The sequence below is a fragment of the Trinickia symbiotica genome, assembly GCF_003028655.1.
In the GTDB taxonomy this organism is placed as follows: Bacteria; Pseudomonadota; Gammaproteobacteria; order Burkholderiales; family Burkholderiaceae; genus Trinickia; species Trinickia symbiotica_A.
The window spans coordinates 1-113384 of the sequence record NZ_PYUC01000017.1 but is presented as its reverse complement, the minus strand read 5'-3'; the positions used below and the strand labels follow the sequence as shown (position 1 = coordinate 113384).

General features: G+C 63.1%; 113 protein-coding genes, 4 tRNA genes and 1 pseudogene (1 of these 118 running past the window's edge). 72 read left to right on the top strand and 46 right to left on the bottom strand.

All coding sequences use genetic code 11. From position 1 onward, the window contains the following. From C9I57_RS27390 to C9I57_RS27380, 3 genes are all read left to right on the top strand, one after another. Positions 1–784, top strand: the 3' portion of a protein-coding gene (locus C9I57_RS27390) for a C40 family peptidase (protein WP_107153710.1). The gene continues 152 nt to the left of window position 1, outside the view; only the last 784 of its 936 coding nucleotides appear in the window; its start codon lies off the left edge, out of view; the stop codon is at positions 782–784. Between the two features lie 86 nt (positions 785–870). After that, positions 871–1152 (top strand): helix-turn-helix domain-containing protein, encoded by a 282-nt coding sequence (locus C9I57_RS27385; protein ID WP_107153709.1) that lies wholly within the window; start codon positions 871–873, stop codon positions 1150–1152. After that, positions 1149–2381, top strand: coding sequence for a type II toxin-antitoxin system HipA family toxin (locus C9I57_RS27380; protein ID WP_107153708.1), 1233 nt, complete (start codon positions 1149–1151; stop codon positions 2379–2381). Before C9I57_RS27385 ends, C9I57_RS27380 begins: the two co-directional genes overlap by 4 nt. Positions 2382–2412: 31 nt before the next feature. Here the strand turns inward: C9I57_RS27380 and C9I57_RS27375 are convergent, their stop codons facing one another. The 9 genes from C9I57_RS27375 to C9I57_RS27335 form a co-directional block, all read right to left on the bottom strand. Beyond that, positions 2413–3423, bottom strand: a complete 1011-nt coding sequence (locus C9I57_RS27375; RefSeq protein WP_107153707.1) for an inorganic phosphate transporter — start codon at positions 3421–3423, stop codon at positions 2413–2415. Between the two features lie 18 nt (positions 3424–3441). Continuing rightward, entirely contained in the window at positions 3442–4068 is a 627-nt protein-coding gene (locus tag C9I57_RS27370; RefSeq protein ID WP_018442753.1) for a DUF47 domain-containing protein, read from the bottom strand. A gap of 258 nt (positions 4069–4326) precedes the next feature. Continuing rightward, positions 4327–5730 (bottom strand): 8-oxoguanine deaminase, encoded by a 1404-nt coding sequence (locus tag C9I57_RS27365; protein WP_107153706.1) that lies wholly within the window; start codon positions 5728–5730, stop codon positions 4327–4329. Positions 5731–5744: 14 nt separating this feature from the next. Next, the gene (locus C9I57_RS27360) at positions 5745–7133 is read right to left on the bottom strand and encodes a replicative DNA helicase (protein WP_107153705.1); all 1389 of its coding nucleotides are present in this window, start codon (positions 7131–7133) and stop codon (positions 5745–5747) included. A gap of 101 nt (positions 7134–7234) precedes the next feature. Further along, the gene (gene rplI / locus C9I57_RS27355) at positions 7235–7687 is read right to left on the bottom strand and encodes a 50S ribosomal protein L9 (protein WP_107153704.1); all 453 of its coding nucleotides are present in this window, start codon (positions 7685–7687) and stop codon (positions 7235–7237) included. A gap of 27 nt (positions 7688–7714) precedes the next feature. After that, positions 7715–7990 carry a 30S ribosomal protein S18 gene (gene rpsR, locus C9I57_RS27350; RefSeq protein WP_018442035.1) on the bottom strand — a complete coding sequence of 92 codons (276 nt, stop codon included), beginning with the start codon at positions 7988–7990 and terminating at the stop codon, positions 7715–7717. A 2-nt stretch (positions 7991–7992) separates the two neighbouring features. Continuing rightward, positions 7993–8292 (bottom strand): primosomal replication protein N, encoded by a 300-nt coding sequence (priB, locus tag C9I57_RS27345; protein WP_107153703.1) that lies wholly within the window; start codon positions 8290–8292, stop codon positions 7993–7995. Between the two features lie 53 nt (positions 8293–8345). Continuing rightward, positions 8346–8720 (bottom strand): 30S ribosomal protein S6, encoded by a 375-nt coding sequence (gene rpsF / locus C9I57_RS27340; RefSeq protein ID WP_107153702.1) that lies wholly within the window; start codon positions 8718–8720, stop codon positions 8346–8348. Between the two features lie 90 nt (positions 8721–8810). Beyond that, positions 8811–9746 (bottom strand): substrate binding domain-containing protein, encoded by a 936-nt coding sequence (locus C9I57_RS27335; RefSeq protein ID WP_107153701.1) that lies wholly within the window; start codon positions 9744–9746, stop codon positions 8811–8813. 128 nt (positions 9747–9874) lie between these two features. On the opposite strand from C9I57_RS27335, the gene gcl reads away from it, so the two are divergent. From gcl to C9I57_RS27320, 3 genes are all read left to right on the top strand, one after another. Further along, a complete protein-coding gene (gcl, locus tag C9I57_RS27330) occupies positions 9875–11644 on the top strand; it encodes a glyoxylate carboligase (RefSeq protein WP_107153700.1) in 1770 nt (589 codons plus the stop codon). Between the two features lie 21 nt (positions 11645–11665). Next, positions 11666–12463 carry a hydroxypyruvate isomerase gene (gene hyi / locus C9I57_RS27325; protein ID WP_107153699.1) on the top strand — a complete coding sequence of 266 codons (798 nt, stop codon included), beginning with the start codon at positions 11666–11668 and terminating at the stop codon, positions 12461–12463. A 125-nt stretch (positions 12464–12588) separates the two neighbouring features. Beyond that, the gene (locus tag C9I57_RS27320; protein WP_107153698.1) at positions 12589–13470 is read left to right on the top strand and encodes a 2-hydroxy-3-oxopropionate reductase; all 882 of its coding nucleotides are present in this window, start codon (positions 12589–12591) and stop codon (positions 13468–13470) included. A 137-nt stretch (positions 13471–13607) separates the two neighbouring features. Here C9I57_RS27320 and C9I57_RS27315 read toward each other — a convergent pair whose 3' ends face one another. The 6 genes from C9I57_RS27315 to C9I57_RS27290 form a co-directional block, all read right to left on the bottom strand. After that, on the bottom strand, positions 13608–14645 hold the full coding sequence (locus C9I57_RS27315; protein WP_107153697.1) for an asparaginase: 1038 nt from the start codon (positions 14643–14645) through the stop codon (positions 13608–13610). Positions 14646–14709: 64 nt separating this feature from the next. After that, entirely contained in the window at positions 14710–15636 is a 927-nt protein-coding gene (locus C9I57_RS27310; RefSeq protein WP_107153696.1) for a CysB family HTH-type transcriptional regulator, read from the bottom strand. A 22-nt stretch (positions 15637–15658) separates the two neighbouring features. Further along, the gene (locus C9I57_RS27305) at positions 15659–16744 is read right to left on the bottom strand and encodes a sulfate/molybdate ABC transporter ATP-binding protein (protein ID WP_107153695.1); all 1086 of its coding nucleotides are present in this window, start codon (positions 16742–16744) and stop codon (positions 15659–15661) included. A 14-nt stretch (positions 16745–16758) separates the two neighbouring features. Beyond that, a complete protein-coding gene (cysW, locus tag C9I57_RS27300; protein WP_107153694.1) occupies positions 16759–17682 on the bottom strand; it encodes a sulfate ABC transporter permease subunit CysW in 924 nt (307 codons plus the stop codon). Continuing rightward, positions 17679–18584 carry a sulfate ABC transporter permease subunit CysT gene (gene cysT, locus C9I57_RS27295; protein WP_107153693.1) on the bottom strand — a complete coding sequence of 302 codons (906 nt, stop codon included), beginning with the start codon at positions 18582–18584 and terminating at the stop codon, positions 17679–17681. The genes cysW and cysT overlap by 4 nt, the downstream gene beginning before the upstream one ends. A gap of 26 nt (positions 18585–18610) precedes the next feature. Further along, on the bottom strand, positions 18611–19597 hold the full coding sequence (locus C9I57_RS27290) for a sulfate ABC transporter substrate-binding protein (RefSeq protein ID WP_181321970.1): 987 nt from the start codon (positions 19595–19597) through the stop codon (positions 18611–18613). 280 nt (positions 19598–19877) lie between these two features. On the opposite strand from C9I57_RS27290, the gene lexA reads away from it, so the two are divergent. From lexA to C9I57_RS27275, 3 genes are all read left to right on the top strand, one after another. Beyond that, positions 19878–20525: a transcriptional repressor LexA gene (gene lexA / locus C9I57_RS27285; protein WP_107153691.1), complete on the top strand. Its 648-nt coding sequence runs from the start codon at positions 19878–19880 to the stop codon at positions 20523–20525. 17 nt (positions 20526–20542) lie between these two features. Beyond that, positions 20543–20881, top strand: coding sequence for a hypothetical protein (locus tag C9I57_RS27280; protein ID WP_107153690.1), 339 nt, complete (start codon positions 20543–20545; stop codon positions 20879–20881). A gap of 147 nt (positions 20882–21028) precedes the next feature. Next, the gene (locus tag C9I57_RS27275) at positions 21029–21685 is read left to right on the top strand and encodes a DUF2939 domain-containing protein (protein WP_181321966.1); all 657 of its coding nucleotides are present in this window, start codon (positions 21029–21031) and stop codon (positions 21683–21685) included. A 77-nt stretch (positions 21686–21762) separates the two neighbouring features. Here the strand turns inward: C9I57_RS27275 and C9I57_RS27270 are convergent, their stop codons facing one another. Next, positions 21763–22272: a universal stress protein gene (locus C9I57_RS27270; protein WP_107153688.1), complete on the bottom strand. Its 510-nt coding sequence runs from the start codon at positions 22270–22272 to the stop codon at positions 21763–21765. Between the two features lie 95 nt (positions 22273–22367). Here C9I57_RS27270 and nodI point away from each other — a divergent pair, with 95 nt between their 5' ends. Next, positions 22368–23420 (top strand): nodulation factor ABC transporter ATP-binding protein NodI, encoded by a 1053-nt coding sequence (gene nodI, locus C9I57_RS27265; protein WP_258187848.1) that lies wholly within the window; start codon positions 22368–22370, stop codon positions 23418–23420. A 32-nt stretch (positions 23421–23452) separates the two neighbouring features. Next, positions 23453–24295 carry an ABC transporter permease gene (locus C9I57_RS27260; protein ID WP_258187847.1) on the top strand — a complete coding sequence of 281 codons (843 nt, stop codon included), beginning with the start codon at positions 23453–23455 and terminating at the stop codon, positions 24293–24295. A 56-nt stretch (positions 24296–24351) separates the two neighbouring features. Here the strand turns inward: C9I57_RS27260 and C9I57_RS27255 are convergent, their stop codons facing one another. Next, positions 24352–24774, bottom strand: a complete 423-nt coding sequence (locus tag C9I57_RS27255; RefSeq protein ID WP_107153687.1) for a hypothetical protein — start codon at positions 24772–24774, stop codon at positions 24352–24354. 497 nt (positions 24775–25271) lie between these two features. Here C9I57_RS27255 and C9I57_RS27245 point away from each other — a divergent pair, with 497 nt between their 5' ends. The 3 genes from C9I57_RS27245 to C9I57_RS27235 all read left to right on the top strand — a co-directional run bounded on the left by C9I57_RS27245 (position 25272) and on the right by C9I57_RS27235 (position 26670). Next, positions 25272–25589: a type II toxin-antitoxin system RelE/ParE family toxin gene (locus tag C9I57_RS27245; RefSeq protein ID WP_107153685.1), complete on the top strand. Its 318-nt coding sequence runs from the start codon at positions 25272–25274 to the stop codon at positions 25587–25589. 3 nt (positions 25590–25592) lie between these two features. Continuing rightward, a complete protein-coding gene (locus C9I57_RS27240) occupies positions 25593–25874 on the top strand; it encodes a helix-turn-helix domain-containing protein (protein ID WP_107153684.1) in 282 nt (93 codons plus the stop codon). Positions 25875–26175: 301 nt separating this feature from the next. After that, positions 26176–26670: a GNAT family N-acetyltransferase gene (locus C9I57_RS27235; protein WP_107153683.1), complete on the top strand. Its 495-nt coding sequence runs from the start codon at positions 26176–26178 to the stop codon at positions 26668–26670. Between the two features lie 311 nt (positions 26671–26981). Here C9I57_RS27235 and C9I57_RS27230 read toward each other — a convergent pair. Continuing rightward, a tRNA-His gene (locus C9I57_RS27230) sits at positions 26982–27057 on the bottom strand. Positions 27058–27147: 90 nt separating this feature from the next. Further along, positions 27148–28182, bottom strand: a complete 1035-nt coding sequence (dusA, locus tag C9I57_RS27225) for a tRNA dihydrouridine(20/20a) synthase DusA (RefSeq protein WP_440130253.1) — start codon at positions 28180–28182, stop codon at positions 27148–27150. Positions 28183–28336: 154 nt separating this feature from the next. On the opposite strand from dusA, the gene C9I57_RS27215 reads away from it, so the two are divergent. Both C9I57_RS27215 and C9I57_RS27210 read left to right on the top strand, forming a co-directional pair. Beyond that, entirely contained in the window at positions 28337–29326 is a 990-nt protein-coding gene (locus C9I57_RS27215) for a PRC-barrel domain-containing protein (RefSeq protein WP_181321965.1), read from the top strand. Continuing rightward, positions 29323–30555 (top strand): MFS transporter, encoded by a 1233-nt coding sequence (locus tag C9I57_RS27210; RefSeq protein ID WP_440130252.1) that lies wholly within the window; start codon positions 29323–29325, stop codon positions 30553–30555. Before C9I57_RS27215 ends, C9I57_RS27210 begins: the two co-directional genes overlap by 4 nt. Before the next feature lie 54 nt (positions 30556–30609). On the opposite strand, the gene C9I57_RS27205 is transcribed toward C9I57_RS27210, so the two are convergent. Further along, complete coding sequence (locus C9I57_RS27205; RefSeq protein ID WP_107153681.1) at positions 30610–30807, bottom strand: hypothetical protein; 198 nt, start codon at positions 30805–30807, stop codon at positions 30610–30612. 144 nt (positions 30808–30951) lie between these two features. Between C9I57_RS27205 and C9I57_RS27200 the strand changes: the two genes are divergently transcribed. After that, positions 30952–31380: a hypothetical protein gene (locus tag C9I57_RS27200; protein WP_107153680.1), complete on the top strand. Its 429-nt coding sequence runs from the start codon at positions 30952–30954 to the stop codon at positions 31378–31380. Here the strand turns inward: C9I57_RS27200 and C9I57_RS27195 are convergent, their stop codons facing one another. Continuing rightward, entirely contained in the window at positions 31381–32517 is a 1137-nt protein-coding gene (locus tag C9I57_RS27195; protein ID WP_107153740.1) for an enoyl-CoA hydratase/isomerase family protein, read from the bottom strand. It abuts the gene before it with no gap. Positions 32518–32715: 198 nt separating this feature from the next. Here C9I57_RS27195 and C9I57_RS27190 point away from each other — a divergent pair, with 198 nt between their 5' ends. Next, positions 32716–32913 carry a hypothetical protein gene (locus C9I57_RS27190; protein ID WP_107153679.1) on the top strand — a complete coding sequence of 66 codons (198 nt, stop codon included), beginning with the start codon at positions 32716–32718 and terminating at the stop codon, positions 32911–32913. Between the two features lie 37 nt (positions 32914–32950). On the opposite strand, the gene C9I57_RS27185 is transcribed toward C9I57_RS27190, so the two are convergent. Beyond that, a complete protein-coding gene (locus tag C9I57_RS27185; RefSeq protein ID WP_107153678.1) occupies positions 32951–33448 on the bottom strand; it encodes a heme-degrading domain-containing protein in 498 nt (165 codons plus the stop codon). Positions 33449–33551: 103 nt separating this feature from the next. On the opposite strand from C9I57_RS27185, the gene C9I57_RS27180 reads away from it, so the two are divergent. From C9I57_RS27180 to C9I57_RS27140, 9 genes are all read left to right on the top strand, one after another. After that, positions 33552–33628 (top strand) — tRNA-Met (locus C9I57_RS27180). A 311-nt stretch (positions 33629–33939) separates the two neighbouring features. Next, a complete protein-coding gene (locus C9I57_RS27175) occupies positions 33940–35337 on the top strand; it encodes an L-lactate MFS transporter (protein ID WP_107153739.1) in 1398 nt (465 codons plus the stop codon). A gap of 11 nt (positions 35338–35348) precedes the next feature. After that, positions 35349–35480 (top strand): MFS transporter small subunit, encoded by a 132-nt coding sequence (locus tag C9I57_RS27170; protein WP_107153677.1) that lies wholly within the window; start codon positions 35349–35351, stop codon positions 35478–35480. A 184-nt stretch (positions 35481–35664) separates the two neighbouring features. Continuing rightward, positions 35665–36210, top strand: coding sequence for an NUDIX hydrolase (locus C9I57_RS27165; RefSeq protein WP_107153676.1), 546 nt, complete (start codon positions 35665–35667; stop codon positions 36208–36210). 42 nt (positions 36211–36252) lie between these two features. Beyond that, positions 36253–37008: a leucyl/phenylalanyl-tRNA--protein transferase gene (gene aat, locus C9I57_RS27160; protein ID WP_107153675.1), complete on the top strand. Its 756-nt coding sequence runs from the start codon at positions 36253–36255 to the stop codon at positions 37006–37008. Between the two features lie 53 nt (positions 37009–37061). Then, positions 37062–37895, top strand: coding sequence for an arginyltransferase (locus tag C9I57_RS27155; protein WP_107153674.1), 834 nt, complete (start codon positions 37062–37064; stop codon positions 37893–37895). Between the two features lie 89 nt (positions 37896–37984). Beyond that, positions 37985–39034, top strand: coding sequence for a quinone-dependent dihydroorotate dehydrogenase (locus C9I57_RS27150; protein ID WP_107153673.1), 1050 nt, complete (start codon positions 37985–37987; stop codon positions 39032–39034). 88 nt (positions 39035–39122) lie between these two features. Beyond that, a complete protein-coding gene (locus C9I57_RS27145; RefSeq protein ID WP_107153672.1) occupies positions 39123–39938 on the top strand; it encodes a transporter substrate-binding domain-containing protein in 816 nt (271 codons plus the stop codon). 148 nt (positions 39939–40086) lie between these two features. Then, entirely contained in the window at positions 40087–40746 is a 660-nt protein-coding gene (locus tag C9I57_RS27140; RefSeq protein ID WP_018442071.1) for an amino acid ABC transporter permease, read from the top strand. 87 nt (positions 40747–40833) lie between these two features. On the opposite strand, the gene C9I57_RS27135 is transcribed toward C9I57_RS27140, so the two are convergent. Then, positions 40834–41550 (bottom strand): FadR/GntR family transcriptional regulator, encoded by a 717-nt coding sequence (locus C9I57_RS27135; RefSeq protein ID WP_107153671.1) that lies wholly within the window; start codon positions 41548–41550, stop codon positions 40834–40836. Between the two features lie 1143 nt (positions 41551–42693). On the opposite strand from C9I57_RS27135, the gene C9I57_RS27130 reads away from it, so the two are divergent. After that, positions 42694–43428 carry a Crp/Fnr family transcriptional regulator gene (locus tag C9I57_RS27130; RefSeq protein WP_026229930.1) on the top strand — a complete coding sequence of 245 codons (735 nt, stop codon included), beginning with the start codon at positions 42694–42696 and terminating at the stop codon, positions 43426–43428. A gap of 56 nt (positions 43429–43484) precedes the next feature. On the opposite strand, the gene rpiA is transcribed toward C9I57_RS27130, so the two are convergent. The 3 genes from rpiA to rnr are packed head-to-tail and all read right to left on the bottom strand — an operon-like array spanning position 43485 to position 47411. After that, positions 43485–44177, bottom strand: a complete 693-nt coding sequence (gene rpiA / locus C9I57_RS27125) for a ribose-5-phosphate isomerase RpiA (protein ID WP_107153670.1) — start codon at positions 44175–44177, stop codon at positions 43485–43487. A 16-nt stretch (positions 44178–44193) separates the two neighbouring features. Then, positions 44194–44943, bottom strand: a complete 750-nt coding sequence (rlmB, locus tag C9I57_RS27120; protein WP_107153669.1) for a 23S rRNA (guanosine(2251)-2'-O)-methyltransferase RlmB — start codon at positions 44941–44943, stop codon at positions 44194–44196. Between the two features lie 2 nt (positions 44944–44945). Next, a complete protein-coding gene (gene rnr, locus C9I57_RS27115; protein WP_107153668.1) occupies positions 44946–47411 on the bottom strand; it encodes a ribonuclease R in 2466 nt (821 codons plus the stop codon). Between the two features lie 269 nt (positions 47412–47680). Here rnr and C9I57_RS27110 point away from each other — a divergent pair. Next, positions 47681–47767 (top strand) — tRNA-Leu (locus tag C9I57_RS27110). Positions 47768–47931: 164 nt separating this feature from the next. Beyond that, positions 47932–49218: a tyrosine-type recombinase/integrase gene (locus tag C9I57_RS27105; protein ID WP_107153667.1), complete on the top strand. Its 1287-nt coding sequence runs from the start codon at positions 47932–47934 to the stop codon at positions 49216–49218. A 406-nt stretch (positions 49219–49624) separates the two neighbouring features. Here the strand turns inward: C9I57_RS27105 and C9I57_RS27100 are convergent, their stop codons facing one another. After that, entirely contained in the window at positions 49625–50440 is an 816-nt protein-coding gene (locus C9I57_RS27100; RefSeq protein ID WP_107153666.1) for a hypothetical protein, read from the bottom strand. A 699-nt stretch (positions 50441–51139) separates the two neighbouring features. On the opposite strand from C9I57_RS27100, the gene C9I57_RS27095 reads away from it, so the two are divergent. The 5 genes from C9I57_RS27095 to C9I57_RS27075 all read left to right on the top strand — a co-directional run bounded on the left by C9I57_RS27095 (position 51140) and on the right by C9I57_RS27075 (position 58229). Next, on the top strand, positions 51140–51622 hold the full coding sequence (locus C9I57_RS27095; protein WP_107153665.1) for a helix-turn-helix domain-containing protein: 483 nt from the start codon (positions 51140–51142) through the stop codon (positions 51620–51622). Positions 51623–51628: 6 nt separating this feature from the next. Further along, positions 51629–51735: transfer RNA gene (locus C9I57_RS27090), tRNA-OTHER, on the top strand. A 93-nt stretch (positions 51736–51828) separates the two neighbouring features. Further along, positions 51829–57120 carry a hypothetical protein gene (locus tag C9I57_RS27085; RefSeq protein WP_258187846.1) on the top strand — a complete coding sequence of 1764 codons (5292 nt, stop codon included), beginning with the start codon at positions 51829–51831 and terminating at the stop codon, positions 57118–57120. 194 nt (positions 57121–57314) lie between these two features. Beyond that, complete coding sequence (locus C9I57_RS27080; protein ID WP_107153663.1) at positions 57315–57788, top strand: hypothetical protein; 474 nt, start codon at positions 57315–57317, stop codon at positions 57786–57788. Positions 57789–58016: 228 nt separating this feature from the next. Beyond that, positions 58017–58229 (top strand): helix-turn-helix transcriptional regulator, encoded by a 213-nt coding sequence (locus tag C9I57_RS27075; protein ID WP_107153662.1) that lies wholly within the window; start codon positions 58017–58019, stop codon positions 58227–58229. 17 nt (positions 58230–58246) lie between these two features. On the opposite strand, the gene C9I57_RS27070 is transcribed toward C9I57_RS27075, so the two are convergent. The 4 genes from C9I57_RS27070 to mobH are packed head-to-tail and all read right to left on the bottom strand — an operon-like array spanning position 58247 to position 63639. Then, entirely contained in the window at positions 58247–58690 is a 444-nt protein-coding gene (locus tag C9I57_RS27070) for an SET domain-containing protein (protein ID WP_107153661.1), read from the bottom strand. Positions 58691–58742: 52 nt separating this feature from the next. Then, entirely contained in the window at positions 58743–59441 is a 699-nt protein-coding gene (locus C9I57_RS27065) for a DUF4400 domain-containing protein (RefSeq protein WP_107153660.1), read from the bottom strand. Positions 59442–59451: 10 nt separating this feature from the next. After that, entirely contained in the window at positions 59452–61593 is a 2142-nt protein-coding gene (gene traD, locus C9I57_RS27060) for a type IV conjugative transfer system coupling protein TraD (RefSeq protein ID WP_107153659.1), read from the bottom strand. A 24-nt stretch (positions 61594–61617) separates the two neighbouring features. After that, a complete protein-coding gene (mobH, locus tag C9I57_RS27055) occupies positions 61618–63639 on the bottom strand; it encodes a MobH family relaxase (protein WP_107153658.1) in 2022 nt (673 codons plus the stop codon). A gap of 797 nt (positions 63640–64436) precedes the next feature. Between mobH and C9I57_RS27050 the strand changes: the two genes are divergently transcribed. From C9I57_RS27050 to C9I57_RS27015, 8 genes are read left to right on the top strand one after another with little or no spacing between them, the layout of a single operon-like run. After that, the gene (locus C9I57_RS27050; protein ID WP_107153737.1) at positions 64437–64967 is read left to right on the top strand and encodes a lytic transglycosylase domain-containing protein; all 531 of its coding nucleotides are present in this window, start codon (positions 64437–64439) and stop codon (positions 64965–64967) included. Next, on the top strand, positions 64964–66013 hold the full coding sequence (locus C9I57_RS27045; RefSeq protein WP_107153738.1) for a CpaF family protein: 1050 nt from the start codon (positions 64964–64966) through the stop codon (positions 66011–66013). Before C9I57_RS27050 ends, C9I57_RS27045 begins: the two co-directional genes overlap by 4 nt. After that, entirely contained in the window at positions 66006–66428 is a 423-nt protein-coding gene (locus C9I57_RS27040; RefSeq protein WP_107153657.1) for a hypothetical protein, read from the top strand. The genes C9I57_RS27045 and C9I57_RS27040 overlap by 8 nt, the downstream gene beginning before the upstream one ends. 11 nt (positions 66429–66439) lie before the next feature. Beyond that, positions 66440–66814 carry a VirB3 family type IV secretion system protein gene (locus C9I57_RS27035; protein WP_258187845.1) on the top strand — a complete coding sequence of 125 codons (375 nt, stop codon included), beginning with the start codon at positions 66440–66442 and terminating at the stop codon, positions 66812–66814. Continuing rightward, positions 66808–69486 (top strand): VirB4 family type IV secretion system protein, encoded by a 2679-nt coding sequence (locus C9I57_RS27030; RefSeq protein WP_107153656.1) that lies wholly within the window; start codon positions 66808–66810, stop codon positions 69484–69486. The genes C9I57_RS27035 and C9I57_RS27030 overlap by 7 nt, the downstream gene beginning before the upstream one ends. Beyond that, positions 69479–70282, top strand: coding sequence for a conjugal transfer protein TrbJ (locus C9I57_RS27025; RefSeq protein WP_258187844.1), 804 nt, complete (start codon positions 69479–69481; stop codon positions 70280–70282). The genes C9I57_RS27030 and C9I57_RS27025 overlap by 8 nt, the downstream gene beginning before the upstream one ends. 10 nt (positions 70283–70292) lie before the next feature. Beyond that, positions 70293–70577: a hypothetical protein gene (locus C9I57_RS27020; RefSeq protein WP_107153655.1), complete on the top strand. Its 285-nt coding sequence runs from the start codon at positions 70293–70295 to the stop codon at positions 70575–70577. Positions 70578–70606: 29 nt separating this feature from the next. Continuing rightward, the gene (locus C9I57_RS27015; RefSeq protein ID WP_107153654.1) at positions 70607–71635 is read left to right on the top strand and encodes a type IV secretion system protein; all 1029 of its coding nucleotides are present in this window, start codon (positions 70607–70609) and stop codon (positions 71633–71635) included. A 2-nt stretch (positions 71636–71637) separates the two neighbouring features. On the opposite strand, the gene C9I57_RS27010 is transcribed toward C9I57_RS27015, so the two are convergent. Then, entirely contained in the window at positions 71638–71901 is a 264-nt protein-coding gene (locus tag C9I57_RS27010) for a hypothetical protein (protein WP_107153653.1), read from the bottom strand. A 117-nt stretch (positions 71902–72018) separates the two neighbouring features. On the opposite strand from C9I57_RS27010, the gene C9I57_RS27005 reads away from it, so the two are divergent. From C9I57_RS27005 to C9I57_RS26985, 5 genes are all read left to right on the top strand, one after another. After that, positions 72019–72723, top strand: a complete 705-nt coding sequence (locus C9I57_RS27005; RefSeq protein WP_258187851.1) for a VirB8/TrbF family protein — start codon at positions 72019–72021, stop codon at positions 72721–72723. Between the two features lie 194 nt (positions 72724–72917). After that, entirely contained in the window at positions 72918–73745 is an 828-nt protein-coding gene (locus C9I57_RS27000; RefSeq protein ID WP_258187843.1) for a TrbG/VirB9 family P-type conjugative transfer protein, read from the top strand. 2 nt (positions 73746–73747) lie between these two features. Then, positions 73748–75082, top strand: coding sequence for a TrbI/VirB10 family protein (locus C9I57_RS26995; protein WP_107153650.1), 1335 nt, complete (start codon positions 73748–73750; stop codon positions 75080–75082). Between the two features lie 207 nt (positions 75083–75289). After that, positions 75290–76294 (top strand): hypothetical protein, encoded by a 1005-nt coding sequence (locus C9I57_RS26990; protein ID WP_107153649.1) that lies wholly within the window; start codon positions 75290–75292, stop codon positions 76292–76294. 24 nt (positions 76295–76318) lie between these two features. Then, a complete protein-coding gene (locus C9I57_RS26985; protein ID WP_258187842.1) occupies positions 76319–76444 on the top strand; it encodes a DUF4113 domain-containing protein in 126 nt (41 codons plus the stop codon). 58 nt (positions 76445–76502) lie between these two features. Here C9I57_RS26985 and C9I57_RS26980 read toward each other — a convergent pair whose 3' ends face one another. Then, the gene (locus C9I57_RS26980; protein WP_107153648.1) at positions 76503–77870 is read right to left on the bottom strand and encodes an AAA family ATPase; all 1368 of its coding nucleotides are present in this window, start codon (positions 77868–77870) and stop codon (positions 76503–76505) included. Between the two features lie 265 nt (positions 77871–78135). Between C9I57_RS26980 and C9I57_RS26975 the strand changes: the two genes are divergently transcribed. From C9I57_RS26975 to C9I57_RS26955, 5 genes are all read left to right on the top strand, one after another. Next, positions 78136–79662 carry a hypothetical protein gene (locus C9I57_RS26975; RefSeq protein ID WP_107153647.1) on the top strand — a complete coding sequence of 509 codons (1527 nt, stop codon included), beginning with the start codon at positions 78136–78138 and terminating at the stop codon, positions 79660–79662. A 71-nt stretch (positions 79663–79733) separates the two neighbouring features. Continuing rightward, positions 79734–80408 (top strand): hypothetical protein, encoded by a 675-nt coding sequence (locus C9I57_RS26970; RefSeq protein ID WP_107153646.1) that lies wholly within the window; start codon positions 79734–79736, stop codon positions 80406–80408. A gap of 419 nt (positions 80409–80827) precedes the next feature. Beyond that, positions 80828–82624, top strand: coding sequence for a reverse transcriptase domain-containing protein (locus tag C9I57_RS26965; protein WP_258187841.1), 1797 nt, complete (start codon positions 80828–80830; stop codon positions 82622–82624). A gap of 212 nt (positions 82625–82836) precedes the next feature. Next, positions 82837–83862 carry a type IV toxin-antitoxin system AbiEi family antitoxin gene (locus C9I57_RS26960; protein ID WP_107153644.1) on the top strand — a complete coding sequence of 342 codons (1026 nt, stop codon included), beginning with the start codon at positions 82837–82839 and terminating at the stop codon, positions 83860–83862. Between the two features lie 31 nt (positions 83863–83893). Beyond that, the gene (locus tag C9I57_RS26955) at positions 83894–84742 is read left to right on the top strand and encodes a nucleotidyl transferase AbiEii/AbiGii toxin family protein (RefSeq protein WP_107153643.1); all 849 of its coding nucleotides are present in this window, start codon (positions 83894–83896) and stop codon (positions 84740–84742) included. 40 nt (positions 84743–84782) lie between these two features. Here the strand turns inward: C9I57_RS26955 and C9I57_RS26950 are convergent, their stop codons facing one another. Next, positions 84783–85202, bottom strand: coding sequence for an ACT domain-containing protein (locus C9I57_RS26950; RefSeq protein ID WP_107153642.1), 420 nt, complete (start codon positions 85200–85202; stop codon positions 84783–84785). A gap of 193 nt (positions 85203–85395) precedes the next feature. Here C9I57_RS26950 and C9I57_RS33860 point away from each other — a divergent pair, with 193 nt between their 5' ends. The 12 genes from C9I57_RS33860 to C9I57_RS26890 all read left to right on the top strand — a co-directional run bounded on the left by C9I57_RS33860 (position 85396) and on the right by C9I57_RS26890 (position 96605). Then, on the top strand, positions 85396–85620 hold the full coding sequence (locus C9I57_RS33860; RefSeq protein ID WP_015004504.1) for a helix-turn-helix domain-containing protein: 225 nt from the start codon (positions 85396–85398) through the stop codon (positions 85618–85620). Between the two features lie 408 nt (positions 85621–86028). Further along, complete coding sequence (locus C9I57_RS26940) at positions 86029–86706, top strand: DUF3577 domain-containing protein (protein WP_107153641.1); 678 nt, start codon at positions 86029–86031, stop codon at positions 86704–86706. Positions 86707–87210: 504 nt separating this feature from the next. After that, entirely contained in the window at positions 87211–87630 is a 420-nt protein-coding gene (locus C9I57_RS26935; RefSeq protein ID WP_107153640.1) for an antirestriction protein, read from the top strand. Positions 87631–87719: 89 nt separating this feature from the next. Next, positions 87720–88307, top strand: a complete 588-nt coding sequence (locus tag C9I57_RS26930; RefSeq protein ID WP_107153639.1) for a hypothetical protein — start codon at positions 87720–87722, stop codon at positions 88305–88307. 119 nt (positions 88308–88426) lie between these two features. Further along, positions 88427–88963 (top strand): hypothetical protein, encoded by a 537-nt coding sequence (locus C9I57_RS26925; protein WP_107153638.1) that lies wholly within the window; start codon positions 88427–88429, stop codon positions 88961–88963. A 230-nt stretch (positions 88964–89193) separates the two neighbouring features. Then, complete coding sequence (locus C9I57_RS26920; RefSeq protein WP_107153734.1) at positions 89194–89757, top strand: DUF3275 family protein; 564 nt, start codon at positions 89194–89196, stop codon at positions 89755–89757. A 65-nt stretch (positions 89758–89822) separates the two neighbouring features. Next, entirely contained in the window at positions 89823–90929 is a 1107-nt protein-coding gene (locus C9I57_RS26915; protein ID WP_107153637.1) for a DUF6094 domain-containing protein, read from the top strand. Positions 90930–91003: 74 nt separating this feature from the next. Then, positions 91004–91456 carry a hypothetical protein gene (locus tag C9I57_RS26910; protein ID WP_107153636.1) on the top strand — a complete coding sequence of 151 codons (453 nt, stop codon included), beginning with the start codon at positions 91004–91006 and terminating at the stop codon, positions 91454–91456. A 282-nt stretch (positions 91457–91738) separates the two neighbouring features. Continuing rightward, positions 91739–92350 carry a hypothetical protein gene (locus C9I57_RS26905; RefSeq protein ID WP_107153635.1) on the top strand — a complete coding sequence of 204 codons (612 nt, stop codon included), beginning with the start codon at positions 91739–91741 and terminating at the stop codon, positions 92348–92350. A gap of 117 nt (positions 92351–92467) precedes the next feature. Continuing rightward, the gene (locus C9I57_RS26900) at positions 92468–94765 is read left to right on the top strand and encodes an SNF2-related protein (RefSeq protein ID WP_107153634.1); all 2298 of its coding nucleotides are present in this window, start codon (positions 92468–92470) and stop codon (positions 94763–94765) included. 45 nt (positions 94766–94810) lie between these two features. Beyond that, on the top strand, positions 94811–95161 hold the full coding sequence (locus C9I57_RS26895; protein ID WP_107153633.1) for a DUF3085 domain-containing protein: 351 nt from the start codon (positions 94811–94813) through the stop codon (positions 95159–95161). A gap of 187 nt (positions 95162–95348) precedes the next feature. Beyond that, on the top strand, positions 95349–96605 hold the full coding sequence (locus tag C9I57_RS26890) for a conjugal transfer protein TraB (RefSeq protein WP_107153632.1): 1257 nt from the start codon (positions 95349–95351) through the stop codon (positions 96603–96605). Between the two features lie 46 nt (positions 96606–96651). On the opposite strand, the gene C9I57_RS33640 is transcribed toward C9I57_RS26890, so the two are convergent. Then, on the bottom strand, positions 96652–96843 hold the full coding sequence (locus C9I57_RS33640) for a hypothetical protein (RefSeq protein WP_181321963.1): 192 nt from the start codon (positions 96841–96843) through the stop codon (positions 96652–96654). A gap of 42 nt (positions 96844–96885) precedes the next feature. On the opposite strand from C9I57_RS33640, the gene C9I57_RS26885 reads away from it, so the two are divergent. Both C9I57_RS26885 and C9I57_RS26880 read left to right on the top strand, forming a co-directional pair. Beyond that, positions 96886–97758: a hypothetical protein gene (locus C9I57_RS26885; RefSeq protein ID WP_107153631.1), complete on the top strand. Its 873-nt coding sequence runs from the start codon at positions 96886–96888 to the stop codon at positions 97756–97758. A gap of 15 nt (positions 97759–97773) precedes the next feature. Then, the gene (locus tag C9I57_RS26880) at positions 97774–98988 is read left to right on the top strand and encodes a hypothetical protein (RefSeq protein WP_107153630.1); all 1215 of its coding nucleotides are present in this window, start codon (positions 97774–97776) and stop codon (positions 98986–98988) included. 51 nt (positions 98989–99039) lie between these two features. On the opposite strand, the gene C9I57_RS33410 is transcribed toward C9I57_RS26880, so the two are convergent. The 10 genes from C9I57_RS33410 to C9I57_RS26830 all read right to left on the bottom strand — a co-directional run bounded on the left by C9I57_RS33410 (position 99040) and on the right by C9I57_RS26830 (position 107730). Beyond that, positions 99040–99501 carry an HU family DNA-binding protein gene (locus C9I57_RS33410; protein WP_258187850.1) on the bottom strand — a complete coding sequence of 154 codons (462 nt, stop codon included), beginning with the start codon at positions 99499–99501 and terminating at the stop codon, positions 99040–99042. 89 nt (positions 99502–99590) lie between these two features. Then, entirely contained in the window at positions 99591–99857 is a 267-nt protein-coding gene (locus tag C9I57_RS26870) for a hypothetical protein (protein WP_258187836.1), read from the bottom strand. Between the two features lie 83 nt (positions 99858–99940). Further along, a complete protein-coding gene (locus tag C9I57_RS26865) occupies positions 99941–100510 on the bottom strand; it encodes a single-stranded DNA-binding protein (RefSeq protein WP_107153627.1) in 570 nt (189 codons plus the stop codon). A 132-nt stretch (positions 100511–100642) separates the two neighbouring features. Further along, positions 100643–101068 (bottom strand): hypothetical protein, encoded by a 426-nt coding sequence (locus tag C9I57_RS26860; protein ID WP_258187835.1) that lies wholly within the window; start codon positions 101066–101068, stop codon positions 100643–100645. Between the two features lie 83 nt (positions 101069–101151). Continuing rightward, positions 101152–102222 (bottom strand): PFL_4669 family integrating conjugative element protein, encoded by a 1071-nt coding sequence (locus C9I57_RS26855; protein WP_107153626.1) that lies wholly within the window; start codon positions 102220–102222, stop codon positions 101152–101154. A gap of 170 nt (positions 102223–102392) precedes the next feature. Then, positions 102393–103964, bottom strand: coding sequence for a hypothetical protein (locus C9I57_RS26850; protein WP_107153625.1), 1572 nt, complete (start codon positions 103962–103964; stop codon positions 102393–102395). Next, on the bottom strand, positions 103961–104443 hold the full coding sequence (locus tag C9I57_RS26845; protein ID WP_107153624.1) for a hypothetical protein: 483 nt from the start codon (positions 104441–104443) through the stop codon (positions 103961–103963). Before C9I57_RS26845 ends, C9I57_RS26850 begins: the two co-directional genes overlap by 4 nt. After that, on the bottom strand, positions 104424–105110 hold the full coding sequence (locus C9I57_RS26840; protein WP_107153623.1) for a hypothetical protein: 687 nt from the start codon (positions 105108–105110) through the stop codon (positions 104424–104426). Before C9I57_RS26840 ends, C9I57_RS26845 begins: the two co-directional genes overlap by 20 nt. Beyond that, positions 105110–106792: a ParB family protein gene (locus C9I57_RS26835; RefSeq protein WP_258187834.1), complete on the bottom strand. Its 1683-nt coding sequence runs from the start codon at positions 106790–106792 to the stop codon at positions 105110–105112. The genes C9I57_RS26840 and C9I57_RS26835 overlap by 1 nt, the downstream gene beginning before the upstream one ends. 59 nt (positions 106793–106851) lie before the next feature. Next, the gene (locus C9I57_RS26830) at positions 106852–107730 is read right to left on the bottom strand and encodes a ParA family protein (protein ID WP_107153621.1); all 879 of its coding nucleotides are present in this window, start codon (positions 107728–107730) and stop codon (positions 106852–106854) included. 449 nt (positions 107731–108179) lie between these two features. Between C9I57_RS26830 and C9I57_RS26820 the strand changes: the two genes are divergently transcribed. The 4 genes from C9I57_RS26820 to C9I57_RS26805 all read left to right on the top strand — a co-directional run bounded on the left by C9I57_RS26820 (position 108180) and on the right by C9I57_RS26805 (position 111712). Next, a complete protein-coding gene (locus C9I57_RS26820; protein ID WP_107153619.1) occupies positions 108180–108626 on the top strand; it encodes a helix-turn-helix domain-containing protein in 447 nt (148 codons plus the stop codon). Between the two features lie 130 nt (positions 108627–108756). Further along, a complete protein-coding gene (locus C9I57_RS26815; RefSeq protein ID WP_107153618.1) occupies positions 108757–108966 on the top strand; it encodes a hypothetical protein in 210 nt (69 codons plus the stop codon). 564 nt (positions 108967–109530) lie between these two features. After that, on the top strand, positions 109531–110487 hold the full coding sequence (locus tag C9I57_RS26810) for a fatty acid desaturase family protein (protein WP_107153617.1): 957 nt from the start codon (positions 109531–109533) through the stop codon (positions 110485–110487). After that, positions 110474–111712, top strand: coding sequence for a sodium:solute symporter (locus C9I57_RS26805; RefSeq protein ID WP_107153616.1), 1239 nt, complete (start codon positions 110474–110476; stop codon positions 111710–111712). The genes C9I57_RS26810 and C9I57_RS26805 overlap by 14 nt, the downstream gene beginning before the upstream one ends. Positions 111713–111838: 126 nt before the next feature. Here the strand turns inward: C9I57_RS26805 and C9I57_RS26800 are convergent, their stop codons facing one another. After that, positions 111839–112750: an HTH-type transcriptional regulator ArgP gene (locus C9I57_RS26800; RefSeq protein ID WP_107153732.1), complete on the bottom strand. Its 912-nt coding sequence runs from the start codon at positions 112748–112750 to the stop codon at positions 111839–111841. Positions 112751–113239: 489 nt separating this feature from the next. Here C9I57_RS26800 and C9I57_RS26795 point away from each other — a divergent pair. After that, positions 113240–113384: pseudogene (locus tag C9I57_RS26795) on the top strand (IS630 family transposase); the annotation flags it as partial.

Genomic DNA, 113384 nt, shown 5'->3' with positions numbered 1-113384 from the left:
CAGCATCGGACGCGAGGAAGTTTCGATCGAGGCGATGAGCCTGGTCGGTGTCCCCTATCGCTGGGCCGGCAATACGCCCACGAGCGGGTTCGACTGCAGCGGCCTTGTGCAGTATGTCCTCGCGCGTGCCGCGGACGTGAAGCTGCCTCGTACCACGGCAGACATCAGCCAGCGCGGGCAATCGATCGAGCCCGACGAAATCGCACCAGGCGACCTCGTTTTCTTCAATACGACCGGCAGACCGCATTCTCACGTGGGGATCTATGTCGGCAAGCTGCGTTTCGTGAACGCGCCCTCGACAGGCGGCACCGTGCGGCTCGACTATCTGACGAACCCGTATTGGGCGAGGCGATTCGACGGAATCCGGCGCGTGGCGCCGCCGCTCGAGCGGCCGTCTCCTTTCGATGCGCCGACCTATGTCGCTTCGCCGCGTGCGACTCCTGCCCAGCCGGCGGCGGACCCGGCGCAAGCGCAACCGGTTGTCGGACAAGACGTCACGGCAAGCGCCGGACCGGCCGCAGCTGGCGGTGGCATCGACGGCAGCTCGGCAACTCCAAGTGGCCCGCGCGACGCGATCGATGCCGCCGCGGATGCGTTCGAGCCTCCTCCGCCAGCCGCTTCGATGGCCGCGCGCCAGGCTCAACAGGCCGGCGCAAATCCGGTCGCGCCGCAGACGACGCCGAGCGTGCAGATCATGCGGGCGTCGGGCGTTCCAATCGTGCAGCCGGCACCGACATCGACGAGCGATGACCCGATCGCAAGGTTCGCCGCCGGCGCACAATAGCATCTCATGGCGCCACGCCGAAACGGTCGCAACGGAAGTTTGCGCATGAACTTGCGCAAATCGCCTTTGAGACTATAATTTTGCGCATGAAAGTGCGCAAAGTGTCCCATCACGACCCGATCACGAACGTCGAACGTCTCGCGAAGACGCTTCGATCGACACGGCGCGAGCGCAAAGTAAGTCAACAAGTGCTCGCTGACCGCGCCGGCGTTGCGAGACGCACGATCACGAACGCCGAAGGCGCCGAAAATATCGGCGTGCGGGAGCTATGCCGCATCGTCAACGCGCTGGGCTATGAACTGGTCATCCGCCCGATGGACACCGTCGTTTTCGAAGAACTTTCCACCGTGTTCAAGGACGACGAATGACCGCGCTGGAACCGTTCGACATCGAGAGACTGTTCAGGCAAGTCCGACAACTGGAGGTGCACACTCCGCAGGGCGAAAGCGGCTTGCTGACCAAGGAAAGCCGATTCGTCTTCAACTACAAGCACGTCTCGGACGCCACAGCCGTATCGCTCACGATGCCCGTTCGCCAGCAGAGCTATTCGAGCGGCGATCTGATGGGCGTCTTCGCCATGAATCGCCGCGAGGGTTACCTGCGGCTCATCATCGAAGAGCGTTTGGCACGCTACGGCGCGCCAAGCGACATGTTCCTGCTGTTTCTCGCCGGGCGAAACCAGATCGGCAGGCTCACCTACGCACTGTCAGGCGAGTCGTTGCCGCATACGGACGGGGAGCGTCTCGACGAATTGCTTTCCTCGCCGTCCGCGAGGCTCTTCGAGCACCTGGTGGATAAGTACGCACTCGGCTCAGGCATTTCCGGCATTCAGCCTAAAACGGTCGTGCCGATTGTCGATGTCAACGCCAGTCAGGCGCGGGAACGCGCGGCCCTGCCTCTGAAAACCGTCATCGTCAAAGCGGAAGGAGACGATTTCCCGGGCGTGGCGCGCAACGAATTCTTTTGCATGTCGGTCGCAAAAGAAGCGGGGCTCGACGTTCCTGAGTTTTGGCTATCGGACGATGGCCTGCTCTTCGTGATGGCCCGCTTCGATCGGCTAGCCGACGGCGCGCCACTTGGCTTCGAGGACATGAGCGTACTGACGGGCAAAGCGAAATACGAAGGCAGCTACGAGATGATCGCGAAGGCCGTCGACATCTACACGCGCGGAGCTATCGGGGAAAGGCGGAAGCTATTTCAGCGAGTTGCGCTCTCATGCCTGCTTCGAGACGGAGACGCGCATATGAAGAACATCGGTCTCGTCTATGAGGATCCGACCGGCCCACGGCGCCTGGCGCCCGTGTACGACGTCGTTTGCACCGATGTCTATGCGTGGCTGGACGGGCGAATGGCATTGAGCCTCAACAAGACAAAAACGTTCCCGATCGATGAAGACCTTTTCTCCTACGGCAAGCGGTTAGGACTCGATCGTGAGGACTGCCAAACAATCCTCGATCGCATCAGGACGGCCTACGAAACAGTCGTGGCCCGCCTCGAATACGATGCGCGATACGAGGCTGGCGAATTGCTTTCGGGTATCCGCGCTGCCATCGAGCGCGTGGGCGTACGGCCTGTCGCTCGGCCGAAGCTTCGCTGAGCTCGACTTCGGTCTGTCGAGCTCATCCGGCTCAAAACAGCCGATGCCCGCACCACCAGGCCGCCGCGGCAATCAGCGCGGAGGCTGGGAGCGTCAATATCCACGCCCAGACGATGTTGCCTGCCACGCCCCAGCGAACGGCCGAAAGCTTGGTCGTTGCGCCCACGCCGACGATCGCCCCTGTGATCGTATGCGTAGTCGACACGGGGACGCCGAGCGCCGAAGCCAGAAACAGCGTGAGCGCCCCACCCGCTTCCGCGCAAAAACCGCCGACAGGCTTCAGCTTCGTGATCTTCTGACCCATCGTCCGCACGATTCGCCATCCGCCGAACAGCGTGCCAAGCCCCATCGACAGATAGCAGATGCCGATGACCCAGATCGGCGGTGCGGACGATGTCGTCGATGCATAGCCCGTCGCGATCAGCAACATCCAGATGATGCCGATCGTCTTTTGCGCGTCGTTGCCGCCGTGGCCGAGGCTGTAAAGACCCGCGGACAAAAACTGGAGCCGCCTGAAGCGCCGGTCCACTTTGCTCGGCGGCGTCCGGAAGTAGATCCATGACACGCTCAACATGAAGAACGACCCGAGCACGAAACCGAGCAACGGCGAGACGACGATGAAAACCACCGTCTTCAGCAGCCCATCGAAATTGAGCGCCCACCAGCCCGACTTCGCGAGCGCCGCGCCGACGAGCCCGCCGATCAGCGCATGCGACGAGCTCGAAGGAATGCCGAAGCGCCAGGTAACGACGTTCCAGGCGATCGCGCCAACGAGCGCGCCGAAGACGACGTAGTGATCGACGATATCGGGATCGATGGTCCCTTTGCCGATGGTCTGCGCGACTTTCAGGTGAAAGAGGAAATAGGCGATGACGTTGCAGGCGGCCGCGAAGGCGACGGCCTGCTGAGGCTTCAGCACGCCAGTCGAGACGACGGTGGCGATCGAGTTCGCCGCGTCGTGAAAGCCGTTCATGAAGTCGAAGGCGAGTGCGACGGCGATGAGCGCCGCGAGCACCCAGACGGTGATCTCAATCGAATGCATCGTTCGAAGTCCGCTCTTTCAGGCGTTTTCCAGGACAATGCCTTCGATGATGTTCGCCACATCCTCGCATTTGTCGGTGACGGTTTCCAGCAGCTCGTAGACGGCTTTCAACTTGATCAGCGTCTTGACGTCGTCCTCTTCGCGAAAGAGCTTGGACAGCGCCGCGCGCAGGACGCGGTCCGCATCCGATTCGAGCCGATCGATCTCCTCGCAGGCCGCGAGGATCGCGCGCGCCTGGCTCAGGTCCGACAGCATGTTGACGGCCTTCTGCACCTGCTTCGCCGTGCCCGTGCAGATGTGGGCGAGCTGCTTCGCTTCCGACGTCACTGATTGGACGTCGTACAGCGAAATTGCGGTGGCGACGTCCTCCATCAAATCGAGGATGTCGTCCATGGTCGTGATGAGCTTGTGGATTTCGTCGCGATCGAGCGGCGTGATGAATGTCTTGTGCAGCAGGTCGATCGTTTCGTGCGTGAGCTTGTCCGCCGCTTTTTCATTGGCCTGCACGCGCTGCTTGTGCACTTCGGCGTCGCCGAGATTGTCGATGAGGAGCTCGAGCTCCTCGCTCGCGGCGACGATGCACTTCACATGCGCGTCGAAAATTTCGAAGAATTTGCCCTCGGTGGGCATGAAGCGACCAAACATGGAATCAATATGAATGCAATGAATTCAAGCGGTTAGCGGGCGTGCCACTCAGTCCCGGACTGCGCTTGCGGGCTCGTCGCGCATGTCGTGACCTGTCTGCCGCGCGGCGTCTCTTTGTGACATCTTTGTGACGGTCGACAGTTTACCGGAAAGCGCCCTGACGCCGCCCACGATCGCATGCTCGTGACGCAAGCCCGCGACGCTTCGCCGCGTTGCGGGCAGGTGCTCGGGGCATAGCGTCCGCGTTCCCCGACGCTTTTAATCGGCTTGTACCAGCGCTTGCGCGTAGCGATTGTGCTGCTCGAGCACCGGCTCGATCTCGAGCGTCGTCAGCCGTCCTTCGCGCACGACGACGCGCCCGTCGATGACGCTCAACGCAGCCTGCGCGGGCGCACAGAACACGAGCGCCGCGACCGGATCGTGGAGCGCGCCGGCAAACTGCGGCGTCCGCAGATCGAAGGCGACGAAGTCCGCCGCCATGCCGGGCGCGAGCGCACCGAGATCGTCGCGGCCAAGCACGCGCGCGCCGCCGAGCGTCGCAATCTCGAGCGCGTCGCGCGCCGTCAGCGCCGACGGCCCGTAGCCGACCCGCTGCAGCAAAAGCGCCTGACGCGCCTCGCCGAGCATCTGCGCGCCGTCGTTCGACGCCGAGCCGTCGACGCCGAGTCCGACGGGCACGCCGGCATCGCGCATGCGCCGCACCGGCGCGATGCCCGACGCGAGCCGCATGTTCGAACAGGGGCAATGCGCGACGCCGGTACCCGTGCGCGCGAAGAGCGCGATTCCCGCATCGTCGAGCTGCACACAGTGCGCATGCCAAACGTCGTGCCCAACCCAGCCGAGATCCTCGGCGTATTCAGCCGGCGTCATGCCGAACTTCTCGCGGCTGTAGGCGACGTCGTGGACGTTCTCGGCCAGGTGCGTGTGGAGCGAGACGCCATAACTGCGCGCGAGTGCGGCCGATTCGCGCATCAGGGGCCGGCTGACCGAAAACGGCGAGCACGGCGCGACCGCGACGCGCAGCATCGCATAGCGGCCGTCGTCATGATAGGTCTCGATGAGCCGGCGCGTGTCGGCAAGAATCGCATCTTCGCTTTCGACGATATGGTCCGGCGGCAATCCGCCGGCGCTACGGCCGACGCTCATGCTGCCGCGGCTCGCATGAAAACGCATGCCGATGCGCTGCGCGGCGGCAATGCTGTCGTCGAGACGACAGCCGTTCGGGTAGAGGTAGAGGTGGTCGCTCGAGGTGGTACAACCCGAGAGCATCAGCTCGGCCATGGCAACCAACGTCGAAGTTTCGATCATCGGCGGCGTGAGCCGCGCCCACACCGGATACAGCGACGATAGCCAGCCGAACAGCTCGGCGTCCTGCGCGGCGGGCAGCGCGCGCGTCAGGCTCTGAAACATGTGATGGTGCGTGTTGACGAGCCCCGGGATCACGATGTGGCCCGCCAGATCGAGCACCTCGTCAGCGGCGTCTGCGTGCGCGGCCAAGTCGGCCGACGTACCGACGGCGACGATGCGGCCATCCTCGACATAGAGCGCGCCACCGGCGAGCTCGCGGCGTGCGTCGTCCATCGTCACGAGCACGTCCGCATTGCGTACCAGCAGGCTGCGGGTTGGCCGGCGTGCGGCGCCGGGCATCGTCTGTCCTGTCATGCGTTCTCCTCGGCTCACTCTCCGCCGTAGAAGTTCTGCGCTCCCGCGAAGTTGTCGAACTTCGTGAATTGACCATGGAACGTCAGCCGAACGGGGCCGATCGGTCCGTTACGCTGCTTGCCGATAATCACTTCCGCCGTGCCCTTGTCGGGGCTGTCAGGGTTGTAAACCTCGTCGCGATAGATGAAGAGGATCACATCGGCGTCCTGCTCGATAGCACCCGATTCACGCAAGTCCGACATGACGGGACGTTTGTTGGGCCGCTGCTCGAGGCTTCGGTTGAGCTGCGAGAGCGCGATCACGGGCACGTCGAGCTCCTTCGCAAGGCCCTTCAGCGAGCGCGAGATTTCGGAAATCTCGGTCGCGCGGTTTTCGCCCGGCGAGGTCCCCGACATCAGCTGCAGATAGTCGACGATGATGAGCCCGAGCTTTCCGCACTGGCGTGCGAGCCGGCGCGCACGCGAACGCAGTTCCATCGGATTGAGGCCGCCCGTTTCGTCGATGAAGAGTTGCGCCTCGCTCATCTTTTGCACGGCGTGCGTGAGCTTCGGCCAATCCTCGTCGGTGAGACGTCCCGTGCGCATGCGATGCTGATCGAGACGCCCGACCGAGCCGAGCATCCGCATGACGAGCTGCGTCCCCGGCATTTCCATCGAGAAGACGGCGACGGGCAGACCGTATTCGATCGCGACGTATTCGCCGATGTTCATCGAAAAGGACGTCTTGCCCATGGCGGGCCGCCCTGCGACGATGATGAGCTCGCCGCCGTGCATCCCCGACGTCATCCGATCGAGATCGACGAAGCCGGTCGGCGTTCCCGTTACATCGCTCGGGTTCTCGGTGTGGTAAAGCGTATCGATCCGCTCGACGACCTGCGTCAGCAGCGGGCCGATCTCCAAAAAGCCCTGTGTGCCGCGCGCACCGTCCTCGGCGATCGAAAAGACTTTCGATTCCGCCTCGTCGAGCAACTGCCGCACTTCCTTGCCCTGCGGGTTGAACGCGTCAGCCGAGATTTCATCGGCCACCGAGACCAGCCTCCGCAAGACCGCACGGTCGCGTACGATCTCCGCATAGCGGCGAATATTGGCGGCACTCGGCGTGTTTTGCGCCAGCGCGTTCAGATAGGCGAGCCCGCCGACATCGTCCGCCTTTCCCGAGCTGACGAGCGATTCATAGACGGTGACCACGTCGGCCGGCCGCGTCGCGGCGATGAGGCGGCCGATATGCTCGTAGATGATGCGATGGTCGTAGCGGTAAAAATCGCTTTGCGAGAGAAAATCCGCGATTCGGTCCCATGCGGCGTTGTCGAGCAACAACCCGCCCAACACCGACTGCTCGGCTTCGATCGAATGCGGCGGGACCTTCAGCGACTCGAGTTGGGGGTCTTTGGACGGTGCGTTCATGGGATGGGATTATGGCGAAATGCCCCGGCCTGTGCCAGCGCGCCACAAACGAAAAAAGGGCAGCGCCACGGCTGCCCTTTTTGGATCGCGATGGACCGCGCTCAGGCGTGCTCGCCGAGCACCGACACCGTGACGTCGACGAGAACGTCCGTATGCAGCGAAACCTGCACGGGATGATCGCCCACGATCTTCATCGGGCCTTGCGGCAGGCGGACTTGCGCCTTTTCGACGGGGAAGCCCTGCTTCGTCAGCGTCTCGGCGATGTCAGCGTTCGTGACCGAGCCGAACAAGCGACCGTCGACGCCGGCCTTCTGCGCGATCTGGACCGTGAGGCCCGACATCTTCTCACCGAGCGCTTGCGCGGCGGCGAGCTTGTCGGCGGCGGCCTTCTCGAGCTCGGCGCGACGCACTTCGAACTCGGCGATCGCTTCCTTCGTGGCGCGGCGGGCGAGCTTTTGCGGAATCAGGAAATTACGCGCGAAGCCGTCCTTGACCTTGACGATATCGCCGAGGTTGCCCACGTTGACAACCTTTTCCAAAAGGATGATTTGCATTCGAATTCTCCTTGTAGCGCCGTCTGATCAGGCCTTGTGCAGATCGGTGTACGGCAGCAGCGCGAGGAAGCGGGCGCGCTTGATCGCCGTGTCGAGCTGGCGTTGATAGTGGGCCTTCGTACCCGTCAGACGAGCCGGCGTGATCTTGCCGTTTTCGCCGATGAAGTCCTTCAGCGTTTCGATGTCCTTGTAGTCGATGTACTCGACGCCGGCTGCCGTGAAGCGGCAGAACTTCTTGCGCTTGAAGAGCGGGTTTTGCTGCTGGCGGCGCTTGTCGAACTTTTTACCAGTGGGACGGGGCATGTTCAGTCCTTTCCAATGTCCTGCAATTCTGTGATGTGAAACACCAAGGTTCTCGCATTGCGACTCTTCTTCGCCAGAAAACCCGTGAATAGCGTCTCGACGCCCATTTCACAGTTTTCGAGCTTGCCGCTCGCGGCACCCGCGGCCAGCGCGGGCATCGTCAATTCGACCAGCCGGGCGATGCCGGCTTCGACGACTTCCGTGCGGTGTTGCAACGTGCAGCTTGCGATCGGCACGCCAGCCGGCGTATAGCGCAGCGGTTCGCGCTCGATCACGCTGGCCGTGAGTTGCAGCCTGTTCACGGAAGCGGCTTGGAATCCATGAGACCTTGGCGGCTCGTAACGTCAAACCGTTGTCAAGCCTGCGCTTCGGACGACTGCGAGGCAGCCGCCTTCTTGGCTTCTTCGCGCTGCACTTCCTTCATCATCGGCGACGGGCCGGTTTCGGCCTTCTTCATCTTGACGATGAGGTGACGCAGCACGGCGTCGTTGAACTTGAACGCGTGCTCGAGCTCTTCGAGCGTTGCCTGGTCGCATTCGATGTTCATGCAGACGTAGTGAGCCTTCGCGAGTTTCTCGATCATGTAGGCCAGCTGGCGACGGCCCCAGTCTTCGATGCGGTGGATCTGACCGCCGCGCGCGGTAATCGTGGACTTGTACCGCTCGATCATCGCGGGCACCTGCTCGCTCTGGTCGGGGTGCACGACGAAGACGATTTCGTAGTGACGCATACGCACTCCTTGTGGATAGAAGCCACCCGGGCGTCAAAGCCGGTGTGGCAAGTGAGAAGCCGGCGATTGTAGCGTAAATTCGGGCCGCGCTCAAGCCGCCGGGCAGGCCGTGGGCGAAGGCGCCCCGCCCCAATATCCCGGCTGGTTGTAGACGCCCTTGAGATAGTCGATGAAGTAACGCACCTTCGCGGGGACATATCGCTGCTGCGGATAGACGGCGAGAATGTCGTAATCGGGCAGTGCGAACTCGTCGAGCACCGTTTCCAGCTCGCCGCGCGCGAGCTGCTCGGCGACCTCCCAAGTCGAGCGCCAACCGAGCCCGAGCCCCTCCGCCGCCCAGCGGTGCAGCAGCTCGCCGTCGTTGCAGTCGAGCGTGCCCGTCACGCGCACGGTGACGAGCTTGCCGTTACGGCGGAAATACCAGCCGCGGTTCTGCCCGCCTTGCAAATTGAACGCGAGGCAGTTGTGCTCGAGCAGTTCGTCGAGCGTTCTCGGTCGGCCGTGCTTCGCGAAATACTCCGGTGTGCCGCAAACGACGCGGCGATTCGCTGCAAGCTTGACCGCCACGAAGCTCGGATCGACCGCTCCGCCAATGCGGATCGACAGGTCGTAGCCCTCGCGGACCAGGTCGACGACGCGGTCGGTCAGATTGAACGACATCCTGAGCTCGGGTTTGTCCGCCAGAAACGCCGGCGCGAGCGGCGCGACGTGCTTGCGGCCGAACGCGGCCGGCGCCGATACGATCAGATGCCCGCTCACCGAGCGCCGGCCGGCGGCGAGCTCGTTTTCGGCCTGGTCCCAGTCGGCGAGGAGTCCGCGGCAACGCTCGAGGAACGCCGCGCCTTCCTCGCTGACGACGAGACGCCGCGTCGAGCGGTACATGAGCTTGACGCCGAGGCGTTTTTCGAGCGCGTCGATGCGCCGGCCGAGGATGACGGGGGAAACGCCCTCCTCGAGCGCCGCGGCGGCGAGGCTGCCCGCCTCGGCCACACGCACGAAGGTCTCGATTTGCTTGAAGCGATCCATCGCCAGTCCCCTTGCGCCCTATTCGATACTTTTTGTATCGAAAAACCCGACTTTCCGCGATCTTATCAAACCTTCGGCACGCTCCTAAAGTAACGACTCGAACGCCCATAGACATGAAGGAGACATCCATGCCGAAAATGAGAGCTGTCGACGCAGCCGTGCTCGTTCTCGAGAAGGAAGGTATCGACACGGCATTCGGCGTGCCGGGCGCCGCGATCAATCCGCTCTACTCCGCGCTCAAGAAAGCGGGCAGCATCAGCCACGTGCTCGCGCGCCATGTGGAAGGCGCCTCGCACATGGCCGAGGGCTATACGCGCGCCGCGCCGGGCAACATCGGTGTGTGCATCGGTACGTCCGGCCCCGCCGGCACCGATATGATCACGGGCCTCTACTCCGCTTCGGCCGATTCGATTCCGATCCTCGCGATCACGGGCCAGGCGCCGCGTGCGCGCCTCTACAAGGAAGACTTCCAGGCCGTCGACATCGAATCGATCGCGAAGCCCGTGACGAAGTGGGCCGTGACCGTACGCGAGCCGGCGCTGGTGCCGCGCGTTTTCCAGCAAGCGTTCCATCTGATGCGCTCGGGCCGCCCCGGGCCCGTGCTGATCGATCTGCCGATCGACGTCCAACTCGCCGAGATCGAGTTCGACATCGCTACCTACGAGCCGCTTCCTGTCTACAAACCGCGAGCGACGCGGGGGCAGATCGAGGCGGCGCTGCAAATGCTGAACGACGCGGAGCGCCCGCTGATCGTATCGGGCGGCGGCGTGATCAATGCGGCGGCGGAGCAACTGCTCGTCGAATTCGCCGAGACCATCGGCGTGCCTGTCATTCCGACGCTGATGTCGTGGGGCGCGATACCCGACGATCATCCGCTGATGGCGGGGATGGTCGGCCTGCAGACCTCGCACCGCTATGGCAATGCGACGTTACTCGCATCGGACTTCGTGCTCGGCATCGGCAACCGGTGGGCGAACCGCCACACGGGCAGCATCGATGTCTATACGAAGGGGCGCAAGTTCGTCCACGTCGATATCGAGCCGACACAGATCGGGCGCGTGTTCGGCCCGGACCTCGGCATCGTCTCCGATGCGAAGGCCGCGCTCGAGCTCTTCGTCGAAGTGGCGCGCGAATGGAAAGCGCAAGGCCGGCTGAAGGACCGCGGCGAGTGGGCGGAAGCATGCCGCGAGCGCAAGCGCACGATGCATCGCAAGACGCACTTCGAGAACGTGCCGGTCAAGCCGCAACGCGTCTACGAGGAGATGAACAAGGTCTTCGGCCGCGACACGTGCTACGTCAGCACGATCGGCCTCTCGCAAATCGCCGGCGCGCAGTTCCTCCATGTCTATCGAGCCCGCAACTGGATCAACTGCGGACAGGCCGGCCCGCTCGGCTGGACGATCCCCGCCGCGCTCGGCGTGCGCGCGGCCGACCCGCAGCGTCCGATCGTCGCGCTTTCGGGCGATTACGACTTCCAGTTCATGATCGAAGAGCTGGCGGTCGGCGCCCAGTTCAACCTGCCCTACGTGCACGTCGTCGTGAACAACTCGTATCTCGGGTTGATCCGCCAGGCGCAGCGGCAGTTCGACATGGACTACTGCGTACAGCTCGCGTTCGAGAACATCAACGCGCCGGAACTGAACGGCTATGGCGTCGATCACGTAGCGGTGGCGGAAGGCCTCGGCTGCAAGGCGCTGCGCGTATTCCGGCCCGAGGATATCAAGCCCGCCCTCGAAAAAGCGCAGACGATGCTCGGCGAGTTCAAGGTTCCCGTCGTCGTCGAAGTGGTTCTCGAGCGCGTGACCAATATCGCGATGGGCGGGGAGATCGACGCCGTCAACGAATTCGAGCCGCTCGCGGAATCGCTCGACGATGCGCCGACGGCGCTTCCCACCTGACTGACCACTGAGATTTGAATCATGCCGAAATTCGCAGCGAATTTGACGATGTTGTTCAACGAGGTGCCGTTTCTCGATCGCTTCGAGGCGGCAGCCCGTGCCGGCTTCGATGCCGTCGAGTTTCTGTTTCCGTACCCGTTTGGCGCCGCCGAGCTCGCCGAACGGCTCGAGGCGAACCGGCTGCGCCTGGTTCTGCACAATCTGCCGGCCGGCAACTGGGAAGCGGGCGAGCGCGGCATCGCCTGCCTGCCCGATCGGGTCGGCGAATTCCAGGACGGGGTGGGCCGCGCGATCGAGTACGCGAAGGCCCTCAAGGTGCGCCAGGTGAACTGCCTCGCCGGCATCCGTCCCCACGGCGTCGATGCCGAGCGGGCGCGCTCGACGCTCGTCGACAATCTGCGCTTTGCCGCGGCCGCGCTCGCACGCGTTGGGATCCGGTTGCTTGTCGAGCCTTGCAACGCCTACGATATTCCAGAGTTCGCGCTGAACCGCTCGAAGGAAACACTCGACGTCATCCGCGATGTCGGCTCGGACAACCTCTTCCTGCAGTACGACATCTATCACATGCAACGGATGGAGGGTGAGCTCGCCGCAACGATCAAGGCCAACCTGCCGCGTATCGCGCATATGCAGCTCGCCGACAATCCCGGCCGTCACGAGCCGGGCACCGGCGAGATCAACTACGCGTTCCTGTTCGAGTTCATCGACAGTCTCGGCTACGAGGGCTATATCGGCTGCGAGTACAAGCCGCGCACGACCACGCTCGATGGCCTGGACTGGCTGCGGACCGTCGCCGGCCGCGCAAGCGCCGCTGCGTGACAGCGCGCGGCGAGACATAACGGCACCCCTTATTCATCCGATGGATTCGGCACACTCGAGCGAGAATCGAAGTCGATCCATCACGATTCAGCAACCAGACCAGACTGACTGACGGAAATATCGACATGGCAAAGATCGGCTTTATCGGCCTCGGCATCATGGGCTCGCACATGGCGCGCAACCTTCTCAAAGGCGGCCATACGCTCGTTGTCAACGGCAAGCATCCCGTTCCGGACGATCTGCGCGAACGTGCCACGGTGGTCACCGATTCGGCGGCCGTTGCGGCGGCAGCGGAAGTCATCATCTCGATGGTGCCCGACACGCCGGACGTGGCCAGCGTGCTTTTCGCCGAAGACGGCGTCGCGAAGGGCCTTTCGAAGGGCAAGCTCGTCATCGACATGAGCTCCATCTCGCCGCTCGAAACGCAGGCGTTCGCCAAGCGGATCAACGAGCTGGGGTGCGACTATCTCGACGCGCCCGTATCGGGAGGCGAAGTCGGTGCGCGCGACGCGACGCTGACGATCATGGTCGGCGGCCCCGAGGCGGCGTTCGAACGCGCCAAGCCGCTCTTCGATCTGATGGGCAAGAACGTCTCGCTCATCGGCGACAACGGCGCCGGACAGACCTGCAAGGTCGCCAATCAGATCATCGTGGCGCTCAATATCGAAGCCGTCGCGGAAGCGCTGCTCTTCGCGGCGCGCTCGGGTGCCGATCCCGAGCGCGTACGGCGCGCGCTGATGGGCGGCTTCGCCTCGTCGCGCGTGCTCGAGGTGCATGGCGAGCGCATGACGAAGCGCACGTTCAACCCGGGCTTTCGCATCGAGCTTCACAGGAAGGATCTGAACCTCGCGCTCGACGGTGCGCGCAAGCTCGGCATCGCATTGCCTCATACGGCGAGCGCGCAGCAGCTCTTCAGCGTCTGCGCGGCGCACGGCGGCAGCGGGTGGGATCACTCCGCCATCATTCGCGCCCTCGAAATCATGGCCGGGTTCGAGATCGAGGCGTGATCAGTTAAGCAGGAACGCCGCTTTCGGGCTGAGGGCGGCGAAGTGGGGTCCGCAGCGGCGCCCGGCGACGACGGGGAAGCCTTGGTCGGTCAGACGTCGTCGTCGGGTGTCCGTCTGTCGGATTGCCGCGCTCTTCTTCAGTAGGTGTCGAAAGCGCGTTGCAGCAGCGTGCGCTCCCCCATCCCCACCGCCAGCGCGAGCATCAACAGCACCCGAGCCTTGTATGGATTGAGCGTGCCCGCGGTCACGAAGCCGAGCACATCGTCGGGCGCGGCTCCGTTGCGCATGACATGCCCCGAGCCGACACGCGACGCGCGGACCACCGCGATGCCCTGCCGGACCGCCTCGGCCAGAGCGGCCTGAACGCTCGCGTGGACCGACCCGTTCCCGGTGCCCGCCACAACGATGCCGCGCACGCCTGCCGCGATCAGCGCGTCGACGGCCGTGCGCGTTGCGCCGGCATAGCTTGCGACGATCTCCACGCCCGGCCAGCCGGCGTCGGCGACGAACGGCGTGGCCGCCGTATGCGGACGCACGACGCTGCGCTGAAATTCGACACGCCCATCCTGAACCCAGCCGAGCGCGCCGACCTCGGGCGATTGGAACGCATCGACGGCATAGGTGCTCGTCTTGACGATGTCGCGCGCACTATGAATACGGTTGTTGAACGCGACGAGCACGCCTCTTCCCCACGCCTCACGCGTGCCCGCGACCGTGACGGCGCCGAGCAGATTGAGCGGCCCGTCGGCCGAGAGCGCCGAAGACGGGCGCATCGCGGCCGTCATGACGATCGGCTTCGACGTTTTCACCGTCAGATGGAGCAGGTATGCCGTCTCTTCGAGCGTATCGGTGCCATGCGTGACGACGATACCGTCGATGTCGGCGCGTGACGCGAGCTCGCCGATGCGCCGTGCGAGCACTGTCCACAAGGAAAGATCGAGGTCCTTGCTGTCGATGCTCGCGACTTGCTCCGCTTCGATGCTCGCGACGTTCGCGAGCGCGGGGACCGCCGCGAGCAGGCGCTCGACGCCGACGACGCCGGCCTGGTAGCCGGCCGTCTGCGCGGCATCGGCGGCGGAACCCGCTATCGTGCCGCCCGTCGCGAGAACGGCGATGCGCGGCAGCGCAGCCGGGTCCGGCGAAACCGCCGAGTTCGAGGTGCTGATTGTGTCCATGGCCGCCATTCTATACGGCGCGCGGCACGGCGCCGTAAGGAATGGCGTGGAAAACTCGCTGCGTTTAAGCCGCTTCGCGCAGTCGCCCCGTGATGTCGGTGCCGGCGAGCTGGGGCGCGAACATTTCGATGAACCGGTAGGCGTACGCGCGCAGGATCGCGCCCTTGCGGAGCCCGACGCGCGTCGTGCTCGCTTCGAACAAATGCTGCGACTCGAGGGCGACGAGCTCGGAGTCTCGCTTCGGATCGTAGGCCATCGCCGCAACGATGCCGATCCCCATGCCGAGCTCGACATACGTCTTGATGACGTCGGCGTCGATCGCGGTGAGCACCACGTCGGGGAGTCTTCCCGTTTTCTCGAACGCCTCGTCGATATGAGCGCGGCCGGTGATGTCGCGCTCATAAGTGATGATCGGATGCTCGGCGACGTCCTCGAGCGTCACCGTCTTCACGGCGGCAAGCGGGTGCCCCTTCGGCACGACCACGATGTGATGCCACGAGTAGCACGGAAACGTGACGATGTCGGAGTACCGATCGAGGCCTTCCGTCGCGATCGCGATATCGGCCTCGCCCTCGACGAGCATCTGCGCGATCTGGCGCGGGCTGCCCTGGCGCAAGGCGAGATGCACTTTGGGGAAAACCTCCTTAAACGCCCGGATCACCTGCGGGAGCGCGTAGCGAGCCTGCGTGTGCGTCGTGGCGACGACGAGATGCCCAGTGTCCTCGTCGGCATATTGGCGCGCCACGCGGCGCACGTTTTCGGCGTCGAGGAGCATCCTCTCGATGAGCCGATGCACGGCTTTCCCCGGCTCGGTCAACCCTGTCAGCCGCTTGCCGCGCCGCACGAAGATGTCGACGCCCAACTCGTCCTCGAGATCCTTGATCTGCTTCGAGACCCCGGATTGCGAGGCATAGAGCACATTCGCCACCTCGGTCAGGTTCAAGTTGCGGCGCACTGCCTCGCGCACGTAGCGCAGTTGCTGGAAGTTCATAAAGGCCTCTCTTGGTTTTTCTTTACTGCGCTTCGAAGACGCGCGCCGAGCGCGGTACGACCGTCACGCGGTCGCCCTCGGCCAGTTGCAGTGCATGCCAGGCCTCGCGCGCGATCTCTGCCTCGAGCGGGCCAGCGTCCCCGGCGAGCTCGACGCGAACCGAGCCTCCGCGCGCCACGACGCGTCGCACGTCGGCCGCCACGCCATCGCTCCGCTCGAGCGCGTGCGGATAGATCTGCAGATCGTGCGGGCGCACGTAGGCGAATGCCGGACCCGGACCCGCGGCCGGCGCGCCGGCCTCTTCCGCCAGCGCGGATGCGGCGACGAGCGGCGCACTCGCGCCGTGAGGAACGAAACCGTGCGGCTCGACGCTGCCCGCGACGCGGTTGGCCGCGCCGAGGAACGCATAAACGAACGGCGTGCGCGGCTCGTCATACACTTCCTGGGGGCTGCCCGCCTGTTCGATGCGGCCATGATTGATGACGACGATCCGGTCCGCGACGTCGAGAGCCTCCTCCTGATCGTGCGTGACGAAGATCGTGGTGATCGAAAGCTCGTCATGAAGCCGGCGCAGCCAGTCGCGCAGCTCCTTGCGCACCTTCGCGTCGAGCGCGCCGAACGGCTCGTCGAGCAGCAAGACGCTCGGCTCGACGGCGAGCGCCCGCGCAAGCGCGACGCGTTGCCGCTGGCCGCCCGAGAGCTCGGCCGGATACCGGTCGCCGAGATGTCCCAGGTGTACGAGTCCCAGGAGCTCGTTGACTTTCGCGCGAATGACCGCCTCCGAGGGACGTTCGCGACGCGGCTTGACACGCAGCCCGAACGCGATGTTCTCGAACACCGTCATGTGGCGAAAAAGCGCGTAGTGCTGAAACACGAAGCCGACTTGCCGTTCGCGCGCGTCGAGCGCCCCGACATCGCGACCATTGAGCACCACTTCCCCTTCGTCCGCCGCCTCCAGTCCGGCGATCACGCGCAGCAGCGTGGTCTTGCCGCAGCCCGACGGACCGATCAGCGCAGCGAGCTCGCCGCGCGCGAACTCGAGCGAGATGCCGTCGAGCGCGACAAAATCGCCGAAACGCTTGTGCAGATTGCGAACGATGATGCTCATTCCAGTACCTTTCGTCAGGGAAGTGTTGCGCTCGCGCCCTCGGCCGCGAGCCGACGCTCGGCGACGAGTTTCACGGCAAGCGTCGCGAGCGCGATCAGCGCAAGCAACGAGGCGACGGCAAAAGCGGCCGCGAAGTTGTAGTCGTTGTAGAGGATCTCGACATGCAGCGGCATCGTATCGGTGAAGCCGCGAATGTGCCCGGAGACGACGGAGACGGCGCCGAACTCGCCCATCGCGCGGGCGTTGCAAAGGATCACACCGTAGATGAGCCCCCACTTCACATTCGGCAGCGTCACCCGGCGCCAGATCTGCCAGCCCGACGCGCCGAGTACGCGCGCCGCCTCTTCTTCTTCCTTGCCCTGCGCCTGCATGAGCGGAATGAGCTCGCGCGCGACGAACGGGAACGTGACGAAGATCGTTGCGAGCACGATGCCGGGCACCGCGAAGATGACCTGCACATCGTGGGCTTGAAGCCACGGGCCGAACCAGCCTTGCGCGCCGAAGAGCAGCACGTAGAGCACGCCCGAGATCACGGGCGAGACCGAAAACGGCAAATCGATCAGCGTCGTCAGCAATGCGCGGCCGCGAAACTCGAATTTGGCGATGGCCCACGATGCGGCGAGGCCGAAGACGAGATTGAGCGGCACCGCGATGGCGGCCACGGTCAGCGTGAGCGCGATCGCGGCGCGCGCGTCCGGCTCGGCGAGCGCCTCGAAGTAATACGCGACGCCCTTGCTGAACGCCTCGCTGAACACCGCCACGAGCGGCACGACGAGAAAGAGCGCGAGAAATGCGAGCACGATGCCCGTCAACGCCCAGCGCGCGACGTTCGCGCTTGCCCCGGCGCGACGGCGCGCGATCGAGGAGGTCGCGGCACTCGAGCGGGCGCTGGCTTGCCCGGCCCCGCTCGTTTCGATTGGAACGGCGATGCGGCTCATCCGATCGCTCCTTGCCCGGCCGTCGGCGCAGAACGCGGCGCGGTGCTCGCGCGGCGCGCGCGGCCCCTGCCGTTGCGGCTCGTGCGGCGTTGCCAATGCCATTGCAGCGCGTTGATCGCGAAAAGCATCGCGAACGAAGCGACCAACATCGCGACGGCGAGCGCCGTCGCGCCGGCATAGTCGTACTGCTCGAGCTTCGTGATGATAAGCAGCGACGCGACTTCTGATTTCATCGGGATATTACCGGCGATGAAGATGACCGAGCCGTATTCGCCGAGCGCGCGGGCGAACGCGAGCGCGACGCCGGTCGACAGCGCCGGCGCCAGCGCGGGCAGCACGACACGCGAGAAGGTCTGCCACGGCGAGGCGCCGAGGCAGGCCGCCGCCTCCTCCTGCGCGTGCTCGAAATCCTGCAGCACAGGCTCGACGGTGCGCACGACGAACGGCAGCCCGACGAACGTCAGCGCGACGAGCACCCCGAGCGGCGTGAAGGCCACCTTCAGCCCGAGCGGCGCGAGCCAACGGCCGATCCACCCGTGCTGGTCGTAGATGGCGGCGAGCGCGATGCCCGCGACGGACGTCGGCAGCGCGAACGGCAAATCAACGATCGCATCGACGAGGCGCTTGCCGGGAAACGGGTACCGCACGAGAACCCAGGCGACGAGCAGGCCGAAGACGCCGTTCACGAGGGCCGCGATTGCGCCGGCGCCGAACGTCAGCCGATAGGACGCCAGCACGCGCGGCGAAGCCACGGCCGCGACGAACTGCGTCCAGTCGAGCGTCGAGGCCTTCAGGAACGCGGCCGCAAGCGGAATCAGGACCACCAGGCCCAAGTAAGCCAGCGTGATGCCTAGCGTCATGCCGAAGCCGGGCAATACGCCGGGCCTGCGAAAAGCGAACATCGTCGATGCCTTTCAGTCGTTGAGCTTCAGTGAGGCTGATAAATCGAATCGAACGTGCCGCCGTCGGCGAAATGCACCTTTTGGGCATTGGCCCAGCCGCCGAAGGCCGTGTCGACTGTGTAGAGCTTCAGCTTCGGAAACTTCGCCGTGAGCTCGGCGGGCACGTTCGCCGAGCGCGGCCGGTAGAAGTTGGCCGCGGCGATCTTTTGTCCCTCGTCGCTATAGAGGAAGCGCAAATACGCTTCGGCCACTTTGCGCGTCCCCCGTTTGTCGACGACCCCGTCGACGACGGCGACGGGTGGCTCCGCGAGAATGCTCACTGACGGAACGACGATCTCGAACTTGTCCGCGCCGAATTCCTTCTGCGCGAGAAATGCCTCGTTCTCCCATGCGATCAGGACGTCGCCGAGTTCGCGCTGCACGAAGCTCGTCGTGGCGCCGCGCGCGCCGGAATCGAGCACACCGGCATTGCGATAAAGCTGCGCGACGAAGTCTTTCGCCTTCTGCTCGTTGCCGCCCGGACGGTTGAGCGCGTAGACCCATGCGGCGAGGTAGTTCCAGCGCGCGCCGCCGGAAGTCTTCGGATTCGGCGTGACGATCGAAACGCCGGGCTTCACGAGATCGTCCCAGTCCTTGATGCGCTTGGGATTGCCGTGCCGCACGAGAAAGACGATCGTCGAGGTGTACGGCGCCGCGTTGTTGGGCAGGCGCTTTTGCCAGTCACGCGCGATGAGCCCCTTGCTCGCCAGCGCATCGATGTCATAGGCGAGCGCGAGCGTCACGACGTCGGCCTGCAGTCCCGCGAGGACCGAGCGCGCCTGCGCCCCGGAGCCGCCGTGGGACTGACGGATCGAGACACCCTCGCCCGTGCTCGCTTTCCATTGCTCGGCGAATGCCTTGTCGACTGCCTGATAGAGCTCGCGGGTGGGATCGTAGGAAACGTTCAGCAGCGTAGCCTCCGCTTGCGCCTCGGCGGCGAACCCGAACATCGCCGCCGCCGCGCCGACTACCATGCCGCCGAGCAGGCGCCGCCGCTTGCCCGACCACTCGCTTCCCCTTTCCACCATTTCTTCTGACTCCTGGCCGTATTGCATCGATTTTGGATGACGAGCTAGTCTAGCCACGCGCCCTTATGATCCAAACGAAGGATTTCGAATTCCTTTATATGAAAAACAGATAAGACGCTCGCGGGGGCTCGAAGGTGCTGCGTAAAAAAAGGGGGACGTGCCACTTGTATTCCGCCCGATACTGTATAAAAATACAGACACCTGTCTATCCATACAGTGGCGCGCCATGACCAAACTCACCGCACGACAGCAGCAGGTATTCGATTTGATCCGCCAGTCGATCGAGCAGAGCGGGTACCCGCCCACGCGAGCCGAAATCGCCGCGGCGCTTGGCTTCAGCTCGGCCAATTCGGCGGAGGAGCATCTGCGCGCACTCGCTCGAAAAGGGGTGATCGAGCTGGCGGCGGGCGCTTCACGAGGAATTCGGCTCCTGGCGCCGGACGATGCGCCGCGGCAGCTGACGCTCCCGCACGCGGCGTTGATGCAGCTCTCGCTGCCGCTCGTCGGCCGCGTCGCGGCAGGCAGCCCGATCCTCGCGCAGGAGCACATCTCGCAGCATTACGCATGCGATCCCGCGCTCTTTTCGAGCAAGCCCGACTACCTGCTGAAAGTGCGGGGTCTTTCGATGCGCGACGCGGGGATTCTCGACGGCGACCTGCTCGCCGTGCAAAAGCGAACCGAGGCGAAAGACGGTCAAATCGTCGTAGCCCGCCTCGGGGACGACGTCACGGTCAAGCGCTTCAAGCGCCGGTCGAACGGCGTCGAGCTGATTGCGGAGAATCCCGACTACGAAAATATTTTCGTCCAGGCCGGCAGCGCGGAGTTCGCGCTCGAAGGCATCGCCGTCGGCCTCATCCGTCCCACCGAATTCTGAACGCCAAGGGAAATTCCATGGACCGCCTCGCCCGCCTCATGCCCTTTCGCCGCTTCGGCCGCCTGCGCCACCTGCGCAGTCTGGTGCCATGTCCGCCGCTCGACGCGGCGACCGCAGCGGATGCAGGCCAGCATGGCACGCTTGCCCTCGACGAACGGCCCTCGTCGATGCCGGCTTTCGCGCGCGTCTCGCTCAACAGCGCGTTACATGCTCAACCGGCGCAGCGGGCGCCGGTACGGGTCTATCATGGCGCGTCGCGCGTAATTCTCGTCGGAACGATCGACGCCGTTTGCCGAATGATCGACCGCTGTATCGACGAAGAACGTGCGGGGATGCGCGCGGCCCAGCTCGGCTGACACCGCCGCGCGACCCATTGGGGAAGACCGGGACTTCGAGAGTCAGCCGGACGTTCGGTCATCGAGCCACGTCAGGAGCGGGATCGTTTTGCCATATCGCCGGTCCATCGGGTTTCGATCTGTTTACTCAAGGAAATCCGCCCAGTGATGACTAATGACAGACCCAATCGGGCACGCGGCAAGCCGCTCGCCGCCATTGCGATCGTAATCGCGGCGATTGTCGTATTCGCCATCCTCGCGTACGTCTACGCCACCCCGTACCTCGTTCTCGACCGCTTGAAGCAAGCCGCCGATGCACGCGATGCCGAAACGGTCGACCGCTATGTCGACTATCCGGCGCTGCGTACAAGCCTCAAGCAGCAGTTGACGCAATTGCTGTCCCGACGCGTCGAATCGCAAAAGCGCGAGCATCCGCTCGCCGCATTCGGCGCACTCGTAGGCATGGCGTTGATTGGCCCGCTCGTCGACAACTATGCGACGCCTGAAGGCGTTGCAGCGCTACTGAACGGCATGCCGCCGCGCGGCGAGCCGAGCGAGGCGCTCTCGCCGCCCGCTCCGCCAATGGCGCCGTCCGCTGGCGAGTCGGCTTCCGCGCCCGCCGCGCCGCCATCGAGCCAACCCATCCCAGCGCCGGCCGAGAAGGCCCCGGCTGCGCCAAAGCGTGTCGGAGCGCACTATCGCGGCATCGACGAATTTGTCGTCACGTATCGGCATGACGCCGCGAGCGCGCCTTATAGCGTGATCCTGCGCCGCGATGGGTGGTTTTCGTGGAGACTCTCGGCGGTCGACCTGAACCAGCAATAGCCGAGAGGCGGCGTAGCTCGACGCTCAGCCGCTCTTGCCGCTCGATAGAAAGGACGCCGAAAGGAGCCTTGTCGGGCCTAGGTCTCGCTGCCGGCCTTGGCTGACGTCTGCGCGGCCGACGGGCTGACCGTCTGCGGTTCTATCTCGTGCGCCGTCGATACGGCCACGAGAATGCTGCACGAGACGCGATCGAGCAATTGCGTGTTCCCCGCGCCCATCCACCATCGCGACAACCCGCTGCGCGCGCGGTGGCCGACCACGACGAGGTCCACCTTCAATTCGTCCGCGAGCCGTGCGATCTCGTCGATAGGATGCCCGAACGCAAAATGACCGTGCGCCGTCACGCCGCGCTCGGTCAGCCAGTCGACGCCTTCCTGAAGAATCTCGCGGGCCGCGTCCTCGAAGCGTCCGCAGGCGACATCGGTCAAGAGGCCCGCGCTTTGCGCGATGCTCGTGCGCATATCCACGACTGAAAGGAGATGCGTTTCCGCCTGTAGGTCGAGCGCGAGATTGGCGCCACAGCGCAATGCCTTGCGACCTTCGCGCGTGCCGTCGTAACACAGCAGAATCTTGTTGTAACTCGCCATCGTGGCCTCCCTATCCGCGCAAACCGCAGACATTCGTTTGAATAATCCTGCGTCGCCGCCGCGCTTGCAAGCGATGGAAAACGCGTAGTCGCGCCATGGCGCAAGCCGGCTCGACGCGCTGCGGCGCAACAACGCGCTCCCTGATCGCGGACGAGGACCAAGCGCTGCTCCCCGATGCAATAGAATGGATCGCCGCCTGCACTGGTCTCGTGCGAAATCGCTCACTTGCACCCATGTCGAACAACACGATCGAATTCCTCGAAGTGGAAAAACGCTATGGCGATAAAACGGTCGTCGACGGCTTGACGTTCCATGTTCGAACCGGCGAATGCTTCGGCCTGCTCGGGCCCAACGGTGCCGGAAAGACGACGACACTCAAGATGCTGCTCGGCATCGCGGAGCCCGACGCCGGCGCCATCAGTCTTTGCGGCGAAGCGATTCCTGCTCGCGCTCGCTTTGCGCGGCAACGAATCGGAGTCGTCCCGCAATTCGACAACCTCGATCCCGATTTCACGGTCCGCGAAAACCTGCTCGTCTTCGGGCGCTACTTCGGCTTATCCGCGAGCAAGACGCGGGCCATGGTACCCACGCTGCTCGAGTTTGCCCGGTTAGAGAACAAGGCCGACGCGCGCGTCAGCGAGCTCTCGGGCGGAATGAAGCGGCGCCTCACGCTCGCACGCGCGCTGATCAACGATCCTGATGTCCTCGTCATGGACGAGCCGACCACCGGCCTCGACCCGCAGGCGCGGCACCTCATATGGGAGCGGCTTCGCTCGCTGCTCGGGCGCGGCAAGACGATCCTGCTGACGACGCATTTCATGGAAGAAGCCGAGCGCCTTTGCGACAGGCTCTGCATCATCGAAGAGGGACGCAAGATCGCGGAAGGCGCGCCGAGCGCGCTCGTCGAGGCCGAGATCGGCTGCGACGTCATCGAAGTCTACGGCGCGTCGCCCGCGGCGCTGCGCGACGAACTCGCGCCCTTGGCCACGCGCACCGAGATCAGCGGCGAGACGCTGTTCTGTTACGTGCGCGACGCGGGCCCCGTCAACGCGCGACTCACCGGCCGGGCGGGACTGCGCTATCTGCATCGGCCCGCCAATCTCGAAGACGTCTTTCTTCGGCTTACCGGCCGCGAGATGCAAGAGTGACGACACGAGAGAAAGCGACCCAACAATCAGCTATGGATACACCTTCCTACCGAACAGAAGCCGAACGCCGGGCAGCGGTTGCGCGGCGTGCGCAGGGCTTTCGTTTCGCGCTGCCGGCCAACGCCGCCAATTGGGTTTCGGTCTGGCGCCGCAATTACCTCGTATGGCGCAAGCTCGCGCTCGCCTCGATGTTCGGCAATCTGGCCGATCCCATGATCTATTTGTTCGGTCTCGGCTTCGGCTTGGGGCTGATGGTCGGTCAGGTGGACGGGGTGCCGTACATCGCGTTCCTGGCCGCGGGCACAGTGGCTTCGAGCGTGATGATGTCCGCGAGCTTCGAAGCGATGTATTCGGGGTTCTCGCGCATGCATGTCCAACGGACGTGGGAGGCGATCATGCATACGCCGCTCACGCTGGGCGACATCGTCGTGGGCGAAATCGTCTGGGCCGGCAGCAAGGCCATTCTGTCCGGCGCGGCGATCATGCTCGTCGCCGGTGTGCTCGGCTACGCCCGATTTCCGTCGATGCTCCTCGCCCTACCCGTCATCGCACTCGCCGGCATCGCTTTCGCGAGCCTGGCCATGGTCGTCACCGCGGTCGCGCCCTCTTACGATTTCTTCATGTTCTATCAGACCCTCGTCATCACGCCGATGCTGCTGCTATCGGGCATCTTTTTTCCGCTTTCGAAGCTGCCCGAACCGGTGCAGCAAGCCGCCCTGGCGCTCCCGCTCGCCCACGCCGTCGAATTGATCCGGCCAGCGATGCTCGATCGTCCGATCGCGGACGCCCCGCTGCATCTGGCCGTGCTGGCCGCCTATGTGATCGTCCCGTTCTTCGCTTGCGCGGCGCTCTTTCGCCGGCGGATGATGCGATAGCCCGCGCTGCGTTGCCGCACGGTTGCCGCACGGCTACCGCTTGCGCACCCGCGCGATCATTGCTCGTCGTCGCCCCAGGGAATCTCGACGTCGCTGATGAAGCCGACCATCGCGAACGGCCTCGCTTCGTGCCGGCCGATCTTGCCGTCGGCGCGTTGCCACTCGCACCGGAATACGACTTCGGGCGTATCGGCTCGCAACCAGACCGTGCGCAGTTCGTCCGGGTCGGACGTTTCGACCGGTCCATCGAGCGAGATGACCAGTTTCTGCGGCCAAAGACCCGCCGCCGGATCGTAAATGCGATCCCCGTCGGGGATCGACGTGAACGCCTCGACGCCGATTGTCGCGCAGGCCTCCGAGACCATTTTGGCAAGCGCACGCAGCAACGCCGTGGCACGCGCCGAGTTGGCCTGCCGAATCGCGAGATCGCCGCGCGTCAGCGCCTGCTCCAGTTTGGGGTCGGTCTTTTGCTTGCTCATGATGTTTGATTATCCAGTGGAACCGAACGGCGATGGCGTTGGCACGCAGGCGCGCCAAGCGCACCATCACTTGGAGATCGTACCACTAGAAGTGAACCACCCTGCCTCGCATAGAAGCTAACGCAGATCGGCGTAGGGGCAGCCAGTTGGCGAGCGCAGGCCGGCTAGCCGCGCCGAACAACGCCTTGCATGGAGTCTGCGAGATTGCGGGCCTTGCGTCCTGACGCTCCACAGTTTGCGGCGGTCATTCTCGAATCTGGCCGAATTGGCGGAAGTCCCTCTTGCATCAAGGCGCAAATATGGGCCATAAGCCGTCCGCCATCGCTGAGCGCCACTACAATGTGCGCCCGCTCCACCTGCGCAGGTGGCACGACACGCTGGAAGCATGGATTCTCAACGAGGCCGGCAGCGACTTCGAGCCCGAGCAGAACCGGGCCAACAGGGTCCGCAGGCGGTCAGTCAGCAATCTGCAAACATAGCAAAAAAGAGATAAACTGATGACGTGGCACGTTGAACTGATACCCGAGGCAGAAGCCGAATTGCTGGCGCTGCCGCCCGATATGCGCGCCCGGTTCCTGCACATCGCGGAAATGCTGGCGGAGTTCGGACCGCAGCGTGTGGGGATGCCTCATGTGCGCCCGCTGGAGGGGAAGCTGTGGGAAATCCGCATGACGGGCCGGGATGGCATTGCGAGGGCGATATACGTAACTAGGAACGGGCAGCGGGTGGTTGTGCTGCACGTGTTTGTGAAGAAGACACAGAAGACCCCGCGCCGCGCCATCGAAACGGCTTACGCCCGGATGGAAGAGGATTGAACGATGACTGACCTTGCAACTCTGAAGAAGCGCCTGCTAGCGGACCCGGCTACTAAAGCCGAGTACGAGGCGCAGGCGCCGGAATTTGCCGTCGCGCGCGAACTCATCGCCGCTCGCGTGCGTGCCGGACTGACTCAGGAACAGGTGGCCGAGAGAATGCAAACGACGCAGTCGACCATCGCGCGCATGGAGAGTGGTCGCACGATGCCGTCGTTGCGCACGCTGTCCCGCTATGCGGAAGCGACGGGAAGCCGAGCCGTGGTGCGCCTGGAGGCCGCGAAGTAGTTTGACCGCCGGCTGACGGTATCAGGCAGAAGTGGCGGGAACAGGTGCGCCAAGCACGAGAACCGCTATCGAGTGGTCATTGAGTACGCGAACGGTGCGATGTGAGCGGATGCATGGGCCGTACCGAACAAAGTGCCGATTTCCTTTCAGAAGTTGCTTGTAGACGACGGTGTGAAGGACGGTCACGACGCCACCAGTCACTCATGGCAGCGTGTCGCGCTGCTTCGTGCCGGACAGCATGAGAATTCACGACTGCGGGCCGTTCAAAAATCGGCAATAGTTAGTCGTTTCTAGGGATCCTATGCTTACTGTTCGTGTCATTGCGCGAGAATCGATAGGCGACTCAGTCAATGTTTTGCGCATCTTTATGGAGACGCCTTCGTACACTCATCTGGTTGAAGGTCGCTCGCCCTCTGCAGCCGATGTCGATGACTTTTTTAACGGCATGCCCGCTGGAAAGGAGGTAGAGGACAAATTCACAGTCGGATTCTATGTCGACACAAATATGGTTGGCTGCGCCGATGTCATTCGATCTTATCCCGTGAGCGACTGTGCATTCGTTGGATTGCTGCTCCTCTCTGAAGCGCACCAAGGTCACGGTTATGGAAAGATAGCGCTGAGCCTGATCGAAGAAATGGCGCGAGGTTGGAACTGCTCGAAGATGCAACTAGCCGCGATTTCTACAAATCCGAGAGCTTTGGCGTTCTGGCAACGAGAGGGTTTCGAAGTGCTGCGTCGAACAAACAATCCGAGATTTACCGGCGATGTCATCGTGATGGAGCGAGCTATAGCATAGCGATCGTCGTCGGCCCCAGACTCGAGATGCTTCGAGTTCGTTCTGGCCCACGGTGAGCATATGCGTCGCTGCTGCCTCTCTTTCCCCTCGGGGTCTAGACGCCTTACGTTGACGCTTACGCTTTTTTGTTGGCCGAATGGTGCCAAAAGCAGGGCGAAGTGGTCATATGGGAGGGTGACAAATCACGCGCAAAACAGTGCCAAAACGTGCGCGCATCCGCAGATCGACCAGATGTGGTTACGCCGTGCTCACACGAGTCCAGAATGCAAAAAGCCCGGTCATCGAAACCGGGCTGGCTGCTTGAATTCTACTGGGGTGGCCGATGGGACTCGAACCCACGACAACAGGAATCACAATCCTGGACTCTACCAACTGAGCTACGGCCACCACTGAGACTTGCCGTTCAGTGCCGCGAACCAAGCGGCACCGACGAAGAAGCGAGATTATACAAACCCGATTCGGACTTGCCTAGTCCCCTCAACCGGGAATTTCCGCCGGCTCGCGCAAATGGGCCCGCGCCTCGTCGAAAATCGAGAGATCGGCTGCCGCCAGCCGCTTGCTGTCGGAAAGTACGCGCCGCCAGCCGCGCGAGCCCGAGACGCCGCGGTGGAGCCCGAGAGCGTGACGCGTGATGGCGCCGAGGTAGGTACCGCGAGCCAGCTCGGTCGCGCAATACGCAATGAGCCCTGCTTCGACTTCGTCCCTCGTCACGGCCACGGCGTCGGAGCCGTAGAAGCGCTTGTCCACCTCCGCGAGCAGGTAGGGATTGTGGTACGCCTCGCGGCCGAGCATCACGCCGTCCACATGCTGCAAATGCGCCTCGACTTCATCGAGCGTCTTGATGCCGCCGTTGATGACGATCTCGAGTTCCGGAAAATCGCGTTTGAGGCGATACGCATAGTCGTACTTGAGCGGCGGAATCTCGCGATTTTCCTTCGGCGACAAACCCTTGAGGATCGCATTGCGGGCATGAACGATGAAGACGCGGCAACCCGCTTCAGCCACCGTGCCGACGAAGTCACGCACGAACGCATAGTCTTCTACGTCATCGACGCCAATCCGGTGCTTGACCGTCACCGGGACCGTCGTCACAGCGTCGCGCATCGCCTTCACGCAATCCGCGACAAGCCGCGGCTCCTTCATCAGGCACGCGCCGAACGCCCCGCGCTGCACGCGCTCGGACGGACAGCCGCAATTGAGATTGATCTCGTCGTAGCCCCACTGCTCGCCGAGCCTCGCTGCGCGCGCGAGGTCCTCCGGCTCACTGCCGCCGAGTTGCAGCGCGACGGGCGCCTCGTCGTCAGTGAAAGCAAGATGGCGCGCGACGTCGCCGAAGAGCAGCGCACCCGTCGTCACCATCTCGGTATAAAGCCACGTATGGCGCGAAATGAGGCGATGAAAGTAGCGGCAATGGCGATCGGTCCAGTCCATCATCGGTGCAACGGATACACGGCGCGGACTGGAAACGGAATCTAACGGCATGGCGAAGAGATCGACGAGCGAATTCAGCATTTTATCGCAATGGCGTTGCCGGCCTGTTTGCTCCGCCGATGCGCAGCGCGTGTCGGCGAGCCGCTAGAATGTAGCCCGCGCATGCCGGGCCGGCCGCGGCGCCTCGTTCGCCGGCCGGCTCGCGCACCCAAGCCAAAAGAAGGAGCGATGATCGATGAGCGGCGGACTTCCCCGTCAACACGTGATCCGGTGGATTCTCGCCTGGATACTGCTGTCAGTCCTTGCCGGTTGCAGCACCTGGTTCGCGCCGAAGCCGCCGCCGGTCACGGAGCAGCCCGCCCCGCCGCCCGAACCCGAAACCGAATCGCCTCCCGAGGCGGCTTCCGAAGCGTCGGCGCCCGAGCCCGCCGCCCCGCCCTCCACGCACGCGGAAGCGCCCGAGGCTCATAAAGCGCCGCCGCGCCCCGCGCATCGGCGAGCGCCGCCGCATCGCGCTGCGCCAGCCGAGACGCCTCCACCTCCCGCACCCGTCGCCCCGACGCCGATCGTCATGACGCGGCTGCTGTCGTCGAACGATACGCGCAGTCTGCTCGACGCGCGCGTGCAGCGGCCCGACGGCAAGGTCATCGGCCGCGCCATCGACATGTTCGTCGACAAGGAAGGCAAGCCGATCGAAATGCTCGTCAATCTGTCGGGCTTCATGGGAATCGGCGATCGGAAGATCCGTTTCCCCTGGAGCGCCTTCACGTTCAACATGGCGCCGAAAAAGACGGCAATCACGCTCGATGTGCCGCACGGACAGCCGCCGGCGGCCGAGGCGCTGAAGAAACACGGCCCGGCCTCGGCGAGCGCGGCCCATGACGATGCCCCGCTGCTGCGGCTCATCGACGCGACGGTCGAGCGCGGCGACGGCTCGCGCGTCGGTCGCGTGACCGATGTGCTCGTCGACAACCATGCGGCGCCGCAAGCCGCCGTGCTCGACGTGGGCAGCCTCATCCATAAGCGGCGCCGGATCGCGGCGGACTGGTCGGCGCTGCGCTTCGTGCATAAAAATAAAGACGAGGGGCTGACCGTCCAGGCCGACCTTTCGGATGCGCAAGTCGAGGCGGCGCCGACTTACGAGCCCGATCAGACCGTGCGCGCCGTCTCGCCCGCGCCGCCGCCGGCAAAGCCCGCGGCAACGAGCACAGCCTCTTCACGGTGACGAACGCGCAGATGGCAACCTTACGCAGTCTTCGCGCACTCGACTGGCTGAATTTCTTTCTCGCCAATGTCCAGACAGGCTTTGGCCCGTTCATCGCGTCGTATTTGACGACGAACAAATGGACGCAGGGAGAGATCGGCATCGCCCTCAGCGTCGGCACCGCCACGGCGATGCTGAGCCAAGTCCCCGCGGGTGCGCTGATCGACGCCCTGCGCAACAAGAAAGCCGCCGGCGCCGCCGCGATCCTCGCGATCGCGGCTTGCGCCCTGCTGCTCGCGGCAAGTCCGACGCTGATTCCCGTCTTCGCCGCGGAGGTGTTTCACGGCTTCGCCAGTTGCATGCTCACGCCGGCCATCGCGGCGATCTCGTTCGGACTCGTCGGTCGCCATGCGCTCGGTGATCGGCTAGGCCGCAACGCACGGTTCGCATCGATCGGCAGTGCCGTGGCCGCGGGCTTGATGGGCGCCGTCGGCGAGTATTCGTCGGCGCGTGGCGTGTTCTGGCTGACCGCCGGGCTGACGCTCCCCGCGCTGCTCGCGCTGTCGCTGATCGAGCCGGTCGGTGACGCGCCCGGCATGCCCACTTCGCCCGAGAAGCGCGGCAGCATGAGCGAGTTGCTGCGCGATAAGCGCGTGCTCATTTTCGCCGCCTGTATCGCGCTCTTTCACTTGTCGAATGCGGCGATGCTGAACCTCGCCGCGGGCGAAGTGACGACGCACATGAGCGACAACGTCCAACTCATCATCGCGGCTTGCATCATCGTGCCGCAGATCGTCGTGGCCGCGCTCTCGCCGTGGGTGGGGCGCTCGGCGCAGCGCTGGGGCCGGCGCCCGCTGCTGATTTTCGGGTTCGCCGCGCTGCCCGTTCGGGCCCTGCTGCTCGCGAGCATATCGAGCCCGTATCTGCTCGCGCCGATCCAGGCATTCGACGGCATCAGCGCCGCCGTGTTCGGGGTGATGTTGCCGCTGATTGCGGCCGACGTCGCGGGTGGCAAGGGGCACTACAACCTTTGCATCGGGCTCTTCGGCCTCACGGCCGGTATCGGCGCGACGTTGTCCACACTCGTCGCGGGATTCGTTGCCGACCGTTTCGGCAACACGGCGAGCTTCCTTTGCCTTGCCGCGGCAGGCGCGCTCGCTGTGTTCCTGGTGTGGGCAGCGCTGCCTGAAACACGCGATGCGGCCGAAGCGGACTCCGAGGGCGAAGGCGCGCCATCCGCCTCGCCGTGACGCTCGCGGCGCGGCGCGGCCGGTTCACTCTTGGGAATCAAAGCGAGCGCAGGCCTAATCGCAATCGCCCGACAGATACTTCCTCCCCTCGCAGGTGATCTCGACGACGCCGCTGCTGTTCTCGTCGGCGAGCCCCGCACCGAGCAGTTCGGCGGCTACCGCCATCGAGACGAGCGGCGGCGCCTGCCCGACTCCGACCTCGTTGAGGCGCCGAAGCGCTTCGATAGCTTCCGGGCTCAAGGATTTGGACATGGCCGTCTCCCCTCTCGCATACAAGTGCTGAAACCATGCTAGCACTTCGCCCGCGGGCGAGGCGCGCCCCTATAATGACGCTCGTTTTCCGGCCATCGCGGGCCGCGAGCCGCTGCTCTCCCTGCGGCCGCCCCGGCTCAATTCATGCAAAAAGTCATCCTTCCGTTCCTTTCGGGCTTTCTTGCCGCATTGTTCTTTCACGAGGCCACGCTGGGCCTCTTGCATACTGCGGGCTTCATTTCCGCGGGCGGATTTTCGACCGAACCGTTTGCACCGCTCGGCATCCCCGAGTTCGTCGCGAACGCACTCTGGAGCGCGGTCTGGGCCGTCTTGATGGCCTGGCTCCTGCGCGTGTCGCCCGAACGCGTGGCGCCGTGGGTTCAGGCATGTCTTTTCGGAGGCATCGCGCTTACCGCTGCTCGCATCTTCGTCGTCGATCCGGTACGCGGCATCTGGCCGAGCGGCAACATGCTGCCGCCCCTGGCCGAAGGGTTCGCTGCCAACGCGGTATGGGGCTGGGGCGCGCTAGTCTTCATGCGCGCCTTCATGTCCGAAACGGAGACCGACGAATAATCAGCCGCTCAGCCGGCGAAGCGGGTGCTCGCCGGCGGACCAGGGGCTGACGAACATGCGCTCGACCTCGCTGCGGGTCACGTCTTCGATGCGAGCAATACGCCAGCGGGGCCGATTGTCTTTGTCGATGATGCGTGCTCGCACGCCTTCAACGGCATCGCCGCACTCGAACGTCGAGCGCGTGAGATCGAGATCGCGCCGCAAGCATTCAGCCATCGATCCTTCCGCGCGCGCCACGACTTCGAGCGAAACCGCCATCGACAGCGGCGAGCGCTCTCGCATGACGGCGAGCGTTTCAGCTGCCCACTCGCGCGCGCCGTCCTCTCGCTCACCCTCGAGCGACGCGAAGATATGCGCGATATCGCGTTGGCCGAAATGGCGATCGATCCATACGCGGGAAGCGGCCAGCGAACTGCTCGCGCGAGAACCGGCGCCGCGGGGCGCCGACTCGGCCACCCGCCTCACGCTGTCGACGACGCTCGCGCCGTCAAAGAACGGTTCGTCTCGCAATCGGTCGAGGAGGTCGGGCAGGGCCGCCTCGTCGATGCGAACATCGGCCAGTCCCGCGTAGAGCGCGTCGGCAGCGTCGATCGTCACGCCCGTGACCGCGAGATAGGGGCCGATCGCGCCAGGCGTGCGCGCAAGAAACCAGGTCGCGCCAACGTCGGGGAAAAAACCGATCCGCGTCTCCGGCATCGCCATCCGCGTCGATCCCGTCACCACGCGCAGTCCCCCCGTGCGATGCGCGCCGAGCGAGATGCCCATCCCCCCTCCCATGACGATGCCGTTCATCAGCGCGACGTAGGGTTTGGGGAACGTGAAGATGGCATGGTCGAGCAGGTATTCCTCGATGAAAAAGCTGTCGCGCGCCGCCACGTCGCCGCGTAGGGCGGCTTCGTACAGCGCGCGCAGGTCCCCTCCCGAACAAAACGCGCGCGCATGCGGGCTATGGACGACGACGGCGAGCACGCTCGCATCGTCGCGCCACGAGTCGAGCGCCGTCCGCATGGCGCGAATCATCGGCAACGAAAGCGCATTGAGCGCGCGCGGACGGTTCAGCTCGATGAAGCCGATTCGATTGACCACTCGGGTTTGCAACGTGTCGCAAGCAATTCCACCGGACGGAGGCGTGGGCATGAGAAACGTCGAAATTACGCGGGAAATGCCAACGGTAGCACGCGCGGCGGCAGGCGGGGAGCCGTGATAACGATGCACGCGCTCGATTCTTGCTGCTACTGCGAAAAGGCGATGTCGGCGGCCTGCAAGCTTGCTTTCGATCGCTCTCGTCCGGGCGCGGGGATCCGCGCTCGTTCTCATTCAGCTACACGACCCACTATGCACAAATACTTCATCGACGACCAGGAGGTCGACGAAACGGCTGCGGCCGCCGCCTGGTTCGATCGCGCGGAAAATCAGGGGATCGACATCCCCAAAGCCATCAGCCTTTGGGAGGATGCATCCGAGCGCACCGGCGACGCGAGCCGGCGCATCGTGGCCCATGCTGGCGTACGCGTCGTGGTTGAAAAGAAATAGAACGAGAGGAACGAGAGCGGCTTGCGCCGCCCGCCGCTCAGACTTTCGCCAATGCAAGACGCGCGTAGTCGTGGCCGAGCTCGGCGCAAAGCGCCTCCACGACGAGCTCATGATCGGCGCGCTGCGGCAAGCCTGAAACGGTCACCGAGCCGATGACCCCGACACCGGCCACCGTAAGGGGAAACGCGCCGCCATGCGCGGCGTAATCTTCGACAGGCAGGCCGTGCTTATCGGCGAGCGTTGCACCCGCATGTTGAAGGCGCAGGCCGATCGCGTACGAGCTTCGTCTGAAGTGCGCGACGACGTTGCGCTTGCGACGTACCCATGCGGCATTGTCGGGCGTCGCGCCTTCGAGCGCGCTGAAAAAGAGCGGCTGACCGAACGTCGAAACGTCGATGGCGAGCGCGAGCCCGCGCGCCGTGCCGATTTCGTGCAGAAAAGCACCGATCTGCCACGCACGGGCGGCATCGAAGCGCGGGAAAACAAGGGATTGTTCCTGCGTCGCGATCGTGTTCAAGTCGTGATCGATATCCATGGCGTGAGTTCGTTGAGCTGCGTTGAGCTTGATTCGCCGACGCTTTGCGAAATCCGGCTTGCACAGTGTACTCGTTTTCCCCTATAATCACCCCTTCGACGGACGCGGGGTGGAGCAGTCTGGCAGCTCGTCGGGCTCATAACCCGAAGGTCGTAGGTTCAAATCCTACCCCCGCAACCAAGCAGTCTTTCTACCGTCGTCCGACTTCCGAAAAAGCCCGATGGCATTCGCTCTCGGGCTTTTTTTCTTCTCGCGCGAACCCACCTGCCTCTTCTCTAGAGCGGCCTGAGTGTCCCCGTCGAGCGCGCAAAATCAGCGACCTGGCCCTACTGTTACATGCGCCGCCCCCCTCCCGCCAGACCTTTATGTAGTACCGGCTCCTATTGCACATCCCTTTCCGTCCCCCTATCGTTGACGACGCAGTGCGTCTGTCTCGTGAGAACAAAAATCCACACGGACAGCCCGTTCCGGACGACATGCAGGAGACCACGATGAGCAGTAGCATTACCGAGCCATCCGGTGGCTCGCCCTCGTTTTTTTCGAAGCAGGCCACCATCGCGGGCCCGGGATTCTCGCGCTGGATGGTGCCGCCCGCGGCGCTTGCCGTGCATCTTTGCATTGGGCAGGCCTACGCCTTCTCTGTCTTCAACGGGCCGCTCACGAAGGTGATCGGCATCACGCAATCGGCGCCCGACGACTGGTCGCTCACGACGCTCGGCTGGATCTTCTCGCTGGCTATCGTGTTCCTCGGCCTGTCCGCCGCTTTCGCGGGCAAGTGGCTCGAGCATGCCGGCCCGCGCCGCACGATGTTCACGGCGGCATGCTGTTTCGGCGGCGGCTTTCTGGTCTCGGCTGTCGGCGTGTGGCTGCACCAGATCGTCCTCCTCTACCTCGGCTACGGCGTGATAGGCGGGATCGGACTCGGCCTCGGCTATGTCTCGCCCGTCTCGACGCTGATTCGCTGGTTCCCCGATCGCCGCGGCATGGCGACCGGCATGGCGATCATGGGCTTCGGCGGCGGCGCGATGATCGCCGCACCGCTCTCCGTCGCGCTGATGAGTCACTTCAAGAGCGCGACGAGCGTCGGCGTGGCACAGACGTTCGTCGTGCTCGGCATCGCCTACTTCATCTCGATGTCGATCGGCGCGCTCGCGATCCGCGTTCCGGCGCCCGACTGGAAGCCGGCCGGATGGACGCCGCCCGACACCTCGCACAAGATGATCACGCGCAACCACGTTCATATCGACGAGGCCCTCAAGACGCGCCAGTTCTACCTGATCTGGCTCGTGCTCTTCCTGAACGTGACGGCCGGCATCGGGATCCTCGGGCAAGCCTCTGTGATGATTCAGGAAAGCTTCAAGAACACGGTGACGCCGGCGGCCGCGGCCGGCTTCGTCGGGCTGCTCTCGCTTTTCAACATGGGCGGACGATTCGTGTGGGCGTCCGCGTCCGACTGGGTCGGCCGCAAGAACATCTACTTCGTCTTTTTCGTGCTCGGCGCGGTGCTCTACTATCTCGTGCCGAGTTTCGCGGCCGCGGGCAATATTGCGCTCTTCGTGCTGGCCTACTGCGTGATTCTATCGATGTATGGCGGCGGCTTCTCGACCGTGCCTGCGTATTTGGCCGACATGTTCGGCACCGCGTTCGTCGGCGGCATCCACGGCCGGCTGTTGACGGCATGGTCAGCCGCGGGCGTGGCAGGCCCGGTGCTCGTCAATTACATCCGCGCATACGAGGTCGCTCACGGCGTGGCGAAAGCCGATGCTTACACGATGACGGTCCATATCATGGCGTTCCTGCTCGTCATCGGCTTCATCTGCAACCTGCTCGTCACGCGCGTGCACGAAAAGCACCACATGACTGAAGCGCAGCTCGCGAAAGAACTGTAAGGAGACGACTCATGAGCACTCCACCGACCGCCGCTCATCGGACCAACCGCGTCGCGATCGTCGTCTTCTGGGCGTATGTTCTGATCCCGCTCGCATGGGGCGTCGTCAATACGCTACGGCAAGCACTGAAGCTTTTCGGCTGACACCGCCTTTCGACCGGGTCGGCGCTTCGCACTCGACTCCGGTTCTGCAGCGAAGTTTTCGTGCCGGCATCGCGGCCCCGGACAAGGCGGCCGCGCGCCCGAGCTTCCGTCCGAATCGCCGCCGCCATGCGGCGCGTGCTGCGCCCGGTGATAAACTCCCATCACCCTCAAGCGCGCGCCATCCATGAAATTCTGCTCAGCCTGCGGTCACCCTGTCAGTCTACGCATACCGCCCGGAGACAATCGCGAGCGGTTCGTCTGCGAGAACTGCGGGGCCGTGCACTACCAGAACCCACGTAATGTAGTCGGTACGGTGCCTGTCTGGGAAGACAAGGTGCTGTTGTGCCGTCGCGCGATTGAGCCGCGCTACGGCTACTGGACGCTGCCTGCCGGCTTCATGGAAATCGGCGAGACGACGGCCGAAGCCGCCGCGCGCGAAACGCTCGAGGAAGCCGGTGCGCGCGTCGAGGTTCAGCACCTTTTCTCGCTGCTCAACGTGCCGCACGTGCATCAAGTGCATCTGTTCTATCTTGCGCGCCTGCTCGATATCGACATCGAGGCGGGCGAGGAAAGTCTCGAGGTTCGGCTCTTCGACGAAGGCGAGATTCCGTGGGACGACATCGCGTTTCCGACCGTCGGGCAAACGCTGCGCTTCTTCTTCGCCGATCGCTCGGCAGGCAGCTACGGCCTGCACACGGGGGACATCTTCCGCTCGCTTCGCGAAGGCTGACCTCGTTGCGCTCCGATACGCACCTCAAAACGTAGTTCACCGATGGTTCCCTGGCTCGGCCCCGATGACCCGTTCCCGCCCGTCGAGCATGCGCTCGGCCCGGTGAGCGGCGCGCCTGGCCTGCTCGCGGCGAGCTCGGATTTGCTGCCTTGGCGTCTCGTCGACGCGTATCGTCGCGGCATCTTCCCTTGGTATTCGGACGGCCAGCCCGTGCTCTGGTGGTCCCCCGATCCCCGCATGATCCTCGTGCCCGCCGAGTTCAAAGTCTCGCCGTCGCTGCGCAAGACCCTGCGGCGCGTGCTGCGCGAGGCGCGCTGGGAGATCCGCGTCGATCACGATTTCGCGGGCGTCATGCGTGCCTGCGCGCAGGCGCCCCGGCGCGGGCAGCGCGGCACCTGGATCACCGCGGAGATCATCGACGCCTACTCGTCCTTGCATCGCGTCGGCGAAGCGCACAGCGTCGAAACGTGGCTCGACGGGAAACGCGTCGGCGGACTCTATGGCGTCTCGCTAGGGCGCATGTTTTTCGGCGAATCGATGTTTGCCGACGTCAGTGACGCCTCCAAAATCGCGCTCGCCGCCCTCGTCGGGCACCTTCGCGGCCACGGGGTGGAAATGATAGACTGCCAGCAGAATACGTCGCATCTGGCGTCGCTCGGCGGTCGCGAGATCGCACGCAAGGCCTTCGTCGCGCACGTGCGCACGGCCGTCGCCGAAGCTCCGATTCCGTGGCGCTTCGACAAGACGGCTCTCCTCGAGGTCTTGCCGAAGGCCGCGCAAAGCGACCAAGCCCGCTAAAGCATCGGAGCGGCTTGCATAAGATAGAGAGGGACGATGCTTCGAGAGCCGCAATGACGCACCCCAACGAGCTGCCGTTATCCCCCCTTTCCGCGCTGCAATTCTATGCAACGGCGCCCTATCCCTGCAGCTATCTCGAGGGACGCATCGCGCGCTCGCAAGTCGCGACGCCGAGCCACCTGATCAATTCAGACGTCTATACCGAGCTCGTCAAGGCCGGCTTCCGCCGCTCGGGCGTCTTTACCTATCGCCCCTATTGCGAAGGCTGCCGTGCTTGCGTGCCGGTGCGCGTGCCCGTCGAAGCTTTCTCGCCGAACCGGACGCAGCGGCGCGTCTGGAAAAAGCACGCGAACCTTGCCGCCACCGTTTCCCCACTGCATTACGACGAAGAGCATTACGCGCTCTACATGCGCTATCAGGCGGCGCGCCACGCGGGCGGCGGCATGGACCGCGACAGCCGCGATCAGTACGAGCAGTTCCTGTTGCACAGCCGGATCAATTCGCGCCTCGTCGAATTTCGCGAGCCGGCCTCGGCCGCGCCGGGAATGGCGGCGGCCGAACAGGGCGTGCTGCGCATGGTCAGCATGATCGACATTCTCGGCGACGGGCTCTCCTCGGTCTACACGTTCTTCGAGCCCGACGCGCCGGGCACCAGTTACGGCACCTACAACATCCTTTGGCAGATCGAACAGGCGCGCAGCCTGGGGTTGCCCTACGTCTATCTCGGCTACTGGATCCGTGAGAGCCCCAAAATGGCCTACAAAGCGAATTTCCGGCCGCTGGAGGGGCTGTCCGACGGCCGCTGGACCCGGCTCGACCCGGCCACGGGCGCCGCCGAGGGCGGCTTGCCCCCCGTCGACGCGGCATGGCGCGCGCGGCGCGGCTGACGCATCGCGATCGATGCTGCGGCGCGTCTCGGGCTCGCGCACGGAAGCCGGTAAAATAGCGCGCCTTCATTTTTCGCCGCCAACTCGACGTGCTCAGCTCCCTTTACCCGCTCGCCCGCACCCGCCTCTTTCGCATGGATGCGGAGGACGCTCACCATTTGACGCTGCGCGCGCTCGGCGCCGCCGGCCGCACCGGGCTCGTGAAACTGCTCGCGACACACGTTCACGACCTGCCGCGTACCGTGATGGGCATCGCTTTTCGCAATCCCGTCGGGCTCGCCGCCGGCCTCGACAAGGATGGCGCCTGCATCGACGGGCTTGCCGCGCTCGGGTTTGGCTTCATCGAAGTCGGCACGGTCACGCCGCGTCCGCAGCCCGGCAATCCGCGGCCGCGCATTTTCCGGCTGCCCGAGGCGGGGGCGCTCATCAATCGCATGGGCTTCAACAACGGTGGGGTCGATCAGTTCGTCAAGAACGTCCAGGCGGCTCGCTACCGCGGCCCGCTCGGCCTGAACATCGGCAAGAACGCCGATACGCCGATCGAGCGCGCGGCCGACGATTATCTGTACTGCCTCGAGCGCGTCTACCCGTTTGCGAGCTATGTCACGATCAACATCTCGTCGCCGAACACCAAAAACCTGCGTCAGCTGCAGGGCGCAAGCGAGCTCGATGCGCTGATCGGCGCGCTGAAGGACAAGCAACAGCGCCTCGCCGATATGCACGGCAAACTCGTGCCGCTCGCTCTCAAGATCGCGCCCGACCTCGACGACGAGCAGATCGATTCGATCGCCGATACGCTGCTGCGGCACCGCGTGGAGGGTGTCATCGCCACCAACACGACGCTCTCGCGCGCGGCGGTCACGGGCCTGCCGCATGCTGAAGAAACGGGTGGCCTGTCCGGAAAGCCAGTGTTCGAGGCTTCGAACCGAGTCATCGCGCAGCTGCGCGAGAGGCTCGGCGATGCGGTGGCCATCATCGGCGTGGGCGGTATCGCCTCAGGCGAGGATGCCGTCGCGAAGCTCGCCGCCGGGGCGTCGCTCGTCCAGCTCTACACGGGCTTCATCTATCGAGGACCGGCGCTCGTGGGCGAGTGCGTCGAGGCGATCGCTCAGAGAGCGGCGCGAACGCCGGTCATATAGAAATAGGCAAACGATATTTAAAGGGCGATTGAGTTGTCGCTATGATTGCTCCCCACATCGATGCCTGCGAGGCAAGGAGAAGACCCGAATGAAAGTAACGACGTTGAAGAAGATCCTGACGGCTGGCCTGATCGGAGCGGCTTTCGTCGCAGCCACTGCCCACGCCGCCGACTTGCTCGACGAGGCCAAGGCGCGCGGGACGCTGCGCATCGGCCTCGAGGGAACGTTTCCCCCGTTCGACTCCAAAGACGCCAAAGGGGATCTCGTCGGGTTCGACGTCGATATCGCGAAAGCCGTCGCTGCCAAGCTCGGTTTGAAGCCGGAGTTCATCACGACGGAGTGGAGCGGGATCATCGCCGGTCTGCAGGCGGGCAAGTTCGACGTGATCGTCAATCAGGTCGGCGCAACCGACGCACGCAAGCAAGTCCTCGACTTTTCGCCCCCTTATACGTACTCGGGTGCCGAACTGATTCAGCGCAAGAACGACTCGCGCCAGTTCAAATCGCTCGATGACCTGAAGGGCAAGAAGCTCGGGCTCGGCCTCGGCACGAACTACGAGCAGATGGCGAAGGCCGTTCCCGGTATCGAGGTCAAGACGTACCCCGGCGCGCCGGAATATCTGCGCGATCTCGCGGCCGGACGCCTCGATGCCGCACTCAACGACAAGCTGATGGTGGCTTACCTGCTGAAGGGATCGGATCTGCCGCTGCGCGCAGGCGCCCAGGTGTCGGGCGGCACGCCGTCGGCCATCCCGTTCCGCAAGGGCAATCCAAAGTTCGCCGCGGCGATCGACGACGCCATGAAGCAGCTCGAAGCGGATGGCACATTCACGAAGATCTCCGAGAAGTGGTTTGGCATCGACGTGACGAAGCCGACGGAGAGCACCTCGGCCACGAACAAGTAACGAATCACGAGCTGAACCATGCAAGGGCGGCATCGTTGCGATGCCGCCCTTTCGTATTGGCGCGTATATGATGTGGGGCCCCGCATTCGTATCGACGTCCGCCGGCTACACGTTAAATACGCTGAGTACGAGATAGCAAACCCACGTCATGTCCACGACTTCCCTGCTCGCCCAATCGCTGCCCGCGCTCGCGCAGGGCGCCGTGCTGACGATCAAGTTCGCGGTGCTTTCGATGATCTTCGGACTCCTCGCCGCCACCGTCATCGCGTTGATGGGTATCAGCCATCGCAAGCCGCTCGTCGGCATCGCTCGCACCTACGTCAGCATCATGCGCGGCACGCCGCTGCTCGTGCAGATCTTCGTCGTCTATTACGGCCTGCCGAGCGTCGGCCTTTCGCTCGATCCGACGCCGGCCGGCGTGATCGCGCTTTCGGCCAACGTGGCGGCCTATCTCTCCGAAAGCATGCGTGGCGCGATCAACGGCATTCACCGCGGCCAATGGCTCGCCGCATATAGCCTGGGGCTCTCGCGGCGGCAGACGCTGCGCTACGTGATCGGACCGCAGGCGCTGCGGATCGCCGTGCCGAGCCTCTCGAACAGCCTCATCAGTCTCATCAAAGATACATCGCTGGTTTCGGTCATCACCGTGACGGAGCTCTTGCGCAGCGCCCAGGAAATCATCGCGACGACCTATCAACCGCTACCGCTCTACCTCGCGGCCGCGGCGGTCTACTGGGTCCTTTGTCAGGTCCTGGAGTGGGTCCAGCATTGGTATGAGCGGCGCCTCGCGCTGCCGACGCGCCATTGACTGTCGACACACCTAACGCCGCGCGAACTCGCCCGAGCGCTGCGCGCCGGCACGGGGACGAACGGACCCGCGGCCGGCGGCTGATCGCTAATGCCGGCTCGGTACCTCGACGGCGAACTCGCGACTGATCTCGTCGGCCGCCAGCTCGATGAGGGCGAGCGCGGCGGCTTCGGCGTCCTTGGGATCGCGCCGCTCTATCGCCGACACGAGGCGCTCGTGAGTCTGAACGGATATTTCCCACGCGCCGGCCTTTTCCGCGAGCATAGGTTGCGTCGCCTGCAAGGCTCCACGGATGATGGCTGCCATTTGCTGAAAGAATTGATTGCCGCTCGCATGGACGATGCGCGTATGCAACAGTTCGTTCGCGGACGCGTAGCCCGTATCGCCGGGCGCGAGCCCCTTGAACAGATCGAACGCCTCGCGGATCGCGGCGACATCGGCCACGCTCGCGCGCGCGGCTGCCTGCGCGGCCGCGCGAGGCTCGATCAGCATCCGGAACTCGATGACGTCGCGCATGAAAAGCGGATCGGGCTTAGCGCGAAACCGCCAGTTGACGACGTCCTCGTCGATCATCCGCCAGTCGCGCATCGCCCGAATCCGGGTGCCAACTTTGGGACGCACGTCCAACATGTGCCTCGCGAGCAGCATCGACAACGCTTCGCGCATGACGGTCCGGCTGACGTCGAATTCCTTCGAAAGCACGTCTTGCGGCGGAAGAATCGCCCCATATTTTTCTTCGACGATCCCTGAGACGAGCCCGTCCATTACCTTGCTGACCAGTGAACGGTCCTTGCCCTGCTCCATGACTCCCCCGATGCGCCGACCGACGCCTGTCCTTGCTGTTTCGTTTCAAAACCCTCGCATAGCGCTTTCGGGTATATGAATACGGTGCTTCGACCAAATTCGATACGCTATTGGGAAACGCCTGACAGGGTTATCCCTCTGATCGCACCGATGCCGAATGTGCTTCAACGGTGGCACGCGCCGCAACTTCACACCCTCGCAAATTACTTCGCAGTACTACGCAATGCGGTTCCCAATCGACGACGAGCGCTGCTTTAATGAACACTGCACGATGGCCGCGTTTCATACACGCAGCGACGAGCCACAGGCCCAGGTAAGACGAATCGTCATGTTGCACGGTACGTCTCGGAGAAAGGGGTTTCCGTTCGCAATCGCACTCATTGTTGCTAGCGGCCCGACACTCGCGCGAAACCTTATTCGCCATCGAACACTCGACACGTCTCAACAATGAGTCACTCGCGCCGCGATCGGTTTTTTACAAGCGTGCCGACAAGGTACGCCATCGAATGGCGTTTGCTCGCATTCGTTCGCACGCCGCGATACGTCGCGTTTGAATGTGCCCATCCGCCCGCTGCCCTTGCTGCAGGCGGCTTTCACCGGTCAGCGCAGAGGTCGTGGCGGGGCATCCAATGTGACCGATGCAACATAACTGAATCAAATTCGCAACGCGGCCGCCCGCCTCTCGGACCGCGCGTCAGGCCGTTGCCTGCGGCTCGTAGAGGCCCGCTTGTCACGGGGAAATGCCAATCCCGTCAAGCGCTTAGCTCACCGATCCGAAGCGGTTTGTGAGGACCGCTACCCACCATCGCGATTGTGCAGATTTGAAACAAAAAGGCGGCGCAATCTCAACGCACCGCGCCGCAACATAGCCGCTGCCGTGTCCGACGCCGTCATACAGGGGCTTGGCACGATCCTCGCTGAACCTCGCCCGCAACTGAGTGCTGCCGCACAGACGACGTGGCAGCCACGGCCAGGGAGAGGCAAACAACGCCGGAACGGGGGTGGGTACTTCGCGAAGAATTTTGGCTCCTTCGCAAAATAACCCGGAAGTACGAGCCGTTAACCGTTACCGGCCCGAGCAACGATGAGCCGCAAGAGCACGTGCGCTTCGCGCACGACGTGGCATTCATTCGAGGACCGATCATGTTGACACTACAATCCGACCTTCACGGCAACCACCTCCTCGGCGCGCTGCCGCCGCACGAGTGGCAAGCGCTGACCCCGCATCTCGAGCTTGTTCATCTTCGCACTGAACAGCTGCTCTGCGATTGCGGCCACAAGATCCACCACGTCTACTTTCCGACGACAGCCATCATCTCGATTCTGTCGATGATGGAGGATGGGGGCTCGGTCGAGCTTGCCGCGGTGGGCCGCGAAGGCATGGCGGGGGTGCAAGTGTTGACGGGCGGAGAAACGATGCCGAGCCGCGTGCAAGTCCAATGCGCCGGGTTCGCCTACCGCATGAGCGCGCAGCAACTGAAACAGGAAATCGCACGGTCCGACCTGCTGCGCCGGCTCATGTTGCTCTATATGCAAGCGCTTCTGACGCAGGTCGCTCAAACGGCGGCATGCAACCGCCATCACTCGTTGAGCAAGCAACTTTGTCGCTGGCTACTGATCGAGATCGATCGCGCCGCGACGAACGAGCTGGCGGTGACACAGCAGATGATCGCCGATATGCTCGGCGTGCGTCGCGAAGGCATCACGGAGGCAGCCGGCAAGCTCCACGAGGAAGGGCTCATTTATCACAGCCGCGGCCATATCAAGGTCCTCGACCGCAAAGGGCTCGAATCGCGCGCATGTGAATGCTACGGTCTCGTCAAGCGCGAGTTCGACCGGCTGCTCCCGAGTCTGCGTCAGACGAATACGGTGGCCTGAAGCCTGGCGCTCTGGGCACGCCGAGACGCACGCATCATCCGCGGATCGGACCGTGCTCAGCCGCGATAGTTGACTGTCTCGACACGCTGGTCCGAAGCGAGCAGACAAAGATCGGCCCCACGCGCGGCGAAAAGCCCCACGGTCACGACGCCCGGCCATCCGTTGATCGTGGCTTCGAGCGCGCGCGGATCATCGATCCGCAGCTCTTTTACGTCGATGATTTCGTTGCCGTTGTCCGTGACGTACGGGGTGCCGTCCTGCCGTACGCGAAGCACGGGGACGCCGCCTATCGCCAGCACGCGACGGCCGATCGCCGTGCGCGCCATCGGGACGACTTCGATGGGCAGCGGAAACCGGCCCAGCAGATCGACGCGCTTCGACGCGTCCGCGACGCAGACGAACACATCGGACACCGACGCGACGATTTTTTCGCGCGTGAGCGCGCCGCCGCCGCCCTTGATCATCGCGCCGCTCGCGTCGATTTCGTCCGCGCCGTCGACATAGATCGGCAGCGATTCGATCTCGTTGAGGTCGAAGACGCGAATGCCATGCTGCTCGAGCCGTGCCGTCGTTGCCACCGAACTCGATACGGCGCCGCGGTAGCGATCCTTGCGCGCGGCGAGCGCATCGATGAAACAGTTCGCCGTCGAGCCGGTGCCGATGCCGATCACCGAGCCTTCGGGCACATTCTTGTTGACGTAGTCGGCCGCTGCCTGGCCGACGAGGCGCTTCAGTTCGTCTTGATTCATGGGAGACAATTCTCGATCAAGGAAGTGGCTTGGCCGCTCTCTGCCGAACGGCCTCGAACAGACAGACACCGCTTGCCACGGAAACGTTGAGGCTTTCGACCGTGCCGGCCATCGGGATGTGCATGACCTCGTCGCACGTCTCGCGAGTCAAGCGCCGCATCCCCTCGCCTTCGGCGCCCATGACGACGGCAACAGGACCATCGAGCTTCGTCGCGTAGAGGCTGGCCGGGGCATCGCCTGCCGTCCCGACGACCCATACCCCGGCATCCTTCAGCTCGCGCAACGCGCGTGCGAGGTTCGTCACCGTAATATAGGGCACCGTATCGGCAGCGCCGCTCGCGACCTTGGCCGCTGTCGCATTCAGCCCAACGGCGCGATCGCGCGGCGCGATGACCGCATGCGCGCCTGCGGCGTCGGCCACGCGCAGACATGCGCCGAGGTTGTGCGGATCGGTCACGCCGTCGAGCACGAGCAAAAGCGCGGGACCTTCGATGCCGTCGAGCAGTTCGGCCAGGTTCTGCGCAAGCGGCAGATCGGTCGCGCGAGCGACGACACCTTGATGGCGCTCCGTATGCGCGAGCCCCCACAGCCTTGTTTCGTCGGCCGCGATCAGACGAACGCCCGCTTCTTTCGCGGTATGCAGGAAGTCCTGCATGCGACGATCGCGCCGTGTAGCGTCGTAGAGAACTTCCTCGACCGTCGATGGATCGTGACGCAAGCGTGCCGTCACGGCATGAAACCCGTAGAGAACTTTGAGACGTGCCATATTCAGTTTTTCTTGCGCGCGCGTGCCTTGGCAGCCGGCTTCGGCGCCACGCCCCGTTTTTTCGCGGCTTGGACCCGCGCCGCACGCGCTTCCTTGACCGCCGCCGACTTGCCAGGCGCAGCCTTCTTGCGCCGTACGCTTTCGTCGTTCGTCAGCGAGCGCACGCGAGGACCGATCTCGGTGGTTTCGCCAACCGACCGCTCGACGAGCGCCGGGCGGGCCGCGATCGCCGACTTCATCGGCGTATCGCGCACGAGCCGGAAATCGATCTTGCGCGCGTCGAGATCGACGCGGCTCACCTGCACGCGCACGCGATCGGATAGCCGATAGCGAATACCGGTGCGTTCGCCGCGCAGCTCGTTCTTGATTTCGTCGTATTGAAAGTAGTCCGATCCAAGCTCGGTGACATGAACGAGGCCTTCGATGAAGAGCGCGTCAAGCTGAACGAAAATGCCGAACGACGTGACGCCGTTGATCATCCCGCCATATTCCTCGCCGAGCTTGTCGCGCATGAAGTAGCACTTGAGCCAGGTTTCGACGTCGCGCGAGGCTTCATCGGCACGCCGCTCGTTCGCCGAGCAATGGAGCCCGAGCTCTTCCCAGATGGCCGTATTCGTGCGGCCGTTCGGACGCGCCGTTTGCTCGTCGGCTTGCTGCAACGCCCGTGCGCGCGGCGAAAGCGCCGTATTCAACACGACGCCTTCGGGCGAGCGAGGTTGATATTTGCGGCCCGAAAGAATCGCGTAGATCGCGCGATGCGTGAGCAAATCCGGATAGCGCCGAATCGGACTCGTGAAATGCGCGTAGGCGTCGTACGCGAGGCCGAAGTGGCCGATGTTGTCCGGACTGTAGACGGCCTGCTGCATCGAGCGCAGCAGCATCGTCTGCAGCATCTGCGCATCGGGACGGTCGCGAATCTGCGCCATCAGCGCCGCGTAGTCGCTCGCATGAGGCGTGTCACCACCGCCGAGCGTGAGGCCCATGCCACGCAGGAACGTCCGCAGGTTCTCGAGCTTTTCGGCCGTCGGCCCCGCATGGACGCGATAAAGACCGGGGTGCTTGTTGCGTTTCAAGAAGTCGGCCGCGCAGACGTTCGCGGCCAGCATGCACTCCTCGATCAGCTTGTGCGCATCGTTGCGCTGGCGCGGCAGGATCTGCTCGATCTTGCCCTGCGCATTGCAGACGATGTACGTTTCCGTCGTGTCGAAGTCGATCGCGCCGCGCTTTTGCCGCGCGGCGAAGAGCGCCTTGAAGACGGCGTAGAGATCCTGCAGCTGCGGCACGAGCGCGGCGCGCCGACCAGCCTCCGGCCCCTTCGTATTGGAGAGGATCGCGGCGACTTCGGTGTAGGTAAGCCGAGCCGCCGAATGCATCACGCCCGGATAGAACTGATAACCCTTAATCTCGCCGCGCCCTGTAATGACCATGTCGCAGACGAGCACGCAGCGATCCACTTGCGGATTGAGCGAGCACAGGCCGTTGGAGAGCTTCTCCGGCAGCATCGGAATGACGCGGCGCGGAAAGTAGACCGAGGTGCTGCGCTCGATCGCATCGATGTCGAGCGCCGTTTCCGGTTGCACGTAATGCGACACGTCCGCGATCGCGACGATGAGACGGAATCCGTCGGCGCGGCCGACCTTCATCGGCTCGCAGTAGACCGCATCGTCGAAATCGCGCGCGTCCTCGCCATCGATCGTGACGAGCGGCACGTCGCGCAGGTCGACTCGATGGCGCAGGTCGGCAAGCCTCACCTCGTCGGGCAGCTTGGCCGATTCGGCTTGCGCCTCCGGGCTAAACTCGTGCGGCACGCCGTATTTGCGCACGGCGATCTCGATCTCCATGCCCGGGTCGTCGATGTCGCCGAGCACCTCGATCACACGGCCGAGTGGCTGCGAATGGCGGCTCGGGAAGTCGGTCAATTCCGCGACGACGACCTGGCCCACCTTCGCCTTTTTGACGTTTTGCGTGACGAGGATATCGTGCGCGATCCGCTTGTCTTCTGGCGCAACGATGAGCGCACCGCTCTCGCTGAGCAGCCGTCCGATCACGCGCTTGTTCGCGCGATCGGTCACTTCGACGACGTGGCCTTCGGGACGTCCGCGCCGATCGTAGCCGACGATCCGCGCGAGCACGCGGTCGTTGTGCATGACCTTTTGCATCTCGGCGTTCGGCAGGAAGAGATCGTCCTGCCCATCGTCGCGCACGACGAAGCCGTAGCCGTCGCGATGGCCCTGCACGCGACCCGCCACGAAGTTCGACGGGTGGGTCAACTGATAGTAGCCGCGCTTGTCGAGACGGATCTGGCCGTCGCGCTCCATGGCGCCGAGACGCTTGAAGAAGCCTTCGCGCTCCTGGCGCTTGATCGACAGACTCTCGGCGATGTCGTTCGCGGTAAGCGGCGTGTCGCTGGTGCGCAGCACGCCGAGAATCTCTTCACGGCTCGGGATCGGGTACGGATATTTGCTCAAGGGCGCTGATCGATATTGGTGGTTTGTTCTTGTCTCGGTGGTTCAGACATGGCAATCCGCGCAATTCTAGCACTCGGGAAAGGACGGACGGACGCGGGTTTGGGCGGGCCGCAACGTGTGGGGCTTTGCCCATGCGCACGGGCGCACGGGCGCGGAGGCTCTGACGCTGCGGATGGGACGTGCCCGGAGCCGCTGGCCGTTCACCCGACGAATCGCTTGACAGCAATTACCAGGCCGATATAATGATGGTCTTTGCTGCACGACACCTTGCCCAGGTGGCGGAATTGGTAGACGCACTAGGTTCAGGTCCTAGCGGTGGCAACACCGTGGAGGTTCGAGTCCTCTTCTGGGCACCACAAGGCTGTTTAGAGTAGTACAGAGAAGTCCAGAAGACCCCGTAAATCATTGAATTTGCGGGGTTTTTTGTTTATTGGCGTCCAAACCGGAATACGGCAAGCCAGGTGCAGATGAGTACGTTTTTGAGTACATTGAAAGTTCGAGATCAAGAAATGTACTCACTATGCCTCTCACCGTCCGCGAAGTCGAAGCAGCCCGGCCTCAGCCAAAGCCCTACGGTGTCGCCGATGGCGACGGTCTGGTTCTCTGGATCACGCCGGAGGGCAACAAGTTCTGGCATTTCCGCTATCGCCTGCACGGCAAGCAGCCGCGTATCTCGTTGGGACGCTACCCCGACGTCACGCTCCAGAAAGCGAGGCAGCAGGCAGCGGCATACCGGACCCTCGTTGCCGACGGCGCCGATCCGCGCGCAAAACGACGGATAGATCGACAGCGAGCGGATAGCAGCGACGACGGCACGTTCAAGGTAGCCGCGGAGCTCTGGTACAAGAGCAAACAGGATGCGGGTCGGTCCGCCTCGACGCTCGATAAGATCCGGACGTACCTCGACAAGGACATCCTGCCCGAGCTCGGTTCGATCAAGCTGGTCAACATCACGCGCGCAGACTGCGCACGCGTCCAGGAACGTTTCGAAAAGCGCGACGCCCTGAACGTATCGAAGAAGGCCCGCGGCTGGTTGCGCGAGATCTTCAGTCAGGCCATCGCGCGCGGCAAATGCGAATTCAATCCCGCGTCCGAACTGAAGGTCATCGCGAAAGCCGCCCCGAAGGCGAAGCACTACCCTCACCTCCTCGAACCAGAACTGCCCGATTTTCTGCGCGCGCTCGAGAAGTCGACGAGTCGCTTGATCGCCTATGTCGCAGCCTGGATGACGATCTGGACAGCAAGCCGTCCCGGAATGGTCCGATATGCCGAATGGACCGAGGTCGATCTCGACGACGCTCTGTGGACGATCTCCGCCGAGAAGATGAAGATGCGGCGTAGCCACGTCACGCCACTGCCGTCGCAACTGGTCAAGGCGCTTAGCGAGCTCAAAGAGCTGACTGGCCGTCACCGGTACCTTTTCCCCGGCATTGGCACGAAGCATGAGGTCATCAGCGAGAACACCATCAATCTCGTATTTTCGAAGATTGGCTACAAGGGCCGTATGGTCGGTCACGGCACACGCCATACTGCGAGCACCCTCCTTCGCGAGCACGGCTGGATCAAGGATCACGTCGAAACCCAGCTCGCCCATCTTGAGGAGGGCACTGCCGGCGACTACAACCACGCGAAGTATTTGGCCCAACGTCGCGCGATGATCCAGTGGTACGCCGACTACCTTGATGCGCTCAAGGCGGGCATGAAGCCTGCCCTGCAGAAGTCATTCGCCGAACTTGTCAATGCAGGGCTCTTCCGATTTACCTCAGCCCATTCGGAAACGCTGGACAGCGACGACATCGCAGCCTGATGAAATCGCAGCTTGCCCTTCACACACACACCGGGCTGCATGTTTGACCTTTCGCGACTCTGACCAGTCGTCAGACTGGCGCCGCCTGAGCCCCCTCAGGGACATCGAGCCAAACGTCAGGTGCAGGAGTGCCGCATTCCGGTCGAATGGCTAAGCCTCGCGATTGTATCGGGCAGTTTCCCGCGTCGGCACTCACCGTAGCCGTCGATAAACTCTTCATCCGCGCCTGCCGCAATCGGTCAAGCTCACAGGTTTGGCGCTGCTCTCGACGATCGAGGCCCATTCCCTTGCCGTCGGAAAACATTGGGGCAAGCTACCATGCGGGGCGATAGATATCCGAGCAATCAGCTTGCAAACGGACACAGGGACAGATCCCGCGCGAAATAGTACTCCAGACATCCAGCCCTCACCGCGCTGTTAATCTCGGCGACGTTCGCCGCAAGGATGGTGCCGGCCGGGGCAGGCGCAACGAGGGCCAGTCGCGGCGAGAGGGGGATGATCGTGTGTACAGGAATGTCCGGCACGATGAACTCGCCGCTCTTCGCGCGCGAATGACGCCCCATTTTTCGATGGCGGCAAGGTCGCGCGCATAATCGGCCATACGCTTGCGTAGCTGCACGCCATTGAGTTGGCGGGCCGGCATTTTTCCTCCCGCTCGCGCGAACAGGTAACCGTTCTTCTCGAGATTTTCCTCCTCGGCCAGCGTTAGCTCGTTTCCCTCTACTCCGCCCAATTGGACTTCCTGCGTGTCGAGCCGCCGGTAGCGGGTCCGCATGTACCAAAGCGCGAACATGCTATCGATGTCGCGCTTCTGCGAGGCAGCGATCGAATTGACATTGCCGTGAAGGATCGGCCGGACGATCGCCTGAAACCTGTCCTCGATATGCTTCATGTGCCTTTCCGTTGGCTGATCCCAAGCACGCATCGCGCAGAAGATGTGGTCGTCGGGCTTCGCATGGCGAAGCTTGCCCCTGAGCACGTCGAACACGGCCACCTGGCGGCGCTGACCGGCAAAGGACTCTATGCAGCGTACGGGAAAAACATGCTGTTTTATCGTCAGCTCGTTGGGATTCTGCGGCTGTGTCTTTTCCGGCCGGCAGCCCTTCGCTGGCGGCTTGGCGATAGGCTGGGACAGCATGCCCAGCGTCCTCGCCATGGCGGCAGCTGCAGCATTGCCTAAGTTCGGGTCGTTCTCGTTGCAAGCAATTCTGATGACCGTCATTTTCTCTTTTCCATGGAAGGGGGCTCGGCGTGCATTTTAAGAGCCTGCTGCGCCGTCCGAACGCCCCACGAGTCAAACCCGAATTGAACAGAGAGGCAAGTTTGCCATGGAAAAAGATGTCGACCTCGGCTCTGTCGCGCGGCCAGTGTATCTGGTCATTCGCCCAACAGACCAAGCCCGTTCATTGATGAAATCGCTGGCAGACCTCACTCCGAGCAACAGCCGGGTGCCGCCCCGCGCAATACCCATACGGAGCCTGCACGTCACATTGCTGCGGTCGTCAGCATGCAACCCATTGGTGCCGCCGAGCCCGCGGAGCCGCAAAGGTTGGCATCAGAGCGAAACGGTCATTCAGCACCATCGTTTGAAGACCGGCTATCGCCTTAGCAGATGTCGAGTGACCGACAGTCAGGCGGCCGATGACCGAAGCGCTGTGGAATGCAAGCCCGTCCTGCCCCGACCGAGCATATGATGCCCCCATGGGACATTAGCGTTTGATGGGGCTTATTCCATGTTGCTCATCGTCAACTGGACCTATATCGCTGGCACTTATTTATGGGACGTTGGTGTCCGTTCCGTAGCCGCAAAAATGTCCTATCCCTAGTCCCCACGATGTCCTATCGTCGTTAAGCGTCAATCGCCCCTTTTTCAAGGGGGTGAGCGTAGAGTTATATCAATGGCAACGCACGGAGCAACAAGATGACGGCGGCAAGCAACGTAGTCCAACTCTCGGCGGCGCAGACGACGCCAGCAGAGCAGGCCAAACAGTCCGAAAAGAAGTTCGGCAAAGCCGTTGCGTCGCACGGGCTGTTTATCGCACCGGCGCTCTTGCTTCGAGCCCAGGCGCGTCTTAACGTGAACTCAACGCAGATGATCGTCTTGCTCCAGCTTCTGGATTTCTGGTGGGCAGTAGACGGTTCTGCTCACCCCAGCATCGCAACGGTTGCCGAGCGCATCGACCTGACGCCGAAGCAGGTTCAGCGCACGGTCAACGCACTTGCAGAGAAAGGGCTGATTACAAGAATCCATCGCACGCTTCCGAGCGGTGGCAAGACCAGTAACCAGTACAAATTCGACGGGCTGGTCGCAAAACTTAAGCAGATCGAGCCGGACTTCGAAAAAGCTCGAAAAATGAAAAAGGCTGCCGGCAAGCCCGGAGGCCTGACGGCAAACAAAGTTTAATTTTTTGGCGGCGTAGCTCAGTGGATAGAGCGCCCTGTTCACTACGTACCGAGGTTCGCACCCACATGGTACGGGCAGGGAGGTCGCGGGTTCAAGTCCCGCCGCCGTTCCCATACAACGACAGCATGGCAGACCATCATGCAAAACGATGCGCACGAACAGTTCGGAGCGACTCTCCGCATTGTCAGTCGCTTTGAACTATGACGATGCCTAAGACCAAGACCTCTAAGCCCGCGTCCAGCAGCAAGAAAGCTGCCGCCAAGAAGTCCGAAGCGACGGCGGCAAAGCGCGCGCGCACGCCTCGGCGCGCCGATGCCCCACCCGTTGTCGTGAGTCCGGCCGCGGCCGGACCTTCTGGCGCTCTGCTAGAGGGTCATGTCGGCGCGCAGTACCTGCTGCCTCTGTTGTCGGGCGGGGAGGCACGCGGACTTCCTGGCGTCTTGGTCACGCGCGTGTCGTTTCAACGAGCGGGTTTCAATCACTCGATGGACGACGTCATCGTTACTGGCAACGATAGCCAAGGCTGCCCAGCGACGCTCGAACTCCAGGCGAAGCGCACGATTGCGTTCACAGCGGGTGACAGGATCTTCGCGGACGTGGTTGCGCTGGCGTGCCGGGCCACGGCCAAGTCAGAGTTTGAGACGACGCGCTACGAGCTCGCGGTGGCGATTGCACGCACGTCCACCAAGATCGAGCAGCACATTCAGGATGTGCTGAAGTGGGCGCGCGAGTATCAGGACGCTGAAGGCTTCTTCGAGCGACTGAACCAGCCCGGTGCCGCGCACCAAGCGATGCGCGAGTTCGTCGCGGCAATCCGTGGCCACATGCGCGCGGCCGGCTCTGCGCATGACGACGCGGCCGTGTGGCAATTGCTGTCGCGCTTCCAGGTACTAGCGTTCGACTTCGAGCAGCCCGGCTCGGTCTGCGCGCAACTGGCCCGCGAGCGCTGCGCGCTGTTGCTCCCGCCGCAGGACGCTAGTCGAAGCGGCGAACTGTGGGACTCGCTTCAGCAGATCGCGTTACAGGTCGATGCCGCCGGCGGGGACCTGGACGCCCCCGCGCTGCGCGATCGACTCACCGGCGAGCGCGGCTACCGGCTCGCGGGCGACCGGCGCTTGTACGTCGCGCGCGAGCGGCTCGCCGAGACCGCGGAGAACACGCTCGCCACTATGAGTTCGCGTGTACATGGTGTCGGAATCGACCGTAGTAGCCTTGTTGCCGCAGCACTTTCTGCGCTTGAGCAGGCAAGGTACCTCGAGATCCGCGGCGCCGGCGGCGTCGGCAAGTCGGGGGTGATGAAAGATCTTGCACGGCGTATCGGCGTTGAGTCCCGCATCGTCGTCGCCGCACCGCACCGCATACCGGGTGGTGGCTGGACGGCGCTGGCAGCACAGCTCGGATGTGAGATGTCGGCGCGTGAGTTCCTGACCGATCTTGCGGGCGACGGTGGTGGCACGCTGTTCGTCGACGGCCTCGACCGCTTTGACGCCCCCGGGCAGCGGGCCACCGTTGTGGATCTCATCCGTGCTGCCGCACAGGTGCGTGGGTTCCGCGTCGTGGTCACGACGCGGATGGACTTCGATGCGGACGCGCGCGCGTGGCTGCCAGCACAGGCGCTGCAGGATCTCGGCGAAGCGTCACCATTGATCATCAATGAACTCGGGGACGACGAGGTGGCTCAGCTACGGGAAGCAGACCCCGCTCTCGCCGCGCTGCTGAGGCCCGGGCATCCTGCCGAGAAATTGGTGCGCAACCTGTACCGCCTTGATCGGTTGGCACGCGGCATAGTAGCCGAAGCCGCTGCGCCATTCAGCGAAGTGCAGATGGCTCGGCAATGGTGGACGACCGGCGACTCGGCGAACGTGTCGGGTCGCCTCGAGCGGTGTCGTCTGCTGCGGTCATTAGCGGTGCATTCGCTGACCTCGTCATCCCCGATGGACACCAGCACCGCGTCGGCGGACGCGATCACTGCGCTGACCGAGAGCGGCTCGCTGCGCGCACTCAGCTCGGTGCGTGTCGAGCCAGCGCACGACGTCCTGCGTGATTGGGCGATCGGTTGCCTGCTGCATGAGGAGCCGGAGCACTTCCCTGCAAGTACGCTGGACAGTCCCGCGCCGGTGCGCTTGGTGCGCGGTGTGGAACTCGCTGCGCGATTGCATGCGGAGCTGGGCAGCGACGCGACAGCATGGCAGGCTCTCCTTGATCGGGTGAGCGTGCCCGGCGCGCACGGTTCGTGGAGACGAGCGGTCTTGCTCGCCCTCTCGCGCTCGGAGCGCGCGGGTGAGGTGCTCAACCGCTGCTTGCCGGCACTTGCTGCGGACAACGCAAAGTCGCTTGCTGATCTCGTCCGTGCAGCCGTCACCGTCGACTCCCAACCGGTCGCACCACTCTGGGCGGCGTTCGGTGTCGATACGAGCAAGCTTACTGAAGACTTCGTAGCGCCGCGCGGCCTAGCGTGGCTCAACTTGATTATTTGGTCTCTCGTCATCGGAGACCGTCTGCCTCACGCTGCAGTGCCACAGTTCGTCGACCTTTATAACCGATGGTGCTGCGCGAACGGTGGGCACGACGTGTTGTCTCCGCTGCTTGTGTTGCGCCTGTATGTGTGGCTGGTCGAGATCGAAGCGAAGAATCACCCAAGAGCGTCGGATTTCAATGCGTGGATGACCGCGAAGAAGACGCCAGGACTGTCTATGACAACTGCGCAGGAGAGCGATCTCCGAACGGCCTTTTTCATGTGGTGCAGGCTTCGGCCGGCCGATGCAGAGTCGTACCTGCAGGGGGGGGCCACCCACCCGCATCGGCACACTCTATTCCGCCAGTTGCTGCGATTCGTTGGCACCGCGCCGTACGCGGCGCCGCAAGCCATAGCCGACCTGTTCCTGCAAGCGTTGGCCGAAAGGGACAACGAAGAAGATCGCCCGTCGCGGATGCGGGACGTGTTCTCGGCATGGGACACGGAGTATTTCCCCGCGTGGCCGGCCCGCGCGCCGTTCCTCGATCTGTTGCTGGCGGACAAGGAACAGGGACTGAGACTGGTGCGCGGTGTTGTTGCGCACGCGGTACGGCGACGCTCTGGCGACAGCGAGCCTGGCGACAACCGCGTCGAGGTTCCGCTTCCCAGCGGGCGGCGGCGTTCCTTCCCATGGTGCCAGTCCTATATGTGGTCCCGATCGCAGGACAGCCACATCGTCGCGTCGGCTCTGATGGCCTTGGAAGCGTGGGCACACCTGCGCATCGAGCGCGACGAGCCTGTGCCGGCGGTGATCGATGACGTCTTGGGCCCTGAAGGATCTCCAGCGGCCTACCTGCTCGTAGCGGTCGACGTGATGCTGTCGCACTGGCCAAAGTCGCGGGAGTGCCTGTGGCGGTTTGCGGCATCGGCCGAGCTGCTGGCAAGGGATCGCGATCGATTCGCCCACGACCACTTGAACAGCAACGACATCTACACCGTCTGGGTGCACCCAGAGCCGGCCGGGTCGGTCAGACTGGACGATCTGCGACGTCGGCCCTCGCGCCGGATGCCGCTAGACGCCGTGCTCGTCGATTTCGCGTTGCATGGGCCCGCCGATGTGCGCGAATCGATGAAGCAGGCACTGCAGGGCGAAGTGGCACGAATCGGAGCGCCAGATGGCGAGAGTCGAGGCATGGCCGATTCCAGGTTTGCCGCCATGTGCGCGCTGAATCAGCTCGATATCGCGAACTACGTGTCAGGCGGCACGGACGAGAACGGCCAGGCGACCATCGAATACGTGCCCCCTCCCGATGAAGCGCGGCTACTGGCCGAGCTTCAGGGGAAGGCGCAGCGCGGCAGCGCCGAGATTGCGATCCGGGGGCGGCTCATGCGAGCGCTCACGGAACCAAGCTGTCCGCTACAGCTGCTCGAGGAGGTCGTGCTGTGGGCGAGGCGCGACACCTCGGCGTGGCGGGTTGGTCCAGATAAGGACGAGCAGGAATGGATCGACCGCACCCGGGTTATCGTCGCGTCGCTGGTAATGCGAGATGGTTCGCGGATCCTGAAGGCCGCGCACGGCGATTGGGCGCGCGCGCAACTGACAGAAGCGGCATTGCGCGAACCGGACGATAGCGGTTTCGCGAAGCAACTGCCTTTCAACGCGGCCGCAATCGCGGCCGTAGGGTTACTGGCCGCATACCGCGATGATCCCGAAGTTGCGGATATGCCGCGCCTGCTTCACCTAGCGGTTAGACGCGATACGGGCATGGCATCGGTGCTGCGCGCCGAGGTGGCCGCGCAGCGCCCGTTGAGCCCGGAGCTCACACGGTCGCTGATTCGGCTTGGCTTGGCATCTGCTATCTATGCCGTTCCGCAACGCGACGACGATGACTTCGACTGCGTCGAGGACTATCTTGCGCGCCAGCAAGCGCTGGAGATAGCAAGCAAGGAGGCCGAGCGTACGAGGCTGCAGAGCGCGGTGGCGGCAGAGCTGCACTGGTTCACGGGCGGAGGTTCGGAGCCCGGCTGGCCGGAATTGCCCGATCCGTACCCACCAAAGGTGCGACATAGAATCACGCTGGGCAAGCCGCAGCTGCGGCAGAAACGATCCGCAGTGCAGTCACGCGTTTTTGCGCTAAGCGCGGTCGTAGCGGCGCAATGGCTATCGATCGCAGTCGAACTCTGGCGTACAGATCGTCCGGATCTGCTGTGTGCGTTGGTGCGGCATTGCTGGCCCTGGACCGCTGGCGCGAATGGCGTGGGTTGTGGGCCCGATGAGGAGCCGGGCGAGCTCGCCTTCCAATGGAACGACGCCTATTTCGCGGCCGCGCTCAACGCTGCCGTTTCGACCGGAAACGGCGGCATCGAAGACTACATACTCAATCCCCTCGTCCAATTACCGGAAGAGCGATTCCTCGATGCGACGGAGGCCGTGCTCCATGAGTTGGATCAGGTGTGGCTAAATGGCGGCGGGCTCTCGGATAGTACGGCAGTGTCGATCCGCGAGAGATTGGCACCACGGCTGGCGATGACCCGGGCGTGGCGCCACTTGGCGTCGGAGCGCTCGTCGCGCATTGAAATTCATCTTGGTGGAGCTGTTGCTGCAATGTTCATGGGGCAGCATGAAATCGGACAAGGACCTCGCTGCTACGTCCTTCCTCCCGGCGCCGCCCGCGCTGGCTTGCTCCTGCCCATGCTCACGCTATTGACGGAGCAGGCAGCCGGATCCATGTTCGTCGCTGTCGCGTTCCTTGGACTATTAGAGGTCGAGCCGAAGGCGAATCGGCTGAACTTCATTGCACGCGCGGCGACGGCATGGTGGCGGGCGCAAGGTGCGGATGCCGAGTTTTGGATCGATCACGCAATCGGTCGGCGCCTGTGCAGCTGGATCGACAAAGCGGTACTCGACGCGCCGGTCTCGCCAACAGTGCTTGACAGCACGGAACTTGCCGCGATCGTGGACATCCTGGTGCAATCCGGTTCGCCGTTGGCGAGGGCGCTCGACGAGCGTCTCGCACGCCGGCGAAAGGCCAACGCCGGATGAGTTCGGTAGCCATCGGCCTTGAGGCGTTGTCAAGGCTAGCCATGACCTACGACGCGGCGACGCTAAAGCGATCACCTGCGTGAAGGACCTCGCCCCCTAGGCTACGCGAAAGCGGCTAGGCACGTTGGCGGAGCCAATGACCGACCGGCTGTGCGACAACCGGATGCAATCGCTGAACTTATAGGAGTGAAATAATGGTGCTGGTGGATCCCTTCGACGGCGTTGCGGTGCCGAGAGACCTGATCACGGAGTTCTTTGCCGTGTTCGCTCGCTGCGAGTACGCGATGAAAGAAACCAGCTACAAGCGCGACGACCACGGGATTGCTGCGCCTGCGTGGCTACGATTGGCCGACGAAGCAGCGGTATGGCTCGATGTACCATCAGGAAGCGACGTGGCGCTGGCGATTGCGCTGCTTACGAGCGATCCGCCGAAGCTCCTGTACTTCGTGGATGGTTGGAAATCCTCGCCCTTGCGTGGCGCCAACCCCATCGCTCAAGCCATCGATGCGGCCACACGGGTTCGGCACAACCTCTTCCATGGTGGGAAACACACCCCTGAGGCGGAAGCTGGCCGCGACGAGCAGTTGGTCCGCGCTGCGTTGACCCTGCTCGTAGAGTTGGTCGACCAGTGTCCAACGGATCTGCGTGGGGCCTACAACCACGGCTAGTGCGGCTGGCCGCCACTTGCGCTTGCAAGGTTGGGTCTCCCAAACTATTCGCCGGCCCACGAAGCCGTAACAAAGTGTATCCGCGATGTATCTCACTCGACCGCCGACGCGACGGTCGAACTAATCATTTCGGCTGTTTCATCACGATGTTGCTTTCGTGTGTCCATTGCGGTGAGCCCAAAGCTGCGGATAATCGAACGGGCCCAAGGCAACACGGAGTCGTGCAAAATGGACCAGGTAATGCGCATGAAGGATGTCGTGAAGAAGATCGGTCTCTGCCGTGCCACCATCTATGCAATGATCAGCCGCGGCGAATTCCCGCGCCCCATCCGTATCGGTGAGCGCGCGACGGGCTGGCGTGAGTCTGAACTGGAAGCCTGGCTCGCGCATCGCACGGCGGCGCGGGAGCGACCGACGTCCGCGCTGCCATCAGCTCGCTGATTGAACGGCCCGCGGTCTCACGAGCCGACAGCCAGCATCGTGCCGCGGCATCCCAACGCGTTGCATCGGCACACATAGCTCAATCTTGTTTCTTCGTCCGCCAGATCGTCAACAGTCAACTGGTAATCCAGAAACAGTTCCTCGCCCGGCGCGATCGCTAACGATGCGTGGATGAACACGCGGTCCTCGATCTCGATTGCCTCGCAGTTGGCATGGCATGAGTGATTCAACCAGCGCGCGCTGTTTCCCCGCTGCCCGCCGTCGATCACGCGTCCGTTGGACAGGCCGAAGAAATACGTGTGTCCGGTAGCACCGCTCTTCCCGTATTGCCTGATAGCTGCGCTCCAGGCGATGACCTTGCCGTTATACTCCAATAATTGTTCGCCGGGTTCGAGTGCCCGTGAGGCGAACACGCCGCGCCCGTGCACGGGCGAGCGCCGAACTACTACACGTCGCGGCATGACCTGCCTATCCTCCTTTTCGTCGTAAAAGCATAGGGCGGCAAATTGCAGCCTAGGTGTATTTCTTGAAGTACTTGGCCATGTTCCATACCGCGATCACGGTCATCATCGAGACCGGCCAGAAATGGAGGTAGATCGGTAGCGGTACCGGCGCCACGAGCCAAATGATCGCACCCAATGGGATCACGCCAAACTTCAGCATGTGCTTCGCGTGGTGGTAACGCGTTGCGGACTCGTGCCCACCCTGTGCACGCCTCACGTGTCTCGCCACCAGCCCATCGGTGAATGCCACCGCAACCGCAAGCACGAACTGCGGGATCGTCAACATGAGCATTGCAATGCGGATCCCGAACAGCTTGATCCCATACATTGCGACGATGAGCGCTTCATGCGTCGATCCGGAGAACGCCGGTCGCAACATTGAACCGAGCCCCTGCGCCGGCAACGTACCCGCCTGCCAAGCCCGCGCTGAAGCATCGACGCCGGTCCAACCAAACCAGCTCCAATACGCGAGGTCCGCGGCATGCCTCGCAAGTTCCGGATCAGTCGTCTCACCTAGGTAATAGCGGACCAGAGCCTCGATGCCATCCACCGGATCATCGCGCCAGAGAAAGTGTGCAGCCCCGACATCGACCAGCACTGACAGGAACGACGCGAGCAGCAGCCACAGCACCGCATGGATCGCCAGATCCACGATCCAGAAAAACGACTTCACGCCGTCTGCGTTGCTGTCTCGACGACTTGTGCTCACGTCCGCCCTCTCAGAATCCGGCGCCCCTGCCCTTGACCGCCCATGGCTCGGTGGTCGAAGCCTGGACATTCCAATCGGAAGGCATGAAGCTGCCTACCGCGCCGCCAATGACATCCGGCGCCACGCCGCCGGCGTCATCAAATGGCAAAACGGCCTGCACATACGTCGCGTACTTTGTGCGCATGTCGGCCACGACGTCGTCGAGCCACTGCAGCAGGATGGGATCGTTCTCCTCCAGCAATGGGAGCCGAACTTTCACCAGTTGTCCGCCCTCGATGAGCGCAAACGCCTGCCCCTTGGGCAACTGCGTCAGGTCGGACGGCTGCAGCATTGGGACTGGCCGTACGGAAATCTGGTCGTGCGTCTGCGCCGTGAAATGCACGCCCTCGCCGCGCCGCACGGCGTCCGTCGCCGAAGAGGCCAGCGTCAATGTCTTCACGTCGACCATCGGCAACTGGTCGGTCAGGATCTTCGCGGTCGTCACATACTTCACTCGCAGCATCACGAGCGTATTGAAATTGCCGAAGATCTGTTCGGCCTTGGCCCGCGAGCCGATCTTCGCTTCGAGGTCGGCGCTCGTCTGCGTGTAGGCCGTCACCTGGTAGCCTGCGCCGCCCGCCTTATTCACCATCGGTACGAACTCATCGCCCACCAGTTCGTTGAACTCGTCCGCATGGATCGAGACGCGCCGCCTGCCGCCGACCTTGCTCTGGCCGTAGTCGTGCCCGTACTTGTAGATTCGGCCCGCGGTCGAGGTCAGATCCGCGAACATCGCGTTACCCACCACGCCTGCGACCTCGAAGTCGGATAGAGCGTCGAGCCCGACATACACAATGCCGCCCCGATCCATCACGCGGTTCCAGTCGAAGACCGGGCGCGGGTCATCCGGATCGCTGTAGTCGGGCGACAGCAGCTCCGATGTGCGCCCCGTAGTGAGCTTTTCCAGGAGCGGATACAGCGACGAGATCAGCTTGTCGAAGTACGATCGCTCGTTGCTGATCACCGAGAGCAGTCCGTTCGCGATCGGGTCGGTCCACCCCTTCTGCCGGATCAGGTTCGCGACCTGCAGCACTTCCTGATTGCGCTGCAGGCGCATCGCCTGCTTGGCTTCCTCCTTCTCGAGGGGCTCAAGCTCGTCCTCCCAGCCTGGGTGATCGCGATCAAGCCAAAAGCGGAAGTACCGGAGCGCGAGTCCGTCGATGTTTACCGCGTTCTGGTAGATCATCTCGTAGGTCGGGCGAATGCCGAGCGCACTCATCGCGCGCGCCATCACATTAACGAACCGCCACACAAAATCTCGAAATGCGGCCGACTGTCCTTCCTTTGGCAGATTACCCGCAATGCGCGTCGCCACCTCCGTGATTCTCGAGTAGGTACCGATCGGGCTGTAACGCGCGGATTTCTCGGGATAACCCAGATGGAAGAACGTGAACTCTCCATCCCGACCGCAACGCTTGGCCTCCGCATACATGCGTAGCAGGAGATCGACGTCACCCTTTGGATCAAACACGATGACGATGTCACCGCGCCGGATATCCTGCGCGACCAGGACCTCGCACAGCCGGGTCTTTCCAACGCGCGTCGTGCCGAGCACGGCCATATGGCCGACACGCTCGCCAAGGTCGAACCACACATCGCGCTCGTCCGGTTCCACGCCGTGCAGCGCGGGATCGCCGCCGACGGGCGGCAGCGGGGCGACCGGATTCCACGACGCCTGCTTGCGTGTGATGCGCGCGAGAGGCCCTTCCGGATACCTGCGCTCGTGGTCGCGTGCGCGGTCGTAAAGGTCGTTGCGGGCAAGCAATCGCCGGTTTTCGGGAAGGCGGGCCTGATACAGGCGCTGCGTGTGAACGCCGCTCCACCGGAAACCCCGGCCAAGAAACACGTCGCGGTCGGAGCATGGGATCGCGGCAGCCGGAATCACGTACTGAGGCAGGCGCCGCAGATTGCGCTGAAAGCGGATCAGTTGCCACGCCTGGCGTGCGCGCGCAAACGCGAGCGCGAGTAGCGCCAACGTCGTCACTACTCCTGTCGCGGGCGTGATCAGGAAGAGCGCTGGATGCGACCACAACACGCCCGTTGCCGCGAGCGCAGTAATGGACGAAAGTAGTTCGACGGGTTTCCGAAAGCGGTTCTCGACCGGATGTGCCATCGCCGCCTCGCTCACCCTCAACGCTTATGCCTGCGCCGGGCCGACCACATCCTGCGTCGGCTTCTGCTTCGACTGGATCATCGCGTTCGGCGGCGGTACCGGATTGAAGAATCGCTCTGGTTCCGGCACCAGCATCACTGACAGTTGCCGCCCACCGGCACCCTTGATGTTGTAACGAATCAAATACGAGCGGCTGGCGCCGCCTGAATCGGCCGTCACCGGATAGCCCGACTTCTGGAAATCGCGCTGGACCTGTTTCCACCGTTCCGGCGTTTTACCTTCATCGGCGAGCGTCTGCTCAATCGCCTCGGGATGCGCCTGTGCGAAATCCTTGAAGACGGCTGGCGTGACGAGCAGCATGCCTTCTGGCACAAAATGTACGCGCGCCATCGACTCGTTGTATGGCAAGGCGCCCGTGGCAATCCCCTCCTGGACCCAGGCCATGAACCGCTCGGCGTTCGGCCGAGGCTGCCGGTGGCTTTGGCGCGATGTCAGCGAATTCGCCGGCACCTTCGCCTTGTGCTTCGGCCGCACGGGCGAAGTGACAAATTCCGGCACCGGATGGCCCGCGCTCGAAACGTCGAGGTCACCGTTTGTCTCGGCCTGCAATGCCGCGGCGCTTTCCGCTTCAGGCAGGAAATCGGCGGTATGGTCGTCCGAAGCCGGTACAGGTATGGCTGCCTCGGGAGCCGGCGCAGCTTCATCGCATGCCTCGCAGGTGGAATCGGGCAACGTCGGTGCGGCCAGCGACACTTCTGGCTCCGTCGCCGGCGCATCGTCCAACGATCGCTCGGCGTCAGTGCTTAAAGGGTGGTCTGGCCCGTCTGTACCAGGCGAGTCCGGTTGTTCTTCGTCGACATCCGATTGCATCTCTTCGATGCTGCTCGTTGCGGATGATGCCTCGCGTTCCGGCGCGGGTTCTTCATCCTTGGCAATCTCGACGACCCGCACCGCGCCGACCGGCAATGCGCGCGGGTACCGGCCCGGGTTCACATAGAGCCGGTCGAGCGGAAAACGCAGGACGGTAAAGGTCTGCTTCCAGGTGCCGACCACGATCTCGACGGTCCAGATCGCGCCACCCTCCGGCGTCGGAACAAGCGCCCCGTACTCCTGCCAGGTATCAAAAAGCCGGTTGTTGTCGGACGGAATACCCGCAGCGCCCGGCTGCTGCTGCTCGTTGCGCGCCAGATATGCACGCACGGCTTCAGCCAGCGTCTTCGCCACGCACCACAGGGACTCGCCGTCGCAGTAGCCTGTCGCGCCCGCGCGATTGAGCGGCACTCCGCCCTCCGCGAGTAGCCGACGCACCCCTTCCATCAGCCGCTCTATCAGCGGGACCGCACGAGCAGTTGCAAACCGTGTGCGTGGGCCCGTGAGTAGATTCTGCGCAACCGACCGCCGGTCCGCCTCGCCGACAATCTTCGCGAGCGTCCCTTCCTTCACCCCAGCGTCGCCCGACAGATATGCGGCGAGTTCGTCGAGCACCGGCGGATACTGCGCTAGCCAAGCCAGCGCAGCCGAAGGCACGAGACGCTGGAGCAACACAATGGCGAGGCGCGCGTGGGCACCGTAGTCCCGTTGCGCGGGTTCCGGGAAATCGACCCGGTACCACTGACCACCCTGCTCGTTCATGCTGCCCGCGAGCGGGACCCACGGCTGGGCGTCCGTGCCGGTGACGAGCTCGATCTTTAGGTCTGCCAAAGGCTTGCCAATGTCGTGCAACAGCGCAGCGACCAGCACGGCATAGCTGCAACGTGCGCCGTGCCGCATCTGGTCCTCGGGGCACGCGCCGAGCGGTAAGCGGTATCCCTCGCGGAAATGCAGGGCATATCGCGCCACCTCGAGCAGATGGATCAACAGGCCGCCCGGCTGCGCATGGTGGTGGGATTCCGATGCGGGCAACAACTGCACGAATTCCGTGAGTCGCCGAATCAGCGGTTCGATGTCGCGCCGCTCATTCTCAGTTGACAGGCCCACACTGCCGCCAATGCGGAGCACCGTGCCGTGCATGCCGGTTCGCGCAAGAAGCTCGCTGAATCCCAGCACTGGGAGATGCTGGGGGGAAGGCGGTGATCGCTCAAGAATCGGTGCAGCAGCGAACGACGCGGACTGCGAGTTGATCCGGGGCGGGTTTGTCGACGCCCGGGTCAGCCCCAGCCAGGTCAGCGTGGTACTCAAAGTCATATGAGCTTGCGATCGCGATTGGAGAATTGCGTTCCGAGTGAGCGACGCACACGACGCGTCACATCGTTCGCCAACGTTAGGCAGTCGACCTGACGCCCAGACCGGAATGACTGAACGGCATGTCGCGACCGCAAGCAGTCATGCCTCAGGCCGGGACATCAGCGGCCACGCGTTCAGCCGAGCCATCCTTTCTCGGCCTTCTACGCCTTACGCGGCATGGGCCGCAGCGCTTTTTGACCGTTGCGCCAAAGCCCTTTTTTGCCCTTCGCCATTTGAGCCTTTGAGCGGGTGAAGCGTCTCATCCCAAGCTTCACCCGTGGCCTTTGGATTGGGCCCTTCCCTTTGAGCCGTCCTTTGTTCCCCTTGCCTTTTCAGCCTTCTGCAAATGTCTTCGGATTGTGCTGGACGGGCAGCCTCACGTGGCGCTGGCCAATGCGCGGGCGACAAAAAACGTGCTTACCCAACTGCGCTTGGGTCAGGAATCCGGCCCAGTCACGCGTCTTCGCTGCCTACAGTGAACCCGTCGGTCCTTCCCCCTGGGCCGACGCGCGCTGTTGGCCTGCCGGAGTGCTCCCCCGCGCCCGGCAGGTCCTTTTTCTCTGATGGCTAGCGCGGCCAAATCGTGGTCACCGGATCACGCACGAACAGACGAGGTGAATGTGAAGCGTGTAGCGATAGTTCTTGCTGGTGCAGTGCTCTGCGGCTCAGTCATTACTGCCCGGGCCGACTGCATCGACGACGCCGCGCAATTTCAACACGTGAACGCGCGGCTCGTGCGTGCGATCGCCACCGTCGAATCCGGGCAGCGCGCAAACGTCATCCACCTCAACGCCGACGGCACCACCGACATTGGCCTGATGCAGATCAACAGCCGGTGGCTCGCGACGCTATCGCGCTTCGGCGTCTCACCCGCCGATCTCCGTGACCGCTGTACCAATGCCTACGTCGGCGCGTGGATCCTGTCGCAGAACATCCGCCATCTCGGTCTGAACTGGGATGCCGTCGGCGCCTATAACGCCGGCACACACGTGAAGCGCATTGCTTACGCACGCCGCGTCTATCGTGCACTCAACACGGCCTCGCCGCTGCCGTCCGCGCCGGCCACTCCGATAGCGGGGCAAGAGCCGGGGTTGATCGGGAAACTGTTTCGGCCAATCGCGTGGGGCGATACATGGGAGGCTGGGCGATGAGCCGGCTCACATACGAATACGCGATCGAGATACTGAACGACTACCTCGGCCCGCTGCAACCAATGCTGGCCGATCCGGACGTGCAGGAGATCATGGTCAACCGCGCCGATGTGATCTTCGTGGAGCGCAATGCGACAGTGAAGTATCTCACCGGCTGCGACCTGGACCCGGAGGCACTGGATCGCGCAATTACGATTCTCGCGAACGTTAATGCCAAGGAGCAGACCCCTCTGCTTGATGCCCGACTGCCAGGTCTGCGCATTGCCGCCGCCCGGCATCCTGTGGCTGTCCACGGCGACATGATGTCGATCCGCAAGCACACACGCCGCCGCATTGGACTTGCCGATTACGAGCGCGGCGGGGCGTTCAACGTCCTGCCAGGCACGACGTCTCCCGCCGCGCGCCGCCGCAATACCGCACTACTGGAGCGTCTCGCATCGGGCGGCGCCGCGCTGCGAGAGTTCTTTGAATGGGTCATGCGCGAGCGGATCAATGTTGCATTCTCCGGTGGCACCTCATCCGGCAAGACCACGATGCTCAACGCGATGATCGATGCGATGCCGCAGGAAGACCGCGTCATCACGATCGAGGACACGGCCGAGTTGCAGGTGCATGCGCCTAATTACGTCGCGTTCGAGACCAACCTTGGGATCACCATCCGCGATCTCGTACGCTTTTCGCTGCGCGTGCGCCCTGACCGCATCATCGTCGGCGAGGTCCGTGGAGCCGAAGCCTTCGACCTGATGGAAGCACTCAACACCGGACACCCGGGCTCGATCGTCTCGTTCCATGCCGACTCGTCCGACACCGCCCCGGCGCGGCTCGAGTCGCTCATCCGCATGAGCGACGAAGGGCGGCTCCTTTCGATTGACGACCTGCGCCAGAAAATCGCCTCCACGTTCCGGTTTTTCGTGCATGCAGAACGCCAGGGCGCGGTACGCGGCCCCGTCGAAATCCGCGAGGTGCTCGGTGCCAAGGACGGCCGCTATCAGACCCGGTGCCTCTTTTCCCGCTTTGCGTCCCCCGAGGAGCTGGTCCATGCATGAATCACATCGCCGGCGCCGGTGGCTCGACGCCGTGCGTCTCGTCGTCACCGCGCTTCGCAACCGCTGTATGGATCTGCGCGACGCGTGGCGAACTGTTCTCACCCGTCATCGCAATGCGCTGCGCCTGTTGTTCACGGCCATCTGGCTCGCGTTTATTCCGGCCATTGCGCACGCGGGCATCTGGAACGGCGGACTCTGCACCGTCTACCAGGACGTGCTCGACAATGAGTTGCTCGAGGTCGTGTCGCTCTCGGCGCTCGTCGGCTCGATCGTGCTATGGCTGCTCGACGATGGTCGCAGCAACATCAAGACGCATGTGCTGCGCGGCGTGCTCGGCACGCTCGCGATTCTGAACATGCCGCTGCTGTGGGCGCAGGTGTTCAACCACGGCGCTGCCTGCACGGGCACCCTCTAGCGAGGTCCGGCATGGAGACGCATCGCCCCGACGCACGTGACGCATCCGCCGGCTCTCTCGATTCGCTGGGTCCACTTGACCCGCTCGCTGCGCGCGTTCGAAAGACCATGCTCGAACAGTTCCTGCTGCTCGGCATCGACCGCAAATGGTGCATCGCGCAGGGTGCCATCGTCATCACCTTCGCCGCTGGCCTGCGCAACGGCTGGGTACTGCTCGCGGTGCTGGTCACGCATCCCGTATTGTGGCTCGCAGTGCGGCGCGATCCCGACCAGATCCGCTGTTACGCAAAATACAGCCGGCAGGGCGACTACTACGAGCCGCGCCAACTGCTGCACCAGAAGATCAATGCTCGCCCGAAAGGCTTCGCCCGGGGGATGCCGTGCTGAAGCCAAGCCTCTCGCCGTTTGACGCGGAGTCGCTCGCACAGGTCGCGCAGCGCACCGACGGCGATCGCCGTTCCACCGCAGAGATGGTGCCATGGCTCTTTCGCTTTAGCGACACGCTCATCGTCAATAAAGACTCGTCGGTAATGGCAGCCTATGAGTTCTCCGGACCGGATGCCGACGCGTTGTCGACCGGCCATGTCCTCGAACTGATCGAGAACCTGATTACGTCACTGCGTGACATCGCCCGTCGGCCCGTCACAATGTGGTGGACAATTCACCGCCGCCGCAGTGCCCGCTATCTCACCGTACCGATGCCGGACCCGGTGGCGCAACGGGTCGACGATGCCCGCCGTGAGACGTTTGAGCGCGGTGCCAACTACACGAACCGTCATTTCGTGACGTTCGCGCTGGCCCCGGATGTCGGGATCGACCGGTTCGCCGGCAAGATTACGCATGGCATGACGCATGACGGGCTGTCGATCGCACAGTCACTGATGCAGGCCGTGCGTGGCACATTCTCCGACCAATATCTGTTCGCGTATACGGCGTCAGAACTGGCCGCCGTCGTCGAAATCTTCGAGAACATCCTGTTCGGCTTCGTCGCAAGCAACCCGCGCTTGGCCTGCCGGCGCCTGAGCGGTCCGGCACTTGGCGCGTTCATGCATGCGTGCTGCTCCCCACCGGGCGATCACGTGTCGGCGGTGCCCATACCAGACATCCCGGCGCTCGACCTCGCGATGTGCGATACCGAGGTCCGACCAGGTCACGACTACCTGCACTTCTACTCGCATGGCCGCCAGCGCTTCGCGATCGCGGCGGGTGTTCCTGCCCGCCGCGACTTCTGGCCAGACACGGTATTGCCCACGAGCCTCGACGGCCTGCTGAAGGTGCCAGGGGAACTCACGGTCAGCCACTGCTTCCGTGTGACCTCGCCCACCGCCGCGATGCGTTTCATCGACAGCGTGCGCCGCTATCACGAGGGCCGCCGGCTCGACACGCGTTCACTGCTCGCCGCTACGCTACGCGGGGGCGACACGTCGGGTGCGCGCCAGAACCAGTCGCGCACCGCCGCCGCGGACGAAGCCAACCGGCGCGTGGGCAAGGTTGAGATGGCCGAAGAGACATACGGCTACTACAACCTTTCGGTCCTCTCGTACTCGCCCGTCTTCGAGACGACACCGTTCGATGATGGGACGGCCGCCGAAGCGGCCTGGACGCAGGTAGTCGCCACGCACCGCGCAGTCGAGGAAGCGCTGCGAGCCGCGCACTTTGCGCCCGTGCGCGAGACGCTTCACGCTTTCTCAGCCTTCGCGACGAGCATCCCCGGGATGTGGCGCGAATGCGCGCGCTGGTCTTTCATCGACACAGCGGCGCTTGCCCGCCTGCTGCCGCTGCGCGGTGTTTCCGACGGCCACCCGATCAACGCACACCTGACGAAGGAAACCGGCGCGCTCTGCCCTGCGCTCGCCGCATTCCCGACCGAGTTCGGCACGCCTTTCTGGTTCACCGCCTTCCTCGCCGATGTCGGGCACATGCTGGTCTGTGGCCGTACCGGATTCGGCAAGACGATCTTCATGCTGCTGTGCGCGACGTTGTTCCGGAAGTATCCGAACGCCTTTTTATACGGGTTCGACAAGGACCTGTCGATGCGCATCCCGACGCTCCTTCAGGGCGGGCGTTATCTGCAGTTCGATCATGACGCAGCCGGCAGTTCCGCGAACGAACGCGCGCAGATGAATCCGCTCGTGCTGCTCGCGGACCTGCGCCACATGGAATTCCTCGTCGAATGGATCGTGATGCTGGCGCAGCAGCGCTGCACCTACCGAGTGACTGCGGGCGACCGCCGCGAACTGGGGAAGGCGCTCGCGGCAACACGCAGCCGGAGCGACCGGCGCCTGTGGCGGCTTCGTACGGTCCACGCGTCGCTACCGGCGGGGCCGCTTGCCGACGAGTTGGCCTTGTGGGTGGGTTCCGCCGTACACGCGCATTACTTCGACAACCTCACCGATAGTTTCGACGACACGCGGTGGGTGTCGATGGCGACTGACCGGATTCTCGCGAACACTGTGATCGCGCGGCCGTTCCTGTCGTATGTGACGTATCGCATCCAGGATTCGATGGAACAGCGGCGTGCCAAGGGCGTCATCGGCCCGACGCTTGTGATGCTGCCCGAGATATGGAATCTGTTGGATGACGATACGTTCGCCGCGCAGATCGGCAACTGGATCGTCACGATGCGCAAGAAGCTCGGCTGCGTCTGGATGGACGCGCAGTCGCCCGAGCAGGTCTCGACCTCAAAGATTTGGCCGCAGATCCGCGACAACGTGCTCGTGCGCGTATTCGTGCCGGTCGAGAACTTCACGCCGTCCGCGAAAACTGCCTATCAGCGCGATTTCGGTCTTTCCGACGAACAGATCCGCACTATCCAGCGACTCGTTGCGAAACGCGACTACTTCATCACTGAACAGGGCGGTGCATCACGCCGCATCTCGGTGCCACTCGATCCCGCGTCGATCGCGATCCTCCGGTCGGAGATGAGCGCACAGCTCATGTTTGACCGGCACTTGCATTCCGGTCGTCCGGACTGGAGAGACCGATACATCGACGAAGCGATGTCACAGGCGACTATCGACACAGCCGCATTGGTCGAACTGGAGGTCCAGCATGCGTGATCTCGTGCTTCGTCGAACCGGCGTAGCCGCTGGCCTCGCCCTGAGCCTTTACACGAGCACTGTTCGCGCGGGCGGTGGGATGACGGGCGGCGCAACAGAAGTTACACAGTTGTTGAACCACGCCGAGCTCGTGTCGTCGGTCGCCCAGCAGGCGCAGATGGTCGAGCAGAACGTTCAGGCGCAGATCACGCGCCTGCAGCAGTACGTCACGATGACCCAGAACCTGAGGCAAGTTCCGGCATCGCTGATCGATCAGACCATCGCACCCTACCGCACGCAGATCGCGAACTTCCAGTCGCTGTCCACGGCTATCACGCAGCTTGAGCAGGCGGCGAGCGCCACGAACAGCCTCTTCGGCCGCAGCCTCAGCGAGATGAATGCGACGGGCATGTCGCCTGCCCAGTGGCTGTCGGCCTATACATCCCTCGCCTCCACGCGCGGCGGCATCTACCAGCAGCAACTGACGCAGGACATGCAGAACCTAGGCACGCTCGCCGAACGCGCGCAGAACCTGCAACAGATCCAGTCGCAGATTCCGAACGTCACCGGCGCCGTGCAGGGCCTGCAGATGCTGAACCAGCAGTCGAACGTGCTCGCTGGCGAGATGGTCGACCTGCATGCCCTCATGCAGCGGCAGGTCGCGCAGCAGATGCAGGACCACATCGCACAGTCGCGGGCCCAAGGTGACGCGGCGAAGCTCGCCGCCGCGCGCGCTGCGGCGCTCGGGCAGGTCAACCAGCAGGAACAGCAGACGACACAGGGCGCGCCCGACTTCGGCCTGCTGCAGGACCAGTAGCGAGTGAGCCGTGCTGTTGCGCTGGCTGATCCGCCACCTCTGTACGACACCCGCCGAGTTGCGTGTGGTGCTGCATGCAATCCGCGAATACCGGATTCGCAGCGTTATTCCCTTCGATCAGCGCGATCCGGGCTGGACTTTCGACCGGCGCATTACGCGCAGCGTCCGGCTGTCGCTCCTCGTCGGGCTGCTCGTGGTGCATGCGGAAAATCCGCAGGTTTTCGCGGCGGCCTGGATTGCATTGCCGCTGGCCGTGCTGCTGGGGCTGCTGCGCCTTGCCGGCGGTCTGCGCTAGCGGTGCCCCTTTTTCAACTGAACCAGGTCATGAACGACGTCATCTCCGTGCTCAACGCCCTCTTCGCCACGATGCAGGCGAAGGGCACGAGCCTGCAGACGCTCTTTCTCTCCGACGGCATCGACCTGCTCGCCGCGCTGGGCCTCGTCATGGCGACATGGCACGTCTTCCTGTGGCTGCTCGAAGGGGACTTCCCAGCCTTCTTCGCGAACCTCTTCCGCCATCTGATCAAATGCGCAGTCATTCTAGTGATGCTCACAGCCTGGTCCGGCACCGTGCATAGCTACTTCGTCGACAACATGCAGACCATGGCCTCGCGGGTGTCCGGTGGCGAAGGCAATCCTGGTGACCTGCTGCGAGCGCTCGTGAATGCCGCGTCGACCATCATGCAGGGCGTGCGCACCGAGGCGGCCCAGGTCTGTGAGCAGGTGCCGGACGTCACCCCTGATGGCGTCGTAATCCCGAACACGGAACATGAGGTATGCGGGGCCACGAGCGACGCGGGAGCGAATTCGGCGGGCCTGAGCTCGATCTGGACGCTCATCAAGAACCTGCCACTCGTCCTGCTCGCTTTTCTTGCCAAAGCGCTTGCGATCGTTGCGATCACGCTCATGACGATGATCTTTGTGGTCGTTGTGCAATTTGGCTCGTTTCTGCTCGATATCGCCTTCTGCCTCGGCCCCATACTCATCCCCTGGTACGTGCTGCCCCCGGGCGAATTCCTCTTCGATGGCTGGCTGCGCTTCACAATTTCCGCGGGGCTTTTCAAGGTTGTCGCCTGGCTGATGATGGCGATCGTCTACAGCGGCGTGCTGCCCGGCATCCACAATCTAGTGCAACAGAGCGCGACGCAGAGCGGCACGAACAGCGACGCGTACTACGCGACCAACTACCTCGCGATGCTGGCGCTCGCGCTCGTCTGCGGCGTCGGAGCTTTCATGATGTGGCAGGTGCCGGAGATCGCGAGAGCACTCGTTACCGGCGGCGGTGGCGGCGCTGTCAAGGGATTCGGGAAGGGTGCGATTGGTCGGCAGATCACACCGGGGATCTTCAAATGAGATCAGTGATGACGATCCTGTTGCTGCGACGCGTAATACGACGTCCACTCTTGGTCCTGCTGGTAACGCACTTCTTCATCGATTCGCCGCGCGTCCGCACGCTCCTTCGGCGTGGTCCTGATCCACGACCAGGCGATAAACACTACCGCGCCAGCGAGCATGATCGCCACGCCGAAATGCTGTGCGCCAACTTGGTACAGGACAAACGTCCCGAACAACAGGATCGGAAGCACAAAATACAGCAGGATGATCTTGAGCTTTGCCATAGCTACACCCTTGCAGCAGGTGAATTGGGTCCCAGTGTAGCACCGAGCGCACGCTGCTGCAGGAAGGGTTGAGTCATGCGCAAACACCTGTCCTTCCGCTCCCATTCCGGCACCCAAATGCCCGCGGCTGACCCTCCGTCGCCGCCGCATACCGGCGAAGCGGTCACAGCCTGGTTTGCAGCCTTCCAGCGCCCTTTCTGGGAAAAGCGGCTCGCCATCAAGATCGCCGCCGCGTTCGCGCTAATTGCTGCCGGCGAATGCGCGGCACTCATCGTGCAGAGTGCGCACAGCGGCCCGCGCCCTTACTTTGTCGAGCACGATGAGAAGAGCGGTGCGGTGTGGGTCTCGGACCGCTACGCCGAAACCTACTCGGTCACCGCAGCGAACAAGCGTTACTTCCTCGTGAAATGGGCGTCACGTGTCTTCACGATCGAGGCCGACAGCCAGGACACCCTCACGCGGCAGGTCCCCGCTGCATTCGGCTGGACCTCGGGCGCCGCCACGCAGGAACTGGAAACCTACATCACCGTTACCGATCCGGTCGCGCAGCGTGTCGTGCAGACGCCGGGCCTCACCCGCGAATTCATCGAGAACTCCACCGCGTTCGCGCCCGATGGTCATGTTGCCTATCTGATCTTCACCTTGATCGAGAGCGTGAACGGCAAACCGTCCCGCCCGAAACAGATGCTGCTCACTGTCAGCTTCCTTCTCGCACCCGAAACGCTGAAGCCCGGCGAGGAAAAGGACAACCCAATCGGACTTCGCATCACCCACTTCAGCCTCACGCCCTATCTGGGCGTCAACCCCGGAGCCACGCAATGAAGCTTGTCCTTTCAACTGCGTGTTTCTTGGCGCTGTTTGCTACGTGTTTCACCGCAGCTAGCGCGCAGGTCGCAGCGTCATCGCCCGCACCGTCCATGCCCCTGCCCGCTAGCATGGTGATGACTGTCCCGACGAAGTCCGCGAAGGATCCGGTTCGCACACCGACGCCGCGGCTCCGCGCCCGACACGCAGCTGTGTCCCGTGCACACATCAACGGGCCATATCCAGCGCCCGACGATTCGTCGCTCGTCGTCTACGACTTTGACCCGGACTACCTCTATCCCGTACTTGTGCGCAGCAACGAGGAAACGCACCTGGTGTTCGGCCCCGATGAGGAAGTCACCGGCGTCTACCTGTCCGATACGGGCAAGCGCTGGCTCGAGCATACGGCGCTCACCAAGCGCGACGTGTTCATCGAGGCACGCCTGCCTGGGCTCGATAATGCCGCGACGATCATCACGTCGCGCCGGCGCTACGAGCTGGAACTGCGCTCATCCGACAATGGGGCGGTCTATCACCGCGTCTCCTGGCACTACCTAGATATTGATGCGCAAATGACAGCGGGACGGGTCTCGCCCTTCGGCATCGAGTACCCGGGCAACGCTCCTTCGCAAACCACGGACGCACAGGCGAACGGGAAAGCACAGGCACAGTCGCCTGGCGATGCGCCCTCGGGCGGCCCGCGCATCGCACTCGACCAGGCGAACTTCGACTATAGCGTGCAGGGAGATGCGCCGTTCACGCCAGTGACCGTTTTTGACGATGGAAGGCTCACGTATCTGCAGTTTCCCCACCACGCCGAACTGCCCGCTATTCTGCTGATGGACGACAAAGGCCATGCTGAGATCGCCAGCTTCGTGCCGCTCGGCAACGACCTGTTCGAGGTGCAGCAAATCGCCCCATACGGCCTGCTGCTCAAACGCGGCAAAGAGGAAGTAAGGGTCTACAACGGTCGGAGCAAAGGCTGCGGACTGTTCGGTTGTGATTCGGCCCGCACGAAGAACATCTACGGGAAACCGTGAGCATGGCCGCCCCAGAAAAAAGCGGCATCCCGCTCACGCCAGAGCCAGCCAGGCTCACACGCATCCGCCGCAATCTCGCGAAAGCGCTGTTCATCGCGCTGTGCTCCGCACTGCTCGCGATCGTTCTCGTGCATGCACTGTCCCATCCGCACGAGACCGCGGCCGAGCGGCGCGAGCGCGAGCAGATTGAGGCGGATGCACGGCAGCCGAAGGCCACACCGGATGCGATCCGCAAGCGACTAGAAGACCAGCGGAACCTGGCCCTGGCACGCGCGGGCGATGCCGCGTCGGCAGCCAGCGCCCCGCTCGGCGGCACACCGCTCGATGGCATCCCCAAGGGCGTGCCCGGAGACGATGCCGGTCCGCTGCCCCGAAACTACCGGACCTCTGGCTCAAGCACCCCCGATCACGACGCCGATCGGCTCGCGCTGCAGCGGCAGATCGAAGCCATGCAGAGCCAGTCGCTCGTCGCTTACGAGGACACTGGCGGAAGCAACGTCAACCCGTCGGCGGAAAATGGGCTATCGCCAGACCGCATCGCGGGCAGCCCAACAAACCCTTCCGGCTTGCAGGAAGCGCCAGGCAATCTGTCGCCGGATGGTTCCTCGCAGACAACCGCGTCCGGCCTTGCGCCCACCAATGTGTCAGGCGCCACCAATCGGCGCAACGCCGACTGGGTCAGACAACAGGGTGAAACGACTGACGATGCAAAGCCGTTAGTTCCGGTCCGCATCGATTCGCCGTACATGGTGATGGGCGGCACACCAATTCCCACGGTGATCCTGCAGGGCGCGAAAAGCGACATGCCCGGCACCTTCCGCGCGATGGTCGACCGCGACATCTATGACAGCATCGACGGGAGCTGCAAGCTGATCCCGAAGGGAACCCGGATTCTTGGGAAGACGAACAACGACGTGGCAATCGGCCAGGACCTGATGCTCATGGCTGCCACCCGGATGATCTTCCGGCACGCGACTATGCGTCTCGATGGACTGACAGGCAACGATCCCGATGGAGAGGCGGGCGTCACCGCCGAGGTGAACAACCACTTCTTCAGGATCTTTGGGTCGACCTTCCTGATCGCCGGCGTCGCCGCCTGGGTCGGCCACAATCAGAGTCAACAGAGTGGCACCACGATCAACATCAACGGAGGCGCATCGACCGATCTGTCGGAAGCGGCAGCACAATCCCTTTCGCAAACAACCCAGACCATTCTCCAGCGCAACATGAACATCCAGCCGACCCTGAATCTTGAGCCTGGTCAACGCATCACGTTCATCACTCAGCGCGACATGATGCTGCCACCCAAAGTCACTGACGGGGACTGTAATCGATGAAACATTCAACCGGCGCGCTTTGCTTTATTAACCCTCGTGCCGAAATTCGCTTAGCTTTGAAAGCGCTTCGAGCAGCAAGCCGGTCAAAACTCACCGATCGGTATCTGCGGATCAAGGCAAGCCCCCTCCGGTGCGCCGTCCGGCACCTGCGCGCTGTCGCTATACTGTCCGCACAACACGCGAAGACGATGCGAAACGGGGGCGGGAATGAAGGACCAGCAACGCAAAAGCCGGGGCCTGGCGACATGCCTGACGGCGTTCGTGGCGAGCACGCTGCTCCTCGCCGGGTGCGGTGACCGCTCCGTCTCCGGGTCGTACGTGTCCCACTTCGGCAACCAGGTGGACCTACTCCAAATCACCGAAACACCCGACCACCGCTTCACCGGCACGCTCCGCCATGCCGGGCTGAAGAACGACGGCAACCTGTCGTCGGGCGGCGCCAACGTGTCGGGGTCGGTCGACGGGAACAGCATCACCCTCACCGTCTTGGAAACGCCCCTGCCCATCGGGCGGAACTTCAGCGGGACCGTGACCGGAAGTGGGATCGACCTCACGGTGGGCAACGGTGCCCAGACCGGTGTCGAGCACTTTGCCAAGGGCCAACCCTCCGATTTCGACACGGTGGTCGCCCAGCTAAGCCACGCTGCCCAGCCGATCATCGCCGCGCGCCAGCGGGGCCAGCGGGTTGAGCAGCTCGACCACCAGGTGAACGCCCTGACCGACAGCCTGAACCGCTTCGTCGCCAGCGCGCACCAGCACCTCGAACGCCTGCCCCAGGCCCAAGCCTATTACGAGCACGCCGTGACGGTCGAGCAGGCGAAGCTCGATCGCGCGCAGCGCCTCGAAGCCACCGGCAACGGTGTGGCGCAGGGCCAGGCCGGGGTCATCGTCGGGCAGATGGACGTCTACAAGTCCCAAATCTCAATCGCGGACGATTCGCTCGACCGGGCCAAGAACGACGAAGCGACGGCGGAGAACGCCCTCAACGCCCGCATCGCCCAGTGGCGTGGCGCCTGCCTGGACGGGAACCCCGTGAAGGTCGGCGATGTGATTCCGGATATGGGGCCGTGCAAGGGCCTGGCGCGTGCCGTCGCTGCGTACAACGCGGTGCTGCCTCCGCTGCACAACGCGTTCGCCGCAGCCGTTCAGGCCAAGGCCCATGGCCACGCGCAACTCGCCGCCATCTGGCAAACCGCGGACAACCTGCAATGAGCCACACTCTGACGTGAGCGCCTGTTGGCCGCGCTGGACGCCGTGAACAACCGCTTCGAACGCGGGCCCCTGCGGGTCGGCAACGTCGAGGGCCGCCAGGCGTGGCACATGAGCCAAAACGCGAAGGCGCCGAGCTATACCACCGCGTAGGAGGGATTGCCCACCGCGCGGTGACAATCATCGTCAAGATCGGCGTGTGCTGTGGCGGTCACCGGTTGGAGTCGTCCCATTCGGCGACCTCCTTCCCCGTGCGCACACCACGCGGGATGCTCGGACCGCGATAGCCGCTGCGCGCGTTGCCAACGTGCATCGCCTGCCTGGGAGCAGGTCGCTCACCGCTCAGCGCGATGCCGTTCGCTTCTGCCTGCATACGCACGTATCCGCGCAGCATCTTCTCGGTATAGGTGTAGAGGCCTTGGCGCCGTTCGGGCTGGGTCAACACGGCTCCGTACGCCGCCCCCTTCAGCTTCCGAAGTTGTGAGGCAAAACGGCTGCGCTCCAGCGCTTGACGACCATCGCCGCGCTTCTCGATTACGACCTGGTATGACTGGAAGATCCCGTCCAGCGATCGGATCAGGTCCTCGTGGTCGGCCGTCGCCCATACAAGGTCCTCCATCTCCGGGTGATGAACAACCGCCTTTTCATAGGGGCGCTTTAGCTCTCCGGCGGTCGAGAGAATCGCCTCCCCGAGCCCATGGAGAAAGAGGTCTGAGTCGATCTGCGAGACCTCATTGTCGGACGCAAAGGCGCCCCACAAGATCTTTTCGGTGATGAGGTGGATGTAGTACGGGAACCCGTCGCTGACCATGGCGATACGCCAGTTGACATCGTTGTCGAGGTCAATCTCGAACGCGTCGGCCGCAGCCTGAACGATCTCGCGGCGAGCGTCCCAACCCAGGCGCGGCAACTCGACCTGCTCCAACTGGCGGTAGGAGGACTGATGCGCGCCGAGCAGCTCGTCAAGGGACTTTCCGATCCCTGTGAAAATGAACTTGATGTTGACGGACCGATCGCCCATCTGTTTGAGCAGCGCGGCAAACTTGTTGCGCTCACCGGCATCCAGGATTGTGTCGAACTCGTCGATCACGACCGCCGTGTTTCCTTCGCGCTTCTCGGCGACCTCTTCCAGCAGTGCGACCGCATCGCCGATGGATCGGATCCGGTCGCCAATGTCCACCGCACTGGTCTCCGTGCCGGCGGACATCTTCACCCGGGCCAGGTCGACTGACGCCGAGCGGGTCGTTTTGACGCTCTCCGTTCGAGGTTGCCGAAGGGCCTGGGTCACGATGTTGGCGATAACGGTGCTGAACGTGTCGTCGGGCGATCCCGACACGAACACGGGCGCGGCGCTGGCGCTCTGGTATTGAACCGCGGCCGTCTGCCCGAGCGAACTCTTGCCAACGCCTCGGTCCCCGTAGATGAAGACATGCCGACCGGGGGCATACAGGCTCTGCTTGATCGTTTCAAGCTCCTTGTCGCGCCCCTTCAGGTACTCGATGCTGTGTATCGGTCGCGACGCCGACAACACGGCGCCCAGCTTCGTTCCAAACTCCTCTTCGGTGTAGCCTCGGATCACCGCGCCTCCGTTTCTCGACCAGGCAGCCCCCGCCCATCGGTTGCGCCTATGGCGTCCGATTATGGCACTTCGCCAAAACGCCATCCAACGGACCAACAGGGTCGACGTTCCTGTTATAGTGTGCCAAGGCTGTCGTCGCCTGCCGCACGCGCCCCTCGGGGCATGACGAAGACGATGTGTCACCGCACCTACCCCATTCCATAGTCCTTGTTTTCGATGGGCGGTCCGCAAAGCGTGCACCGGATTTGCCGCCCAGGAGAAAGCAATGGATACGCAGCAGTTGAAGCTGCTGGCCGGGCTCGTCCGCGGCCTTTTGCAGCCCACGCACCCTTCCCTTGGTCATGGCCAGGCGCTCGATCTGATCGCAGCGCTGCCCGGGCTCCGTAACTGGCCCGAGGTGATGGCGTTCCCCGAACGCGTCGCCGCCGTCGAACTGGACACCACCTCGACCGGCCGCCTGGCGTTCCGCCTGAAGAAGCGTTACGCGGTCGACATGTCGCCGCAGGAGTTGCTCGTCGCCCTCTCGCCGCCCGGTGCGGTTGTCGGCCGCGGGGCCCCGCAGATCTGGCCGTCAGGTCCCGTTCCCGGCGTCTACCTCGCGACCTCCCAGAAGGCGATCGACGCCCTGCTGGACGTGTACGAGGACGCCACCGACGGCGCGCTGCTCTACGCCGAACGCGCCGGCAATGGTTGTCCCAGCGCCATCGACCTGGGCGAATACGGCCTCTGGTCGTCGGGCCTGGATCGTGTACCAAGCGGCACATTGCTGGTGGTCGGCCCTCTCGAACTCGACCAACAATCCTGGGACGGTACCGCGAGCCGTCTTGAAACGGCTTGCCGGTACGCACTGGACTCGGGGCACCGTGTCGCGGTGCTGCTCGATACGCCAACGCCCGAAATGCTCCGCGAGGACGTCCGGCTCATGGTCGCGTCCAGGGACGGGTATGTGGACGAAGAAACGGCGCTGATCGGCGTCGTCACTGACAAGGGCGAGTTGCAAGCGCGCACGCCGTTTTCGGGGGGGTGGCCGACGATTGAACCGGTCACGGGGACGGGAAGCGCCGACGCTTTGCCGACGCCGCTCGTGGGTCCTCTGCGTGATGCACTCGCTGAGCGTACAAACGGTTTGCTGCTGTTCGGGTCCGCCGTCATCGGCGAACATTCCGCGATGGACCTCGTGGCGGCCTCGTTGGCGCTGACCGAGCACGCCGGTCCGGCCGCCCGCATTATGGCGCGCCACCGCTCGACGCCATCGAAGGACTGGGACGTGCCGGAAGCGATCCGGCAACTGCCCTTCTTGCCGTCGATCGAGAGCGCCTACGCTCAGGGGTATCGCCGCCTGATCTACCACCCCAGCTACACCGAGCCCGAACTGTTGTTGAAGTACAGCACGGACGCGCTGCTGATTTGCGGCACGTTTGGCTCCGATGTCATGAACGTGTTCATGAGCACGATGCGCGCGGGCGGTGGGACGGACAAGGAGGCGGATCTGCTGGCTCGTATCGTCGCCATTGCGACCACCGTGCCCCTCCCGTCCAACGATGGGATCAAAGTGGTCGCCGATCTCTACGTGGCAACGCACGCGCCGATCGACAGCGTGGTGACGTTCGAGGAAGTCGAACAGTTCCTGAACGACAACCTCCTGGTACGTTGGAAGGATGGGCTGGCCAGTCTCCTCGACGCGAGCATCGTCGTGCCCGCCGAGGCGAAGAAGGCTTTCCCACGAAGCCAGGATATCAAGGCCTTCGTTGACGAGTACGTCAAGAAAAAGAAGGCTCGCGCAACTGCGTAAGTGCAGGCACGCCCGGTGCCGCGCATGGCGCCGGGCGTAACGTTTCGAACACACCAAATCGGGGGATCGCCATGGACGTGGCCTGGTTTCTTAACCGCCGCCTGGATTTCATCCGGCAGCTTTACGCCCGGTCGTCGGCGCCGTTCGTCGATCGTCGGACCAAGATCGAGAACGAGGAAGAGCCTTTTGTGCCGCCGTACTCGGAGGATCCGGAACCCGCATTCATGCTCGAATGGCAGGAGGCCAGCGATTCGATCGACGTCCTGGGCCATGCGTGCCTGTGCATGCTCGCGTCGGCGTTGCAGGCTTATCTGCAAACGCGCGTCAGGCTCCACTGCGAGGAGCTGAGCGCCGAGGACCGCAAGCGCGTGTTCCGGAAAGGCTGGGTGCGGGGCTACGACCTGATCTTCACCGAAGCGTTCAAGATCCCGTTCGCCGGCGGCCCGGTGCCCATCGCCGTCCTGGAAGACATCGTGCTGACCCGCAACAGCATCCAGCACGACCTTGAGATCACGACCAACCGGCCCAAGCACGCCGATCGGAAACCGGGCGCCGCGCGCTCGGTGTTCCTGGACGCCCGCGAGGTGGAGCTGCTCGATCGCATGGACCCGGACGCGCAGACCTGGTTGGCGCCGCCCACCGTGCAAGTCAGCCAGGCCTCCCTTGAAGCCACGATCAACACCGTGGAGCGCTTCGTCGCTTGGCTCGACGCGGCCATCGAAGAGAAGCTGTACGGCCAGCGCTGAGGACAGAGCCGAAATACCCGCGCCGATCGCTTGGGCACCGTCCGTACCGGCGCCTTCTGCTCGTTGGCCAGTCCCCACTCCTTGGCCTTCGGCTTGACCTCGCAGGGCGACGGTATCTCCGGCGCTTGTCAACTCAGAAAACGTTGGATCACTGTCCACCCGCATGATCCGCCCCACGCAGTCGGTGGCGCATTGCAGTGAACTGAAACAACGGCTTACAATCAACAGCCGCCCCTGAACGGAGCTTAACCAGGTCCGCGTTTAACGCAGACTTTCCACGAGGTATCCCCGAGCGTACCGTACATGATCGCTCGTCCGATTTGCCGCGACGTTTACAGGAGAAAGACGGATAAGGGGGCGGCGCTCACCAACGGGGAAACATGGTCGCAATTCCGAGTGCCGACGAACTCGCAGAAGCCATGCTGCGCAACCACGTGACATGGTTCTCCCGCAACGCGCTGGGCGTCGATTACGAAAAACTGAAGCGGATGATTTACCCGCGGCCACCGTATAAGCACTTCACGATCATGAAGCGCAACGGCAGCCCTCGGGTCATCTCGGAACCGCGTAAGCGCCTGAAAATCATCCAGGAGCGTGTCCTGGCCTTCCTCGAACCCCGCTCTGGTCCGTTGAAGCCCGCCGTCCACGGATTCGTTCCGAAGCGAAGCATCCTCACCAACGCGCGGGTGCACTGTTCGCCAAAGAACCACCATATCCTGAATCTCGATCTGCAGGATTTCTTCCCGAGCATCACGTTCTATCGGGTACGTGGTGTATTGCGCAAGCATCCGTTCAACCTATCCCATCACGTCGCAACGGTCATCGCGCACATCTGCACACTGGATGGCACGCTGCCGCAAGGCGCACCAACATCACCGTTCCTTTCCAATCTTGTGTGCCGGTCGATGGATCGCGATCTGACCGATCTCGCCCGTCGCAATCTCGCACGTTACACGCGCTACGCCGACGATCTGACGTTCTCATTCCCGTTGAAAAAAACGTCGAACCTGCCGGCCGCCGTGTGTGTCGTGGACGAAGACGGCGGAATCACGCTTGGGGCCGAACTGCACGACCTTATCACCAACAAGCACCATTTCGCGATCAATGCTGCCAAAACACGGTTAAGCGATCGCGGACGTCGTATGGAAGTCACGGGGCTCACGATCAACAAGTTTCCCAACGTGCCTCGGATTTTCGTCGACCGTATCCGCGGCGCGTTGAACGCCTGGGAGCGCAATGGGTACGACGCGGCCGAAAAGGGATGGCAAGAGCGCATCGTCAAAGCATCAACCGGCCCGTACGAGAAAAAGCCCTGGAAGCGCCAAACGCGCAGTGGCGGCGCACCAAAGCTCAAAAACGTCCTATGGGGCAAGCTGTTGTACTTGAAGATGGTTAGAGGGGACGACGATCTTATCTACACCAGATTGGCAGAGCGCTACAACGCGGCCGTTCTCAAGGAGATGGCCGCGGGTCCGTTTTCAGCGCGAGAACTGCCGGTACAGCCGGTTGTCCGCGACTACAAGACGGCGCGTGAGGCCGTGTTCGTCGTTGAGTGGCTGGCGGACTATCATAGTTCGCCGGGTCATCATGAGTGCCCGATCGAAGCGCAAGGGACCGCCTTTGCGTATCGAGAACTCAACTTGCTCGTCACGTGCGACCACGTGCTCGTGGGAAAGGCCGAGTTTGCAGGCATGGAAGTCCCCGCGGATTTCGACGCGCCCGAGGTCGTGAATAAAATGCTGACGGTCGTGCGCCCCGAAACCCATGAATCGTGGGCCGCTCGTGTCGTCTATCGCAACAAGCAGTTCGATTTTGCGATTCTTCAGTTCGACGAGCCGCCACCTCATCATCGGTTTTTCTCGGCCATGGACGCGCCCATTGCGCCTCATGCAGACGGTGTTCTCATCGGCTTTCCCGCCTACCAGAACTGGAACTTGCCGGACATCAACCCGCAGAAAGTGCTCAACCGTACCTTGCCGAACGCCGGCATGGTCAGTTTCACCATCGCAAACGCAGGCAGCATTCGCCCTGGCAACAGCGGCGGACCGTTCACGGACGACCGATTGCGCGTCGCCGGAATGGCCCAGCGTGGCGCCTACATGGGTGTCGGACACGATGAATGCCTGTGCTTCGAGGTGATGGACAAGTTCATCGGCGAATGGATGGCCAAAAGCGCCGCAGCTGCACCGCCCGCGTTCCCTAGGCTAGTCGCATAGCATAGAACGCCATCGCGCTTGCGAAGGCAAGCACGCACTGTCAATGATTTTGGTTGACGACAATTCCAGCAGAAAGAGTCTTTGTCCAAAAACTTCTCCTGTCCACGTAACGTGGACATGCCTCCTTTTCGGACAAATCCACCCTCATCCAAAATGCCGCGCTGTCCACGTCACGTGTACAATAAATAAAATTGGACAACCGCGACCTTGCCATGCATCCGACCGACCACGATCTGCCTCCTCTGCTGGAAGCTGCCGCCACCGCGTTCGGCGATGCGACCGGCGTTCCTGTCCATCTGCGCAAGGCGCCACCTCGATCCGGCGCGGACGCAGTACTGGAGTTCCATGTCGGCACCCGCCGCTACAAACGCCTCGCGCATATCAAGCGGACGATCGACCGCTACGGCACCTTGTCCGCGGTCCGCGCGCAGGCCGCGCCGGGCGACGGTGACCGCCTCCTGCTCGTGACATCTTACCTGTCCCCTAATATGATCAATGCGTGCCGCGACATGCAGGTTGATGCGCTCGACCTCGCCGGCAACGCCAGTCTTCTTCTAGGCGATAGCGTCATTCTCGTGTCGGGACGCCCACGCCCGGACAGCGACCTGCCGGCACGTAGCCGGACCTGGACCAAATCGACACTGCGGGTCGCACTTGCCCTGCTCGCGGTCCCCTCACTGCTGGAAAAGACCTACCGGGATATCGCACAGGTTGCCGGCGTCAGCCACGGAACGGTCCAGAACGCCATTCACGGCATGCTGGATCGGCGCGACCTCATCGAGCAGCCCGGCGGGCGCGGCATGCAGTTCGCCGACGCAGGCCGGCTGATCGATGAATGGACCACGTTGTACCCAACACTGTTGCGTGGATCGCTTCAGCTCGGCCGCTTCCGCACCGACATCCCCGACTGGTGGAGAAGCGTTCCCGAGCTTCCCGACCGTTGTCAGTTTGGTGGGGAGCCGGCAGCAGCCATCCTTACGCAATACCTTAAACCAGCCACATTCACCGTATACTGTGCCAGCGAGGTGCCGAGGGAGTGGATCGCGAAGGCTCGCCTGCGGCCTGATCGCGAAGGCAACATTGAATTCCTGAGGTCCCCGATCCAGCTTCAACCTGCGGCTGGACTTCCGCAAAACATCGCGCCGCCCATGCTCGTCTACGCTGATCTCGTGGCGAGTGGCGACTCGCGTAATCTCGAAACGGCCCGGTTAGTGCGTGAACAATATCTCCCCGCTTGAGCCTCGCCCCCATCGCCCTTTCCCCCCCGAAATGGTGGCCCTTCTGCGTGAAGTGGCCGCCGCCGCTTCCGAAAAGGGCATCCAGTGGTTTGTCGGTGGGGCGAGTGCACGTGACATCGTGCTAACGCACGTTCACGATATCGAACCGACACGGGCTACCGCAGACGTTGACATCGGCATTTCCATCGAAAGCTGGGCCGGCCATGAAACACTGCGAACGGCGCTGCTCACGTCCGGCCATTTCGAGCAGCGAGGTAGTGCAACCCACCGGCTGCAATACCAGTCCCCCGAGACTGGCGCCAGAACCTGGCTCGACATCGTACCGTTCGGTGGCATCGCGCACGATGGCGACGAAATCGCCTGGCCACCCGATCAGGCTGTCCGCATGAACGTCGCCGGCTTCGAACAGGCGCTGCAGGTCGCTGTGCCGGTACGCATGGATGCCGATCTCGTGGTGCCTGTCGCCTCCCTTCCCGCGCAGGCAATGCTCAAGATCATCGCCTGGAAAGATCGCCACGCGGTCGATCGCAAGGACGCGACCGATCTGATTTTCCTGCTGGCATGGTATGGCGAGGCAGGAAATCTCGATAGGTTGTACGCCGATGACGCCTTCGCCCTGGTCGAACAGCACGAGCACGATCCCGATATCGGCGGTGCGGCCCTCCTCGGCCGCGACGTGGCAGGTATCGTCACGCCGGACGTGCGCGATCAGATCCTCGCGGTCATTGCGCCGGACGATCCGTCGCCCCTGATACTGACGCACATGATGGCAAGCCGCACACGGATTTTCGGCGGCGATACGGCTGAACGGATCAGTCAGCTCTTTGACGCGTTTCGCCAGGAATTTGTCGCGGCGGTTCAGCGAGGAAGCGCGGCCTAACCGCCCGGGCAGCAAGCATTCCCGACGGGTGTCCGGCTGACTAACCCGGCACGCCCTGGCCTGCCCGCGCCTGGAGGTCCGTCAACTGAGCAAGCGCATCCCGAGCGCGCTCCACGGGCACAAAAATGTGATCGTGAAATGCGGCGGCAACGACGTTGCAACTAATGCGGGCTCTCGTCAGTGCGTCAGCCACGGCAGCCGTGAGCCCCACAGCCTCCAGGTCGGAATGGACGTTCAGCGTGATCCAGGCTGCCCGGAAAAGAACAGGTAACCCTTCGCGCAGCGCCGTCGGTTCATCGATGATGACGGTCAGCCCCTCGCGCTCACGAAACGTCGCCAGGGGAGCGAGTTGCGACACATCCCTGTCTGCCTGCACGGACGAAAAAACATAGGCGCCTTCATTCAGCTCTGGCTGCATTGATGCCAGCAGCTGTGCGAGATCCGAGACGGGTTGGCTCACTGCGCTCCCTGTATGAGAAGTGGGTCAATCGAGCGGGTACACCGGCGGCGGCATCGCGAGCCCTGCCCACGTCGAATATCAAAACCGGTGCCGCCAACTTGCAGAATTGTCACTCATAGTGCGTGTCATGATAGAGCGTGGCCTCAAACAGGTCAAATACGTACGCTTCGATATCTTTCCGATCGAGATGTCGATGCAGTACGACCCCCTTGCCCTGTTTGGGAAACGCCTGGTCGAGCTTCGCAAGGCGCGCGGCTGGTCACAGGAGCGCCTTGCGCTCGAAAGTGGCCTCGCCCGGTCGTACGTGGGTGGCATCGAACGGGGCCAACGCAACATTGCCCTCTATAACATCTGCGTGTTGGCCGCCACACTCGGCGTTTCTCCTGCTTCCATGCTCGATTTTGATGAGCTCAAGTGACATTGCGTGATTGGCCTGCTTTGCAATCCCACCCACTTTCCGCAACCAGAGCGCCCGGCATACTCCGTCGACCTGCCAAGTTTTCGCTTGTGAGACATCGTGACGCATCGGGAGATCAAGTTCAATCCTGTCAAATTCTTTTGAACAGCGAACAAAAATGATTGGGCAAACCGCCTTGATTTTTCGGCATCGCCGACTATGATTCGCGATTGAAGTCGCCCGCTGGAGCCCATCCAGCACCCTTCGCAGTACCGTCGCTCGTCCGACACCTTTCGCGGTTCGCTTCGTCCCTCTGTCTGGATCACCGCAGGTCTTTTGACCAGAAGCTTTCTTTTTTGCCCGCCTGGGGAATTGTCATTCCCCGACACGGGCACTGGCGATTCCCCTTTTTCGTTCTGGAGAATCGTCATGAATCAGCCTGTCGAACCCCGCAAGTATTTCGATCTTCATCTGCGAGGCCTCGGATATCTGTCGCGCGTGCGCGACGTGACCAGCCGGGGAAATGGTCGCAGCAAGGCCAAACCCTTTCTCGCATGCTCCATCTCCGCGTTTCATGGCGATCCGAACGTCGAGAACGGCGTCGTTTATCTTCCGCTCGACTTGATCGTCTCAGGCGAGAAGGCGAAGGAAGCCGTCCGTGCCGTGATGGACGACGCGAACGATCCGGATGTAAAGGTCCTCGTCTCCTTCCGCGCGGGTGACCACTACATCCGCACCTTCGAGCGTACCGGCAATCGCGCGGGCGAAACCGGCGCTGTCCTCAAGGGTCGTCTGCTCAAGCTCTTCTGGATCAAGGTCGGCGGCCAGGAAGTCTACCGTGACGAAGGCGATGACGACGCTGAAGCAGGGGCCGACACTTCCGCGGAGACCGTCAACGGGCACGAACCGTCGACAGGCGATCGTGACCAACGCAATACGCCTTCTACGGAGGAACCGGCCAACGGCCGCGACATAGGAGCCCCGAGCAACGATGCCGCATCGGCTGACCGCACGGCCGACCGCACCGCAACGCGTAGCAACCGTTATCCGCCGCTGCGCCGCCATGCGAACGGAAGCACCCGTCGCCCGTCCGCCAACGCCGAATGACCGGCGCCCCTCGGTCCCCGCCTCGTGCGGGGGCTTCTCTCCCGCACTACCGGACCGCCGGTTTTCCAGGGCGACGCTCTTCGAGCACGCCCCGGAAAGCCGGTACCGTCCCGCAGATCGTCGACCGGGTACGCGGTGGCCCCACTACGCCGTGCCGTTTGCGCCGGACCGATCGTCCCGGCCCAGACACGCGCCTGGCAGAGGTAACTGTCAGGCGTTATGCCTCATTCGCCCTCACTGCCAGTCAGCGCCGATGACGACGAATGAGGCATAACGTGTTCACTGCCGGCCTGCCAGTTGCAGGTCCGTCTGTCGCCGCGTCAGGCGACACCTTCACAGCCCGCTTCCGGTGCCATCGTCTGCACGGCTGTACCGGCGTCGCCATGATGCCGGGTCTGGAATAGCTCGCTTCCCCGCTCTCAAGTCGTTCCTTTGTTCAACCCTCGCGGGGAATGCGCTTCCCCGGCCGGGCAGCCATCCTCCGCTCCTCTTTCGGAGGATGTTATGAATGAGACCACTGAAACGCACCGCATCGTGGCCACCCTTGTGCCCGAGGATCGTCGGTTGGAAATTCTGCCGCGCTACTTTGGCAAGCACATGATCCGTGCCGAAGTCGCGGTCTACACCGCAATGTCGTCGTTGTGCGCGACATACCGCGGCGGTTTTTGGGACTACGTCGAGCTCTCCAACGACGCCTTCTACATGGCGCCTCGTCTCGAAGGCCCGCTCGCCATTACCTGTGATGGCAACGGATACGATGGCGAAATGAGCAGCGACGCCGCCGGCATCGTGGCCACGCTCTTCGCCCTGAACGCGATGGCGTGGACAACAGAAGACGCCAAGTTCACAGACCTCTATCACAGGCTGCTCGGCTTCGTACCGTCTCACCCTGAGGCGCGCGAGATCTTTGCGGCAATCGATTGATGGGCTGATGGACTGACACCCAGTCCACCCCTCATGCCTTGCGGAACGCAGCCCGCAGGGCGCGTTCCGCAACACTCCCGGAGACAACGATGTCAATCTGCACTTCCATCGCCCCTTCTCGCCGTGCCATCAGCGGCTTCGATACGAGCATGCGTCACGGGTCGCTGGCACGCGCGTACTGCTTCCAGCACGGACCGGCGTCACAGCTTCATGCTGCCGAGCAGCCCGACGGTGATGACGATCCATCGCAGCAGGTCTTCCAGTGTCGCGACGGGCGCACATTGCCGCGCTATACGGAGCAGAGCGTCGATCTTCACGACGGCCTCTACCTCGGGCTCTTCAACGGACGCGACGATCCGCTTGGGTCCCCGCTCGTTGCAGGATTTGATGGCCCGCTGATCGGCCGGCTGCGTTATTGCCACACCGTCGAGGCCCGCGACCTCAAGCTCGAATTCCTCGATCCGTTCGAAGGTTTTCGGTTCTTCCCCGACATGGGGCACATAGCCGGACCCGACGGGTCGACGCCTACCGGCAGGGCCACGATACCAATCCAGCTCATGCTTAACGCAGGCGCAATCGTTTTCGACGGTCGGTACTTCGCGGACTGGACAGTGTTCATCATCAGCTCGGTGCGTTCCGTCATCGGTCGCGACCTTCGCTCACAACGGCGCGTGTGACCAGAGGCTTGCACCGCATCACCTCATTCTTTCACCCGCACCGGATCAACGGTGCGTTCCCCGCGGGGCATTAAACCCGCTTTGGGAACAATGCCTCGACTCACCGTGCGAGGTACACCATGGGTTGGCTCTTTGGTCATGGACAAACGCGTGCGCAACTGATTGCACGCCTCACGCGCAACGAGGAGCACGATGACTGCTCACGCCGCTGCCTGCGCCACTGTTGCAGCGGCAACGTGCTCTGGACGGTTTGGGAAATCGAACGCCCCGGCGACAAGCCGTTGCGTTACATCGGCTGCGACTTGCTCGCGTGGGACAAAGGCTGCGCCGGCTGGGGTTACAAGGACCTGTGCGAGGAAATGGAGCCCTTCTATTACTCGTGCCCGCTCGCGTATCTCGACATGGTCCCGCCCGCTTCACCAGCATGGCGCGAAAAAGTCCGTGCGTGGCATGCGGCGCGCTCGCGTGTCTTGAGACCCGGCGACATGCTGACGCTCAAAGGGCTGTCGATCACCGAGGCTGTCGTCGTCAGCCGGCGTCATCGCACGTGGATCGTCGAAAGTGGCGGCCGGCTGTTTGGCTTTCCGCCCCGGCTCTTTCACCACATCGTCGAGCAACGACGCGCCGACGAACCTGCCCGGCAACCCACTAGCTAGGTTCATCAACGCCGCATAGGCGCGCACTTCAATCGAGACCCATTCCTCTCGATCTTTTCGGATGTGGATCCGCGCGTCGCAGCTTCACGCGAAAGCTACAGCCGCTTCCGGCGCACTCGCCGGTTACCTGCCCGTCACGCTCTCAGACGGGATCGATCCGTATCTCTTCAACCCAACCGTGGGACGCCATGCCCGCGAGGGTGCGTCCCGCCTCACTTTCTGGAGGCATTGTGATCTCTCTTTCCGGCACGCTCGACGTGCGCACCATCAAGGGCAGCAACGGCCCATTCCAGGTCGGCGAACTGACCACATCTGTCGGCGAATTCAAGGTCAAGGACAAGGTGCTCGAGCAGTTCGAGCCGGGCGCCTACACAGGGACGTTCCTCATCGACAAGATCTATCCGCACAGCTACGTGTGGTACGGCAAGGTCACCGTCGAAATCCGCGCGAGGCTCGCCGATGCACAGCTCGACAACGACGAGCCGTTCAGCGAGACGAACCAACCGCCCTCGTCGGCGGAGCCGGATCCGGCCGATGAAGAACGCACACCAGGCACCACAGCGCTTGCGCGTACCCATGAAACCCCAACGACCGCCCCGCAACCCGCAGGCGAATCTGGCGAGCTGTATCTGCCCGATCTGTTCGGCACCGAACTGGCCGATGCGATGGTAGCCGGCGAGCCTGTCAAGCTCGACCCGACCGTCGATCGCGGCGTGTTCCGTCAGCAGCGCGACCAGCTTCGCGCGTTCGGTTACGCCTTCCAGGCTTCCACCCAGACCTGGCTCAAGACCTGATTCCTTCCACTCTCGTGTGCCCGGCCTTCGGGCCGGCGACACAGCACGCCTCGATGGAGTTCGACATGGCCCTCATCTTTCCTCGTCTCGCCCGAAATTTCATTCGCAACGGGTACTTCCCCACCGATGCGGTCACGCTTGAGCGGATCATTCCGGCCCTCGCGCTGACCGATTCCGACAGCTCCGTGCGGCTGCTCGATCCGTGCTGCGGTGAAGGTGCAGCCCTCCACGACCTGAAACACGCACTCGCGCAACAGTGCGCGACGCCCCACGCAATCCGCACGTTTGGCGTCGAGTATGACCGTGAGCGTGCGTGGCACGCGAAGGACGTGCTGGACACCGCTGCACACACCGACGTCCAGGACATGTTCGTCACTGCACGCAGCATGGGACTGCTGTTCCTCAACCCGCCGTATGGCGACGTCGTTTCGGACAAGGCGCAGACTGGCGAGCGTCAGCCTGATCGCCTGGAAAAGCTCTTCTACCTGAAGACGGTCCCGTGGCTCGCGTTTGGTGGCGTGCTCGTGCTGATCGTGCCGTACTACGTGATGGACCGCGAATTCGCCACGATGATTGCCCGCAACTTCGCACAGGTCGAAGTGTTTCTCGCGCCCGACCAGACGTTCAAACAGCTTGTCCTCTTCGGCGTCAAGCGTCGGGCCGATGGTGTCGACACGGCACTGGCCACACGCCTCGCGCGAATCAGCGACGGCGAACTGCCCCCGGAGTTGCCCGAGGACCGGGCAGCAGAGCCGTATCGCATCCCCCCGACGATGGGCGAATTTGCCTTCATGTCCACACGGATCGATGCGGCGCAGCTTCAGCACGAACTGCGGCGCCTGCAGCATGCCACGCTGTGGACGCAGTTCGCCGCGATGTTCTCGTCGAAGGCGGTCAAGCCGCGCCGTCCGCTGCGCGACCTTTCCGACTGGCATCTTGCCCTGGCGCTAGCGGCCGGACAGATCACCGGCGTGGTTACCGGTGTCGACGGCACACGTCTGCTCATCCGCGGCGACACCATGAAGCAGAAAGACCAGGAAGTCCAGATCGAGGAAACGGACAAGGGCGACATCCGCACCACGATCCTGATGCGCGACCGGTTTGTTCCGACCATCGCTGGCATTGACTTCACGCCTGGCCCGAATCTCGGTCGGATTGTCTCGATCCGCTAACGCGGGTCACGTCTTCAACCCCGCGGGGCTTGACCCGCAGGGGGCGGGTTCCGCCCAGAAAGGACACCCGAATCATGACTAATACGAGCTCCACGAACCAGCCACTGACCGCTTACCTGGTCGGCTATAGCCTCGACCATACCCACCGGGTCGTCGTCGGCATCCGGGCCGCCAGCGCCGAGGCTGCCTGCGCCATCGCGCGTGCGGCATTCGACGCCGGTACGTTGTGGGATGACGCACCGAACATGCCGCTGCTCTACGACGACTATGAGGAACTCGATGGACAGATCCTCAGTTTCGATGCAACGGGAGTCACCGCATGGCCGGCCGCCGACGTCTCGGTCCGTGCTGTGCGACTGCATGCAGCCGCACATGCGCTCCTATCGTTCGCACGACTAGTCGACGACCGATTGCCTCGAGCAGCATCGATCGAGACCTGGCATCCCGAAGCCTTGGTATCGATGACCTTCACAGCCGGACAGGTCCGCGAACTTCGCGCGCTGCTGGAAACACTGTCCCAATGCTGACCCGCTGCCATGCACATCCGCGCCCTGTCTTCAGGGCGCTTTCCCCGACTGTTCACCAGGACGCTCAAGGAAAGCGCTTCGCGCTGCACGTTTTCCCGCTGGTCTGCCGGTAGCAGACCCGTTGTCGCCCGTGACGCGACACCTTCAGCCGTACCCCAGCCGCTCTTTCCGGCGCCTTCGTCTGCGCAGCGGCAGCTCCCTTGCAGGAGCCACGGAATGGTCCTTTAACCCGCCCGGGTCAGCGCCCGGTGGGTGCGCCGGGCATTCACGCTGGAGCACCCCATGCCTTATCCCATCAAGGAACTGCAGGACATCTTCGTCGATGCCTGCGTGCGCGCACCCGACGGCGAACTCGCCTTCTTATCAGTCTTCGGTCGCGATGGCGCTGTTCAGCAGCTATACGCCTCGCTGCATCTGGGCGTCCAGGAAGGCGGCATCCGTCAGATCACGCTCATCGATCCTGACAGCAGCCAGACGATCGCCGCCGTACCTATCGGCGACCCGCGGCGGCTGGACAAATACAGCGGTCGTCTGCCGAAGGACAACCTCTTCGGCAACTTGGTGCATACATGGATCTACGACGAGTCGCTGCTGACACCGTCCAAAGCCACCGGTTCGGCATGGCTGCTGGTTGACCGTGAGACGCAGGCGCACGACGAGGCGGCGCTGGAAGCACGCGTGTGGTCGCTGATTGAACTGCTCAGTCCGATACCGCTGCTGCCGCACTGGCGCTCGCTAGTTCTCGCCGAACTCGGTGACCGGCTGGTCAGCAGGCTCGACGAGCCCCCCTCTGCACCCGTCGGACGCCTCGACGCATTCCGGATCGCGCTCCCTGACTCGTTCACTGAAGCGATTTCCGGCTTCGTCCGCAGCGGTGCGCTCGCAATCGATTAGCCCGCCTTCGCTGATCTGGCCGCCCTGAAGTCATGAGCGGCCCTCCTTCAATTTTCCCAATCCGCGGGACCTGCACCCCGTCCCGGGGGCCGTGGCCCGCTCTTCTGGAGACGTATCATGGAAGATTTGCAATCCGCCGTCGCCGACGGCGATGCCACACGCGACGACGTCGCGGCCGACGACAATACCGGCGACGTGATCGCCTTGCCTGACTTCATCTCGAACTTTGGTGCCGGACTGCTCGATGCTATCCGCCAACAAAACCCGTCGATCTACGACGGGCAACGCCCCTCGTCATGGGACGCACTGCTCGACGAACTGTCGCGGCAACCGTTCCCGGCGCAACGGGAAGTCATTCACGCGATCGCGACACTGTTAATGCAACACGCACCGGGCGGTGTCATCAATGCCGAAATGGGTACCGGCAAGACACTGATGGGCATCGGCGTGGCCGTGCTGCTCCATAATTGTGGCTATCCGCGCACGCTCGTCATCGCACCGCCGCATCTTGTCTACAAGTGGCGACGTGAGATCAAAAGCACGGTGTCGGGTGCGCGTGTCTGGATCCTCAATGGCCCGGACACACTGCGCAAGCTTCTCCAGCTCCGCGTCATGCGTTCGAGGCCAACGGTACCCGAGTTTTTCATTCTCGGCCGCGTGCGCATGCGCATGGGGTTCGACTGGAAGCCTGCCTTCGCGCGCCGCGTCGCAACGCTCGATATGGAGACTGACGCAATCACGCGCGTGTTTGCCTGCTGCCCTGCCTGCGGCGAGTTCGTATGCGACGAAGACGGCAATCCGCTGACACCTACCCAGGCTCGACCCGCGCTCAACGAGAAGCGTCGCGCGTGCAGTTGCGGCGAGCGACTGTGGACCCTGGCACCGAAAGGCCAGGGCACGCGGTCGATGCGTGAGCTCGTGAAGGGAGCGCTGCTACAGATGCCTACCGTCGGCGAGAAAACCGCCGAACGCCTGCTATCCCGGTTTGGCGAATCGATGCTCGCCGACATGCTGCAGGATAACCTGTACGAGTTCATCAACCTGATGGACGACAGCGGCGAACTCGTGTTTTCGGATCGACAGGCGAAGCGTATGGAACGCGCGCTCGCCCACACGGAAATCTCGTTCGGACAAGGCGGTTATCAAGCCTCAGAGTTCGTCAAACGGTATCTGCCACAGGGCTACTTCGGTCTGCTGATCGCCGACGAAGGCCACGAATACAAGAATGAAAACTCCGCCCAGGGCCAGGCAATGGGCGTACTCGCCCGGAAGGCATCGAAAACGTTGCTGCTCACGGGGACGTTGATGGGCGGCTACGCCGACGACCTCTATCACCTGCTCTATCGCCTGAACCCAGCCATGCTGATCGAAGACGGGTTCAACTACAACAGGAACGGCTCGATGGCGGCCGCAGCAATGGCGTTCATGCGCGAGCATGGCGTGCTCATCGATATCCACAAGCAGGTCGACGAAGGCTCGCACCGGACTGCGAAAGGCGATCGCAAGAGCGTTTCCACCGTGAAGGGTCCGGGCTTCGGCCCGAAGGGCATCATGCGATACGTCGTGCCGTATACGGCCTTCCTCAAGCTCTCGCAGATCGGCCAGAACGTTCTACCACCCTACGACGAGTCCCTCCTCCCGGTCGCGTTGACCGAAGAAATGGCGGCAGCGTATCGCACGCTCGAATCGACGCTCACATCGGAATTGCGCGCGGCGTTACGTTGCGGCGACAAGAGCCTGCTCGGCGTGGTGCTCAATGCGCTGCTCGCGTGGCCAGAATGCTGTTTCCGTCCCGAAATCGTGCGTCATCCTCGCACGAAGAGGCTCCTGGCCAGCGTGCCTGCATTGCTGCGCGACGATCAACCCGGTCCCAAGGAAGAAGCGCTGCTTCGACTCGTCCGCGGTGAACTGTCGAACCGCCGGCGCACGCTGGTCTATACGACGTATACCGGCACGCGCGATACGTCGGTACGACTGAAGAACCTTTTCGATGCGGTAGGTGTCAGGGCATCGGTTCTTCGCGCGAGTGTCCCTGCTGAGAAACGTGAGGACTGGGTCGCCGATCAACTCGAGCGTGGTGCCGACGTCATCATCACGAACCCGGAGTTGGTCAAGACCGGGCTCGATCTGCTCGAGTTTCCGACCATCGCCTTTCTCCAGTCCGGCTACAACGTCTATACGCTGCAACAGGCCGCACGCCGAAGCTGGCGTATCGGCCAAACGCTCGACGTCACTGTCCGTTTTCTTGGCTATGAGGGCACCGCACAGATGCGGTGTCTGAAGCTCATGGCACAGAAGATCGCCGTCTCGCAGTCCACCTCCGGCGACATGCCCGAGTCCGGTCTCGACATCCTTAATCAGGGCGGAGAGAGCATCGAAGTTGCGCTCGCGCGGCAACTCGTGAGCCAGGAATAGCCGGAACCGCATCTCCAAACCCATCCCATCACGGAGGAATTCATCATGATCCACTTCGTCGCAGCGGATCTGCGCCCCGTGATCTGCGAAGCCCGCACACAGCAATGTCGAATCGTGCTGGTGAAGGATCACGGCGTCTACATGCTCTCGGAGAAAGGCGAAATGAAAAACGACCGACGCAGTACCGTCGCGTGGGCCGTCGAATGCAATCCTGATACGGTGCCATTCGACGACTGGTGGGAGCGCGCCCGAGCAGAGTTCGGTGGCGATGATTTCGTCGAACGGCTTGACCCCAACGATGCGGTCTTTGACCGCGTAATCGACGAAGGCTTCGATCTCCGGATCGGGGCCGACACCGGTTATCTCTACATCGACGCCGTCGCCCCGCAGTCCTGAAGGTCTCCCTTCTTTTCACTCCCTTTCAATATGATGCGCCTGATCCCTTCCGGGACCGGGCGCTTTTTCATCGACGGTAGCGCGCGAGCAAAACCTGTCCTATCCTCGGCAGTGCAGCGCGCGCTTCACTGGGGAAGGACCGGCCGGCATCGACCGGCCCATTGACGAGTGTCTCCCTGTGAACCCCATGTTTTCGCTGCCGCCACGTCTTCGGCTCGCGCGCGCAACTGTCCAGCCTGTCCCACATGCGCTCGCATGCTTGGCTTCGATCTCCACCGGCGCGCTCATGGCGCTGGCCGCATGGTACCCGGGGCACTGGCAGGTGCTTCTGCTGCTCCTGCCAGCTGTCTGGTCGCGCGTGCGCGGACGTGCCTCGGCATTCGCGATCTGGATAGGCTATTACCTCGCTGGCGCACGGGATATTCCCCTCGTGACCATGCGCTTCTTTTCCGGCTATGGAGAGCTGACGCGACCTGAAGGGCTCGCGCTCGGCGTCGCCTTCTGGATCGGGCAAGCATGCGTGCTGGCGACACCGTGGGCGTTGCTTAAACCTGATTCGGATTCGAGCGCCACACGTCACGCCTTGTGCGCCGCCGTCGCGACGATGCTCGTGACCGTACCACCACTCGGGATCATTGGGTGGCTATCGCCAGCATATGTCGCCAGCGCTCTGTTTCCCGGTTGGAAGGCGCCCGGCTTGGTTTTTGGCATAACCGCCACCGCGTGCGCGGCCTCCGTCTCACGCGCTCGCTTCGCCCGACAGGTTGCAACGCTGCTGGTGATCCTCTCCGTCGTCGCGCGCAGTGTAGCGAGCGCGCCAGTCGTACCGTCCCGCTGGACAGCACTCGACACACGCCTCGGCCGGTTCGATCAGTCCAGCTATGCGTCGCTCTACGCCCGGACACAACAGGTCCAGGCCATCGCGCAGCGCGCATTCAGCAAAGGTGCCACCGTCGTTGTCCTTCCGGAGGAAATCGTGGGACTGTGGCGCCCGGCAACGGAGTACTGGTGGCGTGACGATATCCAGGCATTTGCCGCAGCGAAGCGCACATTGATCGTCGGCATGGACCTGACCGTGTCCGTCACGCCGTTCCGGTACACCGACAGCGCGGTGGTCGTCGGCGTGAACCACGGCCGCCTGGATAGTCGCCAGCCGGTGCCGGCGGCGCTATGGCGCCCCGGTGCGGCGGTCAGCGCGATCCGCGGGAGTCTCACCCAGCCATACGTCATGGTCGCAGGCAAAAGCGTGGCCTTTTCGATCTGCTATGAAGACCTGCTGTGGTGGCCGCACTGGCGCATCCTGCTGCAATCGCCCGATGTGATCGTCAGCCTGTCCAACAGCTGGTTCGATTCCGACCTCGCGCTCGCACACATCCAGCGCCAGGGTATCGCCGCAATCGCCCGCCTGTCCGGTGTGCCATTGCTGCGTGCGGTAAACCGGTAGCCGCTGTTGATGCGGGCAAGCGTGGGATAATCCGCCACGTTCCCGCTCACGCTGTCCTGATGCCGCAATGCCAAATGCCGACCGAAGACGAAAGCGCCTCGTTTGCCCACCGGTCGGTGCGCTGATGCGCTACCGGGACAGGATGGTGCGCGTGGTTGCCGAGGCAAGCGGCCAGCGCGCCGTTATCGAGTCCATCCTTGAAGACGGGCGCCCGTTGAGGAGCGTAGTGAAGTGGCATAACCTTGTGAATCCTGGCCAGCAGCTCTTCTGAGTCCGACCCATGCAACTCGATATTTTTGACGACAGCCGCGATGTGATGCTGCGCAACGATGTCCTGTCGGCATTGCAACACCACGATGCCTCCGGCGCCCGCCGTGCGCTGCAGATCCTCGGGCATGGATATCCGGACGACGCGGCGCTCGTAGCGCTCGACACACTCGTAACCACCCTCGAAGCACGTCGCAGCGCGCCCTTTGCGAACCATGACGCCGCGGTTGCCGCGCGAGAGACGCTATTGGCCCGCGTCCGACCCTCGGCGAACCAACTGATGGGCGAACGGGCCGCCATCGCATGGCTTGTGCCGGTCTGGAACGAACTCGCGCAGCGCGCCGGCGGTCTGGCGTTCCGTGCGGCCCAGCCCGATGCGCACTGCGCCGCGTTCTACCTGCATACCGGTGACTGGAAAGCCGCTGAAACCGCCGTCACGCGTATCGAATCATGGCGACGCATTCCCGCGCCGCTGATGTGGATGGCCGAATGCCGATACCGGCTTGATGGTCTCGAGGCCGCCTGGTCGCTTCTGGCCGAACTCGCATGGCTTGCTCCCACCCGTTTCGCTGGCCTGCTCCGGCACCTCGAAGACAGCTCGCTTAATACGCTGCGCCGGGCGTTCGATGCGTCTTTTGAAGGAAGCGGCGATGTCGCCGACCTCGCCTGGTTTCCCGCCTGGGTACTGATCCAGAAAACCAGCCTCGCCCCCCTGCTGAAGCAGGCGCAACCTTGCCGTGATACAGAGCCCGAACGCGCGGCAAGACTGGTGCTTCGGCTGCTCGCGCTCGAGCGCGAGGGCCGTCACCACGAACTGATGGAGAGCCGCCGCGATCTGCGCGACCTTCACGATCCCCTCTACCGGCTCTATATGAAAACGCGCTGAACGCTGAGGTCGCGGATGTCACATACGAACTCACATCGATGGTCCTTCGCCGCCCGTTTCCGGCGCAACGCCTTCGGCTGGAAATCCGCGCTGCCGATCCAGCGCCTGAAGGAAGCGGTCGTCGAAATCCGGCTGGTGGCGCGCTCCGACGCCATCCTTGCCGCCGAAGGTGCGGTGCTCCTGCTCGAAAAACTGTCTCCCGCCCTGGAACAGGTCGACAGTTCGTCCGGGGCGATCGGCACCGCGGTCAATCGGGCCATCGATGCACTGGCTCCCCTGATTGCGGCTGCCAAAGTTGATTCCACAATCAGACAGGCGTGGCTGGAACGTCTCTTTGAGGCGTTGCAGGAAGACCAGATACCGTATATCGAGCGCCTCGCCGATGCGTGGGGCGAACTTTGTGCAGCACCGGATATGGCATCCGCATGGGCGGACAGGTTGCTGCCCATTACGGCGCATGTGATCGGCCCTGACGGACAGGGTGGATTTTTTGTCGGGACGACCGCGTGCATGAGTGCGCTCTACGTCGCGCAACGATTCGACGAACTGCTCGCGTTGATCGACTCGTCGCGCATGACATGGTGGGGCTACCGACAATGGGGCGTCAAGGCGCTAGTGGCGCTCGGCCGGCCTGCAGAGGCGCTGCGTTACGCCGAGCAGTCGCGTAGCGCCCATGCGCCGGAAAGCGCGATCGCCCTCGCCTGCGAGTCGATCGTGCTCGCCAGCGGCATGACAGACGAAGCCTACCAGCGATATGCCATCGCCGCTAACCGCGCAGGGACGTATCTCGCGACCTTCCGGGCCATCGTGAAGAAGTATCCCGGGCGATCGCAGGCGGCAATTCTGCAGGATCTGATCGAAAGCGAGCCCGGTTCCGAAGGCAAATGGTTTGCGGCTGCGAAGGACGCGGGACTCTTCGATCTGGCGACGTCGCTCATCCAGGCGAGCCCGACCGATCCGCGCACCCTGATTCGAGCAGCACGCGAGTTCGCGCAGCGGCAGCCAGCGTTCGCGATGACCTGCGGCATGGCCGCACTGCGCTGGATCGACGCCGGTGCAGGATACGAAATTACGTCGGCAGATGTGCTCGATGCCTATGCGGCGCTCACCGATGCGGCCTGCGTGGACAGCGCTTCCCGCGATGCACTCAACGCACGACTTCGGGAACAGTTCGAGCCGAGTGCAGCCTTCGCTTTCGTCGGCAAGGTGCTCGCGCCGTATATCAGGTAGCGGCACCGGCGAAGCAACCGCGCTCCAGGTAACCCGTTATGGGACAACTCTCTACCGTGCGCCGCCGTTGACCGCGTCCTTGAAGCCCTTGCCCGCGGTGAACTTCACCGTTTTCGCGGCGGCGATGCTGATCTCCTCACCGGTCGACGGATTGCGGCCCGTGCGCGCCGCACGCTCGCCCTGACTGAACGAGCCAAATCCGATTAGTTGCACCGTATCACCCTTGACCACCGCCTCCGTGATCGCACCGATCACAGCATCGATGGCCTCGCCCGCGATGGCCTTGCTCGAGCCCGTTGCAGACGCGACCGCATCAATCAATTCCTGCTTGTTCATACATTCTCCTTCCGTCAGTGCAAAATAAGATGGCACGATATTACGTAGTCGGCTACGCGGACGGCCGCTACCGCAAATCGATCCGCGTACCGTACCGCGAAGACAGCTGATCGCACAAGCCCTCTCTCGCCGATTCGACGGACCCGATATGGCAAGCCGATAGCCGCAGCATCGCATATGGACGGTCACGGCGGTCTGCATCAACGTGACAATCGCGCGGCAACCTCCAGCGTGAAAACATCGATCCTGCGATGACACAAGCACCCTCATCCTCCCGTCTCGTTGTCAGCGCGGTCGTCAACTACCAGACAGGTGCGCTCGAGTAATTCGCCATGGCGGCAGCGGATTTCGACAATGACCGGCGCAAAGCTAGTCGCGTTGCAGCGACCAACGCGCGAGACCTCGACGATCCATCCATGAAACCGCGCAACGTACCGCCCGTGGCGCGCTAGCGCTGCGCCCTCATGCACCAGCGCCTGCAGCATCCGCAGTTCCTCAACGTCCGGCATGGCCGGCGAGCTGACGTCGTTCATTTTCGTGTCCTCCGCCATACCCCAGCCTAGAAGTCACGCGCGGCCAACGATGCGCTCGCGCATGACATCGACGAAGGTGCAAGCTACTCGGCCGTGACTCGCGCCGCGCGACGCGAATGCCGACCTGCAGGCTGGCCAGAGGTAGCCGCATCGGAGTCCGCGTGATCCGGCGGCGTGCCTGGTTCGTCGCCCGACGTGGATTCCTCCGCTTCGCCGTCGGGAGGGTCGGCTGGCTCACTCGCGCCTTCGTCCTGTGCGGGTGCATCGGACTCGCGCACCTGACGCGGCCGATACACCACCTGATCGATGCGTACGAGATTCAGCGAAATGGACTCCGCGTCGATATGCGCGCCGGCGTCTGGCTCGTTGTCGCGGTTGATCCACGGACTGACGTAGAAGTCGCCCCGCACGACCACGCTCGCGCCGGTGCGGATGTGTTGCAGGACGCGCTCGGTCAGCCGCTCGTTCCAGATCGTCACGTCGACCGGAAACGTTCGCCCGTCTCGCTGCTCCAGCGAACCGTCGTCGAGCCGCCGGTAACTGGCAGACATGACGCGCAGCTCGACAATGCGGCGCGCGCCGCTGGCAGTATTGACCTGTTTCATCGTCGGCGACACCAGCACGTTGCCGACCAGTTCTGCATAGATGCCCATGGTGGACTCCATTCATCAAGGGATTGCCCCTGCGAATCGAGCACGCTGTCCACTGCCTTTTTTTTGAATCGCCGCTCGGCCTCAGCCGAATAAGCCCCAATCGGCTCAACGCCAGGGGGCCCTGCTGCTGGTTCATACGTCATCGGTCCTCCGAACCTTGACTGTGCCGTGTTCCAGATACATCGTGAGCTGGCTCGTCGCATAACGGAAAACCGACTCCAATGCGTTGAGCTCTTTCGCGCGCGCATTACACTGCTGCAGGTATGGGCGCAGTGGCGCCGGAACGCGGTTGAAACAGGCCTTTACGCGCGCCCACGCGACCGCATGCGGCTCGCCGCGAACGAACCAGTCGAGTCGGTGGCGCGTCGCCCCGCTCGCCAGCGCAACGCGCACGCAGCGCAGCGATACATCGAGCCCCGCGGTTGCGGTCTCCAGTGCCAGAGTCTGCATCTCGTTCACCGTCTCCTCGAGCCAGTGTTCGTACGAGCGCAGCAGCACGCGAAATCCCGCCTGGCCCGCGACCCGCGATACCGGCAATGCCGTCGCGGGTCGACCCACACCCGCCCCCTTACCCTTAAAGGCCTTTCCATGTCGATCCAGATCTGAAGTGCGATCCGTCATTGCCGCAGTCCTCACGCCCATCATTGCACCAGTGCGTCTGCCGCAGTGGCCGCGATCGCATCGTCCCTGGACAGCGGCACACTGTCGAGCAGCCGCAGTTCCGCGTCCGACAGGCGGCTCACGCGCCGCCGGCTGTGACGTGGTTCGCGTTCGCCGGTGAACACATCGCGCGGCAGCACGCCGAGCAGTGCCCGCGTCGCCTCGACCCGCTTCGCTGCGGCAGCATCCGCGTTCGGCAGGAAGTCGAGGCGCGAAAGCGGCAGCAGTTCGGAGCGCGTCAGCACCCGCTGGCAGTGCACTGCGAAGTGGAACACGGACAGGCATCGGTGCTTCGCCGCGCCGATGCGCCGGAAACCTTCGGTCGACGACATCAAGTCGCGCAGTACCGTCGAGCGGACGAGGCGCACCAGGTAGTCGAGTTCGACCAGCAGCATCACGATCATGTAGCCGTAAGGCGAACCAAAACCGAGCGACACCTGCGCCGGCTCACGCGATTGCAGCACGGAATATTCGAGGCCTTTTTCACGCGCGGCGTCGAGCAACTGGCGGGCATGCTGTTGCTCCAGCTCGTTGGCGTGCCGGATGCCGGCGATGCGTTCTGCGATCTCGACGAGCTTCCAGTCGGCGTAGGGATTGTCGTTGCCGGACAGCGACCATAAGGCGCGCAGTGCAGCAGCGACGCGCCGGCCACCCGCCATCGCGTGTCCCTGTTCACCAGGCGCGACCGAGCGCCCGAGAAAGAGCCGCATTGCATCGCGAGTATGCAGCCGCATGCGGTCGGCACCGTCACTACCAAGCTGCCCGATGCGGCCGATTGCCTGCGCCTCGTGCGGCCGCACCAGCGGATCACTCCCCTGTCGCAGAGTGTGCGCTTGCTGCATGTGATCGAACGCTTCCTCGCGCTCGAGAAAGAGCTGATAGCGGCCGAACAGCGGATCGGCGGGATCTGGATCGTCCTCAGCGATCAGATGCGCGAGGACCGTCCGCTCCGCGTCGAGGTCGTAGCCGTCGGCAAAGGGCGACGAATATGAGCGCGAGAAAGCATCGATGGATGGATCAGCGTGGTGACTATCGGCAGACGACATATCCATGAAAGGGCTCCTTGAAACAGACCTTCAGCCAGCGAAGATGGTGACGGCAGCCGTGTTACCCCGGGGTAACACGTCGCTGCTCACTTCGACATAGGCGGTTGCTGTTACCCGGGGTAACAACCATGCGTGGACGTATCACGCACTCGACCGCGCAGAGGGGATGGCGCCGATCACACATGGCAAGCCATCTGTCGTGCCGATCGAGCACGCAGCGCGTCGCGGATTGTCGCCAGATGCGAGCGTGCGGCCTCGCGTGTCGAAACCGGCGATTCGACATCGCCGTTGCTGCGCTCCGACATTGCGGTTGCTTCGGCAAGCTGCATACGAGCGGCCCGTTCTCGCGCAGCCCGTTCCAGATGCGCCCTCGTGGGTACGAACTCGCCCGCAAGATAGCGCCGCACGAGACTCGCGATGTAGGCCACCGGCAGTTGGACCGGCTGGTGCCTGTGGCTCGCGGCCATCTCGTCGAGCAGCAATTGGCGGTCTGCAGTGGGAATGCACGCGAGGTGCGACGCGACCAGTTCCCGTTCGCTCTGAGCGACCACGGCTGGCCAGACCAGGCCCGCACTCTCCGCGTCGGGTAGGTGAGACCCTTTCAGATCGATGCCCACAACTACCTTGATGCCGTTGCCTGACGAATGCGAATGCATAAGACCGGTGGTTGTCGTAGTCCGGTATGTAATCCCCCTGTATACGCGCGCGTCAGGAACGCACGTTTGTCGCCATCGGTAATGGATCAAACCCGCCAACGGTAAGAAGGCGGTGCAGGGGATCATGTCAAGCCGGGGACTTCCAGTTGGCGAGTTTGGCCACGCCCCGCTGTCGTCGCATGTAAGCGGCGGATGGCGGGCTGCACATGACGGCACGCTAATATCGGCGCTGTTACCCGGGGTAACAGCCTGCGGCATCGCAGTCACAGGCCGTTCGTCTTCGGCATTGAGACACTGCGCGAGCAGACTCTTGCGCGTCGCGAGTCGCTGCCGCATGTCACCGCCCGACACCAGACGTTCGAGCTGACGCTTCACTTCTACCGCATTGATCTGGGTGAACACACGCCTGCCGGTGCGGTGACGCATCAATTCGCGGATAAGGCCCTGGCGCACCAGCCGAGCCCTGGCATTTTCGAGCTGACGTCGGTTCAGTCCCAGCGTGCGCTGCCACTCGGTGGCTGTAAGCGTGAACCAGGTACATTGACGATCGGCCTCGCGGCGCTGCAGTTGGACCATCCGCGAGAGCAACAGCGCGGCGTTCACGTTGCCAACCAGGTCGACGAAAATGCGCCGGTACGCCACCGTCGGCCCAAGCATTTCCTGCATCGCATACTCGTCCGAGCGGATCGCCTCGATCGACCACGGCAGCGCACCGACCAGCCGGCAATTCAACCGTACCGCATCGGATATCGCCTCCACCTCCAGGCGGTAATGCAACCGCGCCGGCTGACCACCGCGCCACTCCATCAGCAGCTTTCTGTTCCGCAAGCGGCGCCGCGCATTCTCCTGCTCCTCGCGCGAGAGTCCGGTCTCGAGAAGCCAGTGCTCGCGCGTCTTATGGACCCACCCACCGTTGGCCTCGACGTCGCGGCCACGCCGCGTCCAGTAGACAAGCTGCGAGAGCAGCATCGCGTCCTTCGGATGACCCGTGATGCGGGCAAGGCGCGTCCCGAAGGCAATGGGCCGGTAGGGTCTCAGCATGACCCACATTGCCTCGAACTCAACGATATAGGGATGGCTTCCGGGCATCATGGCAGCACCTGCTCCAGCTGTTGCGGACGCTGCGGTGGCCAGACGATATGGGCCGTGCGCTCCTCGGCCTTCTGACGCATGAGCATCATCACCACCGGCCACAGGATGCGAAACTCATCGATAGGCGGCGTCTTCACAGTCTTTCGAGAGCGGTGCGCAACCACGCCCTTCGCGCGAAGCAGGCGCCGTGCGGCCCGCTGCTGTCGGTGCGACAGCGCGAGTCTGCGTCCGAACTCGTCGGGTGCCACCGGCAGCCAGGCGTCCCTGCGCCCCGTTTCGCTCTCGATCGTCGAGAGTTCCGTCAGCATCGCGGCGGCGGCCAGATCGTCGCAAATTTCAATGAAGCACCGGTCGATCGTGACGGGCATGTCAAGCATCGAGAGGATGAACTCTGATTCGGCGGGCGGCAGTCCCGGTGAATCGGACCAAGTCTTTCCCGGCAGCAAGTTGCCTTCCGGATCAAGTCGCATGTCGTACATGGAGAAGCTCCTGTGAAAAGGAATTCGCAGGGCGGCACGCCCCCCGGGACTTCCTGGTCTCCGGTTGAAGCGCGGCGAAAAGCGTGGCAAGTGACCATCGCGCCTGACAACGCGCGTGTAGAGCCAGATATCGTTCGCGAAGATCGTCGATGGTCAGCAGCTGCGCCCACACATCAAACAACGCATTGAGTTCGGAAGGCGGCAGCGCGCGGGGTTTGGTAGGTGCGGCCACACCCAGTTCACTTCGCAAGCGGACAATGGCCGCGCGCGTAGCCGTGCGGAAAAACGCACGGACCATCGGGAGGCTGGCCTGCCTTTCGACAAAGGCACGCAGCAGGAATTCGTCTCGCCACTGCCGCTCGATCAGCTCACATCGGCGCTGCAGCGCGCGGGTGTCGACAAAGACGCGCAACGCGCCAGAGGCGAGCAGATCGCGCCTGAGTGCCGGCGCACGGCTGTCGCCCAGCACGCGCCGTATTACGTCCGGCAGAGAATCTGGTGACCGCAAGACGAGCGACTTCTGGCACGACTTCGTTTCACATGAAACTTTGTGGTCCTCATTACGCGGATTCCCCCGCTGAACCTGGAGGCGCGAATAGGCGATCAGCTCCAGGAGCACGACATGCTCCAGAGCCGCACTTTCAACAGGTAAGAGAGGCTCGTCCATCAGGGCCCTCCCCGCTGAAGTCGCTCGTCAGCAGCGAGTTCTGGCCAGCCCGGCGACGCGAAGCGATCAGGGTGCGCTGCGCGGAAAGCGCGTGCAACGCGGATCAACTCAGACCACCATTGACCGATCGGGCGATCCGGATTGAGCATTACATCGAACATCACGTCCATACGGTCCGCAAGCAGCGGCTCGCCGATGCTAGTGTCACAAGCGCGGTTCCACGAGTCTTCGTCGCGAGCTATCTGCGCATATAGACTGTCCCGGGGCACGCGCTCGAGCCCTGATGCTGTGTTTTGCCTTGAAAGGCTGACGAGCCACCACCAACCGAGATACCGGTTCAGTGCGCCTTCGTCACCCTGCGCTTCGGTGTCGAGCGAAAAATGCAATTTGCTTGGAGGTGGTAGCTCGACCATGAACCCATAAGGCAGGCTTGGCGCGTCGCGAATGCAGCCGTCGAGACCACAGGTCCGTGCGAAGGCGAGCACTGTTTCTTGAAAGAGCTCGTCCTCGTTAGCCTCACCAGTACCAGACGCAGCCTGCGACACCCGCTGACCGGCATCGGCGACCTGCGTTGATTCCCCATGCGACTCACTGTGGCGCCCGTATGGCTCGCTGGTGGACCCGGCTGGCCGCTGCTCGGCGGCATCCGGAGGCGCGGCAGGCGTGCCGCGACTGTCCGGCAACTTCATCTGATCGTCGAAATGCCTCCCGGATCCGCCCTGCATGATCCGTGGATCGTTTTGCTTTACAACCGATGCGGCAGATGGTGAATTGCTCGTTTGCACCGGCAGACGACCTACCTCACGCAGGTCATCTCCAGAGACGTTGGGCATGTGCTCAAGCAGATGACACATCTGGTCGAGCGCGTCGCCACCGACGCCAAGCTCGCCTGCAAAGCGCCGGCGCCAGGCACTCACCAACTGTGCGGCGTCAAACGGTGTCCGCTCCTCCGGCGCGCCGGCCGCTTCCACGATTCGATCGGAGCTGCACGCCATCGCAATCTGGACCAGTTCCGGGTCTATCACGCGCTCCTGCATCCAGCGATCGTCCAGACCCAACCGCTTGGCCAGCCGCAGCATCGCGCCCATACCCGGCTGGATCACATCCACCAGGGCGCGCCGGCTCAGGTACAACGTGGCCGGTCCAAGCGCCGACAGACGGTCAACCGCGAACTGGAACAGCGAGAGAAGCACATGGCTCACCGAAGCGCCCTCCTGTTCAAGCAGCCGCGAGAACTCGCGCAGCGACAGCGTTGCTCCGCGTTCGGCTTCGAGGTCGGCCTTCAGCGCAAGATATCCGTTAGCCTTGTCCCAAAAGCACAGGTCCGCGCGCTGATCGTTCTCTCGCAGGTGTGCCGCCAACAGCTTTGCCTCGCCGGGCCACGGCACATAGACGAAGTCGTAGTGAAGAAAGCGTTCGTCGCGTGTTTCGTCGTAGAGAGCGGTCGCCGCCGTCACACGCGAGTTGCCGCCCTTGGCCACCAGATAACGCGTCTCGCCAGGACGGCGCGTGACGGTCACGATCTGTTCGATACCATTCGCGCGAATGGATTCCTTCAGCTCGGCGATGCGCTCGTGCGACGCGCGCCGCGGATTGCGCTCGTAGACCATCACGTCGGTTATCTTGAGGCGGATCACCGACGCGAACTGCGGCTCGGGCGATTGCGGCCCGGGCGACAGCACGTCTAGGCGCCGTGCGGCAAGGAGTTCCCGCGCCTCGTTGGTCGCTTGCCCTGATGTGCTCATGCGATCGCCCCGTGCGCGCTGTCAGCGGTCAGTGGGCATTCGATCATACGTGCACGTGAACCCGCATACACATTCGACAGCGATGGGAATAGCTCCCACGCGAGACGGTGCATGACGTTCCAGGCCGAGTTCCCGAAACTCCGACGACGATCGAAATCGTGAGCAGGAACGCGTGCTGTTGCGGCTGCGGCATAAGCTGCGGCCGACGGTATAACCGTGTCGAGCACCCTGACTTTCGGATGGTCAGAGAACCGCTGTCGAAGAACCGCCGCGAGGGCCCTCGCGTTGGTTGTGCGCTCATGTGCGTTGATCAGCGCGAGCAGATCGCCCGAGCGGAACAGTTCGCCGAAATCGGCAAGCCGGTTGAGATCGTCGAGCATCGCGATCGTCCCTGTAGCGAACTCGGCGGCGCTCAACGAATCGGGCTTCACGGGCGAAACCATGACGTCCGCGGCCATTGCCGCAGACTTCTGTAGCTCGCCCACAGCGCCCTGCGTATCGATCAAGACGACGTCATACGCTTCCATCAGCGGGCTTCGCATCGCCCGGCGCAGAATCATGAGCCGGTCCTCGCGGCGGTTGAGCCACGCTTGGAGTTCCGCGTCCGGTGTATCGGAGTAGATGAGATCGAGATTGGAAAAGATCGTCCGGCTGATGCAGTCCGCGGCCGGGTTGCCGCCGGAGGTCACAACAGCACTCAGGCCACGGGGTGAACGGTAATGGACGGGAAAAAACTTGCTTAGACTCGGCTGGACATCTGCATCGATCGCGAGGACCTTCAGGCCGAAGGCTGCGAGCAAGCCGCCCAGATTGGCGGCGACGGTCGTCTTACCGACGCCGCCCTTGGTGGAGACGAAGGAGATAACAGCCGGCACGGTCGGATATCCAGTACAGCGTCATCGGTTGAGCAAAGGAGCAGTTGAAGAAAGGGAAAGTGCTGAACTACGTTGGTTCGTGGGACGGGCCACGTTGACCATTGTCGACGTCAGCGGCGGTGTCGCTACCCTCGGAGCGCGTCAATTGCGAAGCAATCCAGTTTTCATACTCGTCCACGGGAAAGAGACGACGGCGACCCACACGTATCGACGGAGGCATCGGCAACCCCAGCGTCAGGCGGTTACGCGCGGTCGCAGGCGCGATATGCAGCTCGCGCGCGATTTCTTCCAGCGTGTAAAACCGCCTGCTCGTCACTCTGCCTCCGCGAAGAGAAAAAGCCTCACGGGTCCACCGCCTGCTGTTTTTGTACAGGCACGTCTAGTCTTGTCCATTACTCGAACGTTCCTATAATTGAGGTACAAAATCATCGTAGGAATGCGAGGTCAACATGTCAAGCACCACCGATCACGGGAACTACCATCAGCGCGTCGCGCAGGTGCGCGAACATCTTGAGCTATCCCAGGACAAGATGGCCCGTCAGCTCGGACTGTCACTGCGCGCCTATGCGAACTACGAACGTGGCGAGCGTGCAATTCCCATTGAACTGCTGCGCGGCCTGTACGAGCAGTTTTCGGTTGACCCTGTTTGGCTGCTGACCGGTGACGGCAATGTGATCTTCGACCGCGATGTGCGATATCGGCTCGATCAGAAAACGCTCGACAATGTGCTAATGGCTGTTGAGCGAATCGAGCAACGCCTTCCAGTGTCCCTCGATGCCAAGAAAAAGGCACGGCTCGTTGGGCTGCTCTACGAGCAATGCCAACTCCTCGGAGACAGCGCCGACGAGATCCTGAAAGACTCGCGGATCGGACGCCTGACAAGGACGTTTCGCTGAAGTCGACAACCGGCAAAAACGTTGAACAGCGCGCAACAAGCGGCGGCCCGGCGCTAAGCTTCTGGCTTTCCGCATTTGCCCGGCCCATTCGACGCGGGCAAAAGCGCAGCATCCGTCGAGGAGGTCCGTGATGGCGCGTCTGGACGACCTACGTGAAGAACTGGAACAGCTAGGCAGGGAGATCGAGGAAGAGGTGCTACGGAATCGTGGCGTGCTCCAGTATGTCTACGCGCCCTTGACCGATAGGCCGGTTCGACTCGACCTCGACATCGCGCCACATACGCGCCACCGGCTGCGGATCAGCATCTCGATGCAACTGCCCAACGACGAACCACCATGAAGGTTCGCCCTGCACTTCCATCTACCTGACATGCGTTGCGCATTCGATGCATCGCGCTCTACGCTGTACACGCCACCATGGGCAGCTCGCCCAGTCCAGAGCGTACTGCGGTTGCGTTGCGTCCATGTCGATAGGCGCGAGACCAACGCATACCGGCGCTGCACGCTAACGCGTCGCCTCCCGTCTTTCCGCCGTTGACTGAGCCCTGCCATCAGCTCGCCTACTCGGCAAAGAAAGCACTGACACGTACAGCATATTTCCGTCGAGCCGGATTTCCGGCGCCGCGCGGGTACTCGCCCTCGTTGCCAACGCACTTACACGGATTTTCCCAAGCGCATCAAACGCGTCCCCCCGAGCGTATGCGTCCGAGTACGAACATGCGATGACCCGCTGCGCGCGTCCCTGCTCTCCATAGCGCAACGCTGTGCAAATTTGCAGAACGCCGCGCCACGCGGGCGATGGTTTCCTAAGATCAAATCTCGTTTGTCGTTCTTCGTCGCCAAGCATTAATGTCCGTGCGTGACGGCAAGCGGCACGATCATTCATTCCCATGGGAGGTCATTGATGAGTCACCGCGACGTGATAAGTGATCAGGATCTCATCCGCTCGGCGTTTCCGGATTGGAACGCAATTCAACACACCATGACATCGCCTGACGTATTCAACGTTGTCTCCGATATTGTGTTCGACTGGACGAGCGTCGCGCTTGCGATGTTGATGCTGCATCGCTTCGGATGGTGGTCGGCGCCGGCGGTCGTCGTCTGGATTGGCAACCGACAGCGAGCACTCGGCAACCTGCTGCACGATGCTGCACACCGCAACCTCGCCTGCTCGAGTTTCATCAACGACACGCTGGCGCGTCTTTGCATCGCGCCAGCGCTGCTCAACAGCCTCGCCCTCTATCGTGAGCTCCATGCCCGCCATCACGCATGGCTGGGCGATCCGCGGTTCGATCCCGACTACATCGCAGTCAGGCCCGAGCCAGGCGAAAGCTGGTACAAGCCATTTTTTAAGGTGTCGCTCACACTGCCCGCGTGGTTGGCTTCCACGTTCGGGCATGTGCGTCTGTTACGACTCACCTGGTTGCAGCTCTGTGGCATCATCGCCTGGTGGGCGGCCATACTGGGTGCCATTACACTCGCCTGGGGAGCTCATGTCGCCGGGCACTTCGTCTGCTTCTGGATGCTGGCACGCGCCACCGTCTTTCACGTGATTACCACGTTTCGGGAGCTCTGTGATCATTTCGGCTTGCGTCCGGGTGGGATTTTCCATTACACGCGCGACGTCTCTTCCGATAGCCTATGGCGCTGGATCATTCATCCGCGCAACAACGGCTACCACCTCACGCATCATCTGATTCCGTCGATCCCCTATCACCGCCTGGCTCACGCGCATCGGGCATTGCTGGCATTGCCCGCCTTCGCTGGTGCGGCCAGAGTCTGCCACACGTATTTTCGCGGACCTGAGGCGGTTGTACGCGAATGGGAAATCGGTCTGGGAGACCAAAATGGCGCAGCGTAACCTCGGTGCAGTCCGTGTGGCCGCGTTGCTGGTCTCTGCAAGCTACGGTGTCGCCTTCCTGCTCGGCTCCGGCGAAATGGCCGTCCATGCCGGGATGGCCGGCAGTCTGTATGCGATCGTCACGGCGCTCGGCATACTCGCGCTTGGTCTGGCCGCGCCGACGCTCTGGCGAGGACGCCAACTCATCTGGGACGTCTTCGGCGAGCGCTATGGCCCGGCCGTGCGCAAGCTTGTGGCGCTACTGTCACTCGTCTGGATGTCCGGCGTGCTGGCCGCCCAGATCCATGGCGGTATCGCGGTGCTTGTCGCGGTGGGCCTGCCGGCAACCCACGCACTGGCTTTGATTGCGGCAGCGTTGCTGGTCATGTCTTCCGTTGAACTCGGCATGGCCGCGATGCTGTTCGCCTTCTGCCTCATGGGGACAAACATCGCGCTCCTGCATGCGCTTATTCAATCGAACGGACTGTCCGTTTACCTGCATGCATGGCCATCGTTCTTTCGCGAGATAGGCAACGCCCCACCGGCTGAAACCGTGGTTACCATCGCCGCGATTGGCTTCCTCGTTGTCACCGGTTCCGACTATCAGCAGTTCGTCATCACGGCGCGTCGACCGCGAGATGCCTGGCTGGGCTGCGCGCTCGCTAGCGTATTCCTCATGGTGACGGGGTTTCTTCCGGCTGCTACGGTTGTCGCAGCGCTCCATGCCGGAAGGCTGTTCGGCCTGATGGATGCAGCAAGTGCGGTCCCGTGGATCATGCTACAGACTGGTGGAGGGATGGGGCCACTCTGCATCGGTGCTATTTTGCTTGCTGCCCTCGGGTCGGGTACGGCCGTCACGCGTGCGATGGCCTGCGCACTCGAAGGCCTCCGTCCGGTTGCTGGCCGTCACGGCCACGCGTCGCGCATACTGATCATCGCCATCGGCTGTGCGATTGCGAGTGACGGTCAGGCGATCGTAACGACGATCGTTTCCTTGAACGTCGTATATGTTGCGGCCATCGGGTTACTGTTCGTCCTTCACGAGACCGGACGACAGGTTGCACCGCGTTGTGCACCCTTGATGATGCTGTCAGGCGCAGCGACATCACTGACGGTCACTGCCGTGCGTTGCACAGGCGTCAGCAGCATACCTGTCTGGCTTCCACTTCCTGCGGGACTGGCCGCGTCGGCCTGCGTGCTGGTTGCATGGCGCGTCGAACTTTTGCGCCGCCGTGCGCAGTCGTAAAATAGCCCGCTGCGATCCCAGAGAACGCAGCGTTGCCGGGAAGCACTTTGCGAAATCCGAATCTGCAGATCGGAATGCCCGCAAGGCTCGCTGCGTGAATCGACTACCTCAGATCACAAGGACCAGTCACGTGCGGCTTGCTTGCTCAAGCCCTGGCTGACCCAGACTTCGGCGCGCTGCATCCACGACCAGCGCACTGATCTCCGCGAGGGGCTCGGGCTCCGACTCCCAGTGGTGCCAGTATAGGTCGATCAGCACGTCATGGCCGGGGGCGAGCGCGACCAGTCTGCCGGACTGAATTAATGGCTCGGCTTGCAACGCCGGCACCAGGCCATACCCGAGGTCGTCCAGTATCGCATCGAGCAGCGCAGTCGGTGATGGAAAATAATGCTTGAGGTACTTGCCCACCGACACGCCGAAGCGCGACTCCAGAAAGGCGTCATGTAGCGCGTCCTTCCTGTTAAACAGGACTGCCGTAGTCCTGAGCGCATCAGCCAGCGTCACGCCATTGGGAAAATTCTTGGACACAAACTTGGGTGTCGCCACGCACTGATAGCGCATCTGGCCGACCGGTTCGGCCAGGAAACCGTCGACAGACTTCCGGTGCGTGGACAGGCATCCCTTGACGTCGCCGCGTGTGAGGGCGTCCAGCGTATGATCCTGGTCGTCAACGACGACCTCAAGCGCTACATGGCGATGTGCCAGTTCCCGGGCGACGGGTCCGAACCATGTGGCCAGCGAATCTGCATTGACCGCGAGCGCGACGGCCGTCGTAGCCGCGCTTCCTGGCATGACGCGCCGAAGCAGCTCGTCCTGCAACAGTCGTACAGACATGAAATAACGCAGAACGTCTTCACCAGCCTTTGTAGGGGTGAGTGGCGGCTCGCGACTCAACAGCAGCGTCCCTAGCGACTCCTCGAGAAGTTTGACCCGACGTGACGCTGCGCCACGAGAAATATTCAACGCAGCCGCGGCCCGGGTGAAATGTCGATGTTCGACGACCGCGGCAAACGTCTCCAGCTGAAACATATTTAACATCGTGCCCTCTTTCACCGCGACTCTTCGCCTGTGTGACCGTTAGGGCATACAAAGTAGCGGTAGGTGCGTAATGTCATGGTGATGTTCCTTTCATCCACCTGCTCGGCGCGATATCAGCGATAACTTTCTGCTTTTTTCGACTTCAGACGGACTGCCCTTCACTCGGGGGAGCAAAGTGATGCGCGACTTTCCTCCGGTTCTTCCTCGCCCCTTGGAAGCGCCCATGTTACGCACCATCGCTGGCATGTCATATCCGGGCGTCATCACCTGCGGTCGGAAAAGGAGCAAAAAGATTGTCCTGATCATCCGCGAGCGATTCCTCGGCACGCACCCGAATGATCTATGTTGCTGTCCGTTGAACGATGATCGCGCTCTGTTCCGGCGCTTGCCTGAGGAGCGCCTGAATGGCATCTTCTTCTCCAGCGAAACCCATAACGCTGAAGGAGTGATTCCATTCAAACGCCCATGCCCATATCCGCTCCCCCCAGCGGGACGACGGATATCGAACACGACCAGACGCGCCCCGGGCGCAAACCGAAGATCTCTGCACGCAAGGTCAAGGCTATCGTGGCGCTGACTACGCAGCAACGCCCGGATAACGCGACGCACTGGAGCACGCGAAGCATGGCCGCGG

Bases quoted from the DNA above. Each gene is read 5' to 3' on its own strand.
- C9I57_RS27385 (WP_107153709.1), top strand. From the start codon at position 871: ATGAAAGTGCGCAAAGTGTCCCATCACGACCCGATCACGAACGTCGAA.
- C9I57_RS27380 (WP_107153708.1), top strand. From the start codon at position 1,149: ATGACCGCGCTGGAACCGTTCGACATCGAGAGACTGTTCAGGCAAGTC.
- C9I57_RS27375 (WP_107153707.1), bottom strand. From the start codon at position 3,423: ATGCATTCGATTGAGATCACCGTCTGGGTGCTCGCGGCGCTCATCGCC.
- C9I57_RS27370 (WP_018442753.1), bottom strand. From the start codon at position 4,068: ATGTTTGGTCGCTTCATGCCCACCGAGGGCAAATTCTTCGAAATTTTC.
- C9I57_RS27365 (WP_107153706.1), bottom strand. From the start codon at position 5,730: ATGACAGGACAGACGATGCCCGGCGCCGCACGCCGGCCAACCCGCAGC.
- C9I57_RS27360 (WP_107153705.1), bottom strand. From the start codon at position 7,133: ATGAACGCACCGTCCAAAGACCCCCAACTCGAGTCGCTGAAGGTCCCG.
- rplI (WP_107153704.1), bottom strand. From the start codon at position 7,687: ATGCAAATCATCCTTTTGGAAAAGGTTGTCAACGTGGGCAACCTCGGC.
- rpsR (WP_018442035.1), bottom strand. From the start codon at position 7,990: ATGCCCCGTCCCACTGGTAAAAAGTTCGACAAGCGCCGCCAGCAGCAA.
- rpsF (WP_107153702.1), bottom strand. From the start codon at position 8,720: ATGCGTCACTACGAAATCGTCTTCGTCGTGCACCCCGACCAGAGCGAG.
- C9I57_RS27335 (WP_107153701.1), bottom strand. From the start codon at position 9,746: ATGGATCGCTTCAAGCAAATCGAGACCTTCGTGCGTGTGGCCGAGGCG.
- gcl (WP_107153700.1), top strand. From the start codon at position 9,875: ATGCCGAAAATGAGAGCTGTCGACGCAGCCGTGCTCGTTCTCGAGAAG.
- hyi (WP_107153699.1), top strand. From the start codon at position 11,666: ATGCCGAAATTCGCAGCGAATTTGACGATGTTGTTCAACGAGGTGCCG.
- C9I57_RS27320 (WP_107153698.1), top strand. From the start codon at position 12,589: ATGGCAAAGATCGGCTTTATCGGCCTCGGCATCATGGGCTCGCACATG.
- C9I57_RS27315 (WP_107153697.1), bottom strand. From the start codon at position 14,645: ATGGACACAATCAGCACCTCGAACTCGGCGGTTTCGCCGGACCCGGCT.
- C9I57_RS27310 (WP_107153696.1), bottom strand. From the start codon at position 15,636: ATGAACTTCCAGCAACTGCGCTACGTGCGCGAGGCAGTGCGCCGCAAC.
- C9I57_RS27305 (WP_107153695.1), bottom strand. From the start codon at position 16,744: ATGAGCATCATCGTTCGCAATCTGCACAAGCGTTTCGGCGATTTTGTC.
- cysW (WP_107153694.1), bottom strand. From the start codon at position 17,682: ATGAGCCGCATCGCCGTTCCAATCGAAACGAGCGGGGCCGGGCAAGCC.
- cysT (WP_107153693.1), bottom strand. From the start codon at position 18,584: ATGTTCGCTTTTCGCAGGCCCGGCGTATTGCCCGGCTTCGGCATGACG.
- C9I57_RS27290 (WP_181321970.1), bottom strand. From the start codon at position 19,597: ATGGTAGTCGGCGCGGCGGCGGCGATGTTCGGGTTCGCCGCCGAGGCG.
- lexA (WP_107153691.1), top strand. From the start codon at position 19,878: ATGACCAAACTCACCGCACGACAGCAGCAGGTATTCGATTTGATCCGC.
- C9I57_RS27280 (WP_107153690.1), top strand. From the start codon at position 20,543: ATGGACCGCCTCGCCCGCCTCATGCCCTTTCGCCGCTTCGGCCGCCTG.
- C9I57_RS27275 (WP_181321966.1), top strand. From the start codon at position 21,029: ATGACTAATGACAGACCCAATCGGGCACGCGGCAAGCCGCTCGCCGCC.
- C9I57_RS27270 (WP_107153688.1), bottom strand. From the start codon at position 22,272: ATGGCGAGTTACAACAAGATTCTGCTGTGTTACGACGGCACGCGCGAA.
- nodI (WP_258187848.1), top strand. From the start codon at position 22,368: ATGGCGCAAGCCGGCTCGACGCGCTGCGGCGCAACAACGCGCTCCCTG.
- C9I57_RS27260 (WP_258187847.1), top strand. From the start codon at position 23,453: ATGGATACACCTTCCTACCGAACAGAAGCCGAACGCCGGGCAGCGGTT.
- C9I57_RS27255 (WP_107153687.1), bottom strand. From the start codon at position 24,774: ATGAGCAAGCAAAAGACCGACCCCAAACTGGAGCAGGCGCTGACGCGC.
- C9I57_RS27245 (WP_107153685.1), top strand. From the start codon at position 25,272: ATGACGTGGCACGTTGAACTGATACCCGAGGCAGAAGCCGAATTGCTG.
- C9I57_RS27240 (WP_107153684.1), top strand. From the start codon at position 25,593: ATGACTGACCTTGCAACTCTGAAGAAGCGCCTGCTAGCGGACCCGGCT.
- C9I57_RS27235 (WP_107153683.1), top strand. From the start codon at position 26,176: ATGCTTACTGTTCGTGTCATTGCGCGAGAATCGATAGGCGACTCAGTC.
- dusA (WP_440130253.1), bottom strand. From the start codon at position 28,182: ATGCTGAATTCGCTCGTCGATCTCTTCGCCATGCCGTTAGATTCCGTT.
- C9I57_RS27215 (WP_181321965.1), top strand. From the start codon at position 28,337: ATGAGCGGCGGACTTCCCCGTCAACACGTGATCCGGTGGATTCTCGCC.
- C9I57_RS27205 (WP_107153681.1), bottom strand. From the start codon at position 30,807: ATGTCCAAATCCTTGAGCCCGGAAGCTATCGAAGCGCTTCGGCGCCTC.
- C9I57_RS27200 (WP_107153680.1), top strand. From the start codon at position 30,952: ATGCAAAAAGTCATCCTTCCGTTCCTTTCGGGCTTTCTTGCCGCATTG.
- C9I57_RS27195 (WP_107153740.1), bottom strand. From the start codon at position 32,517: ATGCCCACGCCTCCGTCCGGTGGAATTGCTTGCGACACGTTGCAAACC.
- C9I57_RS27190 (WP_107153679.1), top strand. From the start codon at position 32,716: ATGCACAAATACTTCATCGACGACCAGGAGGTCGACGAAACGGCTGCG.
- C9I57_RS27185 (WP_107153678.1), bottom strand. From the start codon at position 33,448: ATGGATATCGATCACGACTTGAACACGATCGCGACGCAGGAACAATCC.
- C9I57_RS27175 (WP_107153739.1), top strand. From the start codon at position 33,940: ATGAGCAGTAGCATTACCGAGCCATCCGGTGGCTCGCCCTCGTTTTTT.
- C9I57_RS27170 (WP_107153677.1), top strand. From the start codon at position 35,349: ATGAGCACTCCACCGACCGCCGCTCATCGGACCAACCGCGTCGCGATC.
- C9I57_RS27165 (WP_107153676.1), top strand. From the start codon at position 35,665: ATGAAATTCTGCTCAGCCTGCGGTCACCCTGTCAGTCTACGCATACCG.
- aat (WP_107153675.1), top strand. From the start codon at position 36,253: ATGGTTCCCTGGCTCGGCCCCGATGACCCGTTCCCGCCCGTCGAGCAT.
- C9I57_RS27155 (WP_107153674.1), top strand. From the start codon at position 37,062: ATGACGCACCCCAACGAGCTGCCGTTATCCCCCCTTTCCGCGCTGCAA.
- C9I57_RS27145 (WP_107153672.1), top strand. From the start codon at position 39,123: ATGAAAGTAACGACGTTGAAGAAGATCCTGACGGCTGGCCTGATCGGA.
- C9I57_RS27140 (WP_018442071.1), top strand. From the start codon at position 40,087: ATGTCCACGACTTCCCTGCTCGCCCAATCGCTGCCCGCGCTCGCGCAG.
- C9I57_RS27135 (WP_107153671.1), bottom strand. From the start codon at position 41,550: ATGGAGCAGGGCAAGGACCGTTCACTGGTCAGCAAGGTAATGGACGGG.
- C9I57_RS27130 (WP_026229930.1), top strand. From the start codon at position 42,694: ATGTTGACACTACAATCCGACCTTCACGGCAACCACCTCCTCGGCGCG.
- rpiA (WP_107153670.1), bottom strand. From the start codon at position 44,177: ATGAATCAAGACGAACTGAAGCGCCTCGTCGGCCAGGCAGCGGCCGAC.
- rlmB (WP_107153669.1), bottom strand. From the start codon at position 44,943: ATGGCACGTCTCAAAGTTCTCTACGGGTTTCATGCCGTGACGGCACGC.
- C9I57_RS27105 (WP_107153667.1), top strand. From the start codon at position 47,932: ATGCCTCTCACCGTCCGCGAAGTCGAAGCAGCCCGGCCTCAGCCAAAG.
- C9I57_RS27100 (WP_107153666.1), bottom strand. From the start codon at position 50,440: ATGACGGTCATCAGAATTGCTTGCAACGAGAACGACCCGAACTTAGGC.
- C9I57_RS27095 (WP_107153665.1), top strand. From the start codon at position 51,140: ATGACGGCGGCAAGCAACGTAGTCCAACTCTCGGCGGCGCAGACGACG.
- C9I57_RS27085 (WP_258187846.1), top strand. From the start codon at position 51,829: ATGCCTAAGACCAAGACCTCTAAGCCCGCGTCCAGCAGCAAGAAAGCT.
- C9I57_RS27080 (WP_107153663.1), top strand. From the start codon at position 57,315: ATGGTGCTGGTGGATCCCTTCGACGGCGTTGCGGTGCCGAGAGACCTG.
- C9I57_RS27075 (WP_107153662.1), top strand. From the start codon at position 58,017: ATGGACCAGGTAATGCGCATGAAGGATGTCGTGAAGAAGATCGGTCTC.
- C9I57_RS27070 (WP_107153661.1), bottom strand. From the start codon at position 58,690: ATGCCGCGACGTGTAGTAGTTCGGCGCTCGCCCGTGCACGGGCGCGGC.
- traD (WP_107153659.1), bottom strand. From the start codon at position 61,593: ATGGCACATCCGGTCGAGAACCGCTTTCGGAAACCCGTCGAACTACTT.
- C9I57_RS27045 (WP_107153738.1), top strand. From the start codon at position 64,964: ATGAGCCGGCTCACATACGAATACGCGATCGAGATACTGAACGACTAC.
- C9I57_RS27040 (WP_107153657.1), top strand. From the start codon at position 66,006: ATGCATGAATCACATCGCCGGCGCCGGTGGCTCGACGCCGTGCGTCTC.
- C9I57_RS27035 (WP_258187845.1), top strand. From the start codon at position 66,440: ATGGAGACGCATCGCCCCGACGCACGTGACGCATCCGCCGGCTCTCTC.
- C9I57_RS27025 (WP_258187844.1), top strand. From the start codon at position 69,479: ATGCGTGATCTCGTGCTTCGTCGAACCGGCGTAGCCGCTGGCCTCGCC.
- C9I57_RS27015 (WP_107153654.1), top strand. From the start codon at position 70,607: ATGAACGACGTCATCTCCGTGCTCAACGCCCTCTTCGCCACGATGCAG.
- C9I57_RS27010 (WP_107153653.1), bottom strand. From the start codon at position 71,901: ATGGCAAAGCTCAAGATCATCCTGCTGTATTTTGTGCTTCCGATCCTG.
- C9I57_RS27005 (WP_258187851.1), top strand. From the start codon at position 72,019: ATGCCCGCGGCTGACCCTCCGTCGCCGCCGCATACCGGCGAAGCGGTC.
- C9I57_RS26995 (WP_107153650.1), top strand. From the start codon at position 73,748: ATGGCCGCCCCAGAAAAAAGCGGCATCCCGCTCACGCCAGAGCCAGCC.
- C9I57_RS26990 (WP_107153649.1), top strand. From the start codon at position 75,290: ATGAAGGACCAGCAACGCAAAAGCCGGGGCCTGGCGACATGCCTGACG.
- C9I57_RS26975 (WP_107153647.1), top strand. From the start codon at position 78,136: ATGGATACGCAGCAGTTGAAGCTGCTGGCCGGGCTCGTCCGCGGCCTT.
- C9I57_RS26970 (WP_107153646.1), top strand. From the start codon at position 79,734: ATGGACGTGGCCTGGTTTCTTAACCGCCGCCTGGATTTCATCCGGCAG.
- C9I57_RS26965 (WP_258187841.1), top strand. From the start codon at position 80,828: ATGCTGCGCAACCACGTGACATGGTTCTCCCGCAACGCGCTGGGCGTC.
- C9I57_RS26960 (WP_107153644.1), top strand. From the start codon at position 82,837: ATGCATCCGACCGACCACGATCTGCCTCCTCTGCTGGAAGCTGCCGCC.
- C9I57_RS26955 (WP_107153643.1), top strand. From the start codon at position 83,894: ATGGTGGCCCTTCTGCGTGAAGTGGCCGCCGCCGCTTCCGAAAAGGGC.
- C9I57_RS33860 (WP_015004504.1), top strand. From the start codon at position 85,396: ATGCAGTACGACCCCCTTGCCCTGTTTGGGAAACGCCTGGTCGAGCTT.
- C9I57_RS26940 (WP_107153641.1), top strand. From the start codon at position 86,029: ATGAATCAGCCTGTCGAACCCCGCAAGTATTTCGATCTTCATCTGCGA.
- C9I57_RS26935 (WP_107153640.1), top strand. From the start codon at position 87,211: ATGAATGAGACCACTGAAACGCACCGCATCGTGGCCACCCTTGTGCCC.
- C9I57_RS26930 (WP_107153639.1), top strand. From the start codon at position 87,720: ATGTCAATCTGCACTTCCATCGCCCCTTCTCGCCGTGCCATCAGCGGC.
- C9I57_RS26925 (WP_107153638.1), top strand. From the start codon at position 88,427: ATGGGTTGGCTCTTTGGTCATGGACAAACGCGTGCGCAACTGATTGCA.
- C9I57_RS26915 (WP_107153637.1), top strand. From the start codon at position 89,823: ATGGCCCTCATCTTTCCTCGTCTCGCCCGAAATTTCATTCGCAACGGG.
- C9I57_RS26910 (WP_107153636.1), top strand. From the start codon at position 91,004: ATGACTAATACGAGCTCCACGAACCAGCCACTGACCGCTTACCTGGTC.
- C9I57_RS26905 (WP_107153635.1), top strand. From the start codon at position 91,739: ATGCCTTATCCCATCAAGGAACTGCAGGACATCTTCGTCGATGCCTGC.
- C9I57_RS26900 (WP_107153634.1), top strand. From the start codon at position 92,468: ATGGAAGATTTGCAATCCGCCGTCGCCGACGGCGATGCCACACGCGAC.
- C9I57_RS26895 (WP_107153633.1), top strand. From the start codon at position 94,811: ATGATCCACTTCGTCGCAGCGGATCTGCGCCCCGTGATCTGCGAAGCC.
- C9I57_RS26890 (WP_107153632.1), top strand. From the start codon at position 95,349: ATGTTTTCGCTGCCGCCACGTCTTCGGCTCGCGCGCGCAACTGTCCAG.
- C9I57_RS33640 (WP_181321963.1), bottom strand. From the start codon at position 96,843: ATGCCACTTCACTACGCTCCTCAACGGGCGCCCGTCTTCAAGGATGGA.
- C9I57_RS26885 (WP_107153631.1), top strand. From the start codon at position 96,886: ATGCAACTCGATATTTTTGACGACAGCCGCGATGTGATGCTGCGCAAC.
- C9I57_RS26880 (WP_107153630.1), top strand. From the start codon at position 97,774: ATGTCACATACGAACTCACATCGATGGTCCTTCGCCGCCCGTTTCCGG.
- C9I57_RS33410 (WP_258187850.1), bottom strand. From the start codon at position 99,501: ATGCGATGCTGCGGCTATCGGCTTGCCATATCGGGTCCGTCGAATCGG.
- C9I57_RS26870 (WP_258187836.1), bottom strand. From the start codon at position 99,857: ATGAACGACGTCAGCTCGCCGGCCATGCCGGACGTTGAGGAACTGCGG.
- C9I57_RS26865 (WP_107153627.1), bottom strand. From the start codon at position 100,510: ATGGGCATCTATGCAGAACTGGTCGGCAACGTGCTGGTGTCGCCGACG.
- C9I57_RS26855 (WP_107153626.1), bottom strand. From the start codon at position 102,222: ATGGATATGTCGTCTGCCGATAGTCACCACGCTGATCCATCCATCGAT.
- C9I57_RS26850 (WP_107153625.1), bottom strand. From the start codon at position 103,964: ATGATGCCCGGAAGCCATCCCTATATCGTTGAGTTCGAGGCAATGTGG.
- C9I57_RS26845 (WP_107153624.1), bottom strand. From the start codon at position 104,443: ATGTACGACATGCGACTTGATCCGGAAGGCAACTTGCTGCCGGGAAAG.
- C9I57_RS26840 (WP_107153623.1), bottom strand. From the start codon at position 105,110: ATGGACGAGCCTCTCTTACCTGTTGAAAGTGCGGCTCTGGAGCATGTC.
- C9I57_RS26820 (WP_107153619.1), top strand. From the start codon at position 108,180: ATGTCAAGCACCACCGATCACGGGAACTACCATCAGCGCGTCGCGCAG.
- C9I57_RS26815 (WP_107153618.1), top strand. From the start codon at position 108,757: ATGGCGCGTCTGGACGACCTACGTGAAGAACTGGAACAGCTAGGCAGG.
- C9I57_RS26810 (WP_107153617.1), top strand. From the start codon at position 109,531: ATGAGTCACCGCGACGTGATAAGTGATCAGGATCTCATCCGCTCGGCG.
- C9I57_RS26805 (WP_107153616.1), top strand. From the start codon at position 110,474: ATGGCGCAGCGTAACCTCGGTGCAGTCCGTGTGGCCGCGTTGCTGGTC.
- C9I57_RS26800 (WP_107153732.1), bottom strand. From the start codon at position 112,750: ATGTTAAATATGTTTCAGCTGGAGACGTTTGCCGCGGTCGTCGAACAT.